The 111,667-nt window shown below is 67.1% G+C and carries 103 protein-coding genes, 1 tRNA gene and 1 riboswitch (2 of these 105 running past the window's edge); of the genes, 39 read left to right on the top strand and 65 right to left on the bottom strand.

The features are described 5' to 3' along the window. The 3 genes in view from ACUDTM_RS13920 to ACUDTM_RS13910 are tightly spaced (at most 14 nt apart) and all read left to right on the top strand, a layout consistent with a single transcriptional unit that may run on beyond the window. Positions 1-444: the 3' portion of an ABC transporter ATP-binding protein gene (locus ACUDTM_RS13920; protein WP_005420572.1), read on the top strand. It extends 246 nt beyond the left edge of the window; the window shows 444 of its 690 coding nt (coding positions 247-690); its start codon lies off the left edge, out of view; its stop codon occupies positions 442-444. 14 nt (positions 445-458) lie between these two features. Next, entirely contained in the window at positions 459-1,616 is a 1,158-nt protein-coding gene (locus ACUDTM_RS13915; RefSeq protein WP_111201145.1) for an ABC transporter permease, read from the top strand. 12 nt (positions 1,617-1,628) lie between these two features. Further along, complete coding sequence (locus tag ACUDTM_RS13910; protein WP_088497250.1) at positions 1,629-2,945, top strand: ABC transporter permease; 1,317 nt, start codon at positions 1,629-1,631, stop codon at positions 2,943-2,945. Between the two features lie 74 nt (positions 2,946-3,019). Here ACUDTM_RS13910 and ACUDTM_RS13905 read toward each other — a convergent pair whose 3' ends face one another. After that, on the bottom strand, positions 3,020-3,319 hold the full coding sequence (locus tag ACUDTM_RS13905; protein ID WP_005420578.1) for a YrhB domain-containing protein: 300 nt from the start codon (positions 3,317-3,319) through the stop codon (positions 3,020-3,022). A 358-nt stretch (positions 3,320-3,677) separates the two neighbouring features. On the opposite strand from ACUDTM_RS13905, the gene ACUDTM_RS13900 reads away from it, so the two are divergent. Beyond that, positions 3,678-6,503 (top strand): TonB-dependent receptor, encoded by a 2,826-nt coding sequence (locus ACUDTM_RS13900; RefSeq protein WP_111007551.1) that lies wholly within the window; start codon positions 3,678-3,680, stop codon positions 6,501-6,503. Positions 6,504-6,623: 120 nt separating this feature from the next. On the opposite strand, the gene rarD is transcribed toward ACUDTM_RS13900, so the two are convergent. Continuing rightward, a complete protein-coding gene (rarD, locus tag ACUDTM_RS13895; protein ID WP_065178981.1) occupies positions 6,624-7,520 on the bottom strand; it encodes an EamA family transporter RarD in 897 nt (298 codons plus the stop codon). Then, entirely contained in the window at positions 7,517-8,422 is a 906-nt protein-coding gene (gene yedA, locus ACUDTM_RS13890) for a drug/metabolite exporter YedA (protein WP_005420582.1), read from the bottom strand. Before yedA ends, rarD begins: the two co-directional genes overlap by 4 nt. Positions 8,423-8,645: 223 nt before the next feature. Here yedA and ACUDTM_RS13885 point away from each other — a divergent pair, with 223 nt between their 5' ends. Both ACUDTM_RS13885 and ACUDTM_RS13880 read left to right on the top strand, forming a co-directional pair. Continuing rightward, entirely contained in the window at positions 8,646-9,980 is a 1,335-nt protein-coding gene (locus tag ACUDTM_RS13885) for an MFS transporter (RefSeq protein WP_252745528.1), read from the top strand. 31 nt (positions 9,981-10,011) lie between these two features. Beyond that, positions 10,012-10,347, top strand: a complete 336-nt coding sequence (locus ACUDTM_RS13880; RefSeq protein WP_227836902.1) for a hypothetical protein — start codon at positions 10,012-10,014, stop codon at positions 10,345-10,347. A 112-nt stretch (positions 10,348-10,459) separates the two neighbouring features. On the opposite strand, the gene ACUDTM_RS13875 is transcribed toward ACUDTM_RS13880, so the two are convergent. The 4 genes from ACUDTM_RS13875 to ACUDTM_RS13860 form a co-directional block, all read right to left on the bottom strand. Continuing rightward, entirely contained in the window at positions 10,460-12,112 is a 1,653-nt protein-coding gene (locus ACUDTM_RS13875) for a M28 family metallopeptidase (RefSeq protein WP_151355163.1), read from the bottom strand. A 105-nt stretch (positions 12,113-12,217) separates the two neighbouring features. After that, entirely contained in the window at positions 12,218-13,150 is a 933-nt protein-coding gene (locus ACUDTM_RS13870) for an MBL fold metallo-hydrolase (RefSeq protein WP_088497252.1), read from the bottom strand. A 156-nt stretch (positions 13,151-13,306) separates the two neighbouring features. Then, on the bottom strand, positions 13,307-13,609 hold the full coding sequence (locus ACUDTM_RS13865; RefSeq protein ID WP_032954673.1) for a hypothetical protein: 303 nt from the start codon (positions 13,607-13,609) through the stop codon (positions 13,307-13,309). Between the two features lie 191 nt (positions 13,610-13,800). Next, complete coding sequence (locus ACUDTM_RS13860; protein WP_088497253.1) at positions 13,801-15,096, bottom strand: tryptophan--tRNA ligase; 1,296 nt, start codon at positions 15,094-15,096, stop codon at positions 13,801-13,803. Positions 15,097-15,204: 108 nt separating this feature from the next. Between ACUDTM_RS13860 and ACUDTM_RS13855 the strand changes: the two genes are divergently transcribed. Continuing rightward, a complete protein-coding gene (locus ACUDTM_RS13855; protein WP_061478774.1) occupies positions 15,205-16,005 on the top strand; it encodes a hypothetical protein in 801 nt (266 codons plus the stop codon). Between the two features lie 73 nt (positions 16,006-16,078). Here the strand turns inward: ACUDTM_RS13855 and ACUDTM_RS13850 are convergent, their stop codons facing one another. From ACUDTM_RS13850 to rocF, 3 genes are all read right to left on the bottom strand, one after another. Further along, a complete protein-coding gene (locus ACUDTM_RS13850; RefSeq protein ID WP_004153772.1) occupies positions 16,079-16,300 on the bottom strand; it encodes a CsbD family protein in 222 nt (73 codons plus the stop codon). Positions 16,301-16,507: 207 nt separating this feature from the next. Beyond that, positions 16,508-16,645 carry an entericidin A/B family lipoprotein gene (locus tag ACUDTM_RS13845; RefSeq protein ID WP_005407710.1) on the bottom strand — a complete coding sequence of 46 codons (138 nt, stop codon included), beginning with the start codon at positions 16,643-16,645 and terminating at the stop codon, positions 16,508-16,510. A gap of 163 nt (positions 16,646-16,808) precedes the next feature. Beyond that, positions 16,809-17,729, bottom strand: coding sequence for an arginase (gene rocF, locus ACUDTM_RS13840; protein ID WP_005420594.1), 921 nt, complete (start codon positions 17,727-17,729; stop codon positions 16,809-16,811). 275 nt (positions 17,730-18,004) lie between these two features. On the opposite strand from rocF, the gene ACUDTM_RS13835 reads away from it, so the two are divergent. Further along, positions 18,005-18,454: a hypothetical protein gene (locus tag ACUDTM_RS13835; protein ID WP_053498765.1), complete on the top strand. Its 450-nt coding sequence runs from the start codon at positions 18,005-18,007 to the stop codon at positions 18,452-18,454. Positions 18,455-18,510: 56 nt separating this feature from the next. Here ACUDTM_RS13835 and ACUDTM_RS13830 read toward each other — a convergent pair whose 3' ends face one another. Further along, positions 18,511-19,281 (bottom strand): DUF3011 domain-containing protein, encoded by a 771-nt coding sequence (locus ACUDTM_RS13830; protein WP_111007553.1) that lies wholly within the window; start codon positions 19,279-19,281, stop codon positions 18,511-18,513. Between the two features lie 583 nt (positions 19,282-19,864). Here ACUDTM_RS13830 and ACUDTM_RS13825 point away from each other — a divergent pair. From ACUDTM_RS13825 to ACUDTM_RS13815, 3 genes are all read left to right on the top strand, one after another. Then, on the top strand, positions 19,865-20,269 hold the full coding sequence (locus tag ACUDTM_RS13825; protein WP_088497255.1) for a hypothetical protein: 405 nt from the start codon (positions 19,865-19,867) through the stop codon (positions 20,267-20,269). Between the two features lie 228 nt (positions 20,270-20,497). Beyond that, positions 20,498-21,100 carry a hypothetical protein gene (locus ACUDTM_RS13820; RefSeq protein WP_143592544.1) on the top strand — a complete coding sequence of 201 codons (603 nt, stop codon included), beginning with the start codon at positions 20,498-20,500 and terminating at the stop codon, positions 21,098-21,100. Between the two features lie 54 nt (positions 21,101-21,154). Then, positions 21,155-21,940: a hypothetical protein gene (locus ACUDTM_RS13815; RefSeq protein WP_143592545.1), complete on the top strand. Its 786-nt coding sequence runs from the start codon at positions 21,155-21,157 to the stop codon at positions 21,938-21,940. Positions 21,941-22,052: 112 nt separating this feature from the next. Here ACUDTM_RS13815 and ACUDTM_RS13810 read toward each other — a convergent pair. The 4 genes from ACUDTM_RS13810 to birA form a co-directional block, all read right to left on the bottom strand. Then, a tRNA-Thr gene (locus tag ACUDTM_RS13810) sits at positions 22,053-22,128 on the bottom strand. Positions 22,129-22,168: 40 nt separating this feature from the next. Then, positions 22,169-23,017: an SPOR domain-containing protein gene (locus ACUDTM_RS13805; protein WP_088497257.1), complete on the bottom strand. Its 849-nt coding sequence runs from the start codon at positions 23,015-23,017 to the stop codon at positions 22,169-22,171. 9 nt (positions 23,018-23,026) lie between these two features. Further along, on the bottom strand, positions 23,027-23,758 hold the full coding sequence (locus ACUDTM_RS13800; protein ID WP_053498757.1) for a type III pantothenate kinase: 732 nt from the start codon (positions 23,756-23,758) through the stop codon (positions 23,027-23,029). Then, positions 23,755-24,723, bottom strand: coding sequence for a bifunctional biotin--[acetyl-CoA-carboxylase] ligase/biotin operon repressor BirA (birA, locus tag ACUDTM_RS13795; protein ID WP_053498755.1), 969 nt, complete (start codon positions 24,721-24,723; stop codon positions 23,755-23,757). The genes ACUDTM_RS13800 and birA overlap by 4 nt, the downstream gene beginning before the upstream one ends. Positions 24,724-24,867: 144 nt before the next feature. Here birA and ACUDTM_RS13790 point away from each other — a divergent pair, with 144 nt between their 5' ends. Both ACUDTM_RS13790 and ACUDTM_RS13785 read left to right on the top strand, forming a co-directional pair. Beyond that, complete coding sequence (locus tag ACUDTM_RS13790; protein ID WP_072168732.1) at positions 24,868-25,152, top strand: hypothetical protein; 285 nt, start codon at positions 24,868-24,870, stop codon at positions 25,150-25,152. Beyond that, positions 25,119-25,910: a M90 family metallopeptidase gene (locus ACUDTM_RS13785; RefSeq protein WP_188241606.1), complete on the top strand. Its 792-nt coding sequence runs from the start codon at positions 25,119-25,121 to the stop codon at positions 25,908-25,910. Before ACUDTM_RS13790 ends, ACUDTM_RS13785 begins: the two co-directional genes overlap by 34 nt. Before the next feature lie 85 nt (positions 25,911-25,995). Here the strand turns inward: ACUDTM_RS13785 and ACUDTM_RS13780 are convergent, their stop codons facing one another. From ACUDTM_RS13780 to dusA, 4 genes are all read right to left on the bottom strand, one after another. After that, positions 25,996-27,420, bottom strand: coding sequence for an ATP-binding protein (locus ACUDTM_RS13780; RefSeq protein ID WP_065185596.1), 1,425 nt, complete (start codon positions 27,418-27,420; stop codon positions 25,996-25,998). Positions 27,421-27,445: 25 nt separating this feature from the next. Then, complete coding sequence (locus tag ACUDTM_RS13775) at positions 27,446-28,129, bottom strand: response regulator transcription factor (protein ID WP_004136763.1); 684 nt, start codon at positions 28,127-28,129, stop codon at positions 27,446-27,448. 73 nt (positions 28,130-28,202) lie between these two features. Further along, on the bottom strand, positions 28,203-28,577 hold the full coding sequence (locus ACUDTM_RS13770) for a hypothetical protein (RefSeq protein ID WP_005420623.1): 375 nt from the start codon (positions 28,575-28,577) through the stop codon (positions 28,203-28,205). A gap of 213 nt (positions 28,578-28,790) precedes the next feature. Next, on the bottom strand, positions 28,791-29,822 hold the full coding sequence (gene dusA / locus ACUDTM_RS13765; protein WP_334271728.1) for a tRNA dihydrouridine(20/20a) synthase DusA: 1,032 nt from the start codon (positions 29,820-29,822) through the stop codon (positions 28,791-28,793). A gap of 145 nt (positions 29,823-29,967) precedes the next feature. On the opposite strand from dusA, the gene ACUDTM_RS13760 reads away from it, so the two are divergent. After that, on the top strand, positions 29,968-30,444 hold the full coding sequence (locus ACUDTM_RS13760; RefSeq protein ID WP_353080342.1) for a hypothetical protein: 477 nt from the start codon (positions 29,968-29,970) through the stop codon (positions 30,442-30,444). A 158-nt stretch (positions 30,445-30,602) separates the two neighbouring features. Here ACUDTM_RS13760 and ACUDTM_RS13755 read toward each other — a convergent pair whose 3' ends face one another. The 5 genes from ACUDTM_RS13755 to ACUDTM_RS13735 all read right to left on the bottom strand — a co-directional run bounded on the left by ACUDTM_RS13755 (position 30,603) and on the right by ACUDTM_RS13735 (position 36,854). Further along, a complete protein-coding gene (locus tag ACUDTM_RS13755) occupies positions 30,603-33,005 on the bottom strand; it encodes a peptidoglycan-binding domain-containing protein (RefSeq protein WP_353080341.1) in 2,403 nt (800 codons plus the stop codon). A gap of 41 nt (positions 33,006-33,046) precedes the next feature. Then, the gene (locus tag ACUDTM_RS13750; RefSeq protein WP_080150383.1) at positions 33,047-33,637 is read right to left on the bottom strand and encodes a lysozyme inhibitor LprI family protein; all 591 of its coding nucleotides are present in this window, start codon (positions 33,635-33,637) and stop codon (positions 33,047-33,049) included. A gap of 129 nt (positions 33,638-33,766) precedes the next feature. After that, on the bottom strand, positions 33,767-34,630 hold the full coding sequence (locus tag ACUDTM_RS13745) for a lysozyme inhibitor LprI family protein (RefSeq protein ID WP_105163268.1): 864 nt from the start codon (positions 34,628-34,630) through the stop codon (positions 33,767-33,769). Positions 34,631-34,840: 210 nt separating this feature from the next. Next, positions 34,841-35,392: a hypothetical protein gene (locus tag ACUDTM_RS13740; RefSeq protein WP_223483434.1), complete on the bottom strand. Its 552-nt coding sequence runs from the start codon at positions 35,390-35,392 to the stop codon at positions 34,841-34,843. A 7-nt stretch (positions 35,393-35,399) separates the two neighbouring features. Beyond that, positions 35,400-36,854, bottom strand: coding sequence for a SulP family inorganic anion transporter (locus ACUDTM_RS13735; RefSeq protein ID WP_438915218.1), 1,455 nt, complete (start codon positions 36,852-36,854; stop codon positions 35,400-35,402). 208 nt (positions 36,855-37,062) lie between these two features. Here ACUDTM_RS13735 and ACUDTM_RS13730 point away from each other — a divergent pair, with 208 nt between their 5' ends. Both ACUDTM_RS13730 and ACUDTM_RS13725 read left to right on the top strand, forming a co-directional pair. Further along, on the top strand, positions 37,063-38,043 hold the full coding sequence (locus ACUDTM_RS13730; RefSeq protein WP_072168736.1) for a cation diffusion facilitator family transporter: 981 nt from the start codon (positions 37,063-37,065) through the stop codon (positions 38,041-38,043). A gap of 111 nt (positions 38,044-38,154) precedes the next feature. Continuing rightward, positions 38,155-38,580 (top strand): organic hydroperoxide resistance protein, encoded by a 426-nt coding sequence (locus ACUDTM_RS13725; protein ID WP_004153735.1) that lies wholly within the window; start codon positions 38,155-38,157, stop codon positions 38,578-38,580. 231 nt (positions 38,581-38,811) lie between these two features. Here the strand turns inward: ACUDTM_RS13725 and mmsB are convergent, their stop codons facing one another. From mmsB to ACUDTM_RS13700, 5 genes are read right to left on the bottom strand one after another with little or no spacing between them, the layout of a single operon-like run. Then, the gene (gene mmsB / locus ACUDTM_RS13720) at positions 38,812-39,702 is read right to left on the bottom strand and encodes a 3-hydroxyisobutyrate dehydrogenase (protein WP_005420650.1); all 891 of its coding nucleotides are present in this window, start codon (positions 39,700-39,702) and stop codon (positions 38,812-38,814) included. Then, complete coding sequence (locus ACUDTM_RS13715) at positions 39,699-40,874, bottom strand: enoyl-CoA hydratase/isomerase family protein (RefSeq protein ID WP_072168737.1); 1,176 nt, start codon at positions 40,872-40,874, stop codon at positions 39,699-39,701. The genes mmsB and ACUDTM_RS13715 overlap by 4 nt, the downstream gene beginning before the upstream one ends. After that, on the bottom strand, positions 40,871-41,668 hold the full coding sequence (locus ACUDTM_RS13710; RefSeq protein WP_227836896.1) for an enoyl-CoA hydratase: 798 nt from the start codon (positions 41,666-41,668) through the stop codon (positions 40,871-40,873). The genes ACUDTM_RS13715 and ACUDTM_RS13710 overlap by 4 nt, the downstream gene beginning before the upstream one ends. Continuing rightward, on the bottom strand, positions 41,665-42,831 hold the full coding sequence (locus tag ACUDTM_RS13705) for an acyl-CoA dehydrogenase family protein (RefSeq protein WP_445391363.1): 1,167 nt from the start codon (positions 42,829-42,831) through the stop codon (positions 41,665-41,667). Before ACUDTM_RS13705 ends, ACUDTM_RS13710 begins: the two co-directional genes overlap by 4 nt. 14 nt (positions 42,832-42,845) lie before the next feature. Then, the gene (locus tag ACUDTM_RS13700; protein ID WP_005420657.1) at positions 42,846-44,351 is read right to left on the bottom strand and encodes a CoA-acylating methylmalonate-semialdehyde dehydrogenase; all 1,506 of its coding nucleotides are present in this window, start codon (positions 44,349-44,351) and stop codon (positions 42,846-42,848) included. A 115-nt stretch (positions 44,352-44,466) separates the two neighbouring features. Here ACUDTM_RS13700 and ACUDTM_RS13695 point away from each other — a divergent pair, with 115 nt between their 5' ends. Further along, positions 44,467-45,834, top strand: a complete 1,368-nt coding sequence (locus tag ACUDTM_RS13695; RefSeq protein ID WP_072168740.1) for a helix-turn-helix domain-containing protein — start codon at positions 44,467-44,469, stop codon at positions 45,832-45,834. Between the two features lie 340 nt (positions 45,835-46,174). On the opposite strand, the gene ACUDTM_RS13690 is transcribed toward ACUDTM_RS13695, so the two are convergent. Beyond that, complete coding sequence (locus ACUDTM_RS13690; protein WP_072167427.1) at positions 46,175-48,022, bottom strand: patatin-like phospholipase family protein; 1,848 nt, start codon at positions 48,020-48,022, stop codon at positions 46,175-46,177. 239 nt (positions 48,023-48,261) lie between these two features. Here ACUDTM_RS13690 and ACUDTM_RS13685 point away from each other — a divergent pair, with 239 nt between their 5' ends. The 4 genes from ACUDTM_RS13685 to pncA all read left to right on the top strand — a co-directional run bounded on the left by ACUDTM_RS13685 (position 48,262) and on the right by pncA (position 52,587). Beyond that, positions 48,262-49,311 (top strand): bifunctional nicotinamide-nucleotide adenylyltransferase/Nudix hydroxylase, encoded by a 1,050-nt coding sequence (locus ACUDTM_RS13685; protein ID WP_065178416.1) that lies wholly within the window; start codon positions 48,262-48,264, stop codon positions 49,309-49,311. 65 nt (positions 49,312-49,376) lie between these two features. Further along, complete coding sequence (locus ACUDTM_RS13680; RefSeq protein WP_072167305.1) at positions 49,377-50,786, top strand: nicotinate phosphoribosyltransferase; 1,410 nt, start codon at positions 49,377-49,379, stop codon at positions 50,784-50,786. 93 nt (positions 50,787-50,879) lie between these two features. Further along, a riboswitch (cobalamin riboswitch) is annotated at positions 50,880-51,093 on the top strand. Positions 51,094-51,232: 139 nt separating this feature from the next. Next, entirely contained in the window at positions 51,233-51,904 is a 672-nt protein-coding gene (locus tag ACUDTM_RS13675) for an epoxyqueuosine reductase QueH (protein ID WP_188241364.1), read from the top strand. A 56-nt stretch (positions 51,905-51,960) separates the two neighbouring features. Beyond that, on the top strand, positions 51,961-52,587 hold the full coding sequence (gene pncA / locus ACUDTM_RS13670; protein WP_353080340.1) for a bifunctional nicotinamidase/pyrazinamidase: 627 nt from the start codon (positions 51,961-51,963) through the stop codon (positions 52,585-52,587). Positions 52,588-52,876: 289 nt separating this feature from the next. Here pncA and purU read toward each other — a convergent pair whose 3' ends face one another. Continuing rightward, positions 52,877-53,728, bottom strand: coding sequence for a formyltetrahydrofolate deformylase (gene purU / locus ACUDTM_RS13665; protein ID WP_005420671.1), 852 nt, complete (start codon positions 53,726-53,728; stop codon positions 52,877-52,879). 114 nt (positions 53,729-53,842) lie between these two features. On the opposite strand from purU, the gene ACUDTM_RS13660 reads away from it, so the two are divergent. Beyond that, positions 53,843-54,754 (top strand): LysR family transcriptional regulator, encoded by a 912-nt coding sequence (locus tag ACUDTM_RS13660; RefSeq protein WP_312002670.1) that lies wholly within the window; start codon positions 53,843-53,845, stop codon positions 54,752-54,754. A gap of 3 nt (positions 54,755-54,757) precedes the next feature. On the opposite strand, the gene ACUDTM_RS13655 is transcribed toward ACUDTM_RS13660, so the two are convergent. From ACUDTM_RS13655 to ACUDTM_RS13645, 3 genes are all read right to left on the bottom strand, one after another. Beyond that, on the bottom strand, positions 54,758-55,858 hold the full coding sequence (locus ACUDTM_RS13655) for an NADH:flavin oxidoreductase/NADH oxidase (protein WP_072167307.1): 1,101 nt from the start codon (positions 55,856-55,858) through the stop codon (positions 54,758-54,760). A 159-nt stretch (positions 55,859-56,017) separates the two neighbouring features. Next, positions 56,018-56,824, bottom strand: coding sequence for an NAD-dependent protein deacetylase (locus ACUDTM_RS13650; RefSeq protein ID WP_445391362.1), 807 nt, complete (start codon positions 56,822-56,824; stop codon positions 56,018-56,020). Positions 56,825-56,867: 43 nt separating this feature from the next. After that, a complete protein-coding gene (locus tag ACUDTM_RS13645) occupies positions 56,868-57,269 on the bottom strand; it encodes an acyl-CoA thioesterase (protein ID WP_021203756.1) in 402 nt (133 codons plus the stop codon). A gap of 90 nt (positions 57,270-57,359) precedes the next feature. Between ACUDTM_RS13645 and ACUDTM_RS13640 the strand changes: the two genes are divergently transcribed. Continuing rightward, a complete protein-coding gene (locus tag ACUDTM_RS13640; RefSeq protein WP_072167309.1) occupies positions 57,360-57,995 on the top strand; it encodes a LysE family translocator in 636 nt (211 codons plus the stop codon). A gap of 139 nt (positions 57,996-58,134) precedes the next feature. Here ACUDTM_RS13640 and ACUDTM_RS13635 read toward each other — a convergent pair whose 3' ends face one another. The 4 genes from ACUDTM_RS13635 to ACUDTM_RS13620 all read right to left on the bottom strand — a co-directional run bounded on the left by ACUDTM_RS13635 (position 58,135) and on the right by ACUDTM_RS13620 (position 64,098). Beyond that, on the bottom strand, positions 58,135-59,154 hold the full coding sequence (locus ACUDTM_RS13635) for a ribonucleotide-diphosphate reductase subunit beta (protein ID WP_005420683.1): 1,020 nt from the start codon (positions 59,152-59,154) through the stop codon (positions 58,135-58,137). Positions 59,155-59,301: 147 nt separating this feature from the next. Further along, the gene (locus tag ACUDTM_RS13630; protein WP_072167310.1) at positions 59,302-61,704 is read right to left on the bottom strand and encodes a ribonucleoside-diphosphate reductase subunit alpha; all 2,403 of its coding nucleotides are present in this window, start codon (positions 61,702-61,704) and stop codon (positions 59,302-59,304) included. 625 nt (positions 61,705-62,329) lie between these two features. After that, on the bottom strand, positions 62,330-63,430 hold the full coding sequence (gene zapE / locus ACUDTM_RS13625) for a cell division protein ZapE (RefSeq protein ID WP_088496853.1): 1,101 nt from the start codon (positions 63,428-63,430) through the stop codon (positions 62,330-62,332). Continuing rightward, positions 63,427-64,098, bottom strand: coding sequence for an alpha/beta hydrolase (locus ACUDTM_RS13620; protein WP_088496854.1), 672 nt, complete (start codon positions 64,096-64,098; stop codon positions 63,427-63,429). Before ACUDTM_RS13620 ends, zapE begins: the two co-directional genes overlap by 4 nt. A gap of 43 nt (positions 64,099-64,141) precedes the next feature. On the opposite strand from ACUDTM_RS13620, the gene ACUDTM_RS13615 reads away from it, so the two are divergent. Beyond that, the gene (locus tag ACUDTM_RS13615) at positions 64,142-64,999 is read left to right on the top strand and encodes an EamA family transporter (protein WP_353080339.1); all 858 of its coding nucleotides are present in this window, start codon (positions 64,142-64,144) and stop codon (positions 64,997-64,999) included. Between the two features lie 223 nt (positions 65,000-65,222). Here ACUDTM_RS13615 and ACUDTM_RS13610 read toward each other — a convergent pair whose 3' ends face one another. From ACUDTM_RS13610 to ACUDTM_RS13600, 3 genes are all read right to left on the bottom strand, one after another. Then, a complete protein-coding gene (locus tag ACUDTM_RS13610; protein WP_353080338.1) occupies positions 65,223-66,668 on the bottom strand; it encodes an ExeM/NucH family extracellular endonuclease in 1,446 nt (481 codons plus the stop codon). Between the two features lie 208 nt (positions 66,669-66,876). Then, on the bottom strand, positions 66,877-67,395 hold the full coding sequence (locus ACUDTM_RS13605; protein ID WP_005407662.1) for a c-type cytochrome: 519 nt from the start codon (positions 67,393-67,395) through the stop codon (positions 66,877-66,879). A gap of 197 nt (positions 67,396-67,592) precedes the next feature. Beyond that, the gene (locus tag ACUDTM_RS13600; protein WP_180884847.1) at positions 67,593-68,210 is read right to left on the bottom strand and encodes a TetR/AcrR family transcriptional regulator; all 618 of its coding nucleotides are present in this window, start codon (positions 68,208-68,210) and stop codon (positions 67,593-67,595) included. Between the two features lie 158 nt (positions 68,211-68,368). Here ACUDTM_RS13600 and ACUDTM_RS13595 point away from each other — a divergent pair, with 158 nt between their 5' ends. From ACUDTM_RS13595 to ACUDTM_RS13585, 3 genes are read left to right on the top strand one after another with little or no spacing between them, the layout of a single operon-like run. Continuing rightward, positions 68,369-69,532: an isovaleryl-CoA dehydrogenase gene (locus ACUDTM_RS13595; RefSeq protein ID WP_072167315.1), complete on the top strand. Its 1,164-nt coding sequence runs from the start codon at positions 68,369-68,371 to the stop codon at positions 69,530-69,532. Between the two features lie 10 nt (positions 69,533-69,542). Further along, the gene (locus tag ACUDTM_RS13590) at positions 69,543-71,153 is read left to right on the top strand and encodes a carboxyl transferase domain-containing protein (RefSeq protein WP_065196009.1); all 1,611 of its coding nucleotides are present in this window, start codon (positions 69,543-69,545) and stop codon (positions 71,151-71,153) included. A 26-nt stretch (positions 71,154-71,179) separates the two neighbouring features. Continuing rightward, positions 71,180-73,162: an acetyl-CoA carboxylase biotin carboxylase subunit gene (locus tag ACUDTM_RS13585; RefSeq protein WP_438915028.1), complete on the top strand. Its 1,983-nt coding sequence runs from the start codon at positions 71,180-71,182 to the stop codon at positions 73,160-73,162. Positions 73,163-73,181: 19 nt separating this feature from the next. Here the strand turns inward: ACUDTM_RS13585 and ACUDTM_RS13580 are convergent, their stop codons facing one another. Beyond that, positions 73,182-74,348 (bottom strand): putative peptide maturation dehydrogenase, encoded by a 1,167-nt coding sequence (locus ACUDTM_RS13580; protein ID WP_065178401.1) that lies wholly within the window; start codon positions 74,346-74,348, stop codon positions 73,182-73,184. A gap of 138 nt (positions 74,349-74,486) precedes the next feature. Here ACUDTM_RS13580 and ACUDTM_RS13575 point away from each other — a divergent pair, with 138 nt between their 5' ends. After that, positions 74,487-74,783, top strand: coding sequence for an NHLP-related RiPP peptide (locus ACUDTM_RS13575; protein WP_072167317.1), 297 nt, complete (start codon positions 74,487-74,489; stop codon positions 74,781-74,783). Between the two features lie 7 nt (positions 74,784-74,790). On the opposite strand, the gene ACUDTM_RS13570 is transcribed toward ACUDTM_RS13575, so the two are convergent. From ACUDTM_RS13570 to aceB, 4 genes are all read right to left on the bottom strand, one after another. After that, on the bottom strand, positions 74,791-77,283 hold the full coding sequence (locus ACUDTM_RS13570) for a putative peptide modification system cyclase (RefSeq protein WP_434556934.1): 2,493 nt from the start codon (positions 77,281-77,283) through the stop codon (positions 74,791-74,793). A gap of 13 nt (positions 77,284-77,296) precedes the next feature. Further along, positions 77,297-78,337, bottom strand: coding sequence for a GGDEF domain-containing protein (locus tag ACUDTM_RS13565; protein ID WP_061480263.1), 1,041 nt, complete (start codon positions 78,335-78,337; stop codon positions 77,297-77,299). A gap of 435 nt (positions 78,338-78,772) precedes the next feature. Next, the gene (gene aceA, locus ACUDTM_RS13560) at positions 78,773-80,074 is read right to left on the bottom strand and encodes an isocitrate lyase (protein WP_445391361.1); all 1,302 of its coding nucleotides are present in this window, start codon (positions 80,072-80,074) and stop codon (positions 78,773-78,775) included. Between the two features lie 64 nt (positions 80,075-80,138). Further along, positions 80,139-81,761 carry a malate synthase A gene (gene aceB / locus ACUDTM_RS13555; protein ID WP_088496129.1) on the bottom strand — a complete coding sequence of 541 codons (1,623 nt, stop codon included), beginning with the start codon at positions 81,759-81,761 and terminating at the stop codon, positions 80,139-80,141. A 110-nt stretch (positions 81,762-81,871) separates the two neighbouring features. Between aceB and ACUDTM_RS13550 the strand changes: the two genes are divergently transcribed. Both ACUDTM_RS13550 and ACUDTM_RS13545 read left to right on the top strand, forming a co-directional pair. Next, complete coding sequence (locus ACUDTM_RS13550) at positions 81,872-82,840, top strand: LysR family transcriptional regulator (protein ID WP_032954693.1); 969 nt, start codon at positions 81,872-81,874, stop codon at positions 82,838-82,840. Positions 82,841-83,166: 326 nt separating this feature from the next. Beyond that, positions 83,167-84,075 carry a LysR family transcriptional regulator gene (locus tag ACUDTM_RS13545; RefSeq protein ID WP_353080335.1) on the top strand — a complete coding sequence of 303 codons (909 nt, stop codon included), beginning with the start codon at positions 83,167-83,169 and terminating at the stop codon, positions 84,073-84,075. Positions 84,076-84,169: 94 nt separating this feature from the next. Here the strand turns inward: ACUDTM_RS13545 and ACUDTM_RS13540 are convergent, their stop codons facing one another. Together ACUDTM_RS13540 and lepB are read right to left on the bottom strand one after the other, a co-directional pair. Continuing rightward, positions 84,170-85,426, bottom strand: a complete 1,257-nt coding sequence (locus tag ACUDTM_RS13540) for an MFS transporter (RefSeq protein ID WP_252744338.1) — start codon at positions 85,424-85,426, stop codon at positions 84,170-84,172. 124 nt (positions 85,427-85,550) lie between these two features. Next, positions 85,551-86,177, bottom strand: coding sequence for a signal peptidase I (gene lepB, locus ACUDTM_RS13535; RefSeq protein WP_005420745.1), 627 nt, complete (start codon positions 86,175-86,177; stop codon positions 85,551-85,553). 275 nt (positions 86,178-86,452) lie between these two features. Between lepB and ACUDTM_RS13530 the strand changes: the two genes are divergently transcribed. Beyond that, positions 86,453-86,854 (top strand): hypothetical protein, encoded by a 402-nt coding sequence (locus tag ACUDTM_RS13530; RefSeq protein ID WP_061480257.1) that lies wholly within the window; start codon positions 86,453-86,455, stop codon positions 86,852-86,854. A 3-nt stretch (positions 86,855-86,857) separates the two neighbouring features. Next, positions 86,858-87,304: a 3-dehydroquinate dehydratase gene (locus ACUDTM_RS13525; protein WP_004153636.1), complete on the top strand. Its 447-nt coding sequence runs from the start codon at positions 86,858-86,860 to the stop codon at positions 87,302-87,304. Between the two features lie 117 nt (positions 87,305-87,421). On the opposite strand, the gene dcp is transcribed toward ACUDTM_RS13525, so the two are convergent. The 3 genes from dcp to arfB all read right to left on the bottom strand — a co-directional run bounded on the left by dcp (position 87,422) and on the right by arfB (position 90,728). Next, positions 87,422-89,578, bottom strand: a complete 2,157-nt coding sequence (dcp, locus tag ACUDTM_RS13520) for a peptidyl-dipeptidase Dcp (RefSeq protein WP_061480256.1) — start codon at positions 89,576-89,578, stop codon at positions 87,422-87,424. Between the two features lie 111 nt (positions 89,579-89,689). Beyond that, entirely contained in the window at positions 89,690-90,292 is a 603-nt protein-coding gene (locus ACUDTM_RS13515) for a lysophospholipid acyltransferase family protein (protein ID WP_088496708.1), read from the bottom strand. A 4-nt stretch (positions 90,293-90,296) separates the two neighbouring features. Further along, positions 90,297-90,728: an alternative ribosome rescue aminoacyl-tRNA hydrolase ArfB gene (gene arfB / locus ACUDTM_RS13510; RefSeq protein ID WP_005420755.1), complete on the bottom strand. Its 432-nt coding sequence runs from the start codon at positions 90,726-90,728 to the stop codon at positions 90,297-90,299. A 133-nt stretch (positions 90,729-90,861) separates the two neighbouring features. Between arfB and ACUDTM_RS13505 the strand changes: the two genes are divergently transcribed. Then, on the top strand, positions 90,862-91,395 hold the full coding sequence (locus tag ACUDTM_RS13505) for a DUF2059 domain-containing protein (protein WP_005420757.1): 534 nt from the start codon (positions 90,862-90,864) through the stop codon (positions 91,393-91,395). Positions 91,396-91,470: 75 nt separating this feature from the next. On the opposite strand, the gene ACUDTM_RS13500 is transcribed toward ACUDTM_RS13505, so the two are convergent. The 4 genes from ACUDTM_RS13500 to ACUDTM_RS13485 all read right to left on the bottom strand — a co-directional run bounded on the left by ACUDTM_RS13500 (position 91,471) and on the right by ACUDTM_RS13485 (position 95,217). Continuing rightward, on the bottom strand, positions 91,471-92,238 hold the full coding sequence (locus tag ACUDTM_RS13500; RefSeq protein ID WP_404830557.1) for a pseudouridine synthase: 768 nt from the start codon (positions 92,236-92,238) through the stop codon (positions 91,471-91,473). 107 nt (positions 92,239-92,345) lie between these two features. Further along, complete coding sequence (locus ACUDTM_RS13495; protein WP_172412118.1) at positions 92,346-92,897, bottom strand: O-methyltransferase; 552 nt, start codon at positions 92,895-92,897, stop codon at positions 92,346-92,348. A 32-nt stretch (positions 92,898-92,929) separates the two neighbouring features. After that, a complete protein-coding gene (gene ubiB / locus ACUDTM_RS13490; RefSeq protein ID WP_088496706.1) occupies positions 92,930-94,585 on the bottom strand; it encodes a ubiquinone biosynthesis regulatory protein kinase UbiB in 1,656 nt (551 codons plus the stop codon). Then, the gene (locus ACUDTM_RS13485) at positions 94,582-95,217 is read right to left on the bottom strand and encodes a ubiquinone biosynthesis accessory factor UbiJ (protein ID WP_088496705.1); all 636 of its coding nucleotides are present in this window, start codon (positions 95,215-95,217) and stop codon (positions 94,582-94,584) included. The genes ubiB and ACUDTM_RS13485 overlap by 4 nt, the downstream gene beginning before the upstream one ends. Before the next feature lie 391 nt (positions 95,218-95,608). Between ACUDTM_RS13485 and ddlA the strand changes: the two genes are divergently transcribed. After that, complete coding sequence (gene ddlA, locus ACUDTM_RS13480) at positions 95,609-96,703, top strand: D-alanine--D-alanine ligase (RefSeq protein WP_088496712.1); 1,095 nt, start codon at positions 95,609-95,611, stop codon at positions 96,701-96,703. A gap of 76 nt (positions 96,704-96,779) precedes the next feature. Here the strand turns inward: ddlA and ACUDTM_RS13475 are convergent, their stop codons facing one another. From ACUDTM_RS13475 to oleC, 3 genes are all read right to left on the bottom strand, one after another. After that, positions 96,780-96,935 carry a DUF1328 domain-containing protein gene (locus tag ACUDTM_RS13475; protein ID WP_005407633.1) on the bottom strand — a complete coding sequence of 52 codons (156 nt, stop codon included), beginning with the start codon at positions 96,933-96,935 and terminating at the stop codon, positions 96,780-96,782. A gap of 81 nt (positions 96,936-97,016) precedes the next feature. Continuing rightward, entirely contained in the window at positions 97,017-98,009 is a 993-nt protein-coding gene (gene oleD / locus ACUDTM_RS13470; protein WP_072167323.1) for a 2-alkyl-3-oxoalkanoate reductase, read from the bottom strand. Further along, a complete protein-coding gene (gene oleC / locus ACUDTM_RS13465) occupies positions 98,006-99,664 on the bottom strand; it encodes an olefin beta-lactone synthetase (protein ID WP_353080334.1) in 1,659 nt (552 codons plus the stop codon). Before oleC ends, oleD begins: the two co-directional genes overlap by 4 nt. Before the next feature lie 104 nt (positions 99,665-99,768). Between oleC and ACUDTM_RS13460 the strand changes: the two genes are divergently transcribed. Then, the gene (locus tag ACUDTM_RS13460) at positions 99,769-100,200 is read left to right on the top strand and encodes a YkgJ family cysteine cluster protein (protein WP_005407630.1); all 432 of its coding nucleotides are present in this window, start codon (positions 99,769-99,771) and stop codon (positions 100,198-100,200) included. A 76-nt stretch (positions 100,201-100,276) separates the two neighbouring features. On the opposite strand, the gene ACUDTM_RS13455 is transcribed toward ACUDTM_RS13460, so the two are convergent. The 4 genes from ACUDTM_RS13455 to ACUDTM_RS13440 form a co-directional block, all read right to left on the bottom strand. Beyond that, entirely contained in the window at positions 100,277-101,167 is an 891-nt protein-coding gene (locus tag ACUDTM_RS13455; RefSeq protein WP_072167325.1) for an alpha/beta fold hydrolase, read from the bottom strand. A 140-nt stretch (positions 101,168-101,307) separates the two neighbouring features. Next, positions 101,308-102,324 (bottom strand): 3-oxoacyl-ACP synthase III, encoded by a 1,017-nt coding sequence (locus tag ACUDTM_RS13450; protein ID WP_005420782.1) that lies wholly within the window; start codon positions 102,322-102,324, stop codon positions 101,308-101,310. Positions 102,325-102,426: 102 nt separating this feature from the next. Further along, the gene (locus tag ACUDTM_RS13445) at positions 102,427-102,744 is read right to left on the bottom strand and encodes a DUF4156 domain-containing protein (RefSeq protein WP_005407628.1); all 318 of its coding nucleotides are present in this window, start codon (positions 102,742-102,744) and stop codon (positions 102,427-102,429) included. Between the two features lie 152 nt (positions 102,745-102,896). Further along, complete coding sequence (locus tag ACUDTM_RS13440) at positions 102,897-105,746, bottom strand: M16 family metallopeptidase (RefSeq protein ID WP_445391360.1); 2,850 nt, start codon at positions 105,744-105,746, stop codon at positions 102,897-102,899. Positions 105,747-106,162: 416 nt separating this feature from the next. Here ACUDTM_RS13440 and ACUDTM_RS13435 point away from each other — a divergent pair, with 416 nt between their 5' ends. Beyond that, on the top strand, positions 106,163-106,639 hold the full coding sequence (locus ACUDTM_RS13435; protein WP_014035556.1) for a hypothetical protein: 477 nt from the start codon (positions 106,163-106,165) through the stop codon (positions 106,637-106,639). Positions 106,640-106,708: 69 nt separating this feature from the next. Next, on the top strand, positions 106,709-107,188 hold the full coding sequence (locus ACUDTM_RS13430) for a tRNA (cytidine(34)-2'-O)-methyltransferase (RefSeq protein WP_061479351.1): 480 nt from the start codon (positions 106,709-106,711) through the stop codon (positions 107,186-107,188). Positions 107,189-107,491: 303 nt separating this feature from the next. On the opposite strand, the gene ACUDTM_RS13425 is transcribed toward ACUDTM_RS13430, so the two are convergent. Both ACUDTM_RS13425 and ACUDTM_RS13420 read right to left on the bottom strand, forming a co-directional pair. Continuing rightward, complete coding sequence (locus ACUDTM_RS13425) at positions 107,492-107,977, bottom strand: hypothetical protein (RefSeq protein WP_445391359.1); 486 nt, start codon at positions 107,975-107,977, stop codon at positions 107,492-107,494. A gap of 81 nt (positions 107,978-108,058) precedes the next feature. Further along, positions 108,059-109,222 (bottom strand): acyl-CoA dehydrogenase family protein, encoded by a 1,164-nt coding sequence (locus ACUDTM_RS13420; protein WP_024956299.1) that lies wholly within the window; start codon positions 109,220-109,222, stop codon positions 108,059-108,061. A gap of 257 nt (positions 109,223-109,479) precedes the next feature. On the opposite strand from ACUDTM_RS13420, the gene ACUDTM_RS13415 reads away from it, so the two are divergent. Together ACUDTM_RS13415 and ACUDTM_RS13410 are read left to right on the top strand one after the other, a co-directional pair. Beyond that, on the top strand, positions 109,480-111,156 hold the full coding sequence (locus ACUDTM_RS13415) for an electron transfer flavoprotein-ubiquinone oxidoreductase (protein ID WP_069138112.1): 1,677 nt from the start codon (positions 109,480-109,482) through the stop codon (positions 111,154-111,156). Between the two features lie 65 nt (positions 111,157-111,221). Continuing rightward, positions 111,222-111,623 (top strand): c-type cytochrome, encoded by a 402-nt coding sequence (locus ACUDTM_RS13410; RefSeq protein WP_053497753.1) that lies wholly within the window; start codon positions 111,222-111,224, stop codon positions 111,621-111,623. On the opposite strand, the gene ACUDTM_RS13405 is transcribed toward ACUDTM_RS13410, so the two are convergent. Then, a protein-coding gene (locus tag ACUDTM_RS13405) for an ATP-binding protein (RefSeq protein WP_445391358.1) crosses the window boundary here: on the bottom strand, positions 111,617-111,667 show its 3' portion. 3,549 nt of this gene lie beyond the right edge of the window; the window shows 51 of its 3,600 coding nt (coding positions 3,550-3,600); the start codon falls outside the window, past its right edge; the stop codon is at positions 111,617-111,619. The genes ACUDTM_RS13410 and ACUDTM_RS13405 overlap by 7 nt on opposite strands.

Genomic DNA, 111,667 nt, shown 5'->3' with positions numbered 1-111,667 from the left:
TGGCGCAGTCACCATGTCGGCTTCGTGTTCCAGTTCTACAACCTGATGCCGATGCTGACCGCGCAGAAGAACGTGGAACTGCCGCTGCTGCTGACCCACCTCAGCGCGGCGCAGCGCCGCCGCAATGCCGAGATCGCGCTCACCCTGGTCGGCCTGGCCGACCGCCGCAGCCACCGCCCGAATGAACTGTCCGGCGGCCAGCAGCAGCGCGTGGCGATCGCCCGCGCGATCGTCTCCGACCCGACCTTCCTGATCTGCGACGAACCGACCGGCGACCTCGACCGCCAATCGGCCGAGGAGATCCTCGGCCTGCTGCAGCAGCTCAACCGCGAGCACGGCAAGACCATCATCATGGTCACCCATGACCCGAAGGCCGCCGAGTACGCCACGCACACGGTGCACCTGGACAAGGGCGAGCTGGCCGACGCGCCGCTGGCCCACTGACGGAGGCCACAGCGATGAAATACTTCTCGTTGGTGTGGGCACAGCTGTTCCGCAGCCGTACCCGCACCCTGCTAACCCTGCTGTCGGTGGTGGCCGCGTTCCTGCTGTTCGGCATGCTCGATTCGGTGCGGGTGGCGTTCTCGTCGGGTGGCAGCGTGGAAGGTGCCAACCGGCTGATCGTGGCCTCGCGGCTGTCGATCACCCAGTCGCTGCCGATCCGGCTGGAAGCACAGGTGCGCCAGGTGACCGGCGTCCGTGACGTGGCTTATGGCATGTGGTTTGGTGGGATCTACCAGGACCCGAAGAACTTCTTCCCGAACTTCTCGGTGTCACCCAACTACTTCGATGTCTACCGCGAGCTGCAGATCGATCCGGCACAACTGGAGGACTGGAAGCAGACCCGCACTGGCGCCATCGTCGGCGAAACCCTGGCCAAGCAATTCGGCTGGAAGATCGGCGATACCATCCCGCTGCAGGCGACGATCTTTCCGCGTGGCGGCAGCAATGACTGGCCACTGGTGCTCAAGGGCATCTACCGCTCCAAGGACCGCGCGCTGGCCGCCAATGAAGAACGCCAGCTGATGATGAACTGGAAGTACTTCGACGAATCCAACGACTACATCAAGAACCAGGTGAGCTGGTACACGGTGACGCTGGACAACCCGGACCACTCTTCGCGGGTGGCACAGGCGATCGATGCGATCTCGGCGAACTCCGACCACGAGACCAAGACCCAGACCGAATCGGCGTTCCAGCAGGCCTTCGTCAAGCAGTTCGCGGATATCGGCATGATCGTCACCTCGATCATGGGCGCGGTGTTCTTCACCCTGCTGCTGTTGACCGGCAACACCATGGCGCAGGCCGTGCGAGAGCGCGTGCCGGAGCTGGCCACGCTGAAAACGCTGGGCTTCAAGGACAGCACCGTGCTGACCCTGGTGATGGTGGAGTCGGTGCTGCTGATCGGCCTGGGCGGCCTGATCGGCATGGGCCTGGCCGCCCTGATCCTGCCGGCGATCGGCCCGAAGAGCATGGGCATGCTGCCGCCGCACGTGCCGACGCCAACCTGGCTGATGGGGTTGGGCCTGATCGTAGTGATCGGCATCATCGTCGGGCTGCTGCCCGCGCTGCGTGCCAAGCGCCTGAAGATCGTCGATGCACTGGCCGGCCGCTGAGGAGGATTGCAGATGAACAAGCTCAAGAAGTGGCTGGGCAACGGCGTAACCGTGCTGCTGCTTGCGATCGGCCTGGTGTTGTGGATCGGGCTGCCGTGGTTTGGCGTGCTGGCCGTGGCCGTGCTGGTAACGCTGTGGCTGCTGCTGACCCGCGGTGGACGGCTGGCGTTGGCCGCCACCCGCATCGGCGTGGCCAGCCTGCCGCAACGCTGGGGCGCGTCCTCGGTGATCGTGGTCGGCATTGCCGGCGTGGTCGGCGTGCTGGTGGCGATGCTGGCGATGGGCGAAGGCTTCCAGGCCACGCTCAACAACACCGGTGATGACACCACTGCCATCGTGCTGCGCGGTGGCTCGCAGGCCGAGACCAACTCGGTGATCACCCGCGAGCAGGTACCGATGCTGTCCACCCTGCCCGGCATCAGCCGCGATGCGCAGGGCCGGCCGTTGCTGTCACCGGAACTGTCGCAGGTGGTCAACCTGGTATCGAAGTCCGACGGCACCGACGTCAACGCGCAGTTCCGCGGCGTCGGCCCGCAGGCGTGGGCGGTGCATGACAAGGTCAGGATCGTCGAGGGCCGCAAGTTCGCCACCGGGCTGCGCGAGATCGTGGTCGGCCAGGGCGCCAAGGGCCAGTTCCGCGACATGGAGGTCGGCAGGACGCTGTCGCTGGGCAACCAGACCTGGACCGTGGTCGGCGTGTTCGCCACTGGCGATGCGCATGATTCGGAACTGTGGACCGACGCCGATACGCTGGCCACCACCTACCAGCGCAGTGCCTGGCAGTCGATCAGCGTGCGTACCGATGGCAAGGCCGGCTTCGATCAGTTCAAGGCGGCCGTCGCTGCCGACCCACGCCTGAAGCTGGACGTGGAAACCACCCGCGTCTACTACAGCAAGCAGGGCGGCGGGCTGACCAAGCTGATCGACATCCTGGGCAAGGTGATCGGCACGATCATGGCGGTCGGTGCGGTGTTCGGCGCGCTCAACACCATGTATGCGGCCGTGGCCACGCGCGCCCGCGAAATCGCCACCATGCGTGCGATCGGCTTCCGCGGCCTGCCGGTGGTGACGGCGGTGATGCTGGAAACGATGCTGTTGGCGCTGCTCGGTGGCCTGCTCGGCTGTGCGGTTGCATGGCTGCTGTTCAATGGCTACAGCGTGTCCACCATCGGCAGCAACTTCAGCGCGGTGGTGTTCAAGTTCCACGTATCACCGGAACTGCTGTGGACCGGCCTGAAATGGGCACTGGGCATCGGCCTGGTCGGCGGCCTGTTCCCGGCGCTGCGCGCGGCGCGTTTGCCGATCACTACGGCGCTGCGCGAAACCTGAGCATCATGCAGCGGTGGACTGCGCATCACGCAGGGGGACGGAGCGAAGGCTCCGTCCCTTTTCCGTTGCTGAACTCAGGCATCCATCGCCGCAACATCGGATGGTGGGTGCCGCAGGGCCAAATGCCGGCGAACAGCCTCCTCCGGCGCGTACGCCGTGCCCAGCGCGTGCTGCTCACCCGTATGCCTGTCGACGAAGATCGGGCCATTGCCGGCCAGCGCGTCCGAGATCTCACCAGATTGCAGGTAGCGCAGCGACTGGAAGCAGAACAGCCAGCCTTCGACCATCTCATGCTCGTGCGTGATGGCAACCGGCTCATCGTCGCTGGCAAGTGCAGCCTGCACGCGACGGCGTGCTTCGTCGAGCTGGATCATTCCTTCGCCTCTTGTTTTCGATGACAGCGCGAAGAGCATTTCATGCGGGTGGATGCATCGCAACGGATAGGCACCTGCGTACAAGTGCGCACTGCGGCGTGTTGCCGCAACCGCTCAAGCGTGGCGGTTCTGTGCCGCTATCGATGCCTCTACTCATCGCAAACGCAGTGCGCGTGACGCTGCGCACAGTGCATCTGTGGATTGTTGGTTGCGATTCATCTTCGCGCACTTCCAGCGGCGTCGAGACAAACAGGTACGAATGGAAACATTCTAGAATCGCGCCCCCCACGTTGGTTTGCAGCACCCCACGCGCCCATAGAACGGGCGCATGTTTTTACTGAAACACGAGATTTCACGGATGTCCCTGAAAACCAATCCGCTGCGCAACGCGATCGTCATCGCGCTGGCCGCCAGCTGCACCACCCCCGCCTTCGCACAGAGCGCCGGCGATACCCCGACCAACCTCGACCGCATCGAAATCACCGGCTCGCGCATCCGCCAGGCCAGTGTCGAAACCGCACAGCCGGTGGTCGCGCTCAACCGCGCCGAGATCGAGAAGAAGGGTTACGTCAACGTCGCCGACATCCTGCAGGACATTCCTGCCGCCGGGGCGCCGAGCATGAGCCGCGCCTCGTCGCTGACTTCTTCGCGCGATTTCGGCGGCATGTACGTCAGCCTGCGCAACCTTGGCCCGGAACGCAGCCTGGTGCTGATCGACGGCCGCCGCATGGGCGTCAGCGCCGGCGGCTACTCCGACCTGGCCTCGATCCCGTCGTCCATCGTCGAGCGCGTGGAAGTGCTGACCGACGGCGCCTCCGCGCTGTACGGCTCCGATGCCATCGCCGGTGTGGTCAACATCATCACCCGCAAGAATTTCGATGGTGGCGAAGCCAGCGTCTATGTCGGCCAGTACGGCCAGGGTGACGGCCAGAAGCGCGCATACAGTGCAACTTTCGGCAAGACCTTCGAGCGCGGCTGGTTCAGCGTGGGCGCCGAGCGCACCAAGGAAGACGAGGTGCTGGGCAAGGACCGCGAGTTCAGCCGTTACACCAACGGCCCGCGCCACCCGAACGATGGCCTCAACGGCAACACGCCGTGGGGCTACGTCACCGTCGGTGGCAAGAACCTGACCGTGGGTCCGGGCGGCGACCCGAGCAAGGCCGGCAACTTCCATGCGCCGGACCCGGCCGATGGTGCCAACACCAAGTCGAACATGAGCCTGCTGACCGGCCTGGAGCGCACCTCGGTGTTCGCCAACGGTGGCTTCTCGATCACCGACAACCTGCGCATCGTCGCCGACGCGCTGTACAGCAAGCGCGAGTCGACCAAGCACCTGGCCGGCTACCCGTACTCGGTCAGCGCCGCGCAGGCCCGCAATGGCAGCCGTGCCGCCCTGTCCAAGGACAGCGCGTTCAACCTGTGGGGCCAGGATGCGCTGTTCGCGCACCGCACCGAGGAACTGCCGCGCGGCACCGAGAACAACCTGGAAACCAAGCGCGCCAGCATCGGCCTGGAAGGCAGCTTCGAAACCGGTTCGCGGTACTGGGACTGGAACATCAACTACATGTACAACCGCAACGAAGGCGAGCGCATCGGTACCGGCAGCATGTACCAGCCGCACGTCAACCTGGCCGTCGGCCCGTCCTTCATGGACGGCAACGTGGCCCGTTGCGGTGCGCCGGGCGCGGTGATCGCCGGCTGCGTGCCGTGGAACCCGGCTGCCCCGATGGGTTACACCGGCCCGGGCTCGCTGAGCAACCAGGACGTGCAGGACTACCTGTTCACCCGCTTCGTCGACAAGATGCAGAGCACCACCAAGGTCGCCAGCGGCAACATCTCCGGTTCGCTGTTCACCCTGCCGGCCGGCGACATCCTGGCCGCGATGGGCTTCGAGCACCGCAGCGAGGAGGCCAGCTACACGCCGGACATGAAGGTGCAGAAGGGCGAGATCGCCGGCACCAGCGGCCAGCCGACCCGCGGCAACTACTCGCTCAACGAGGCCTACCTGGAACTGCAGGTGCCGTTGCTGGCCGACCTGCCGTTCGCCCGCGAACTGTCGCTGGACGTGGCCGGTCGCTACTCGGACTACAACAACTTCGGTTCCACCACCAACAGCAAGTTCGGCCTGAAGTGGAAGCCGATCGACAGCCTGCTGGTGCGCGCCACCTACGGCACCGGCTTCCGTGCGCCGACCGTGGATGACCTGTATGGCGGCACCGTCAGCAGTCGCGACTCGTTCACCGACCCGTGCGATACCTCCTTCGGCACCGCCGCCAGCAGCCCGGCCGTCGCTGCCCGTTGCCAGGCGCTGAAGGTGCCGGCCAACTTCCGCCAGCTCAACAGCGATGGCAGCGTGGCCACCAAGCCCGGCCAGCAGGCCACCACCGATTTCAGCTCGGGTTCCAACCCGGACCTGAAGCCGGAAACCGCCAAGACCTGGACCGTGGGCCTGGTCTACAGCCCGGACTTCGTGCAGGGCCTGGACGTCAGCCTGGACTGGTGGAAGATCCGCATCGACAACGCCATCGTCGGTGAGTCGGCCACCAACATCCTGGAACAGTGCTACGTGCAGGGTTCGGATGCTGCCTGTGGCCGCTTCACCCGTGGCAGCAACGGCCAGGTCAACTCGCTGGACCGCTCGCTGGTCAACGCGGGCTACCGCGAAACTGCCGGCTATGACATCAACGTGCGTTACCGCCTGCCGGAAACCGCGTTCGGCAAGTTCGCCGTCAACTGGAACACCACCTACACCGATTACCTGGAGCAGCGCAACGACAGCGCCGCCACCACCCCGGTGGAACAGCGTACCGGTTGGGCGGGCGACTTCCGCGTGCGCTCCACCTTCAACCTGGATTGGCAGTATGGCGACCTCGGCATCGGCTGGACCGCGCGCTACTACTCCAGCATGAAGGAGAAGTGCTCGTACATGGACGAGTGCAACATGCCGGGCTTCAACTCGTCGTACACCAGCGCCTCGCCGACCAACAGGGTGGGCTCCAACACCTTCCACGACCTGCAGGTGCGCTACAGCCTGCCGTGGGATGGCACCGTGTCGCTGGGCGTGAACAACGTGTTCAACCACCAGGGCCCGATCATGTACAGCCAGCCGAACAGCAGCTTCACCTACTACGGTGGCTTCGACATCGGCCGCTTCATGTACATGAAGTACCAGCAGCGCTTCTAAGCCTGCAACCGCGTTCCCGCCACGGCCATCCCTCTCTCCTGGCCGTGGATGGAAGCAGAACGGCGCCCCTCGGGGCGCCGTTCTTTTTTTCGTGGAAGCGGGGTCGGATCCCCGCCGGCGCTAGCGCTTGGCGCGCATCGTGCGGATGTTGTCGCCGACGAACAGCACCAGGCCAGCCCAGATCGCTGCAAACCCGATCGCCTTGGCAGTGTCGAATGCCTCATGGAAGAAGAACACACCCAGCAGCAGCTGCAGGCTCGGCGCGATGTACTGCAGGATGCCGACCAGCGACAGCGGAATGCGCTTCACGCCGTAGGCAAAGCCGATCAGCGGTACGGCGGTGACCGCGCCGCCGAAGATCAGCAGCAGGTCGTTGCGCCAGCCCCAACCATGGAAGAACGCACCGCCATGGCCGTTCTCGGCCCAGATCGCAAACGCCAGCGCCGGCAGGAACAGGTACATGCTCTCCACGCCGAGGCCGGCCACCGGGTCGACCGAGACCAGCTTGCGCAGCAGGCCATACAGGCCGAACGAACAGGCCAGGCCCAGCGCGATCCACGGTGGCGTACCTGCATCGATGGTCAGCCAGGCCACGCCCACCGCCGCCATTGCCACCGCTACCCACTGCAGCCGGCGCAGCCGTTCCTTCAGCACCAGCACGCCCAGCAGCACGTTCACCAGCGGGTTGATGAAGTAGCCCAGGCTGGTCTCGATGACATGACCGGCGTTGACCGCCCAGATGTACAGGCCCCAGTTGAAGGCGATGGTCAGGCTCGACACCAGCAGGATCGGCAGCGCGCGCGGCTGCGCGGCGATCTTCCGCCACCAGCCCAGGCGCGCACTGATCAACAGCCAACCCAGCACCAGCACCGTGCTCCAGATGATGCGGTGGGCGATGATCTGGAACGAGGGCACCTCGTTGAGCAGGTGCCAATAGACCGGCACCAGGCCCCAGATCACGAAGGTGGATGCGGTGACCAGCAGGCCCCGGCGTTGTTCCTTCTCGTCCATGCTCACTTCTTTCTCGTCCTTGCCATTGTCAGCACCACCACACCCAGAAGAATCACCGCCATCGCCAGCAGGTCGCGCCAACCGAAGCGCTCACCGTTGAGCAGCGCGCCCAGCAGCACCGCGATCACCGGATTGACATACGCGTAGCTGCCCGCGAGCGCCGGGCGCACGTTCTGCAGCAGCCACACGTAGGCAGTGAACGCGACGATGGAGCCGAACACGCACAGATAGGCCATTGCCAGCAGGCCACCGGTATCGGGCAGCGTGGTCGGGCGCTCGCCCACCGCCAGGCCGATCAGCACCAGCAGCACGCCGCCGCAGATCATCTGCCCGGCCGCGGTCATGAACGGACCCGGCAGGTCCAGGCCGCGTGCCCACACAGAACCGAACGCCCAGCCGATCGGCGCGATCAGCAGCAGCACCAGCCCGGTCGGCGAGCCGGTCAGGCTGCTGCCGGCGTTGAGCCAGACCACGCCGAGGAAGCCGATGGCGATGCCCAGCCACTCACCACGGCTGGCATGTTGCCCGCGCAGCGCCGAGAACAGCGCCATCCACAGCGGCACCGAGGCCACCGCCGTGGCGGCCAGGCCCGAGGACACCTCGCGCTCGGCCAGCACCACCATGCCGTTGCCCAGCACCAGCATGGTCACGCCCATGATGACCAGGTTGCGCCACTGCCGCAGCGTCGGGTTCGGCAGCTTCCAGAACAGGCGCAAGGCCAGGAACATCAGGCCGCCGGCAATGATGAAGCGGCTGCCGGAGACCATCGTCAGCGGCAGTGCGCCGCCGTGCAGGGCCTTGGCGATGCCCAGATAGGTCGAGCCCCAGACCACGTAGACCAGCAGCAGTGCCAGCGCGACAAGGCCACCCCGGGGGGCAGCCGCAGACGAAGAGGGGGGAGCCGACATGACACACCAGGGAGCCGGGGGAAGGCGGATTCTAGGACGTTTTGAGTATGGTCCGGGACCCCATACGGTGGCACGCTGTCATCCATCCATGCACCCTGCTCTGGTCTGCTACCCCGTGTTGACGGCCGATGCAGTACCAAGAAGGCTGCCCGGCCGCGCCGCCCCACGGCCGGACGCCGTTTTCCCTGCGCACGGACGCGCCGCATCGAGGATTTCCACCCAGATGAGCACCACGTCCCGACCTGTTGTCCCCGCGAACGACCGCGCCGCCTTGCGGCGGTCGATCTCCAACACCCTCAAAGGCTCCGCCGGCAACCTGGTGGAGTGGTATGACGTCTACGTGTACTCGGTGTTCGCCGTGTACTTCGAATCGCAGTTCTTCTCGCCGGACGACAAGAACTCCACCCTGTACGTGTGGGCGATCTTCGCGGCGACCTTCCTGATGCGCCCGATCGGCGCCTGGTTCTTCGGCCGCTTCGCCGACCGCCACGGCCGCCGCCTGGCGCTGACCGTCTCGGTCACGTTGATGGCGCTGTGCTCGTTCCTCATCGCCATCACCCCCACCGCCGCCAGCATCGGCATCTGGGCCGCCGTGATCCTGTTGTTCGCGCGCCTGCTGCAGGGCTTCGCCACTGGCGGCGAGTATGGTGCCAGCGCCACTTACATGTCCGAGGCCGCCATTCCGGGCCGTCGCGGCTTCCTGTCCTCGTTCCACTACGTCACCCTGGTCGGCGGCCACGTGCTGGCCCAGCTGACCCTGCTGCTGATGCTGACCTTCTGGGGCAAGCCGGAGATCTCCGAGTGGGGCTGGCGCATCGCCTTCGGCATCGGTGGCATCGCCGCGGTGGTGGTGTTCTGGCTGCGCCGGGGCATGGACGAGTCGCTGTCGGAGTCGTCGATCGAGGCCGCGCGCGAGGGCAAGGCAAAGAAGTCCGGTTCGATGTACGAGTTGTTCGTGCACCAGTGGCGGCCGCTGCTGCTGTGCTTCCTGATCACCGCTGGCGGCACCGTGGCCTTCTACACCTACTCGGTGAACGGCCCGAAGATGATCCAGAGCGCCTTCGCCGGCAACGACCCGATGACCGGCACCCTGATCAACCTGGGCGTGCTGGCCTTCCTGATGGTGCTGCAACCGGTCGGCGGCTGGCTGTCGGACATCATCGGCCGCAAGACCCTGCTGGTGTTCTTCGGCGTCGGCGGCGTGCTGTACAGCTGGTACCTGATCACCCAGCTGCCGCACCAGCATGACGCCACCCTGGCCTTCCTGACCCTGGCGCTGGCATTCGTCATCCTCACCGGCTACACCTCGATCAACGCGGTGGTGAAGGCCGAGCTGTTCCCCACCCACGTGCGTGCACTGGGCGTGGGCCTGGGCTATGCGCTGGCCAACTCGCTGTTCGGCGGCACCGCCCCGCTGCTGTACCAGGGCGCGCTGAAGACCGGCCACGTCGATTGGTTCGCCATCTACGTGACCGCCACGATCGCGGTATCGTTGGTGGTCTATGTGTTCTTCCTTACCAACAAGGGCCCGAACTGGCTCGACGGCACCCGCAAGTAAGCGCGTTGCCCTGATCGCGGCCACTGGTGCAATGCCGGTGGCCGCTACGTCTCCCGCCACCGCGCTGATGTGGATCGCGGTGACGCTGGCCGCAGCCACGGCATTGGCCTGGGTGCTGCGCCGCCCCAACGCGCAGGCCACGTGGCCGCGCACGGGGTTCGGGGTCGCCCTGCTGGTGTTCTGCGCCGCGCTGGCGCTGCAGCTGGCGATGGACCTGGGCAGCGGCCACAGCTCGCTGCACCTGCGGCTGCATCGCGGCGTCAACGCGGGGCCGCTGGTCGGCCTGCGCACGATGGCGGCGTGCTATCTGGCCGCGCTCGCCGCCGGCGGCTGGGGCGCGTGGAAGCTGCTGCGACGGCGCGGGTAGTGCCGGCCGCTGGCCGGCAAAGCCGCCGTCTTTCGGTAGTGCCGGCCGCTGGCCGGCAACCTCATGAACCTCCGGAAAGAGCAGGGAGTTGCCGGCCAGCGGCCGGCATTACTCAACGGCGGGCCGCTTCGCTCTTGTCGCGCGCGCCGCGGAACTCCGATTCCTTTTCCCACGTCGGCCAGCGGCGGCTGTTGGCCAGCTCGGCGCCCAGGTCGTAGACCAGCAGGGTGTCGGCAGCGTGGCCGCTCGGGTCCCAGCTCGGCGTCCAGGCATCGCAGGTCTGGTGATAGCAGTCGGCGAAGTACTTTTCGCGCAGCGCGCGGCCGGCTTCAACGCCACCGTCCAGCTTGTCCAGGCCCGGGCCGATGGTGATCGCCGGCACGCCCAGGCGGGCAAAGGCGAAGTGGTCGGCGCGGTAGAAGAAGCCGGCTTCCAGGTTCGGGTCCGGGCTGTAGCTGCGGCCACGGGCCTTGGCCACGCGCTCCAGATCGCCTTCCAGCGACACCCGGCCCTTGCCCCACGAGGCAATGTCGCGGGTCGGGCCATCCGGGCTGAACATCTCGATGTTCAGCACCGCAGCGGTCTTGTCCAGCGGCGCCAGCGGATGGGCGGCGTAGTAGCTGGCGCCCAGCAACCCTTTCTCTTCGGCGGTCAGTGCCACGAAGTACAGCGTGCGCTGTGGCTGCGGGCCAGCGGCGAACACACGGCCCAGTTCCAGCACCGTTGCCACGCCGGTGGCGTTGTCGATCGCACCACGGCGGATGCGGTCGCCCTTGGCGTCGGGCTGGCCGATACCGAACGCATCCCAGTGCGCGGAGAAGATCACGGCCTCGTCAGCATGTTCACCACCGGGCAGCTTGGCGACCACGTTGCGGGTCACCACCTGCTCGCGCTTGAGCGCGAAATCCACGCTCAGTTTCGCGTTGTCCAGTGCCACCGGGCGGAAGTCGGCACGCATCGCCTTGCGCTTCTCCGCATCGAAGTCGAGGCCGGCGTCGGCGAAGATCGCTTCGGCCAGCTCGCGCTGCATCCAGCCGCGCAGCGGCGTGTGCTGCGCCATCGCTTCGGCCTGGCCGCGCTCGATGTCGAACAGCGGCGAAGTGCCCGAGCTCTTCACCGTGGCCCAGCCATACGCGGCCGGCGCGGTCTCGTGCACGATCAGCACGCCTTCGGCACCCCGGCGTGCGGCTTCCTCGAACTTGTACGTCCAGCGGCCGTAGTAGGTCACCGCCTTTCCATCGAACGCGCCCGGCGCATCGGCCTCGAAGTCGGCGTCGTTGATCAGCACCACGGCGATCTTGCCGTGCAGGTCCACGTCCTTGTAGTCGTTCCAGTGGCGTTCCGGTGCGTCGATGCCGTAGCCGACGAACACCAACGGTGCATCCTTGATCTGCACGCGCTTGCGCGGCTGCAGGCTCTGCAGGGTCACATCCACGCCATTGGCCAGCGCACGCTTGCCCTGCTTCAGCGACAGGCTGGCCTTGGCCGCACCCTCCAGCTGCGCGCGCACCAGCGGCACCGGCTGCACCCAGCTGCCGTCCACGCCCCCCGGCTGCAGGCCGTAGCTGCGGAACTGCTCGATCAGGTACTGCACCGTGCGCTCTTCGCCTTCGGTGGCCGGTGCGCGGCCCTCGAACTCATCCGACGCCAGCACGCGCACATGCCGCGACAGTGCCTGCGGATCGATGCCGCCACCCGGCAGGTCGTTGGCCGCATGGGCCAGGCCCCCGACGAACAGGCAGGACGACAGCAGCAACACGCGCATCGGATTCACGGCAGTACCACGGCTAGCTTGGAAGTCACCAGAGTGTAACGTGGTCGTGACATCACGGCGCAGCCTGGGCCCACGTCATCCACGCAGGGCGTGACTCTACCTGCTGATGCGGTCCAGCCAGCAGGCCAGGCCCTGCGCGTTGAGTTCGATGTCCATCGCCAGAACAGTGATCACCGCCGCATCGTCCAGCGCACAGCCATGCAGCTGTGCGCGTTCCAGGTACAGCGCCTGCAGTGCGGCCAGCAGGCAGCGGTGGCGGTCCGGCCGGCCATCGCACTGGCGGCCGATGGCGGCCATCGCATCGATCTGTTCGAACAGGTCGTTGGCCAGTTTCTGCACCTGCTCCACGCGCCCATAGTGGGTCAGGTACATCGCCTGCGGGCCGTAGCCCAGCATGCGTCGGATCGAGGCCTTCATCGCCTCCGGGTCGAACTGCACCGGCGAGGAAGTCGGGAAGATGAAAGCGCCCTGCGCGCTGTCCAGCTCGCGGTAGGAGATGCCGAACGTATCGCCAGTGAACCAGCTGCGGCTGCGCGCATCCCACACGCAATAATGGTGCAGTGCGTGGCCCGGCGTGTGCAACAGCACCAGCTCGCGGCCAGCGAGATCGATGCGGTGGCCGTCTTCGGCCACCACCACGCGGTGTTCGGGAATCGGCTCGATGCGGCCGTAGCTGCGCGCGATCTCTTCGGCGCCGTACACCGCCGTCGCACCCGCAATCAGCCGGGTCGGGTCGATCATGTGCGGCGCACCGCGCGGATGCAGCACCGCCTTCGCATTCGGCAACTGCTGCATCAGCAGGCCTGCACCACCGGCGTGGTCCAAGTGCACGTGCGTGAGCAGCAACCAATCCACCGCTTCCACACCCAGGTCGGCATCCGCCAGCGCCTGCAGCATCGCCCGCACAGACAGGCCGGTGCCGCAGTCGACGAAGGCCGCGCGGCCGTTTTCAACGATCAGGTAGGCCGCGTCGAAGTCCGGGCGCTGGAAGCCCGTATCGATCGTGTGGATGCTGGGGTCGGCGGTCATCGGCACGCACCTGGCAGTCTCGTGAACAGACGCCCATGGTAGGCGCGCAGGCGGCCCGGGTTCGATGCGGCTTTGGTCGGGTAGTGCCGGCCGCTGGCCGGCAACCTCGGGATGGCCGGGAGAATGCATGTGCCGGCCAGCGGCCGGCACTACCGATCAGCCAGAACGCAATCCGAACCGCGGCCGCAGCAGCAACGCCAGCACCAGCACCGCCAGGAACGCGCCATAGGCATACAGCACCGCCAGCACCTGCGGCCAGATCGGGCCGGCGCCGGGCTGCACCACGCCAATGCGGTAGCCCCACAGCATCGACACGATGCTCAGCGCGAACGCCACGACCAGGGTGGTGCCATCGAACAGGCGCCGCCGCGCGCTGCGCGGCTGGCGCGGAAACAGCCAGTACAGGCTGCCCAGCAGCAGGAACCAGGGCAGGAACAGCAGCAGCGACAACCAGGCCATCGCAGACTCCATGTCATCGCGCCAGAGGCGCGCGGACATCATGCCATGGGTGCTGTGCCACGGTCGTGCCGGCGGGGGGCTTCCCTGTAGAGCCGAGCCCATGCTCGGCTGGGTAGCAAAGCAGCCGAGCGTGGGCTCGGCTCTACAGAGGCGGAGCCGAGTCGAGCATGGCTCGACTCTACGCCCGGCGATCAGGCCGCTTCGCGCAGCGCGGCCAGGGCGGCCAGTACCGCGTCCACCTCGGCGCCCAGCTTGAACAGCTCGCTCTGCAGCTGGTCGCCCTGCTCTGCCTGCTTGATCACCGCGATCAGCTGGCCCGCATCACGTGGCGAATCGAAGCCTTCGCTCTGGATCAGCAGCGTGCCGTCACCAGCGGTCAGCTTGAAGTAGAAACGCCCATCCTTCTCGCGGTACTGCTTGAACTGCGGCGGCGCCACGCGGGCCACGCCGGCATCTTCGCTGGCGATGTCGCCCGCCGTGGACAGGTCGCGCAGGCCCACGGCGTGGCGCAGTTCTTCCAGCAGCGGTGCCGCCAACTGCTCGCGCAGCTGCTGGCCACGGCGCTTGAGCAACGCTTCGATCTTCTCCGGCTCGGCCATCAGCGCGTTGTAGCGCTCGCGCAGCGGCGACAGCTCGCTGTCGATACGCTCGAACAGCTGCTGCTTGGCGTCGCCCCAACTGATGCCGGCGGCGAAGGCCCTGGCGAATTCCGCGGTCTGTTCCGGCGTGGCGAACGCCTGGTACATCTGGAACAGCGCCGAGCCCTCGGTGTCCTTCGGCTCGCCCGGTGCGCGCGAGTCGGTCAGGATCGAGAACACCAGCTTCTTCAGCTCCTCGCGCGGCACGAACAGCGGAATGGTGTTGTGGTAGCTCTTGCTCATCTTGCGGCCATCCAGGCCCGCCAGCGTCGCCACCTGCTCGTCGATCACCACGTCCGGCAGCGGGAAATACTCCTTGCCGTACACGTGGTTGAAGCGCTGGGCGAAATCGCGCGCCATCTCGATGTGCTGGATCTGGTCACGGCCCACCGGTACCTGGTTGGCCTTGAAGATCAGGATGTCGGCCGCCATCAGCACCGGGTACATGAACAGGCCGGCGCTGACGCCTGCGTCCTCGTCCACGCCTTCCTCGCGGTTCTTGTCCACCGCCGCCTTGTAGGCGTGCGCGCGGTTGAGGATGCCCTTGCTGGCGATGGCGGTCAGGAACCACATCAGCTCGGTGGTCTCGCGGATGTCGCTCTGGCGGTAGAACCACACGTGTTCCGGGTCCAGGCCACAGGCCAGCCAGCTGGCCGCGATCTCCAGGGTCGCGCGCTGGGTGCGCTGCGGGTCCTGCGACTTGATCAGGCTGTGCAGGTCGGCCAGGAAGAAGAAGCTCTCGATGCCCGGCGCGCGGCTGGCCGCGATGGCCGGACGGATGGCGCCAACGTAGTTGCCCAGGTGGGGCGTGCCGGAGGGGGTGATGCCGGTAAGGACTCGGGTCGTCATGACTGCGTGGGGTAACCTTCGATGAACGGGGCCAGTTTACCTTGCACGCCACCAACCCCGTCAGGGCCCGCGGCGCGTTCATTCACCCAACCCCGCTGGAGACGCCCGATGAAACGCCTGCTGCCCCTGCTGCTGATCCTGCCCCTGGCCGGCTTCCGCCCGGCGCCCATGCCGCCACCGGTGTACGACGGCGGCCCCGTACGCATGGCCCTGGTCGACCGCGACCGCGGTACCGAACTGCGCAGCTACTCCGCCGAGGGCCAGCGCTGGGTGGCCGGCGAGCGCGGCCACCGCTACGCCGTGCGCCTGTACAACGACAGCCCGCGTCGGGTGCTGGTGGTGCTGTCGGTGGACGGCGTCAACGCCATCTCCGGCGAAGATGCCGATCCCTCGCAGACCGGCTACGTGCTCAATCCCGGCCAGCGCGCCGACATCACCGGCTGGCGCAAGAGCCAGGACGAAGTGGCGCAGTTCGTGTTCAGCAGCCCCAGCGGCAGCTATGCCAGTCGCACCGGCCGCCCGGACAACATCGGCGTGGTCGGGGTGGCGGTGTTCGAGGAGGCGCGTCGCTGGTACCCGCAGCCGATCCTGCGACGTGGCGTGCCGCTGCCGGCACCGACCGCGCAAGCCGAGGCTGCCGCCGACGCCAGTGCCAGCCGCATCGAGGGCTATGCCAGCAAGTCGCAGGCGCCAGCGCTGGGCACCGGCCACGGCGCACGTGAACACTCTTCGGTGCGCGATACCGACTTCGAACGGGCCAGCCGCAGCCCGGCCCAGGTTCTGCAGCTGCGCTACGACAGCGCCCGCAACCTGCGTGCGCGCGGCATCCTGGTCGATGCGCCCTCGCGCCTGCCGCGCGAACCGCAGGCGTTCCCCAACCGCTACGTGCCGGACCCGCCGGCCCGCTGATCGTCCCGCGCAGACAACGCGACGCCCGCTACCTCACGGTGCGGGCGTCGTGTTGTGGGGGAAACCAAAGCGCTTACTTGTAGTCCGGGTAGTCCTTGCTCACCGCGTCCTGGAACTCACGCACTTCCTTCTCCGCGCGGTCCTTGGCCCAGCCATAACGTTCCTGCAGGCGGCCGGCCAGATACTCGGCGTTGCCTTCGGCCACATCGAAATCGTCGTTGGTCAGATCGCCCCACTTGGCCTGCGCCTTGCCCTTCAGCTGCGACCACTTGCCGGAAATGATGTCTTTGTTCATTGCTGGGAGTCCTTGATTGCAACGGCGTTCTTACCGTGGCTCCAGCTTCGCGCAGCCGCTGTTGAATGCCGGTCAACCGCCAATGAAATACACGCTCACCTGCTTGAATGGTTCACTACGCTTCGACACGTAGGCTGCAGAGAAACGCGCAAGCAAAAAGGCCGGGGAGATCCCCCCGGCCTTTTTGCTTTCCGTTCCACTTCAGGCTCAACGGCCCTTGGCGGCATCCTCAACCTTTTCACCGGCCTTCTGCACGTCCTTGCCGGCACCGGCCACGGTGTTGCAACCGGCCAGCAGGGCCACCGAGAACATCGACAACAGCATCAGGGCAACTACGCGCTTCATGGGCTTCTCCTTGGGTTCGCCGCTATACCGCTTCATTCGCGGATGGGATTCTTTCGCTCGGCGGGAGGGCACCAATGCCCACTGCCGCCGCGTGAAGTGCAATCTGGCGGCAGGGGCGTGGAGCGGGCGTGAACGGTTCGGCGATCCGTTCAGCAGGGGACGGTCAGTCGCGCATCAGGGTGGACTTGCCGAACAGGCTTTCCACCAGGTCCACGGCCAGTTCGGCGGTGGCATTCTGCTTGTCCAGCAAGGGGTTGAGCTCGACGATGTCCAGCGAACCCATGCGCCCGGTGTCGGCGATCATTTCCATCACCAGCTGCGCCTCCCGATAGTTCACCCCACCCGGCACCGTGGTGCCGACGCCCGGCGCGATGCTGGGGTCGAGGAAGTCGACATCGAAGCTGACATGCAGGTGGGTGTTCTCATCGATGCCGGCCAGCGCCGCTTCCACCGCGCGTTTCATGCCGTTCTCGTCGATGTAGCGCATGTCATAGACATCCACCTTGTGGGTCTTGATCAGGCGCTTCTCTTCCGGGTCCACCGAACGGATGCCGATCTGGTGCATCTGCGCCGGGGTGATCGCCGGTGCGCTGCCGCCCAGACGGGTCAGCGCGTCCGGGCCGAGGCCGCACAGGCAGGCCACCGGCATGCCGTGGATGTTGCCCGACGGCGTGACATCGCTGGTGTTGAAGTCCGAATGCGCGTCCAGCCACAGCACGCGCAGATTCTTCCCCTGCTCGCGGCACCAGCGCGCGACGGCGGTGATCGAACCGATGCCCAGGCAATGGTCGCCACCGAGCATGATCGGCATGCGCCCGGCCTGCAGCTCGGCGTAGCTGGCTTCCATCAGTGCGCGGTTCCAGGCCACCACCTCATCCAGGTGGCGGTAGCCCTCCACCGGCGCGGTCCACGGGTTGCGCGGGCCATCCAGGTTGCCCACGTCGCGCACGTCCACGCCGCGCGCTTCCAGCGCCTCCGGCAGGCCCGCCACGCGCAGCGCCTCCGGCCCCAGCCGTGCGCCGCGATGGCCCGCACCGACATCGGTGGGAACGCCAATCAGGGATACGGAAATGGGATGGGCCATGGGTGCCTCCTGCGGTGCGGAAAAAGAAGCACAGTCTAGCCAGAGCTGTGTGACACCACTCGCGGCGGTGCAGCAGGGCATGGGTCAGATCGCCGCGGCCTGCCAGCCGTATCCGGTCAGGCATTCCAGCGCTGGGTCGTCAGGAATTGGACCTTCCGCGATCCACCTCACATCCCGGTCGGTTTCGCCTCTTACGCAAGGCTGTTGTTGTGTCCACGCTGCGCAGGCACCCTGAAGGTGCCGCCTCACTTCCTCAATCATGGAGCTCCACGCGCATGAAACATGCACTCAATGGACTTGCGGTACTGGCAATTGCCCTGGGCGGACTGTTTCCCGCCGCTGCCAGTGCACCCTCGCAACGCATCACGCATACGGTGACCTCCGATGCGTATCCCATGCAGACGGCAGGCGCACGCCAGGTACTCGACTGGGTGGCGCAGCGGGTGAAGCCGTCGTTCGCCCCGCAGGGCTACGGCAACGTACAGGTGGAACGACAGGCAGTCTCCGTAGGCCGTGCGTCTGCACGCTCGGACGAATCGATTCCCGGCAAGCTGCCGGACCAGGGCATTCCCGGTGAGATCTACCGGGTGGAAAACCTGCTTCCCGACGGCTCCATCCAGACGTGGGAATTCACCTGGGTGGAACCCTCATCCGGCCATGGCGGCGGCTGGGACGTAACCGGCTACACCTACAAGAAGGGAAACGACCCGGTGAACCAGCAGTAGCGGGACGGGGGGCAACGCGCACCGCGCTGCCCCCTTAGACACGCCGCCGCCGCGCCTCAACCGCCGCGGCGGCGAACCGGCGTCAGGCTCTGCACCTGGCCGCTGTTGCGCATCATGCACAGGAAGCGGCCATCCGGATAATCGATGATGAGTTCCTGGTAATCGCTGCCCACCGGCATCTGGGTGACCAGCGCGCCCTGAGCGCCCTTGCGCATGTTGCAGGCGCCCAACGCGGTATCGCCTGCCGGCGCCGGGGTGGTCACCGAAGACACATTGCGGAACACCGCGCGGCAGCCGCCATTGACCCACACCGAGTGCCGCGACAGGCCCCAGTTCTTACCTTCCTCGCATCGGGTGTGGCTGAGCTGGCGCACGATTTCCACATTGCCGCGGGTATTCAGATCGCACGACACCTGCTGCTCGTCAGTGGATTCGCAGGTGACTTCGCGCGGTAGCGCGGCGTCGCCGGTAGCAACCTCGCGCGGGTGTGCGCCATTTGCGGCGGGCGCAGATGTTCCACTGGCGCTGACCTGGCAGATGCCGTTGGCGCCGCCACGGCCGGTATAGCTGATCTGCGGCGTACCGTCATCGCTGCGGCTGATCGACAGGGTGATGCCGCTGTTGGCGTCGCGGGCTTCGAAATAGCGGTCGTTGAAACGTTTCAGCGTGGCCTCGCGGCCCTGCACATAGACCGACCCGCCATCGTCTGCGTGAACATCGATGTCGCCCGGGCAGCTGGCGTTGAAGAACGGCACGGCGGCCATGGCCGGGGCCACGAAAGCGGCGGACAACAATGCGGAGGTGAGCGACAGGGCATGGCGACGCATGTGCGGCTTCCGAAGGGCATGTATCCCCAGTATGTGTCGGGGGTCTGCAAATGGTCTGTGAGGAGAATCAAAAAAGCCGGCAGCGCATTCGGGCGTTTGTGTTTGCTATGGTAGCTGTGGAGCCTTGCCCGGGCTGTTAAGTCACCTTTACTTCGTGGGCCAGCTCAGGGCATACGGCAGCGATGGTTCGGGCAGATTTCTCGCTGATGGCGCCACTGCGCAATCTGTCGCTTCTGGCATTGCGATGCCCGAAACGGGCCAAACGCGATAATTCATTTTTCCTTTCAGATCTCCCGATGCCATCGAAACAAACGACTGGCAGGCGGTGATTTCACGTGCGCATGATGAATCGCCACCTGCAAAGGTGGCCGGGTCTTCCAAGCCCGCGTAATCGATGCTGTATACGCTTGCCAGCCGGCGCCGTCTTCCCAAGCGGCGCCGGCTGGCAATCCGTTCGCCGATCGACGGCGGGCGGTGCGTGGGGGCCCCGTGCCCGCCGGCTCATCGATTCCCGGTCTTGGAAGCCACGCATCGCCCGCCACCCTGCCGTGGCGGCACCTCTGTTCCTGCCGAGGATGCCCGCATGTCCAGAACCTACCACCCGTACCTGACCGCCACCCTCGGCGAGGCGGCTCTGCGCCTGCCACCTGAACTGGCGCAGCCATTGGAAGCCGCTTTCGCCGCTGCGAACGAAGCGCCTGCGTCCATCAACCTGCCCAGCTGCCTGCAGCGCATCCGCGCCGGTGATGCCGCCGATGGACAGCCGTGGACGGGGCCCGCCAGCACACCCGGCCAAGCGGTGGCCGCCGCGCGCCGGGATCGCGCCGCGGTTGGCCTGGTGTCGTTGTTGGAGCTGTATCACGCCACCGAGCGCGTGCGCGTGGACGGGGAAGAGAAGGACGACATCGGCGACGGCACCCGCGAAGGGCTGATGCTGGCCTGCCGGGGGCTGGCGGAGTATGTGGCGTTGCAGGTGGGTGGGAGGTAGCTGGCGAGAGCATCTGCACAACCACTTGGATTCTACTTCGTTGTGGAATGTTTCCTTGCACTCGCACACGCGCGACTCGTTACCGAGGGTGATACTCGACGACACCGACAGATACTCAATACCAAGACCGAAGTCACATCCACCCCTGTCGATCTCATGTCAACTGCTCCGCGTGGTTTCGAAACCACGGTGCACCACGCATCCTTCTAGACCAAGGAGAGATCTAGCATGAGAATGAATTCCAAGAGCATATTGGCCGCCTCCACTATCGCATTGGGAAGCGCACTCCTGTTCACAGGTTGCAATCTGAAGAGTGTTCGAGCTTATGGCGAGTGCAGCGGAAAACAAACAGGTGGAGGGGAATGCAAGGCGGGTATGGAAGTTATCTGGGAAGGGGACGGTGGTGGGAAGAAGAGCATTTACAACTCCCTGCTGTCGTCTCTTAGCGTGCTTCCAGATGCCGCGATGTTTGAGCTGGATACATCCGGATCAACCATACCGTATCCTGCCACGGGCAATGCGGTACTTCGGGTAAAGAACGTCGCTACGGGCGCAATCAGCGCGTCCCAGACGTTTTCATGGGTCAGGACAGGCACAGTGATCCGAGTTGCAGACCCAAACGCCGTGAATGCTTGGATTTACGCCAATGTGGGTAATGGTGATGCCTTGAGCTACGACCTGCTCCCCTTCCATTCGGCATACGGTAGTGGCCCGCAGGTTATCGCTGGGCAGGCCAAACAGGAGGGCATTATCAAGGCGAGCTACTACCTGGAGTTCGAAGGACGGGATTGCGTCAACCACCCGTCGCCGCACTTGTGCATGGAGATGTAGTAAACAACAGAAGATGCGGGTGCGCCTTAAGCGCCCGCGCCTTTGGGAGAAAGGATGAAAGGAGTCGTACTCGCCGCATTCGCAACCTCCCTCCTGGCAGGCTGTGCCACACCGATCGGATTGCCACAAGGCATCCCGCCGGATGGCTACACCGAGCTGGTGTCCACGCCTCTCGGGCCATTCCGCTACTTCCGGTCCCTGTCCATTGTTCCGGGGCACAGAAGCTTGCCGCCTCTGGAATCGTTTCAGTGCACGCATACCCAGCACGAAATCGTGCTCATGATGGCTGCAGGATCACAGGTTGATGCTGCAGATACCTGCAAGCGCATTGATGCAGCAGCAAGGTTCTCCGAATCATGGATAGAAGCAAAGGCGAACAGATACAGGATCCTTCTCGCGCCAACGGATACCGCCGCGACTATACAGTCGCGTACTTTTGGATCGTTCTCGGGTGGGAAGACGTTGGCACTTGCGGCTTCGATACATGACGACCGCGAACGGACTGTTGCGAACCTTGTCGATCTGGTCGCACACGAGACATTCCATGCGCTAGGTCATGCCACAAGACACCCTCAGGCGCTTGATGAACGCATCGCCTACTACGCCGGCATCTGCGCACAGCTTCAGGTGAACGGCGTTGTTCGAGAAGATTCGCTGCCTGGAGCCGCCATCGGCACGGACGACGATGCAGTGCAGCTGTCTTCGCAAGCGGCCTATCGCGTCCGTCTCGAGACCTATCCCCTTCTCGCTAATGGCGGCATTCAACTCAAGGAGCAATCCGGCGAACGTATGCTCCAACGTTGCAGTCAACTCAAAAGGGGCATTGCGGTGCCACGGTGAGCTTGTCTGCAGGCCCCCATTCTTCCCCAGAACGGCAACGCACAAAAAAACCCGCCATTGCAGCAGGTTGATTGTTCTCCGTGGACATGTGCGGATGCCAAGGGATCGAAGATGGTGCCGCTTATCCGAATCGAACGGATGACCTACTGTTTACAAGACAGTTGCTCTACCAACTGAGCTAAAGCGGCATGGGTGGTGCACCGGCGGCAGCGCCGCGGTCAGGGGATTCTAGCGCAACCGCGTGCATTCCAGCGACCGGCTCTGCGCCGCGCCGCTGCGCTGCTGGGCCTGGGCCGGCTGCGTGCCCGCCGCCAGCTGCCCTTCCAGCCACCATTGGCCGGCGTCGCCGCTGGCGACCAGGCGCGGCTGGAAGCCGGCGGCCTGCACCGCCGCCATGCGCCGTTCGGCGCCTTCGCGGTTGCGGTACTGGCCCAGCGCCACGGCGTTGGCCTCCTCGCCCTGGCTGATGATGTAGTAGTCGCTCAGGCCGGCGGCGACGATGCGCTTCACGGTGGCCTGGGCTTCGTCACGGTTGGCGGCGGCCGGCAGCATCACCCGGTAGCGGGCACTGCCGCTGGCAGCGGGCTGTTCGCGCAGGCGCGCTTGGCTGAGCAGCGTGCCGGCCTTGTCCTGCGCGCCGCTGGCGGCAGCGCGGTCGGCGAACGGGCCCAGCGCGACGCAGCGCGGCGGCTCGGCGGCCGCGGGCGGGGTTACGGGCTTTTCCGCTGCCGGAACGGGTGCAGGCGGTGTTCCCGGCTTGGCAGCGTCAGCAACCGGCGTAGCGTCAGCCACCTGCGGCCTGGCGATCTCCGGCTTTGCCGGCGCAACGGGCGCGGGCGTCGCAGCCACCGCGGTCTTCGCCGCCGGTTCGCGCTCCATCAGCGGTGCGGTCGGGGCGGCCGCAGTGGCCTCGGCTGCGGCATTGGCATCCGCGCCACCCGGCACCCACCGCAGCTCGGCGACGCCAGCCGGTTGCGGCGCAGGCGCAGGCTTCTGCGGCGCATCGCGCAGCAGCCACCAGCAGGCGACGCCGAGATTGAGAATGGCCAGTACGACGATCAGGGCACGGGTCAGCATGCGCGGATACTAGCGCGCGGGCTGGTGCACCGCCCAGCGGGCGAGGCCATCCAGCACCAGCGAGGGGTGGTAATCGGCAGCGGGCAGCAACGGCATCAGCGCCGGTGCGCCGCCACCGTGCACGAGCAGCGACGGTGCCACGCCCAGCAGCGTGTGCGCGTGCTGTGCGCTGCGTTCAATCAGCGCCACCGCAGCGCCATCGCAGCCGGAGGCCAGCGCGTCGGCGGTGTCGTTGGCGAACTCACTGTAGCCGCCACCGGTCGCGGGCAGCTGCACGGCACGGGCATGCAGTGCTTCGCGCATGGTGGTGGGCGATGCGGAGATGCGGCCACCGTGGTGCTGGCCGTCGGCGTCGAGCAGATCAATCGTCAGTGCGGTGCCCACGCCGACCACCAGCACCGGGCGCTGCGCCTTGGCCGCAGCCAGCAGGGCGAGGAAGCGGTCGACGCCGAACTTTTCCGGCCTGGCATAGGCAATGCGCACGCCGGCGCATTCGGCGCTGGTGCGCACTACATGCACATGCTCGAAGCGACGCTGCAGCTGGTCCAGCATGGCGCTGGTCAGCGATGGTGCGGCCACGCTGGCCACGAACGCGGTGCGGCCGCTGGGCAGGCTGTGCGGCGGCTGCCCGGCCATGCCTTCGGCGCCATGCGCCCAGGCCTGTACGTCACCGGCACGGTCACCCTGCAACGGCGCGAACTTGAAGCGCGAGTTGCCGAGGTCGAACAACCAATCGCTCATGCCGCCCTCACGCTGACTTCGCCGGCGTGCAGCAGGCGTTCCTGGCCATCGATGCGCACGCGCAATGCGCCGTCATCGGCCAGGCCAAGCGCAGTACCGTGCTGCCACTGCCCATCCAGTTCCACGCGCACTTCGCGGCCGGCCAGCATGTCGAAGGCAGCGTAGCGCGGCAGGAACGGAGCGAGGCCTTCGCGATCGAATTCTTCCAGCGCCGGCAGCAGGCGCGCCAGCACGGCAGCAACCACCCCATTGCGGTCCACCGGCTTGCCGGCCAACGTGTCCAGGTCCACCCACGGCTGGGTGATCTGCTCGCCGAACGACGGCGGCATGTGGGTGTTGATGCCGATGCCGATCACCGCGCGCGCCGGGCCGGCGTATTCGCCACCGCCCTCGGCAAGCAGGCCGACCAGCTTGCGCTTGCCATCGACGATCAGGTCGTTCGGCCACTTCAACTGCGCTTGGGTGTAGCCCAGGTCGTGCAGCGCTTCGGCCACGGCAATGCCGGCCACCAGGCTCAACCCGGCCAGGCGGCCGAGGCCGCCGGAGTACAGGCGCATCACCGACAGGTAGATATGCGCGGCCAACGGCGAGGCCCAGGTGCGGCCACGACGGCCGCGGCCACCGGTCTGGCGTTCGGCCAGCAGCACGCTGACCCCGCGCTGGGGCGCGCTGCACCGCAGCAATTCAGCATTGGTGGAGTCCACCGTCCAGGCCACCTGCAGGTCGTGCAGCAGGGCCTGGGCATCGGCGGGCAGGCCGGCGCGGATCGCCGCCGGGTCCAGCAGGTCGACCGGGCGGGTCAGGCCATAGCCCTCGCCAGCACGGCCCTCGATGTCCACACCTGCGGCCCTAAGCCCTTGAATACGCTTCCAAATAGCCGCCCGGGTCTGGCCCAGCTCTCGGGCCAGGGCGTCGCCGGACAGGCGACCGGCAGCGAGTTTGGCCAGCAATTGGCGATCGTCCACGGCAGCTTCCACGAAGTCAGGCAGGAATTATGCGGGAAAGCCGCCAGCGACGCCTGCCACGCTGGGTTCCGCAGGGGCTTCCAACGAGGCGCCGGGTTCGGGCTAGAATCGGGAACTCACCCTCCCTTAACGTGGATGTCGTCAATGCGCCGTTATGCCCATTGCCTGATCCTGCTGATGATGCCCTTCACGGCGTCTGCAACGGCAGCGCTGGACGACAGCCGGGGCGCCTGCGTGTCCTCCAACGGTGATGCCGCCTCGCAGCGCGCGCCGACCGCGACCGCCTCGGCTGCGACCACCAAGCCGGCACCGGTACGCCCTGCGGCCAGCAGTGCCACCAGCACCGGGGGCGGCGGCAGCGACGACGACGTGCTGCAGCGCATCCGTGCGCCGAAGTGGCACAGCTACCTGCCGGGAATGTTCCGCTGATCAAGTCGTTGCTGCAGTGGCTGCGGCCCTCGCCGCGGCCGATCGACGATGCGCTTTGGGAAGACGCCTGCCGCCGTGCGGCCTGGCTGCGCGGCCTGCACGATGAACGCCGCGCGCGACTGCGCGTGCTGGCCACGCGCTTCCTGCATGAGAAGACCATTACCCCTGTCGGTGAACTGCAACTGCAGGCTGGCGATGGCGTGCTGCTGGCCGCACTGTGCTGCCTGCCGCTGCTGGAATTCGGCGAAGTGGGGCTGGAAGGCTGGTCGCAGCTGATCGTCTACCCGGATGCGTTCCGCGTGCACCGCAGCCACATGGATGCGGCCGGCGTGCTGCACGAGTGGGATGACGAGCTGATCGGCGAGTCGTGGGACAGTGGTCCGTTGATCCTGTCCTGGGCCGACGTGCAGGCCGACCTGGCCGCGCCGCACGACGGCTACTGCGTGGCGGTGCATGAGATGGTGCACAAGCTCGATGCGCTGGATGGTGCGATGGACGGCACACCGCCGCTGCCGCGGCAATGGCAGCGCGAGTGGGCGGCCACGTTCCAGCGCGCCTACGATGCCTTCTGTGCGCAGGTGGACGCAGGCGAAGAGACCCTGATCGATCCGTATGCGGCCGAGGCGCCGGAGGAGTTCTTCGCGGTGGCCAGCGAGTACCACTTCTCGGCACCGGATCTGCTGCAGCAGGCGTTGCCGGAGGTCGCCGCGCAGCTGCGGCGGTTCTACGGCGAGCCGCCGAAGATCGAAATGCCGTAGTGCCGGCCGCTGGCCGGCAACCTCATGATCTTCGATGGCATTGCTTGGTTGCCGGCCAGCGGCCGGCACTACCGATCAACGAGGTTTACGGCCCCGGCGGCAAGCGCACTTCGAAGCGGGCGCCACCCAGTTCGGCCGAACGGCCCACGCTCAGTTCGCCGCGGTAGTCCTTGATCAGGTCCTGCACGATCGACAGGCCGATGCCGTGGCCCTGCACGCGCTCGTCGCCACGCACGCCACGCTGCAGCACCTTGCCGATGTCATCCGGGGCGATGCCCGGGCCATCGTCGTCCACCGCCAGCAGCAGGCCGGCACGGCGCGCGTTCGGCGCCGGCAGCGGCTGCGCGGTCAGCAGCACGCGGCGGTTGGCCCACTTGAAGGCGTTCTCCAGCAGGTTGCCGAGCAGTTCCTGCAGGTCACCCGGCTCGCCGTGGAAACGCGCGGCCGGGTCGATATCGAATTCGCACAGCACGCCCTTGGCGGCGTAGACCTTTTCCAGGCCACGCACGATTTCCTCGGCGTTGGACTCGATCGGCAGCGGCGCGGAGAACAGCTTGTGGCCCGACGAGGCCGCGCGTGCCAGCTGGTACGAAACCAGGTTGTTCATGCGCTGCAGCTGCACGTCCAGTTCTTCGCGCAGCGCACCGTCGCCGGCGCCGCTGTCCATCTGCGTGCGCAGTACCGCGATTGGCGTTTTCAGGCTGTGCGCCAGATCGGCAAGGGTATTGCGCTGGCGCTCGAGGTTCTCGCGCTCGCTTTCGATGAAGGCGTTGATGCTGTCGGTCAGCGGTTCCAGCTCGCGCGGGTGGCGCTCGCTCATGCGCTCGGTCTCGCCGCGCTGCACCTTGGTCAGCTCGGTGATCACCCGGCGCAGCGGGCGCAGGCTCCACTGCAGGATGACGGTCTGCAGCAGCAGCAGGATCAGGCCGATGCCGCCCAGGTAGAACCAGACGCGGCCACGGAACACGCGCAGCTGCGCACCCAGCGCGCGCGAGTCTTCCATCACATAGATGGTGTAGGGGAATTCGGTGGCGGGGTCGGCGTCGGCGCCCCACACCAGGCCCAGGCCATAGCGGTACACCGAGCCCTGGCTGCCATCGATCTGGATCATCGGCAGCGGGCCTTCGAACACCTCCTGGCGCGGCGCCAGCAGGCCGCCACCGACGGTGGGCAGCATCGGGCCTTCGGCGGACATCGAATTGCCCTTGCCGTGCGGCATCACCACCTGCAGGTACAGGCCACTGCCAGGTACGTCGAAGCGCGAATCCGGCGGCTGCTCGCGGATGTACAGCGAGCGGTCGCGGGTGAAGTCGATGCCGGCCGCGTAGGAGGTGGCGTAGTTCTTCAGGCGCTCACGCAGGTTCGCCTTCGCCGTATCGGCGAAGGCGGCGTCGAGCGCGTAACCGGCCAGCGCCAGGAACGCGACCAGGCCCACGGACGCGGCGAGCATCTGGCGCGCCTGCAGTGAGCGCGGCCGCCAGCGTCGGAAGAACCACAGACGGCCGGACATCGTGTTATCGCCAGGGTGAGCCGGCTCAGCCCTCGTTGCGCGGGATCGCGAAACGGTAGCCGCGACCGCGCACGGTCTCGATCGGCTTCAGTTCGCCATCCGGATCCAGCTTCTTGCGCAGGCGGCCGATGAAGACCTCCAGCACGTTGGAGTCGCGGTCGAAGTCCTGCTGGTAGATGTGTTCGGTGAGGTCGGCCTTGGAGACCAGTTCACCGGCATGCATCATCAGGTACTCCAGCACCTTGTACTCGTAGCTGGTCAGGTCGACATTGCTGCCGGCCACGCTGACCGTCTGGGCAGCAAGGTCCAGGGCGACCGGGCCGCATTCCAGGGTCGGCTTGCTCCAGCCGGCGGCGCGGCGCAGCAGCGCGTTGACGCGGGCCAGCAGCTCTTCGACGTGGAACGGCTTGACCAGGTAATCGTCGGCGCCCTGCTTCAGGCCCTCGACTTTGTCCTGCCAGCTCGAACGCGCGGTCAGGATCAGTACCGGGAACTTCTTGCCTTCGTCACGCAGGGCCTTGATCAGCTCCATGCCCGACATCTTGGGCAGGCCGAGGTCGATGATGCCGACATCGAACGGAACTTCGCGCCCCATGTAGAGGCCTTCCTCGCCGTCCTGCGCAGCATCGACGGCAAAGCCTTCGCGCTTGAGCCGGGCTGCCAGGGTCTCACGCAGCGGGGCTTCGTCTTCGACCAGAAGGATACGCATGAACTCTCCCTAGTGTCCTGGGTGTGGCCCGGAGGCCTGTGGGGTACGGGTTGATACCGACGACTATCCCTGTTCAGGGGTTATCGCCGCGTAGTGATGACATATCCGACCGCGGCGTGCGCGGCTGTGAACGCGACGGGGCGGGGTCGTCCATGTAGCGGACCCGGCCCCGGTCGTCCATGTACTTCACCCGGTTGATATCACGACCATCGAACGGCACGCGCTCGGCGCCGAGGATGTGGCCGCCGGTGCTGCGCTGCACGCGGCGCACGGCATCGGACAGCGAACGTTCGTCGCCACGGTTGCCACGCTCTCCCCGATCCATCATTTCCGCCCGCGCCTGCTCGCCGCGCGGCGGCTGTTGCGCCAGCGCCGAAGACAGCGGCGCAGCCGACAGCACCACGCAGGTGGCCAGGGCAATGCGGCAATGGAAGGGAGCGGAAGACATCGATGCGATCCTAGCCGAGCACGGCGATTCGTTCAAAAGTCGTAAATCCGGATGCCGGGTTCGGGACACGGCGCTTTACAAATCCTTTGCAAATTCTTGGTTTGGGGCAGTGAATCCGGTCTGAACTTTTCCGGTCGCAGCCCCGCGATGTTCAGCTAGGTGAACATTCGGGACGAATCGCCGTCCCTTGTCAAGTCAGGAATGTGACTGCGGTCACGCTGCAGCGCGATCGGCTTCGCGCTCGGTGACCGACAGCGCCTGCTCGACCAGGCTCCAGTCGGCGCCCGGGCGGTGTGCGCCCTCGCTCAGCACCTGGCGGAACGCGCGGCCACCGGGCTGGCCGTGGAACAGGCCGAGCAGGTGGCGGGTGATGTGCTTCAGCGCCAGGCCTTCGCCCAGGCGCGCTTCCACGTAGGGACGCAGCGTGCGCAGCAGGTCGCTGCGGGCCTGCAGCCGGGCGCCGGTCTGCAGCGCCTCCAGCTGATGCAGCAGGTAGGGGTCGTGGTAGGCCGCGCGGCCCAGCATCACGCCATCGACGTGCGCGGCCTGCGCCTGCACCGCCTCGATGGTGGCCAGGCCGCCATTGAGCACCACCGGCAGTGCCGGGCGCTCGTGCTTCAGCCGGTAGGCCCAGTCGTACTTCAACGGCGGAACCTCGCGGTTCTCCTTCGGCGACAGGCCCTTCAGCCAGGCATTGCGGGCGTGCACCACCACCATCGCGGCGCCGGCCTCGACCTGGCGATCGACGAAACTGGCGAATACCTCGTAGTTGTCGTCTTCGTCCACGCCCAAGCGGCATTTCACCGTCACCGGGATGTCCACTGCCTCGACCATGGCCGACACGCATTCGGCCACCAGCACCGGCTCGCGCATCAGGCAGGCACCAAAGCGCCCGGCCTGCACGCGGTCGGACGGACAGCCGCAGTTGAGGTTGACCTCGTCGTAGCCCCAGTCGGCGGCGATGCGCGCGGCCTGCGCCAGCAGCGCCGGATCGCTGCCACCGAGCTGCAGTGCCAGCGGCTGTTCGCTGACATCGAAACCGAGCAGGCGCTGGCGATCGCCATGGATGACCGCATTGGCGTGCACCATTTCGGTGTACAGCCGCGCACCCGGCGCCAGCAGGCGGTGGAACACCCGGCAATGGCGGTCGGTCCAGTCCATCATGGGCGCGACGGACAGGCGCAGGGAATCAGCGTAACGGGCGGTGGCGGACGTCATCGGGCGGTTGATCGTGGAGACTGGCATTGCCAGTGAGATCAATAGTTTACACCGGGCGGATGAATGGCGGCGGGCAGCCGGGATGCAGGCCGGGTTGCCGCTGCCGCCCTTGCGTGGGGATACTCGGTACGCGAGTTCCTGTTGCACCGCATCTGTTGGAAGGGAAGCCACAATGAAACCGACTGCATCCTCGCTGGCGGGCTCTGGCCTCGCCTGCCTCACCCTGCTGGCGGGACTGGCCTTGGGCAGTGGTTGCAGCAGCGTCCGCGACACGCGCCTTGCGGAGATCAAGCCCGGCCCACGATGCGACTTCACCGAAGGCGCCACCTTCGACAACCGGCCGTCCTACCTGTCGGCCGGACAGGAAAATGCGCCCATCGGCGCGCTTTCCAGGCTCTTTGGCGTCTACAACAAGGACATCCACCAGATCACGATCCGCCAGGAGGCGAGCCGGCTGGTGGCCCGCTTCCTGCCGCCGACGGCACCGGCATCGAGGCTGCAGGCAGCGCTTCCAGCAAGAGCTACAGCGCCGAAGGAGAACAGCTGGTCATCAACCGGTGGTCATCGTGCAAACCGGGCGAGGCCGGCGCCGGCTGCATCTGGTCGCGCGTGGAACTGTCCTGCACGGTGGAAAACGATCCGGTGGTGAAGCAGGTGGACGGAGGCGCGGTCCTGCTGGCCCTGATCATCCCGATGGGCCAGCGCAGGACCCAGTTCGGGGTGTACCGGCGGGTCGACCCTGCAGAATGAATCGACAGAAGGCCCCGGGTCGTTGGGCCCGGAGCCTTCGGCCACAGTGCAGCAGGCTTACAGGCCGCGGTTGCGCACCTGCTCCTGCTGCTGTTCCTGCACGCGTTGGTTGAACTGGACATCCAGTTCCTCGGTCTGGCGGGTGCTGGCCTCGACCGACTGCGACACGGCCTGTCGGCTGTCGACGAAGGTGCGCTGCGCAGCCGGGTCGCCGACATTGCCCTGCACGGCGAACAAGCCGCTGCCATCCGGGCGTGCGACCACATGGTCGATCTGGCGCATGCCGGCGACCTTGCTCTCGTAGGCCAGCTGGCCGGCGGCGCGTTCGGTTTCCTGCGCATTGGCGAACAGCGGGCACAGGCCAGCCTGCACGCGCTGCTGCTGCAGCTCCTGTAGTTTCTCCAGGGCCTGGTTGAAGCGCGGATTCTCGGCATGCGAAGGATCGCGCATGCTGGGCGCTGCCGGTGCGGTCGGTTCGGCGCGTGCCGGGGCGGCGGCGGTCTGCGCGCCGGCTTTCACTGCGGCCGGGTCGTCCAGGCGCGCCAGGGTCTGGCGGCCGGCCTTGCCATCCTGCTCCAGGCCGTTGTTGGCCTGGAACTGCTTGACCGCTGCCAGCGTGTCCTTGCCAAAGATGCCATCGGTGCCCAGCGCCTTGCCGTCGGCGGCGGTGTAACCCAACGCGGCCAGCTTGCCCTGCAGCGCCTTGATCTCATCGCCGCGTTCGCCCTTCACCAGCATGCCGTCGGCCATCGGCGCCTGCTGCGTGGCGCGTGCGGCCTGCGCTGCTTCCGGCCCCTGCGCGTGTACCTTGCCGCCGAGGGTGATGCGGTCGTTGAGCATGTCGCCGAGGTAGCGGCGGAACTGCGCCGGCTCCACTTCGATATGCGCATGCACCGGTTTGCTGCCGGCGTTCGACTGCTTGATCAGCGGAGCGCCGTACTCGACGAAGTCACCGTTCTTGTAGGGCGACGTGCCAGCGGCGCCGTGCAGCACCTGGCCTACCAGCTCACGGCGCGGATCGCCGGCCGGGTGGCTGTAGAGGCTGATCGAATTGGTCGCGTCCTTGTTGAACTGCGCGTAGCCGGCCACCGGGTTCGGAATCATCACATCGCGGCTGCCCAGGCGATCGGTGAGGATCAGGTCCTTGCGCACCAGCGGAATGTCATTCTTGTCCTCACGTGTGCGGATGTTCTCCATCTCGCCTTCGACCATGCCCGATTGGCGGTCGGCCTTGCGGGCATCGCCGGTGCGCACGGCTTCGGCATTGGTGTTGGGATGATGGATCTTCAGTTCGCGATAGGCCGTTTCGCCACTGATGCCGTGGGCCAGCGTGCGGTTGCTGGTGACATTGCCGTAGGGCTCGATCACCGTGATGCGGCCGCCACCGGGGGCGGCCGCCACCGGCGCACCATCCGTAGAGGGCGCCTTCGGCTCGTGGCGTTCTGGCGAGGGTACCGATGGCGGTGCCGGTGTCTGTGCGGGTGGGCGAACCCCGGCGTTCAGTGCAGACAGCGTGTCACGCCCCGCCTTGCCATCTTCTTCCAGCCCATGCGCCTTCTGGAACTGACGCACCGCGTGGTAGGTATCGCTGCCGAAATCGCCGTCGGGCTTCAGCACCTTGCCATCCACACCGGTGTAGCCGGCCTGCGCCAGCTTCTGCTGCAGCGCGAGCACTTCATTGCCGCGTTCGCCCTGCACCAGCACACCGTCGGCCATCGGTGCACGCGCCGGGCGCGCGGCGGACTGACGATGCGCCGGCTCGCCGAACGCCTGTTCGTAGGTCTTGCCCTGGTACGGCTGCGGGTCGTGGTTGATCCTGTCGTAGCGCGCCAGCGCAACCAGCTCGGACTTTTCATTGAGCGTGCGCTCGCGCAGCGAATCCCACTGCTTGGGCGAGCTCTCGAAATGGCGCTGGACGTTGGCGTGCTTGTAATCCTGCACGGCCCTGACAATCTGCTCGTCACTCAGCTCGGACAGCTTGTAATCATCACCATAGGCTTGTTTCAGGCCGTTCTGGAATACACCACGGGTCATGTTGCGATACTGCACCGACGTGCTCCACAGCGCGTCCTGCACGGCAGGGCCGCGACCTTGCAGGTCCACGCCGACCTTCTTCAGGCGATCCATCTGCACGTCGTAATACTGGTGCTGGATGAAATCGTGCTGTTCCTGGGCGAAGCCCTTTTCGTCGCGTGCGGCCAACGCTTTCCAGCGCTCGCTGAAGGCTTCCGTCGCAGGTTTCAGGCCGTGGAACTGGTCCGCATAGCGGGACGACTTCAGGTACTCGTCCACCCCGCCAACGGCGCTGGCGAACTGGTAGCTGCCATAGGACACGCCGCCATGGTCACCCTTGCCCGAGGAAATCCAGCCTGGACCACGGTTGTCGGTTTCAAAACGGGCGGAGGTCTGGCCGCGATGCCAGTGTTCCATCGCCTTCCTTGCATCGGTCACTACATCCATGTCGAAGGACTCCTCTCAGTTGGCAATGCGGTGGATTGAGGTCACTTGCTGCGTGCAGCGGCCTGCAGCTGGTCAACGCGGTTGGCCACGCGGTTGATGCGGCACGACTGCGCGTCCAGCCTCTGGCCCTGGCCATCGGTTTTGGGATCCCAGCGGCAATGGCGATTGGTGTCCGACCACCAGGCAGCCTGCGCATCCATCCAGTCATCCTTGGCCTTGCTGTCGGGACTTGCCACGACACCGGCGACGATCTCGGCCAAGCGGTCTTCCTGGTAACTCAACTCCTCGTCGCCACATGCCTGCAGGCGTGCTGTCACCGCTTCGCTGGCGTCCACGCAACGGGTGTACGCAGGACGCAGGTTGGCCTGGGTGTAGGAGGCATCGGGCAGCGGCGCGGGAAAGTCATCGGCATCCGCGTCGGCATCGGCGGCTGTAGTTGCAGGCGTCGCGCTGGCCGGTGTCGATGTGGCTGCCGGTGTGGGCTCATCTGCGCTGGCGGCAGCGGCAACCGTGGCGCTGTCGGCCGAAGGGGCCTGGCAGGCGCCCAGCAACAGGCACATCACCAGCGCAATTCCGCGTCGGATTTCAAAGGCGGATCGATCAATGCGCGCAGGCGCGCTCAAGGCTTGCATTGCTTGCTTCTCCCTGGTGAGTCGCCGGGTGGGTCGGCAAAGAGGAGCCGTCCATCGGCCCCATCACGGTGAGGATGCTACGCCAGCGCAGAATGCCGATGCCTGACTGAATTCAGGTTTCAGCCGACATCAACGGCGCTCGCGCGCCTGCAGTTCCACCGCGCGGTTGGCGTAGCGGTTGATGAGGCACGACTGCGCGTCCAGCGCCTGGCCCACGCTCTCTGTAGCCGGGCTGCAGCGCTTGTCGGTGTCCTCGGCCCAAGTGGCCTGTTCGTCCATCCAGCGGTCCTTGGCCGGACTGTCGGGGCCGTTCATCAGGCGCGCCACTTCGGCCTGCAGCTGCGTCTGGTGGTAGGCCAGCTCGGTATCGCCGCAGGCCTGGATATGGTCGTTCATGCCACGGGCCTGCTGCACACAGCGGATGAATTCCGGGCGAAGCGTTGCCTGGGTGTAGGAGGTATCGGGCGGGCCGCTCTGCGCCATCAATGCGTCGGCACGGTTGGCCACGCGGAACAGGCGGCACTCCTGTGCCTTCAGGTCATCCACACCGGCATTGGTCGGAGCGGAGCAATGACGGTCGGTATCGCTGCGCCAGGTCGCCTGGGTGGCAAGGAACGCCTGCTTCGCAGCAGCGTCGAGCCCGGTCACAGTCTTGCTGGCACCCTCCTGCAGGCGCCCTTCCTGATAGGCCAGTTCATCCTTGCCGCAGGCCTGCAGCTTGCCCGCATCCTCCACGCCATCCACGCACCAGCCATAAGCCGGGCGCAGGCGACCGTCCGTGTAGGACGCATCCGGGTACCGAGAGGAATCACCGGTCACTGCATGGGGGGGCGCTGCCGGCGCTGCCGCGGCGAGCGGAACCGGAGCGGCCGCCGCTTCGGCCGATGCCGGGGTAGAAGGCGCCTGGCACGCGGTGAGCACCAGGCACAGGGCCAGCACCTTCCAGTACCGACGGCCGGAGGCGATCTGTTCATTGCCCCCATGGGCATCCATTACCTGCATTGCTTGCATCTCCCTTGCTTGTGGCCAGCGGGTGCCGGCCGGGAGGGTCCGTCCATCGGCCCCGATCACGGTGCAGATCCTACGACAGCGGCGGTTTCAGATGGCTGACTGAATTCAGCTTGCGCGGACGGCACCGCAGAAACCTGACGCGACCAACTTTGGAGCGGTGGTGGCCTGCTGCGACCGGCCACCACCGCTCCGTCACAGCTCGTTGGGCCGATCAGGCTGCACGATCGGCGCGTGCGTTTCGTAATCGGTCTGCTTCCAACCGCCCCCACCCTCTCCCGCAACCCACTGGAACGTCCAGGTTTCCACGAAGCCACCGGGAAGCTCATTGGTGATGGTGATCTTCTCACCGGCAGCACCCGAGGCCGGAAGCGGAACGGGAGGGGCCACTGCGGCAGAGGCCCAGGCATCGGAGGGGGGCCGGCGCTGCTGCACCGTAATCGTGCCCAGCTCCATCGTCCGCCGATCCGCATCCGGGATGCTGTCCAGCCACCGTGCGATCGCCGCCGCCTCAGCGGTTCCTGCGCGGTGGTGGGAAACATGTTCGATAACGATGCGGGGCGAGGTCGCAACCGCACTGGGCGATAGCGCCGTCAAGCCAAGACCCAGTGCGGAGTACAGAAGTACCGGAAACACGCGTATTGCGATCATCTCTCGTCCTTTTCCGATCTGTGCCGAATGCACGAAATCACAGTGCATCCGGTGAAGGCAGGCCTCAATCAGAAAACTTGCAAGCGAAAACAGCAAGCGGCCATCAGTACGCACCGCCCCTGTCCCCCACCTGTTCGATCAGCGTCTGGCTGGCCGCGTTGAGGCCGACAACACTGACTTCGGCGCCATGCGCGGTCAGCTTTTCCTGTGCGCGTTGCAGCGCGGCGACGGCAGTCAGATCCCACAGGTGGGCCTCCCGCAGGTCGATCTGTACCTTCGGCGCCACGTGCTGGTAGTCAAACGCCGCGCCCAGCTGGCCGGCGGACGCAAAGAACACCTGCCCGCGTACGCGGTAGACCTGCGTGTCTCCGGCATCCTCGCGCTGCACCTCCAGCATGCGGCCCACCTTGCGGGCGAAGAACAGGGCAGACAACAGCACGCCGCTGAGCACACCCTTGGCCAGGTCGTGGGTGGCCACGGTGACCACCACGGTCAGCAGCATCACTGCCGACGAGCTGCGCGGATGCGTGCGCAGGTCGCGCAGCGAGCGCCAGCTGAAAGTGCCGATGCTGACCATGATCATCACCGCCACCAGCGCAGCCATCGGGATCTGCCGCACCAGGTCGCTGCCGTACACCACCAGCACCAGCAGCAGCACGCCGGCCACCAGGCAGGACAGGCGGCCGCGGCCACCAGACGTCACGTTGATGACCGACTGGCCGATCATCGCGCAGCCGGCCATGCCACCGAGGAACCCGGTGACCGTGTTGGCCACGCCCTGGCCGACGCATTCGCGGTTGCGCTCGCTGGGCGTCTCGGTGATGTCCTCGACGATCTGCAGGGTCATCATCGATTCGAGCAAGCCGACCACGGCCAGCGTGGCCGACACCGGCAGCAGGATGCGCAGCGTTTCCCAGCTGAGCGGTACATCGGGGATGAGGAACTGCGGCAGGCTGTCCGGCAACTGGCCCATGTCACCAACACTGCGCACGTCCACGCCAAAGCCGATCACTACGGCGGTGAGCACGACGATTGCCACCAGCGGCGAAGGCACAGAGCGGGTGAGGCGCGGCAGCAGGTAGATGATCGCCAGTGCGGCGGCACACAGCACGTAGACGGCGGGGCCGTGGCCGATCAGTTCCGGCATCTGCGCCAGGAAGATCAGGATCGCCAGCGCGTTGACGAAGCCGGTGATGACCGAGCGCGAGACGAATCGCATCAGCGACCCAAGCTTGAACACACCGGCCAGCACCTGCAGCAGGCCAGCCAGGATGCTGGCGGCGAACAGGTACTGCAGGCCATGGTCCTTGACCAGGTCGACCATCACCAGCGCCATTGCACCGGTGGCGGCGGAGATCATGCCCGGCCGGCCGCCAGCGATGGCGGTGACCACCGCGATGGAAAACGCGGCGTACAGGCCGACCTTGGGGTCGACGCCGGCGATGAGCGAGAAGGCGATGGCCTCGGGAATCAGGGCCAGGGCGACGACCATGCCGGACAGCAGATCACCACGGATGTTGCCGAGCCATTGCTGGCGCAGGGGGTAGGACGTTTGCATGGAAAAACTCCGCGCGCACGCGGGCGTGGCCGCATGGCGCTGCAGTGGAAAGACGCGGGTTCCTGAGCCGGGCGGGCCGGCTGCCGAGGTGCGGCAAGGGTCAGGGTGGCGTGATCACTGCAGGCGGGAATCGGTACGTGGGGGGGACGCAGTCTACGGCACAGGGCTGCCAAGGGACAGCGTCGACAGCCCGCAACGGCAGCGGAGCATGGCTCCGCTCTACAATCGCGCCATGGCCACCGACCACGCACAGTTCTTCGATCCCGCCACCGAACAAGGCGTGCTGCGCCTGTCCATCGCCGCCTCACTGCTGCTGGCCGCGGCAGCGGTGGTGTTCGGCCTGCTGGCCAATTCCTCGCTGATCATCTTCGACGGCATCTACGGCCTGATCGATGTGGTGATGACCTGGCTGTCACTGCTGGTCGCGCGGCTGATCGCACTGTCCACCAGCACCGACGCGCTGCAGTCGCGGCTCAACCAGCGCTTCACCATGGGTTTCTGGCACCTGGAGCCGATCGTGCTGGGGGTGAGCGGCACGCTGATGATCGGCGCGGCGCTGTATGCGCTGGTCAATGCGGTCGACGCGCTGATGTCCGGCGGTCGCCACATCGCGCTCGGTCCGGCCATCGCCTTCGCCGGGTTGTCGATCGTCGGCGAAGGTGCGCTGGCCTGGTTCGTGCTGCGCGCCAACCGCCGCATCGGTTCGGAGTTCATCGCACTGGACGCGAAGAACTGGGTGATCGCCGCCAGCATGTCGGCCTGCTATCTGCTGGCCTTCCTTGGCGGCGTGCTGGTGCAGGGCACCTCGCTGGCGTGGGTCGGGCCGTACATCGACCCGGCGATCCTCGCCTTCGTCTGCGTGCTGGTGATGATCGCCCCGCTCGGCACCGTGCGCCGGGCGCTGGCCGGCATCCTGCTGGTCACCCCGCCGGAACTGCAGGCGCATGTGGATGCGGTGGCACGCGCGATCGTGGCCAGGCACGGCTTCGTCGAGCACCGCAGCTACGTCGCGCAGGTGGGGCGTGGCGAGCAGATCGAGCTGTTCTTTGTGGTGCCGGAAGACGACCCGCCGCGGCCCCTGGTCGAATGGGACCGGCTGCGCGACGAGATCGGCGAAGCGCTGGGCGAGGCCTCGCCGGACCGCTGGCTGACCATCATGTTCACCACCGACCGCGAGTGGACGATCTAGGCCGGCAGGACGATCGATCAAGTTTTTCGTACGCGTTGCAACCCAACGTACGCGGAAAGCGGGCAAAGTAGGCTCCAACGCAACACCCACCCACTGACCAGGAGCATCCCGATGTCCATCGAAAAGGTTCTGTACACCGCCCAGGCCACCTCTACCGGCGGCCGCGAAGGCCGTTCCGTCTCCTCCGACAACGTGCTGGACATCCAGCTGTCGACCCCGCGCGAGCTGGGCGGCGCCGGCGGCCCGGGCACCAACCCGGAACAACTGTTCGCCGCCGGCTACTCGGCCTGCTTCCTGGGCGCGTTGAAGTTCGTGGCCGGCCAGGCCAAGGTCGCGTTGCCGGCCGACACCACCGTCACCGGCAAGGTCGGCATCGGTCAGATCCCGACCGGTTTCGGCATCGAGGCCGAGCTGACCATCAACGTGCCGGGCGTGCCGCGCGAGCAGGTCGAAGAGCTTGTGCAGAAGGCGCACATCGTGTGCCCGTACTCGAATGCCACCCGCGGCAACATCGACGTGACGCTGATCGTTGCCTGATGCGGTGCTGCCGGCCAACGGCCGGCACTACCCGCGCGCGGTGAAAAAAAATGGGCGGATGCCGGTCGAAACCGAGCATCCGCCCATCCCACCTCGGGTGGGCCCCGGCACGTGGCCGGGGACGCATTCGCTACGGCGCGCATCCATCCTTCTGGAGGAGAGCCCCCTTGTTGTTCAAGGGGGTGCGCCAACGGCGCGGGGATAAGGTGGAATGCGCGGACCAGCGACCGGTTACCGGTCGCTGGTGATGAGCTGCACGACGCTGGAGAAATCCAGCTTGCCGCGGCCGGCCTGGTGGTTCATCGAGTACAGGTTGCGGGCCACTTCGCCCAGCGGGATCGAGGCGCCGACACTCATCGCCGCTTCCACCGCCAGGCCCATGTCCTTCAGCATCAGATCGCTGCCGAAACCGCCGCTGTAGCCGCGCGAGGCCGGCGCATTTTCCAGCACGCCCGGCCACGGGTTGCACACTTCGGTGGCCCAGCTGCGGCCGGTGCTGACCGCCATCATCTGCGACAGCACCTTCGGGTCCAGCCCGTGCGCAACACCCAGCGCGATGGCTTCACCGGTCACCGCCATGATCACGCCCAGCGCCATGTTGTTGCACAGCTTGGCGACCTGGCCGGCACCGCTGGCGCCGACATGAAAGATGTTCTTGCCCATCGCCTGCAGCACCGGGCGAGCGCGTTCCAGCGCGTCCTCTTCGCCACCGACGATGAAGGTCAGGGTGCCGGCCTGGGCGCCGGCGGTACCGCCGGAGACCGGCGCGTCGATCATCTGCAGGCCACGCGCGGCGGCCGCTTCGGAAACCTTGCGGGCACTGGCCGGTGCGATCGTGCTGCAGTCGATGACCAGTGCACCCGCTGGGATGGCGGCGAGGATGCCGTCATCGCCCAGGTACACGCCTTCGACGTGGCGGCTGGCCGGCAGCATCGAGATCACGACTTCCGCATCGGCCAGGGTGTCGCGTGCCGACGACGCCGCGCTGGCACCGGCATCGACGGCGGCCTGCACCGCAGCCGGGACCAGATCGAACACGCGCACGGTGTGGCCGTTCTTGACCAGATTGGCGGCCATCGGGCCACCCATGTTGCCCAACCCGATGAATGCAATGCGGCTCATGCAAGGCTCCTTTCAACAAGGGGAGTGCCCAGGTCGGCCAGCGGATGCGCGGCAGCGGCCCAGGGGGAAGCAAAGAAGGTGTCGGCCCACGCGCCGGTGGCCTCGGCCAGGGTGGCCGGGTTCCACTGCGGATTGCGGTCCTTGTCGATCAGCAGTGCGCGGATGCCTTCGGCGAAATCGCCGTGGGCGGCGCAGTGCAGCGCGGTGATGTACTCCAGCCGGTAGACGCTGGCCAGGTCCTGGCCGGCGCTGCGGCGCTGCAGCTCGAACGCCAGACGTGCCGAGCCGGGCGCGCCGGCGGCAAGCGTCTTCTGTGCCGCCTGCAGCCAGGCATCGTCGGTCTGCAGCGCGCTGATGCGTTTGATGATCGCGGGCAGGTCATCGCCTTCGCACAACGCATCGACCTGCGCCGCGTTGGCCAGCAGCGGACCGGTCGCAGCATCACTGGCATGCGACTGCAGCAGATGGGTCAGGCGTTCGTGGTTGTGTGCGGAATCACTGGACCAGGCCACCTGCAGCAGCGCATCGAACACCGCGCTGCGGCGTTCTTCAGCCACGTGCACATCGGCCAGGCCGGCATAGATGGCATCGCCCGGATTGAGCAACGCGCCGGTCAGGGCCAGGAACAGGCCGCCCTTGCCCGGCACGCGCGGCAGCAGCCAGCTGCCACCGACATCCGGGAACAGGCCAACGGTGATTTCCGGGAAGGCCAGCTTGGAGCGCTCGCTGACCACGCGGTGGCTGGCGCCGGACATCAGGCCGATACCGCCGCCCATCACGATGCCGTGGCCCCAGCACAGGATCGGCTTGGTATAGGTGTGGATGAGGTAATCGACGCGGTACTCGACGTCGAAGAACTCGGCGGCGTAGTCGTTCTCGCGGATGTCGCTGCGGCCGGCCTCACGGAAGGCGACCATGGCCTTGTACAGGCTGTGCAGGTCGCCGCCAGCGCAGAATGCCTTTTCGCCAGCACCCTGCAGCACCACCATGGCGATGCCGTCGTCGTCGGCCCAGGCGTTCAACTGCTCCAGCAGCAGGTGTGCCATCGGCAGCGAGAAGCCATTGAGCGTGCGCGGCGCGTTGAGCGTGGCGATGCCGATGCGCATGCCGTTACCGGCCACGCGCTCTTCGAACAGCACCGGTGCGTCGTCGGCAGCGGTGTCGGTGCTCATGCGTTCTTCCACTGCGCGGCGCGCTTTTCCAGGAAGGCAGTCACGCCCTCGACCTGGTCGGCGGTGTCGAACAGGTCGACGAAGGCTTCGCGCTCGGCCACCAGCGCCGAGGCGTGGGTGCCGGTGCGGGTGGCCTGTACCAGCGTCTTGCAGGCGGCGATGCTGGTCGGGCTCTGCTTGCCGGCCTTTTTCGCCCATTCCAGCGCCAGTGCCTTGGCTTCGCCCTTGCCGACCTTTTCTTCGGCCAGGCCGATGCGCAGCGCGGTCTCGGCGTTGATGCGCTCACCCAGCAGGATCATGCGCTTGGCCCAGCCCTCGCCGACCAGGCGCGGCAGGTTCTGGGTGCCACCGGCGCACGGCAGCAGGCCGACGGTGGCCTCTGGCAGCGCCACCTGGGCGTGGTCTTCGATGATGCGCAGGTCGCAGGCCAGCGCGCATTCCAGGCCTCCGCCCATCGCGTAGCCGTTGATCGCGGCGATCGACACGCCACGGAAACCGGACAGCGCCTCGAACGCTTCGCCGAAACGGCGCGCGGCTTCGCGCGCTGCGGCCTTGTCGCCGGAAGCGAACTGGTTGAGGTCGGCACCGGCGGAGAAGAACTTCTCGCCGTCACCGGTGATCACCAGTGCGTAGACGTCACGGTCTGCGTTGAGCGCGCCGACCAGGTCGCGCAGCGCCGACAGGCTGTGCACGGTCCAGGTGTGCGCCGGCGGGTTGTTCAGGGTGACCACGGCGGTATGGCCGTCGGCCTCGACCTTCAGGCCCACGTGCTCCTGGGTACGCCAATCCTTCATCGCAGTTCCTCTTCGGTGTTGAGCAGGTGACGGGCAACGATCACCCGCATGATCTCGTTGGTGCCTTCCAGGATCTGGTGCACGCGGCAGTCACGCAGCAGGCGCTCGATCGGGTACTCGCGGATGTAGCCGTAGCCACCGTGGATCTGCAGCGCCTCGTTGCAGACGCTGAAACCGGCATCGGTGGCGAAACGCTTTGCCATCGCGCACCACACATTGGCATCGCTGGCACCGGCATCGAGCTTGCGTGCGGCGGTGTGCACCATCTGCCGCGCGGCCACCAGCTGGGTGACCATGTCGGCCAGCTTGAACTGCAGCGCCTGGAACTCGGCCAGCGCCTTGCCGAACTGGCGGCGCTCGCCCATGTAGCGGCGCGCGGCATCCAGCGCGCCCTGCGCGGCACCCAGCGAGCAGGCAGCAATGTTGATGCGACCACCGTCGAGCCCCTTCATCGCCAACTTGAAGCCGCCGCCTTCCTCTCCCAGAAGGTGGCTGACCGGCACGCGGACGTTTTCGAAGGTGATGCCACGGGTGGGCTGGCTGTTCCAGCCCATCTTCTCTTCCTTGCGGCCGAAGCTGATGCTCGGCAGGTCCGACGGCACTGCAATGGCGCTGACGCCGCCGGCACCGGCACCGCCGGTACGTGCCATCACCACCAGCAGTTCGGTGGCACCGGCGCCGGAGATGAAGGCCTTCGAGCCGTTCAGCACGTAATGATCGCCGTCGCGCACGGCGGTGGTTTTCAGCGAGGCCGCATCGGAACCGGCACCCGGTTCGGTCAGGCAGTACGAGGCCAGCCTGTTGCCCGAGGACAGGTCAGTGCACCACGCATCGCGCAGTGCTGGCTGGCCCCACGTGGACACCATCCACGAGGCCATGTTGTGGATGCTGATGTAGGCCGCAGTCGACGGATCGATGTTGGCGAGCTCCTCGATGACGACGGCGGCGTCCAGCCGGCTCAGGCCGCTGCCGCCCACGTCCGGGTCCATGTACAGACCGCAGAAGCCCAGTTCACCGGCCTTGGCGATCGCCTCGCGCGGAAAGATGCCCTCCGCATCCCATCGCGCGGCGTGCGGCGCCAGTTCGGCCTGTGCGAAGTCGCGCGCCGCCTCGCGGTACGCCTGCTGCGCTTCTTCCAGTTCCGTCGTCATCGAGTGGCTCATGGCTGCTCCTGCCGTTACTTCAGGCTGATCGTGGTGTTGACGCCGTGGCTCAGCGTCTCGTCATCGAACCAGCGCGCGGTGACCGTCTTGGTCTGGGTGTAGAACAGCACCACCTGCTTGCCATACGGGCCCAGGTCACCCAGCTTGGAGGCGCGCGAACCGGTGAACGAGAACAGCGGCACCGGCACCGGGATCGGCACGTTGATGCCGACCTGGCCGACGTCGATGTCTTCCTGGAACTTGCGCGCGGCCGCGCCGGACTGGGTGAACAGTGCGGTGCCGTTGCCGTTCGGGTTGCTGTTGACCATCGCGATGGCGTCTTCCAGCGTTTCTGCTTCGAGGATGACCAGCACCGGCCCGAAGATTTCTTCCTGGTAGATGCGCATGTCGGTGGTGACACCGGCAAAGATGGTCGGGCCGACGAAGTTGCCCTTCTCGAAGCCATCGACCTGCGGGTTGCGGCCGTCGAGTACCAGCTTGGCGCCCTGCTCCACGCCCGAGGCGATCAGGCCTTCCACGCGCTCGCGGGCGCTGCAGGAAATGACCGGGCCGACGTCGGTGCCGGACACGGTGCCGGCGCTGACCTTCAACGTCTTGGCCTTTTCGACCAGGTCCTGCACCCAGTTGCGCGCCTCACCGACGAGCACCAGGGTGGAGGCGGCCATGCAGCGCTGGCCCGCGGCACCAAAGGCGGCACCGACCATCGCGTTGAGGGTCTGTTCCTTGTTGGCGTCCGGCAGCACCACGGCGTGGTTCTTGGCACCCATCATGCACTGCACGCGCTTGCCGGCCAGCGAGGCGCGGTTGTAGACGTGGGTGCCGACGCGGGTGGAACCGACGAACGACACGGCCTTGATGTCCGGGTGGTCGCAGATCGCGTTGACCACTTCCTCGCCGCCGTGGACGACGTTCAGCACGCCCTTCGGAATGCCGGCTTCCAGGGCAAGCTCGACCAGGCGCATGGTGACCATCGGGTCCTGCTCGGACGGCTTGAGGATGAAGGTGTTGCCCGTCGCAATCGCCATCGGGAACATCCACAGCGGGATCATCGCCGGGAAGTTGAACGGGGTGATGCCAGCGCACACGCCCAGCGGCTGCATGATCGTGTAGGTGTCCACGCCATTGGCCACGTTGTTGGCCAGCTCGCCCAGCTGCAGGTTGCCGATGGCGGCGGCGTGCTCGACCACTTCCAGGCCGCGGAACACATCGCCTTCGGCGTCGGGCAGAGTCTTGCCCTGTTCGGCGGTGAGGATGTGGGCCAGCTCGCTCATGTTCTCGCGGATCAGCTGCTGGTACTTCAGGAAGATGCGCGCGCGGGTGCCGATCGGGGTCTTGCGCCAGGTCTTGAAAGCTTCCTTGGCGGCGGCGACGGCGGCGTCCACTTCGCCGGTGGTGGCGAAGGGCACCTTGGCCAGCACGTCCTGGGTGGCCGGATTGATCACGTCCTGCCAGTGGGAGGTGGCCGATTCAACGAACTGGCCATCGATCAGCATGCGGATACGGGGCGCTGCAACAGTCATGACGACAATCCCACAGGGTGCGAAAGATGCTTGGCATTATTCACAGCATCCACCTCGATTTCCGGGCTGAATCCGCTTAATCTGGCCAACACGCCCCACGATTCCTGTTAATTCTGTGAATCCCTCAGCTCCCCAGCGGCAACTCGGCCTGCGCCTGCTGCGGCTGCGCGAACAGCGCGGCTACAGCCAGGTTGACCTGGCGCGGGCACTGGGGTTGTCGGCCAGCTACCTGAACCAGATTGAGCGCAACAAGCGTCCACTGACCCCGGCCGTGCAGAAGAAGCTGGGCCAGGTACTCGGGGATGTTTCGGCGCTGTTCGACGAAGATGAGCCCGCCGCGCTGCAGGAAGCGCTGGGCGAGACCCTGCGCGACCTGGGCCTGGCCGAAGTCAGTGCCACCGAACTGCGCGCCCTGGCGGGCAACCTGCCGCAGGTCAGCCGTGCGCTGCTGGACCTGCACCGCCGCCACCTGGCACTGCGCGAGCATGCCGCCGCGCTGGAGTTCCAGCTGGGCGAGCCCGGCGCCGGCAGCACCCTGCCGGCCGGCGACCAGGTGCGCGAGTTCTTCAACCGCATGCACAACCATATTCCCGAGCTGGACGAACTGGCCGAGCGCCTGTTCGCCGAGTGGGGGCTATCGCCTGGGCATGTGGCGCCGCGCTTGCGCCAGCTGCTGGCCGACCGCCACGGCGTGCTGGTGGAAGTGGCCGCACTGCAGGCCGGGCGCGAGAAGCGCCATTACGATGCCGGCACGCGCCGGTTGTGGCTGCCGGACTACCTGGAGCCAGGCCAGCAGGCGTTCCAGATGGCCGCCGAACTGGCCCTGCACGGCTACCTGCCGCAGATCGACGCGGTGGTGGCGCGTGCGGGCTTCACCGATGACGCGCGCATCGCGCAGGCGCGGGTGGGTCTTTCGAACTACTTCGCCGGCGCGCTGGTCATGCCCTACATGCGCTTCCTGCGTGCGGCCGAGGCCAGCAGCTACGACATCGAACTGCTGGCGCACCAGTTCGGCGTCGGCTTCGAGGCGGTCTGCCACCGGCTGAGCACGCTGGCACGGCGCAGTGCGCCCGGCCTGCCGTTCTTCTTCATCCGCGTAGACCGTGCCGGCAATGTGTCCAAGCGCCATTCGGCCACCGACTTCCATTTCTCGCAGGTGGGCGGCTCGTGCCCGCTGTGGATCGTCTACGAGGCGTTCAACCAGCCCGGGCGCATCCTTACCCAGACCGCGCGCATGCCCGATGGCCGCCGTCATTTCTGGCTGGCGCGGCAGGTCAGCAGTGGCCCGGTGGGCCATGGCCAGCCGCGCAAGACCTTCGCGGTGGCGCTGGGCTGCGATCTGCAGCATGCCGAGCGGCTGGTGTATTCACTGGGGCTGGATGTGCAGAGCCCGGGCAATTCGGTATCGATCGGGCCGGGTTGCCGCGTGTGCCCGCGCGAGGACTGCATGCAGCGCGCGTTCGCGCAGTTGCCGGGCAGGTAGGGTTGGTTCGGCAGGGCTGCGCCCTGCACCTGCCGAAGCCGAAGCAACAGCAAAAGCTGGCATTCCGTGGGATTGCGGGGCGGTGTCGGATTGCGGGGACGCCGTGAACCCGTCCCTGGGGGCTTGGCCGCGGCATCCATGCCGCGGACACCCCGCAATCCGACACCACCCCGCCTTCGACAGTTTCCTTCCATCTGTCGGAACGACGTATTGCTCTGGTAGGTGTCGACCTTGGTCGACGCGGTAGATCCACGCCATGCGTGGATGCTCTTCGATGAATGTTCGAAATATTCGATTTCGATGGACGTTCATCCACGCATGGCGTGGATCTACTACCGGGTCAGTAGATCGGCGTGACCTTCATCTGCGGCAGCGGGCGCGGTGCGCCGTCGGTCAGGTCCGGGCCAAGGTCTTCCCACGTGCGGCCCTGCTCGACCATCTGCGCCCACAGCTGCTGCGAGCCGCGACGTTTGTCTTCCGAGCCGAGCTTGTACGACGGCGGTGCCGGCTCGCCACGGGCAACCATCGAGTACGCCGCGCGATAGGCCAGCACCTGCTGCGCCGGGTCGTCGGTACGCGCCACTTCCAGCGTGTAGCGCTGATAGGCCGAGGCCAGGTTGCGCCAGCGGATCCAGTAGTGGTTCCCGAACGAGAACGAACAGAAGCGCGCGCCCGCCAGGCTGCCCTTGTCGGCGATGCGGGTCAGCACCTCCTGCGGCATGTCCAGGTTCATGCCGCCTTCGTCGCCCTGCAGGCTGACGTGCACGATACGGTCGCGGTAACCCGGCGCGCGTGCCTGCAGCAGGTCACGCCAGTTCTGCATGGTCGCCACGACTGCGAACAGGAAGCGCCCCAGCTCGGCTGCGGCGAGCGGCGTGGCAATGGACTGGTAATGCCGTTGCCAACCGTGGCGGTTTTCGGTGGGCAGGAACACGGCACGTTCCAGCGCCTGTCGGCCATCACTGCCACGGCCCACGTCCTCGGCATGCTGCGGGTAGACCAGGTTGATGGCGAAGGTCGGCCAGCGCGGTAGCGCGGCATCAAACAGATGGATCGGGAAGTTGCTGCTGATGCCACCATCGGAGAACCAGCAGATGCGGAACGCGGTAATCACCGGGCCGCAGGTCTGCCCGGCGCTGGTCAGCCCTTCCATGCTGTCGGCCACGTTGTGTTCCTGATCGGCGGCAGGTGCAGTGGGTTCGCAGCGGCGTTCGCGGCGCGAGGGCTCATGCAGCGGCACCGCGCTGATCAGCAACGGGAAGCTCAGGCTCATGCGCGTGGCCACCAGCACCGGCAGCTTCGGACCCTGCGGCAGGTGGTAGTACCGGCGCCCTTCCACCTCCAGCGGCGGGCCGGCCTCCGTCACCAGCCACTGCACCACGCTGGCGGGGAACAACTGCTCGAACTCCTCGCGCAGGAACCAGAACTGCGCGCCGCCCAGCGGCAGTGTGCGTGGTTCGTTGTGCGATACGCAGGTGGTGATCATCTGCAGGCTGATCGCATGCGGGCTGTCCGGCTCGCCGGCATAGCGCGGCGCGTCATGCAGGTCGGCAAAGGTCAGCGGTGCATCCAGCGGCTTGCCGGACAACTGCTGCAGGCATTCATGCAGCCACTCGGTCAATGCCGGTTTACGTGCATCGCGACCGAGGCCACTGCACAGGCCCAGCAGGTTGCGCCGGGCCACGCGCGCCACGCGCAGCGCGGCTCCGGCCACGCCTGCACCGTAGGCGCACAGCAGCGACGGCAGCAGCGTCGCGGCCACGCCGCTCCAACCACCGCCCCACCCGCCCAGACCGAGCAGCAGCGCCAGCGACACCAGCACTTCCAGCGGCGCGATCTCGAATACCGCCACCGCCAGGCACAGCAGTTTGTGCGGCAAGCTGGCATTGCCGGTCAGCACCACCAGCAGCCGATAGGCCGCACGCGCGCCCCGCGCCGGTTGGAACAGGCTGTAGATGAACCCCCGCCGCGACAACTGCGCCGACACCGCCGACAGCCCGCCATAACCGGCATCACCGGGCAGGTGCTCGCCGGCCTGCTGGCGCCGATCACCGTATGCCGCCGCAGCCGCCACCGCCGCAGCGATGGCGCCGGCAGAGGTGCCGCCGATGCTCTTGAACCGATACTCGCGTGCCAGCGCCAGTACCGCGTTGGGGTACACGATGCCGCTGGTGATGCCGCCTTTCATGACCAGATCGCAGTACTTGTCCGCCACCGTCTTGCCCCCGAGCCTACCGTCCGCCGCGTGGATGCCAGTATGGCGCAGCGGCTTCTCAGGGCCTGAGAACACCACCGCAGTCCGGGCAGGAATCTGCGGCGTTCAGCAGATGGCAGGCCTGCAGGCTTGACCGGCTCCACCATCGGCGTAGCATCTGCAGCAAGCCAAGGGACAGACCCGCGGCTGCCACAACGACATGAGGGATTCTCATGGAATTCGACTATCTCGTCTTCATCGGGCGATTCGAGCCCTTCCACAACGGCCACGCCGCCGTTGCCCGCTTGGCCCTGAGCCGGGCCCGCAAGCTGATCTTCCTGGTCGGCTCTGCCGATACCCCCCGCAGCCTCCGCAATCCCTGGACCGTGGCCGAACGCGCCGTGATGATCCAGGCCGCCCTCGATGGCCACACCGACCGCCTGCTGATCCGCCCGCTGCGTGACCACCTGTACAACGAAGCACAGTGGATCGCCAATGTGCAGCGCCAGGTGGCCGACGCCCTGCGCAACGACGGTGCCGCCGCCGATGCAAAGGTGGGCCTGATCGGCATGGACAAGGATGCCTCCAGCTACTACCTGCGGGAGTTCCCGCAATGGCCGCTGGTGGACGTGCAGCACACCGCCACCCTGTCGGCCACCGAGCTGCGGCGCTACCTGTTCGAAGCCGGCGACGTCGACTTCCACGGCGCGCTGCTGATGCTGCGTGGCAATGTGCCGGCGCCGGTGTACGACATGCTCGAAGCGTTCCGCAAAAGCGCGCCTGCGTATGCCCAGCTGGTGGCCGAGTACCGCTTCATCGAACAGTACAAGGCCGCCTGGAAGGATGCGCCCTACGCGCCCACCTTCGTCACCACCGATGCGGTGGTGGTGCATTCGGGCCACGTGCTGCTGGTACGGCGCCGTTCGGAGCCCGGCAAGGGCCTGTGGGCGCTGCCCGGCGGTTTCGTTGGCCAGGAGCAGAGCCTGCTGGACAGTTGCCTGCGCGAACTGCGCGAGGAAACCCGCCTTAAGATTCCGCTGCCGGTGCTGAAGGGTTCGCTGAAGGGCCAGCAGGTATTCGACCACCCCGACCGCAGCCAGCGCGGCCGCACCATCACCCACGGTTTCCACTTCGAATTCCCGGCCGGTGACCTGCCGCCGGTGCGCGGTGGCGACGACGCCGACAAGGCGCGCTGGATACCGGTGAGTGAGGCGTTGGACATGGGCCCGCAATTGTTCGAAGACCACCTGCACATCCTGGAGTATTTCCTCGGCCGCGGCTGACCTGCCCGGCTCTCCCCACCGGCGGATAGACCGCTGGTGTCACTCGACGCGAAGGAGCTTCCGTCATGCACTACCTCGATAACCTTCTCCTCAACACCGACAGCTACAAGGCCAGCCATTGGCTGCAGTACCCGCCGGGTACCGATGCCACGTTCTTCTACGTGGAATCACGTGGCGGCCTGCACGATCGCACGGTGTTCTTCGGCCTGCAGGCGATCCTCAAGGACGCGCTGGCACGGCCGGTCACCCACGCTGACATCGACGACGCTGCTGCGGTATTCGCCGCCCATGGCGAGCCGTTCAACGAAGCCGGCTGGCGCGATATCGTCGATCGGCTCGGCGGCCACCTGCCGGTGCGCATCCGTGCCGTGCCCGAGGGCAGCGTGGTACCCACCCACCAGGCACTGATGACCGTCGAGTCGACCGACCCGGCTGCGTTCTGGGTGCCGTCGTACCTGGAAACACTGCTGCTGCGCGTGTGGTACCCGGTCACCGTGGCCACCATCAGCTGGCATGCACGGCAGACCATTGCTGCGTTCCTGCAGCAGACCAGCGACGATCCGCAGGGGCAGCTGCCGTTCAAGCTGCACGACTTCGGCGCCCGCGGTGTATCGAGCCTGGAATCGGCCGCGCTGGGCGGTGCCGCACACCTGGTCAACTTCCTCGGCACCGACACTGTATCGGCCCTGTGCCTGGCCCGCGCGCACTATCACGCGCCAATGGCCGGTTATTCGATTCCTGCCGCCGAGCACAGCACCATCACCAGCTGGGGCCGCGAGCGCGAAGTGGACGCCTACCGCAACATGCTGCGCCAGTTCGGCAAGCCGGGCGCGATCGTGGCAGTGGTGTCGGACAGCTATGACATCTACCGCGCGATCAGTGAGCACTGGGGCACGACGCTGCGTGATGAAGTGATCGCTTCGGGCGCCACCCTGGTCATCCGCCCCGACTCGGGTGACCCGGTGGACGTGGTGGCCGAAAGCCTGCGCCGGCTGGATGAAGCGTTCGGCCACACCCTCAACGGCAAGGGCTACCGCGTACTCAACCACGTGCGGGTGATCCAGGGCGATGGCATCAACCCGGATACGATCCGCGCCATCCTGCAGCGCATCACCGGCGACGGCTATTCGGCCGACAACGTGGCCTTCGGCATGGGCGGCGCGCTGTTGCAGCGGCTGGACCGCGACACCCAGAAGTTCGCGCTGAAGTGCTCGGCAGCACGGGTCGAGGGTGCGTGGATCGACGTCTACAAGGATCCGGTCACCGATGCCGGCAAGACCAGCAAGCGTGGCCGCATGCGCCTGCTGCGGCGCCTGGATGACGGCAGCCTGCACACGGTGGCGTTGCCTCCCAGCGGTGACGAGGCGCTGCCGACCGGCTTCGAGGATGCAATGGTGACCGTGTGGGAGAACGGGCGCCTGCTGCACGACCAGCGGCTGGACGACATCCGGGCCCGGGCCGCAGCGGGGCGCTGAAGGCATTTGCGGGGGGCAGGGCCCGTTGCGGGGCAACGGGGATCCGACCCCGGGCCTTGACCCCTGCAGCCAACAGGTCCACCTTGCACACGCCGAAGGTATCCCTGCCGTGGCTGGATGGCGGCAGGGAGTTAAACGGGAATCCGGTGAAGGCGCTTCGTGCGCCCATTCCGGAGCTGCCCCGCAGCGGTGAATGGAAACGAATCCTGCCAACAGCACTGGGCTCGCGCCTGGGAAGCGGCAGGGAGTAGGTGGGCTGCGGCCCGTGTCCATCAGCCCGAATACCGGCCCCGGCCGGGGGACACGACCGTCCCCTGATTCGACCTGGACTCTCCGCGGGGAGGGTGCCGGGGCCATCGCCAGCCTGCATGTGCAGGCGGCGTGGCCGCGCGCGTCCTGTTCACGGTAACCGGCCAGACCGCTCCCACGCCCTGACGCACGCCACGATGACCGAGTTCCAACGCCCCACCCTGACCCTGCCCGCCGATGGCAAACGCCTGCTGCTGCATTCGTGCTGCGCGCCGTGTTCGGGCGAAGTGATGGAGGCGATCACCGCTTCCGGGATCGACTACGCGATCTTCTTCTACAACCCCAACATCCACCCGGTGAAGGAGTACGAGCTGCGCAAGCAGGAGAACATCCGCTTCGCCGAGCAGCACGGCATTCCATTCATCGACTGCGACTACGACACCGACAACTGGTTCAGCCGCGCGCGTGGCATGGAGAACGAGCCCGAGCGCGGCATCCGCTGCACGATGTGCTTCGACATGCGTTTCGAACGCACCGCGCTGTACGCGCACGAGCACGGCTACGACACCATCAGTTCGTCGCTGGGCATCTCGCGCTGGAAGAACATGGCGCAGATCAACGACTGCGGCATCCGTGCGGCGTCGCGCTACGACGGCCTGCAGTACTGGGACTACAACTGGCGCAAGGGCGGCGGTGCCAGCCGCATGATCGAGATCAGCAAGCGCGAGCAGTTCTACCAGCAGGAGTACTGCGGCTGCGTGTACTCGCTGCGCGATGCCAACCGCCATCGCCGAGAGAACGGCCGCGAGCGGATCCGGATCGGCCTGCTGTACTACGGCCAGGACGCTGAGGCGCCGCAGGGCGATTGACCTGTGCCGCCGGGGCGGCCACGCTGGTCACTCCTTTACGTTGTAGTGGACCTGCCATGACCGCCCTGCCCGCCGATGTCGCCCTGCTGGTGATCGACCTGCAGCCGGACTTCATGCCGGGCGGTGCGCTGGCCTGCGACCAGGGCGATGCGCTGGTGGCACCGATTGCCGATCTGTTGGCGCAGCGCCGCTACCGCACCGTGGTGGCGACCCAGGACTGGCACCCGGCCGACCACGCCTCGTTCGCCAGCCAGCACCCCGGTAAGCGACCGTTCGAGACCATCCTGCTGCACGCGCAGCCACAGACCCTGTGGCCCGACCATTGCGTGCAGGGCAGCAATGGCGCCGCGCTGCACCCGGGCGTGGACTGGACCGTGGCCGACCTGATCCTGCGCAAGGGCACCCGCCCACAGGTGGATTCGTACAGCGCCTTCCGCGAGAACCACGGCCCCGATGGCGAGCGCCCGGCCACCGGCCTGGCCGGCTGGCTGCATGAGCGCCGCATCCGCGAGGTGCACGTGTGCGGCCTGGCACGCGACTACTGCGTGCTGTGGAGCGCGCAGGACGCGGTGAAATCCGGCTTCCGGGTGAAGTTCCTGTGGGACCTGACCCGGCCGGTGACCGAAGCCAACGACGCGATGGTGCGCGAAGCGCTGGGCAAGGCAGGGATCGCGATCGCCTGAGGCGTGACCGCCGGGCATGGCCCGGCGCTACCGCGCACGTCGCTTATGCCGCTTGCGCGCTCCTGCCCACAACAACACAATCGATTCATCCAGCCCCCTAACTACGCCCCCCCCTACAGATCGCGGGACGGCCGAACCGGGGGCTTTTCATTGGATGAAATCAGGATTCGGTAGTGCCGGCCGCTGGCCGGCAACCTCGGGATCTCTGCAGTTGCCGGCCAGCGGCCGGCACTACCGGATAGCACCCGTGGTAGCGCCGGGCCATGCCCGGCGGACGCGGGATGGGCGATTACCGGAACACCACCGTGCGATGCCCATTGAGCAGGATGCGGTGCTCCACATGGCGGCGGACCGCGCGTGCCAGCACCAGCGATTCGGTATCGCTGCCCAGCCGCACCAGCTCGCGCGGCGCCATGGCGTGGTCAACGCGGGCCACGTCCTGTTCGATGATCGGGCCTTCGTCCAGATCCTCGGTGACGTAGTGCGCGGTGGCACCGATGATCTTGACCCCGCGCGCGTGCGCCTGGTGATAGGGCTGCGCGCCCTTGAAGCTGGGCAGGAAGCTGTGGTGGATGTTGATCGCACGGCCGGCCAGCGCACGGCACAGCGTGGGTGACAGGATCTGCATGTAGCGCGCCAGCACCACCAGGTCGATGCGCTCACGCTCGACCAGGTCGATGATCTGCTGCTCCTGCACCGCACGCGTATCGGCGGTCACTGGCAGGTGGTGGAACGGTACCTGGTAGGACGCGGCCAATGGCGCGAAGTCGGCGTGGTTGGACGCCACTGCCGCGATGTCGACCTTCAGCTGGCCGCTGTGGGCACGGAACAGCAGGTCGTTGAGACAGTGCCCCTGCTTGCTGACCAGCACCAGCAGGCGTGCCCGGCGGCGCCCATCATGCAGCTGCCAGTCCATGCCGAAGCCTTCGGCAAGTTTGGCCATCGCGGCATGCACGGTCTCCAGCAGCAGGCTGGCATCGCGGTCGAAATGCACGCGCAGGAAGAAGCGGCCACTTTCCTCGTCGCCGAACTGCTGGGCGTCGAGGATGTTGCAGCCGTGGTCGAACAGCAGGCCGGACACTCGGTAGACGATACCGGTACGGTCGGGGCAGGACAGGGTGAGGATGGAATCGGGGCGCATCTCCACAGTGTAGGGCAGCTTCCTGCCCAGCAGCCGGATGATCACCGATGCAACCGAACCGCTTGGTTCAGTCCCAAGCGATACTTGGCCATCACAGTGGCAAGCTGGTCGGTCATGAACCTGTTGCAACTGATCCGCAGCTTCACCCGCACCGCAGAGACCGGCAGCATTGCCGCCGCGGCCCGCATCCTTGGCATCAGCGCCACCGCAGTCGGCCAGAACATCAACCGACTGGAAGCGCATCTGGGCGTACGGCTGCTGAACCGGAGTACGCGCCAGCTGGCCCTCAGCGAGGCCGGCGCGCTGTACCTGGCGCAGGTGCGCCACATCGAGGGCGACCTGGCGCGCGCGCAGGCGATGGTGACTGCCGGTGATATCGAACCGGCCGGTCCCCTGCGCATCGCCAGCAGCAGCGCCTTCGGCCGCCACGTGCTGGCACCGCTGCTGCCGTCACTGCAGCAGCGCTACCCGCAACTGCAGCTGGAGCTGCGCCTGACCGACCGCGCCGTGCAGCATGGTCCAGAGGCGGTGGATGCCAGCATCCGCATCGGCGCGCAGCTGGAAGACGGCGTCGTCGCACGGCAGCTGGCGCGCGTGCCGTTCGTGTTCTGTGCCGCGCCAGCCTACCTGCAGGCCCATGGCACGCCGCAGGAACCCGCCGAACTGGGTCGCCATCGCGGGCTGCTGCACCGCTTCCCCACCGATGGCCGACCGCTGCGCTGGGGTCTGCTGAAGGACGGCCAGCGCGTGGACGCCACGCTGCCACCGAGCATGGTCTGCGATGACATCGATGCGCTGGCGACGCTGGCGGCGACCGGTGCCGGCATCACCCGGCTCGCCGCATTCGTGGCCGAGCCGTACCTGCGCGATGGCCGCCTGCAGGCGGTGTTCGGCGCCGACACCGCGTGGCGCCCGGAACCGATGGAGGTCTACTTCTGCGTCAGCGACCGCCGCGATTTCACCGCCAAGATCCGCGCGCTGTTCGAGCACCTGCAGGCCGGCATGGCGCCGGCCTGGCGGGTGTGAACCTCAGCGCGCCTTGAACACGCCACGCGCCTCGCGCGGCTCGCAGCGCAGGTACTGCGGCGCCGGTTCCACGCTGTCGCGCAATGCGGCAGCAGCGTGCCACGGCCAGCGCGGGTCGTAGAGGATGCCGCGTGCCAGCGCTACCGCATCGGCGTGGCGATGGCGCAGGATCGATTCGGCCTGCTCCGGTTCGGTGATCATGCCCACCGCGATCACCGGCATGCGTACCTTGGCCTTGATCGCCGCGGCGAACGGCACCTGGTAGCCGGGACCGACGGTGATCTTCTGGCGCTCGTCCAGGCCACCGCTGGAAACGTGCAGGAAGTTGCAGCCGCGCGCATCCAGCACCTGGGCCAGCGCTTCGCTCTGCACCAGATCCCAGCCACCCTCGACCCAGTCGCTGGCGGAAATGCGCACGCCCACGGCGATCCTGTCCGATACCGCCGCACGCACCGCGTCGAACACTTCCACGAGCAGGCGCAGGCGGTTCGGCAGCGAGCCGCCATAGCCATCGGTGCGGCGGTTGCTCAGCGGCGACAGGAACTGGTGCAGCAGGTAGCCGTGCGCGGCATGCAGCTCGATCAGCTCGAAGCCCAGGCGCTCGGCGCGCACCGCACTGGCGGCGAAGGCGGCGATCACCTCGGCGATGCCGGCCTCGTCCAGTTCCTGCGGTGCCGGATCGGCGGCATGGAACGGCAGCGGCGACGGCGCCACCGTGGCCCAGCCACGCGCATCATCGGCCGGCAGCTGGCCGCCGCCGTCCCACGGGCGCTTCACCGAGGCCTTGCGACCGGCGTGGCCGAGCTGGATGCCCAATGGCATCGGCGACCAGCGGCGGACGCTGGCCAGCACCTGTGCCAGCGCGGCCTCGGTGCCATCGTCCCACAGGCCCAGGTCGGCCCAGCTGATGCGGCCGCGCGGTTCGACGGCGGTGGCTTCCAGGATCAGCAGGCCGGCACCGGACTGCGCCAGGTTGCCCAGGTGCATGGCGTGCCAGTCGCTGGCGCGGCCGTCCTCGGCGGAGTACTGGCACATCGGCGCGATGACGATGCGGTTGGACAGGGTCAGGGGGCCGAACGAAATCGGCGAGAACAGCTGGCTCAAGACGGTGATGAACGACGTAGGGGGTGCGTATTGCACCGCTGCGCGGCTCGCGGATCAACCATCTGGATGGATCGCTGTTTCGCGTGACCTGCAGCAGCCGAGCGTGCGCCCGGCTCTACAGAAGCCCTCGCCCCTTGTAGAGCCGAGCCCGTGCTCGGCTCAGCGCGCAGCCCACGTGGCCAGCGCTTCAGCGCAGTCCCGCTCATCCTTGAACAACAGCAGGTCGTCGGCTCGGGTGCGGCCTCGGTTCAGCGCCGCTACCGGCAACCCTGCCTTCGCGGCCGCCTGCACGAAGCGGAAGCCGGAATAGACCATCAGCGACGAGCCCACCACCAGCACGGCGTCGGCCTGCTGCAGGTGATCGTGCACCGCCGCCACCCGTTCACGCGGCACGTTCTCGCCGAAGAACACCACATCCGGCTTCAGCAGGCCGCCGCAGTACGGACAATCGGGCACCACGAACGTGGAGAAATCGGTCTCCAGATCGGCATCGCCTTCGGGCGCGATACCGGCCTCCAGCACATCCCAGCCCGGATTGGCCTCCAGCAGCCGCTGCTGGAAATCCTCGCGGCCACTGCGGCGCTCACAGCTCATGCAGCGCACCCGGTCCAGGCGGCCATGCAGGTCGATCACCTTGTGGCTGCCGGCGCGCTGGTGCAGGCCGTCCACGTTCTGGGTCAGCAGCAGCTGCAGCTTGCCGCTGTTTTCCAGTGCGGCCAGGGCCTGGTGGGTACCGTTGGGCCGGGCCAGGCCGAAGCGCGGCCAGCCCAGCAGGCTGCGCGCCCAGTAGCGCTGGCGGGTACCCGCTTCGCCCATGAACGCCTGGTAGGTCACCGGCGGCGTGCGTTTCCACTGGCCGTCGGTATCGCGATAGTCGGGAATGCCCGAGGCGGTGCTGCAACCGGCGCCGGTCAGCACGAACAGGCGCTGGGCGCGGTCGATGAAGTCGGTCAGCGGCGAGGTCATGGCTGCCAGATGGGGGCGCCGCAGCGCCCGTGCAAGCGCCGGCTCAGGCGGCCGGCAGCGGCGGCACCGCGATCGGGTGGCCGTCCTCGTCCAGCGCGATCATCACGAAGTGGCCGCGGGTACACAGCTTGCGCTCGCCGCTGTGCAGGTCCTCGGCGACCAGTTCCACCTCGACCTTCATCGAGCTGCGCCCGACTTCGACGATGCGGCCGATGGTTTCCACCATCTGGCCGATGCGGATCGGCAGCTTGAAGTCGACCTGGTCGCTGCGCGCGGTCACCACGGTGCGGCGCGAATAGCGGGCGGCGGCCAGGAAGGCGGCCTTGTCCATCCACGCCAATGCCTGGCCACCGAACAGGGTGCCGAGGTGATTGGTGTGGTTGGGGAAGACGATTTCGGCCATGCGCACTTCGGTGGGCGGCACGGTCTCGGGGATCGGGGTCATGGGGGGGCTTCGGTGTGGGGTCCGTCAATTTTAAGCCAGGCCCCGTGCAGGCGACGCTACACTGCGCCACGCCCACTGCCAGGACCGCCCATGCCCGCACTTTCCGACCTGCTGGCCTTTGCGCTGGTTTCGCTGGCCATGGTGCTCACGCCCGGGCCGAACATGATCTACGTCATCTCGCGCTCGATCTGCCAAGGGCCGCTCGCCGGGCTGATCTCGCTGGGCGGGGTGGCGCTGGGCTTCGTGTTCTACATGCTGTGCGCGGCACTGGGCATCACCGCCCTGCTGATGACCGTGCCGTTCGCCTATGAGGCGCTGCGCATCGGTGGCGCGCTGTACCTGCTGTACCTGGCGTGGCAGGCGCTGAAGCCCGGCGGCCGTTCGCCGTTCGCGGTGCGCGAGCTGCCGCAGGACAGCCCGCGCAGACTGTTCACGATGGGCTTGCTGACCAATCTGCTGAACCCGAAAGTGGCGGTGATGTACCTGTCGCTGCTGCCGCAGTTCCTGCATCCGGACAGCGAAGGCAGTGTGCTGATGCAGTCGATCGTGCTGGGCTGCACCCAGATCCTGGTCAGCGTCAGCGTGAACGGCCTGATCGCGCTGGCCGCCGGCAGCATCGCCGGCTTCCTGGCCGCGCGCCCCACCTGGCAGAGGGTGCAGCGCTGGCTGATGGGTACGGTGCTGGCCGGGCTGGCGGTGCGCATGGCGGTGGAAGGACGGCGCTAGCGCTTTGTAGAGTCGAGCCATGCTCGACTTTCTTGCGAACAGCAGTCGAGCACGGCTCGACTCTACAAAAGCCAGGCGCGCAACAAAAAACCCCGGCATTGGCCGGGGTTTTTCGTTGCGAAAGGCCTGACCGGTTCGATCAGAAGTTCATGTCGAAGGCGACTTCGCCCTGCACGCCGACCTGGTAGGCCGAGACGCGGCGTTCGAAGAAGTTGGTCAGTTCCTGCACGTCCTGCAGTTCCATGAACGGCAGCGGGTTGCGCACGTTGTACTTCTTTTCCATGCCCAGTTTGGCGAAGTGCTGATCGGCACAATGCTGCAGGTACTGGCGCATGTCACGGGTCGAGATGCCGGCCACGCCGCCGGACAGCACGTCCTCGGCGAACTGCACTTCGCATTCGATGGCTTCGGCCAACATGTCGTAGACCTGCTGCTTCATCTCGTCGTCGAACAGGTCCGGCTCTTCCTCACGCACCACGCGCACCGACTCGAAGGCGAACTCCATGTGCGCGCTTTCGTCGCGGAACACCCAGTTGGTGCCCGAGGCCAGGCCCGGCAGCAGGCCGCGCGAACGGAAGTAGTACACGTAGGCAAACGCAGCGAAGAAGAACAGGCCTTCAATGCAGGCGGCGAAGCAGATCTGGTTGAGCAGGAACTGGCGACGCTGTTCGCGGGTCTCGATGCGGGTCAGGTCCTGGATCGAGTCGATCCACTTGAAGCAGAAATCGGCCTTCTTCTTGATCGAGTCGATGTTCTCCACCGCCGAGAACGCCTTGGCGCGCTCTTCCGGATCCGGCAGGTAGTTGTCGAGCAGGGTCAGGTAGAACTGCACGTGCAGTGCTTCTTCATACAGCTGGCGCGACAGGTACATGCGCGCTTCCGGCGCATTCAAGTGCTGGTACAGGTTCAGCACCAGGTTGTTGGACACGATCGAATCGCCGGTGGCGAAGAACGCGACCAGGCGGTGGATCAGGTGGCGCTCACCCGGCGACATCTTGCTGTGCAGGTCGGTGATGTCGATCTGGAAGTTGATCTCTTCCACCGTCCAGGTGTTCTTGATCGCATTCCGGTACATGTCATAGAACTGCGGGTAGCGCATCGGGCGCAGGGTCAGTTCAAAACCGGGATCGAGCAGCATCTGCTTGGGCTTGTCGGCCATGGGTGTTTCCTTGAATTCTCGGGTCAAAACGCCGGGCATGGCCCGGCGCTACCTTGGTGTTTCCGTGCTGCAGCCGAGCATGGCTCGGCTCTACAGGTGCGAGGTGTTCGAGTGCCGACCAACGGTCGGCACCCACCGCGCGGCGTGTTACTGGCAGGCCTCGCAGGCTTCCGGGTTTTCCAGCGAGCAGGCGATGGCTTCGTCCGGGCTGAACACCTTGGCCGGTGCGGCGGCACTCACCGTCGTCTTGGCGATCTTGGTGGCCGGGCGCGAACGCAGGTAGTAGGTGGTCTTGATGCCCTGCTTCCAGGCGTACATGTACATGGAGGACATCGCGCCGATGTTCGGGCTTTCCATGAACAGGTTGAGCGAGGCCGACTGGTCGATGAAGGCGCCACGCTCGGCGGCCATGTCGATCAGCGAACGCATCGGCAGTTCCCACGCGGTGCGGTAGACCTCGCGCAGCGTTTCCGGGATCTGCGCCACGCCGGCGATCGAGCCTTCGGCCAGCTTGATGGCATCGCGCATTTCCGGCGTCCACAGGCCCAGCTTCTTCAGCTCGTTGACCAGGTAACGGTTGACCTGCAGGAAGTCACCGGACAGGGTCTCGCGCTTGAACAGGTTGGACACCTGCGGCTCGACGCACTCGTAGCAACCGGCGATCGAGGCGATGGTCGCGGTCGGCGCGATCGCGATCATCAGCGAGTTGCGCAGGCCGTGTTCCTTGATGCGCTCACGCAGGGCATCCCAGCGCGCAGTGTCTTCCGGCACCACGTTCCAGGCGTCGAACTGCAGTTCGCCACTGGCGGCACGGGTGTCGTTGAACGACGGGTGCTTGCCGCGTTCCTGGGCCAGCTCGCAGGAGGTTTCCAGCGCGTGGAAGTAGATCGCTTCGGCGATCTTCTTCGACAGCGCGCGGGCTTCGGCGCTGTCGAACGGCAGGCGCTTGCGGAAGAACACATCCTGCAGGCCCATGCAGCCCAGGCCGACCGGACGCCAGCGCAGGTTGGCGCGGCGGGCGGTTTCGATCGGGTAGAAGTTCAGGTCGATGACGCGGTCGAGCTGGCGCACGGCCAGGCGCACGGTCTCGGCCAGCTTGTCGAAGTCGAACTCGTTGTGCTCGTCGAAGTGGTTGCCCAGGTTGATCGAACCCAGGTTGCACACTGCGGTTTCATCGTTGGAAGTGACTTCCAGGATTTCCGTGCACAGGTTGGACAGGTGGATCACGTTGCCTGGACGCAGGGTCTGGTTGCTGGCGCGGTTGCACTTGTCCTTGAAGGTCATCCAGCCGTTGCCGGTCTCGGCCAGCGTACGCATCATGCGGGCGTACAGCTTGCGCGCGGGGATGGTGCGGCTGGCCTTGCCCTGGGCTTCGGCCTGCAGGTAGGCAGCCTCGAAGGCTTCGCCAAACAGGTCGGTGAACTCCGGCACGACGCGCGGATCGAACAGCGACCATTCCTGGTCGGCCTCGACGCGCTTCATGAACAGGTCCGGCACCCAGTTGGCCAGGTTCAGGTTGTGCGCACGGCGGGCTTCGTCACCGGTGTTGTCACGCAGTTCGAGGAAGTCCTCGATGTCGGCGTGCCAGGTTTCCAGGTACACGCAGGCTGCGCCCTTGCGCTTGCCGCCCTGGTTCACCGCGGCCACGGACGAATCCATGGTCTTCAGCCACGGCACGATGCCGTTGGAGTGGCCGTTGGTCGACTTGATCAGCGAGCCACGCGAACGCACGCGGGTGTAGCTGACGCCGATGCCGCCGGAGAACTTCGACAGCTGGGCGATGTCGCCGTACTTGGCATAGATCGACTCCAGCGAGTCCTGCGGCGAGTCCAGCAGGAAGCACGAGGACAGCTGCTCGTGGGTGGTGCCGGAGTTGAACAGGGTCGGGCTGGACGGCAGGTAGTCCAGGTTGCCCATGCGCTTGTACAGCGCCAGGGTCTCGGACACGTCCTCGCTCAGCGCGCTGGCGATGCGCAGGAAGAACTGCTGCGGGGTCTCGATCACCTTGCGGGTGTGCGGATGGCGCAGCAGGTAACGGTCGTACAGGGTACGCAGGCCGAAGTAATCGAAGTTCAGGTCCAGCGAGATGTCGATGGCGTCGTTGAGCTTGCGTGCATTGGTCTGCACGAAGTTCAGCAGGCGGTCGTTGATCAGGCCGACTTCATGGCCACGGCTGACCGACTGCGAGAAGGCGTAGATTTCCTGGCCCGAGACTTCCTTGGCGATGTAGTTGGCCAGCAGGCGCGCAGCCAGGCGGCCGTACTCGGGCTCTTCACCGATCAGCAGGGCGGCGGTGCGGATGGACAGTTCGTCCAGCTCGCGGGTGGTAGCGCCGTTGTACAGGCCGGAAATGGTGCGGGTGGCCACGCGCATCGGGTCAACGGCGTGCAGGCCTTCGGAGGAACGCTGCACCGCGCGCACGATCTTGTTCAGGTCCACCAGCTCGGTGGTCCCGTTGCGCTTGGTCACACTCATCGCGTTGGCCGTCGGCGGCGACGTCAACAGGAATTCGCTTTCCTTCTCGATGGTGGCGCTGGATTCGGTGCTCACGGCGTATGTCCTCTTGGCGTGATTGGGGGTGCTCGATGCATCGGGGTGACGCAGCCCGGGACATGACGGCCCAGGATGGCAGTACGGCGTCGCAGGGGATGAGACCCTGCGCCTGCCACTGCCGTTGACGATCGCCAATGGAGACTGCGGCCAACCCCCAGCCGTGGGGTTGCGGCGACCGACGGCCACAAGATAGTGGGGGTAATGGGGTCCGTCAACGCCAAATGTAGTGAAATTCGGCAATCCCTTGCGCCGCAAGGATCGTGCCATCGGCGCCCTGATCAGACGCTTCAGACCTGCCGGAACGGGCTGCGCAGTCAAGCCCGAAAGGCGTCACTGCGGTGGCACAACGCACCGCGGAAACGGAACAATGACAGCTTCACATGACAGTGATGAAACTGGCTAGGGACAACCCTGTGGATAGGTGGTGGGCATCCGGTGGACGTCGGGATCACCCGCCAGGCAGCGACGCGAGGCCGCATGTGTCGGCCGGGCCGGAGGAGTGGCCGCAGGGAAACGCCGTTGCGCCCTCCCCCCCGATCATTGCCGGCCAGCGGCCGGCACTACCGGAATTCCGGGGTGGTCGTGCCGGCCATTGGCCGGCAACGCACGCCCTCAGGCCCCCTCACGCCCGGTGCGGGGTGCCCAGGTACTCGGCGCTCTGCATCTCGATCAGGCGCGAGGCGGTGCGCTCGAACGCGCCCTGCAGGCGCTGGCCGGTGTACAGCTCGACCGGCGAGGTGCCGGCGGTGCAGACCAGGTTGACGTGGCGGTCGTACAACTCGTCGATCAGGTTGACGAAGCGGCGCGCGGCATCCTCGTTCAGGCGATCGAAGGCGGGAATGCCGCCCAGCAGCACCGTGTTGAACTCGTGCGCGATCTCGATGTAGTCCGAGGGCCCGCGCGGGCCCTCGCACAGCGCGGCGAAATCGAACCAGGCGATGCTCTTGCCGCGGCCGCGGACCGGAATCTTGCGGCCCTCGATCTCGATGTTGCCGGGCTTGGCCGGTTGGCCGCCGCTCAGTTCGCTCCAGCGCGTGGCCAGCCAGTCGTCGCTGTCGGCGGCCAACGGTGCGCGGTACACCGGCGAGCGGGTCAGCGCGCGCATCCGGTAGTCCTCGGTGCCTTCTGCGTACAGCTCCACGCAGAAGCGCTGCAGCAGGCCGATGGCCGGCAGGAAGCTCTCACGCTGCAGGCCGTTGAGGTACAGGTTCTCCACTGCGGTGTTGGAGGTGGTGACCAGGGTCACGCCCTCGGCGAACAGGCGCTCCAGCAGCCGCGCCAGCAGCATCGCATCGCCGATGTCGGTGACGAAGAACTCGTCCAGCACCAGCACTCGCAGGTTGCTGCGCCATTCCTGGGCGATCTTCGCCAGCGGGTCGCTCTGGCCCTGGTGCTCGCGCAGGCGCTCATGGACGCTGCGCATGAAGCGGTGGAAATGCGTGCGGTACTTCTGCTTGATCGGCAGCCCGTCGTAGAACAGGTCGACCAGGAAGGTCTTGCCGCGGCCGACGCCGCCCCAGAAGTACAGGCCCTTCACCGGCTCGGGCTTCTTCCAGAACGCGGACAGGCGGTCCAGCCAACCGTCCTCGGCACTGTCCAGCAGGCCCAGGTGGATGCGGTCCAGCTCGGCCAGCGCTGCATGCTGGGCCGGGTCGTCCTGCCAGTCACCACGGGCGACCCCTTCCGCGTACCGCTGCGACGGGGTCAGCTCGGTTGCACTCATGCCGCCGCGCCCAGCCAGTGCTTCACGCCGTGGGTCAGCGCGCCGCGCAGGTCGATCAGCTTGCGGTGGAAGAAGTGGCTGGTCTCGGGCATGCGCACCAGCTCATGCGGGAACTCCAGCGTGTCCAGCCACTGGTAGACAGCCTGCGGGTCGACGATCTCGTCCTGCTCGCCCTGGATCACCAGCCAGCGCGCCGGCGGTACGATGCCATCGAAGTCCCAGCGGCCGGCCGGTGGCGCGATCGAGATCAGCGCCTCCGGCTGCAGCGCGGCAGCGGCCTTCAGCGAAACGAACGAACCGAAGCTGAAACCGGCCAGCCACAGCCGGTCGTGCGGGCGCTGGCTGCGCACCCAGGCGGCGACCGCCTTCAGGTCATCCTGCTCGCCCACGCCGCCATCGAAGGTACCGGCCGAAGCGCCGACGCTGCGGAAGTTGAAGCGCACCGTGGCGATGCCCAGCTCGCGCAGGGTGGTGGCGGTCATGGTGACCACCTTGTTGTGCAGGGTACCGCCTTCGGTGGACAGCGGATGGCAGACGATGGCCACGATCGGCTGCACCGGCGCGTCGGCCTTGGGCAGGTCGACGACCACTTCCAGCGGGCCGGCCGGGCCATCCAGTTGGAGACAGGCGGTTTCGCCGGGGGCGACGGGGAACGAGGGCTTGTGCATGGCACCATGATACCGTCCCCCGCCCCTGCCCTGTGCCCGCCCGATGCTCTACCTGTCTTTGGCCGTGATCTGCAGCGTGCTGGTTTCGGTGGTGTTGAAGGTGGCTGGACGCCGCCAGCTGGATGTCGCGCAGATGGTCACCTGGAACTATCTGGTGGCGGCAACGCTCACCGCCGCGGTGCTGCAGCCGCCGCTGGATGCGCTGCGCGCGCCACATGCCCCGTGGCTGTCCTTGCTGGCGCTGGCGGTGGTGCTGCCGTCGATCTTCCTGGTGCTGGGCCGAGCGGTGGCGGTGGCCGGCATCGTCCGCAGCGACGTGGCGCAGCGGCTGTCGCTGCTGCTGTCACTGGCTGCCGCCTTCCTGTTCTTCGGCCAGACCGCCACGCCGTGGAAGTTGGTCGGCCTGGCGCTGGGCCTGGTCGCCATGGTGGCGATCAGCCTGCGCCCGCGCGGACCGGCGGTGGCGTCCTCACCCGGTGGCTGGGGCTGGCTGCTGGGGGTATGGGCCGGGTTTGCGGTGGTGGACGTGCTGCTCAAGCAGGTGGCGCTGTCCGGCACGCCGTCAATGGCGGCGGTGCTGGCCAGCTTCAGCGTGGCCTTCGTGCTGATGCTGGCGCTGCAGCTGTGGCGGCATGCGCGTGGCCGCAGCCGGCTGGCCTGGCGGAACCTGGGCGCGGGCGCGCTGCTGGGCCTGCTCAATGGCGGCAACATCCTGTTCTATGTGCATGCGCACCAGTCGATGCCGGACAACCCGGCCACTGTGTTCGCAGGCATGAACATCGGCGTGGTGGTGCTGGGTGCACTGGTGGGCGTGTTTGCCTTCGGCGAAACCACCACGAAGTGGAACCGTGCCGGTTTGGCGCTGGCGGTGCTGGCGATCGGCTTGATCGCCTGGGGGTGAGCATTGGTCGCGGCGTGCCATTTCCGCGCCCGCGGAGGGATGTCACTTTTCTTTTCGCGCGAAAAGAAAAGTGACCAAAAGAAACGCGCCGCCAGCCGCGAGCCGGTGCTGTGCACCGGTACCCTGCGATGCTCGGCTCGCTTGAAGGCGGAATGGAAGATAAAAAGCAACAGCAGGATCCGTGCCGATCAAGGTCGCTCCCAGAGCAGATCCCCGGCGAACCCTATCTGTCGAAGCCCAGCAGCAGCGGGTCGTGGTCGGAGCTGCGCCACGGGCCCTGCACGTTGCGGCCCTGGTAACCGCTGGCGTCCTGCTCATCGGCGTTGCTGTGCCATTCGGCGGCGCCGCGCAGGCGCCTGGCCATGCCCGGGCTCAGCAGCGCGTGGTCGAGGCGGCCGGTGTAGCCGTTGTAGACGTAGCTGTAGGGATGCTCGGCCTTGGCGACCTTGAACGCGTCCTGCCAGCCCAGGTCGTGCAGGGTGCGGATCGGATCTTCCATCGCGTAGGCATTGAAATCGCCGAGCAGTACCGCGTCCTTTGTACCGGTACCGGTCGGATCCGTCTGCAGCCAGGCATGCAGCTGCTGCGCCGAGGCCACGCGGGTGGCGTTCCAGCAGCCCTGGTTGTCGTTGCGATCGGCGTCGGCGCCGCTTGCGTCGCGGCAGCCCTTCGACTTGAAGTGATTGGCCACCACAACGAACGGCGCGCCCTGCTTGCCCTGGAAGGCCTGCGCCAGCGGCACGCGGCTGTGCTCGACGAACGGGCCGCCGGTCAACGTGGCCGGCGTGCCGACCGGCTGCAGGCGTGAGCTGCGGTAGATGATGCCGACCCGGATCGGGTTGTCGCCGGGGCCGTTGCCGGCATCGACGAAGCGCCAGTCGCCCTGCGCACCGCGGTCACGGTTGAGCGCATCGACCAGTTCGGCGATGGCCGACTGCGGGCCGTAGCCGTCGTTCTCCAGCTCCATCAGCGCGGCGACGTCGGCGCCCAGCGCGTTGACCGTGGCGACCAGCTTGGCCACCTGCGCCTTGTGCTCGTCCAGCGTGCGGGCGCCGCGCAGGGTCGGGAAGCCGCCGCCCTGGCCGTCACCGTTGAAGAAGTTCTCCAGGTTGAAGGCCGCCACGTGCAGGCTGCCCGGCACCGTCGGCACCGCCGGGCGCTTGAGTTCCGGCAGTTTCAGCACACCTTCGACCTGCAGGCGCGGATGGCCCTGCGCGTCCATGCGCACGATGCCCTGCACGTCGCGCAGCTGCATGCCGGTGCGCAGCACCGGGCTGCCCGGCAGGTACGCCACGCTGGCGGGGTCTCGGGCATCACTGCCATCTTCCAGCACCAGGCGGCGGCGCTGGTTGTCGGCCATCACCTGCTCGTAGCCGGCGGTGCCCGGCGCGGCCACTTCGGTCGGCTGCCAGAGGCGACCATCGAAGGCTACGGTGAGCTGGCCGAAGCGCTCCAGGCCGTCGGTACCGGCCAGGGTCAGCGGTGCGGCGATGCGCACCCGCTGGCCATCCAGCGCGCGCCAGTCGGCCGGCGCGGCGGTCAGCACCACGGTGGCGCTGCTGCGCGCGGCGGAGGGTGGCGCGACCGGTGCGGCCTGCGGCTGGGCCTGGGCAAAGGCGCCGGCCGGCAGCAGCAGGGACAGGGCAAGGGCGAGGGAACGGCGGCGCATCAACGGGCGACTCCATGGAAGAGGCGCACAGACTAACCCTGAAATGCGAAACGCCGCCTGCGCAGCGGGGGCATATGAGCGATCAGGCCTCGGTGGGCAAAGCCGGGGGATCGTAGAGCCGAGCCCATGCTCGGCTGCACTTGGCCACACCGCGCGCAGAGCAGCCGAGCGTGGGCTCGGCTCTACAGGAAGCGGCGCGTTGCGGCGGTTACTTCAGGTTGCCCAACATCCAGTCCACGGTGGCGTGGATCTGCTCCTCGGTCAGGGCCGGGTTGCCGCCCTTGGGCGGCATGATGCCGCCGTCGGGGCCGGTATAGCCCTCGATGGCGTGCTTGTAGAGCGTGTCCTTGCCCTGCGCGATGCGCTTGTCCCAGTGCGAATGGTCCAGCGTCGGTGCCATGCCCACGCCGGTGGTGTGGCAGGCGGTGCACAGGTTGTCGAAGATCACCTTGCCATCCTTGGTGCCGCCGTAGGCCACCTGCGACGCGGCCTTGGCCAGCGCGGCGGCCTTGGCGGCAGCCTGCGCGGCGGCGCCGGTGCTGCCGGCATAGACTGCACCGGTCGGCGAGATGCGCTGTTCGGTGCGTTTGGCCGCGGTCGGCGACACCTCGGGCGGAATCCGGGTGTGGATGTAGGCGGCAAGGAGGATGAGGCCGAGGGTGATGGTCGCCAGCAGCGCGATCACCATGGAGAAGCGTTTCAGGAACTCCAGATCGTAATTCCGCACTCTTCGTTACCCCTGGCTGATAGTCGTTGGACCACGGCTGAGCGACTGCGTGATGGGCCGAGTATAGAACGCACTTTGCGTGCGACAACAGGCGTCACTGCTGATGCGGCGCAGCATGCCCACCCGGCAGTGCCGGCCGCTGGCCGGCATCACCCTCCTGCCAGATGGATCGTGCAGAAGCCGGCCAGCGACCGGCGCTACCGGATTGCCGGGGCGCCGATCGCGCGCAGGCAGAAGCTGCAGATCGCATCCACCAGCGCGTCTTCGTCGCGGTGCGCTGCGCGGCTGGGTGCGGTCGGGCCGACCATCGCTTCGGTGAAGGCACCCACCAGGCAGGCGGCGGCCACATGCGCGTCCTGCGCAGGCAGCTCACCGGCCGCCACGCCCTCCTCCACCAGCCGCAGGAACACGTCGCCGAAGGCGCGACGACCGCGCATGCGCTCGGCTTCCACATCCGGGTCTACCGGTTCGACGATGAAGGCGTGCGCGAGCCCCGGCCCGGCCAGGGCACGGCGGACGAAGGCGGTGATCGCCAGCCGCAGCCGCTCGCTGGCCGCCTCCGGGCCACTGGCGATCCGCTCCATGATCGCGACCTCGTGGGCCACGGCGGCATTGAGGACTTCCACGAACAGCTCCGCCTTGGATGGGAAATGCCGGTAGATCAGGCCGGTGGACACCCCCGCCTGGGTTGCCACGGCCGTCACCGGGGCATTGCGCCAGCCGCCAGTGGCGACCAGCGCGCGGGTGGCCAGCAGGATCCGTTCTCGGGCGCCCGCCAGGCGTTCTTCCATCAATGCAGAGCGTTTATAGGCCATGTTCTGATTCTAGTTTCAATTTTTGAATTCGTATTCACTTCTTACCCGAACCCCGCTACGCTGGGGCCATCGCCCGTGTAGGTGACGGTCCTGCAGACCGCCGCCCACTCCCCCGCCGGGTGCGTCCATTCCTGCCATCCCGCCGTGGAGCCACCACAATGCACGTGCCATCCCTGAACTTCGATCTTGGCGAAGACATCGACCTGCTGCGCCAGAGCGTGGCCCATTTTGCCGCCGCCGAGGTCGCGCCGCTGGCCGCCGAGGCCGATGCCAGCAACCAGTTCCCGCTGGCCCTGTGGCCGAAGCTGGGCGAACAGGGGCTGCTGGGCCTCACCGTGGAAGAAGCATACGGTGGCACCGGCATGGGCTACCTGGCCCATGTGGTGGCGATGGAAGAGATCTCGCGCGCTTCCGGCGGCATCGGCCTGTCCTATGGCGCGCACTCCAACCTGTGCGTGAACCAGCTGCGCAAGAACGGCAACGAGGAACAGAAGCAGCGCTTCCTGCCCGACCTGTGCAGCGGCGCCAGGGTGGGCGCGCTGGCGATGAGCGAACCGGGCGCCGGTTCGGACGTGGTGTCGATGAAGCTGCGCGCGGACAAGCGCGGCGACCGCTACGTGCTCAACGGCAACAAGATGTGGATCACCAACGGCCCGGATGCCGACGTGCTGGTGGTCTACGCCAAGACCGACATGGAGGCCGGCGCCAAGGGCATCACCGCGTTCCTGGTCGAGAAGGGCATGAAGGGCTTTTCCACCGCGCAGAAGCTGGACAAGCTGGGCATGCGTTCTTCGCCCACCTGCGAGCTGGTGTTCCAGGATTGCGAGATTCCTGAAGAGAACGTGCTGGGCCAGGTTGGCGGTGGCGTGCGCGTGCTGATGTCCGGCCTGGACTACGAGCGCGTGGTGCTGTCCGGTGGCCCGCTGGGCCTGATGGCCGCGGCCATGGACGTGGTGATGCCGTATGTGCACGAGCGCCACCAGTTCGGCGAGCCGATCGGCAGCTTCCAGCTGATCCAGGCCAAGATCGCCGACATGTACGTGGGCCTGGGTGCCTGCCGCGCGTATGTCTATGCCGTGGCACGCGCCTGCGACCAGGGCCGCACCACCCGCCAGGACGCCGCCGGTGCCATCCTGTACGCCGCCGAGAAGGCCACCTGGCTGACTGGCCAGGCGATCCAGATCCTGGGCGGCAACGGCTACATCAACGAATACCCGACCGGCCGCTTGTGGCGCGATGCCAAGCTGTATGAGATCGGCGCCGGCACGTCCGAGATCCGCCGCATGCTGATCGGCCGCGAACTGTTCCAGCGCACCCTGTAAGGCCACTGCGATGACCGTATTGAGCACCCAGCTGCAACCGGGCAGCGAAACGTTTGAAAGCAACCGCGCGGCCATGCAGGCCGTGGTCGACGACCTGCATGCCACCCTCGCCCGCACCGCGCTGGGTGGCAGCGAAGCCGCACGCGCCAAGCACACCGCGCGCGGCAAGCTGCTGGTGCGCGACCGCATCGACGCCCTGCTCGACCCGGGCAGCGCGTTCCTGGAAATCGCGCCGCTGGCCGCGCACGGCATGTACGAAGACACCGTGCCGGCCGCTGGCGTAGTGGCCGGCATCGGCCGCGTCAGTGGCGTGGAATGCGTGATCGTGGCCAACGATGCCACGGTCAAGGGCGGCACCTACTACCCGATGACGGTGAAGAAGCACCTGCGCGCGCAGGAGATCGCCGAGCAGAACCACCTGCCGTGCATCTACCTGGTCGATTCCGGTGGCGCGTTCCTGCCGCTGCAGGACGAAGTCTTTCCCGACCGCGACCATTTCGGCCGCATCTTCTACAACCAGGCCAACCTGTCGGCACAGGGCATTCCGCAGATCGCCTGCGTGATGGGCAGCTGCACCGCTGGTGGTGCCTATGTGCCAGCGATGAGCGACGAGACGGTGATCGTGCGCGAGCAGGGCACGATCTTCCTCGGCGGCCCGCCGCTGGTGAAGGCGGCCACCGGCGAAGTGGTGACGGCCGAGGAACTGGGTGGTGCCGATGTGCACACGCGCATCTCCGGCGTGGCTGACCACATGGCCGACAACGACCTGCAGGCACTGGCACGGGTGCGCGCGATCATCGCCCAGCTCAACTGGCGCAAGCCGGAACCAGCGATGGCGGTGCAGGCGCCCGAGGAACCGCTGCTGCCGGCACACGAACTGTACGGGGTGATCCCGGCCGATACGCGCAAGCCCTACGACGTACGCGAAGTGATCGCGCGGCTGGTCGATGGCTCACGCTTCGACGAATTCAAGCCGCGCTACGGCGCAACGCTGGTCACCGGCTTTGCCCATCTGAACGGCTACCCGATCGGCATCATCGCCAACAACGGCATCCTGTTCTCCGAGTCGGCACTGAAGGGCGCGCACTTCATCGAGCTGTGCACCCAGCGCAACATCCCGCTGGTGTTCCTGCAGAACATCACCGGCTTCATGGTCGGTCGAAAGTACGAACAGGGTGGTATCGCCAAGGACGGGGCCAAGCTGGTGATGGCGGTGGCCTGCGCCAGGGTACCCAAGTTCACCGTGGTGATCGGTGGCTCGTTCGGTGCCGGCAACTACGGCATGTGCGGCCGTGCATACTCGCCGAACTTCCTGTGGATGTGGCCGAACGCGCGCATCGGCGTGATGGGTGGCGAACAGGCCGCCAGCGTGCTGGCCACGGTCAAGCGCGATGGCATCGAGGCCAAGGGCGGCCAGTGGCCGGCAGCGGAGGAAGACGCGTTCAAGGCACCGATCCGCGATCAGTTCGAGCAGCAGGGCCACCCGTACTACGCCAGCGCACGCCTGTGGGACGACGGCGTGATCGATCCGGCCGACACCCGCCGGGTGCTGGCGCTGGCGCTGTCGGCCAGCCTCAACGCCGCCCCGCAGCAGACGCGCTTCGGCGTGTTCCGCATGTAACCCGTGCCATGACCGAGCCTGTTGCCATGTTCACCAAAGTCCTGATCGCCAACCGCGGCGAAATCGCCTGCCGCGTCATCGCCACCTGCCGCCGCCTCGGCATCGCCACCGTGGCGGTGTATTCCGATGCCGACCGCAACGCACGCCACGTACGCCTGGCCGACGAGGCCATCCACATCGGCCCGGCCGCCGCGCGTGAGAGCTACCTGCGCGGCGACGCCCTGCTCGACGCCGCACGCCTGACCGGCGCGCAGGCGATCCACCCCGGTTACGGCTTCCTGTCCGAGAATGCCGACTTCGCCGATGCCTGCGCCGCCGCCGGCGTCACCTTCATCGGGCCGCCGGCCAGCGCGATCCGCGCGATGGGTGACAAGAGCGCGGCCAAGGCGTTGATGGCCAAGGCCGGTGTGCCACTGACGCCGGGCTACCACGGCGACCAGCAGGAGCCGACGTTCCTGCGCGCGCAGGCCGATGCCATCGGCTACCCGGTACTGATCAAGGCCAGCGCCGGTGGCGGTGGCAAGGGCATGCGCAAGGTCGAACGCAGCGAGGACTTCGTCGATGCACTGGCCAGCTGCCAGCGCGAGGCCGCCTCGGCATTCGGCAACGACCATGTGCTGGTCGAGAAGTACGTCGAGCGCCCGCGCCATATCGAGATCCAGGTGTTCGGCGACAGCCACGGTGATGCGGTCTACCTGTTCGAGCGCGATTGCTCGGTGCAGCGCCGCCACCAGAAGGTGCTGGAAGAAGCGCCCGCCCCGGGCATGAGCCCCGAACGTCGTGCGGCGATGGGCAAGGCCGCGGTCGATGCCGCGCGCGCGGTGGGCTACGTCGGCGCCGGAACGGTGGAGTTCATCGCCGGCCCGGACGGCGATTTCTACTTCATGGAGATGAACACCCGCCTGCAGGTCGAGCACCCGGTGACCGAGTACATCACCGGCACCGACCTGGTGGAGTGGCAGCTGCGCGTAGCCTCGGGCCAGCCACTGCCGCTGCGCCAGGAGCAGCTGGCGATCCACGGCCACGCCATCGAGGCGCGGCTGTATGCCGAAGACGCCGACCGTGGTTTCCTGCCGTCCACCGGCCTCCTGCGCCGCCTGCGCCTGCCGGCGCCGTCGACTCATGTGCGCGTGGATACCGGTGTCGAGGAAGGCGACAGCATCACGCCGTACTACGATCCCATGATTGCCAAGCTGATCGTCTGGGACGTGGACCGCGACGCCGCACTGCGCCGCATGAGCCAGGCCCTGGCCGACTGCCAGGTGGTGGGCGTGACCACCAATGCCGGTTTCCTGCGCCGCCTGGTGAACACCGATTCGTTTACCCACGCCAAGCTGGATACCGCGCTGATCGAGCGCGAGCAGGCCGCATTGGGCCAGGTGGGTGACAGCGATGATGCGCTGTGGCTGCTGGCGGCGGTGGCCGCCGTGGCCACTACTGCAGGTGCAGCCAGCGACGCGCGCGACCCGCATTCGCCGTGGCAGGCGCAGGACGGCTGGCGCCTTGGCGCGCCCGCGCCGCGCGTGCTGCCGCTGCAGCAGGGCGAATGCCGGCACACGCTGAAGGTGTGGGCGCAGGCCGATGGCTGGCGCGTGCAGTGCGATGGCGCAGCACCCGTGCAGGTGATCGGCACAGCCGATGTGCGGGGGCTGGCGGTGCAGCTGGGCGGGCGCCGCTGGACACTGCAGCTGCTGCGCGACGGTGACCAGCTGTACCTGTTCGGCGCCGACGGCCAGCACCGTTTCACCCTGCATGATCCGGTGAGCGAATCGGACCACGCCGTGGCCGATGCCGGCAGCCTGCTGGCACCGATGCCCGGGAAGATCGTGGCCACGCTGGTCGCCGCCGGTACCGAGGTCAAACGCGGCACGCCGCTGGTGGTGTTGGAAGCGATGAAGATGGAGCACACCCTGCAGGCGCCGGCCGACGGCACGGTGAAGGGCTACCGCGCCAAGGCCGGTGACCAGGTCAACGACGGCGCGGTGCTGGTGGACTTCGAAGCGGCGTGAACGCCGGGGCGACGGTCGCTCAGCGGTCGTCGCCCGCCGTCACCCGACCAGCGGGATCGAATTCGGCCGTGTCCAGTGTGGCACTGCGCCAGCCCAGGCCGCAGATGGCCATCGCGCTCTGGCCGATGCCATCGAAGCCGAAGGCACGATCGACATCGGCATCGTTGATGGCTGCGGTGACGAAGGCGGCCAGGCCGCGCTCGGTCGCGCACAGGTACAGCAGCTGCGAGATGTGACCGACATCCAGCGTCACCGCACGGTGCGCCTTGGCGTGGTTGCGGTACTTCCAGAAGCAGCGGTCATAGCGCGGCGCCAGCACCAGCAGCGCCGGCGCATCGGCGAACCACGCCTGCCCGGACAGCATCCGCCGCGCCAGCGCCGGCAGTGCCTGCGACGGTGGCGAGGGCAGCGGCAGCACGGCGTGCTGCACCGGGTGGTAGTGATACAGGCCCGGTGCCAGTCCTTCCACGTTCTGCACCAGCAGGAAGCCTTCGGTGGGATGCAGGCCGCCACCGGAAGGCACGTTCTTCTTCAGGAACTCGGTATCGCGCTCGACCTTCTGCACCGCGTGCGCCATCAGCGTGCGCTGCAGCACCTGGGCCAGCAACGGCAGCGGCAACGCGCGCTGCGGGTCGAAATTGCGGCAGGTGGTGCGGCGCGCCAGCAGTGCGTCGAACGCGGCCTCTTCGCTGCGCGGCAGCGGCTGGTAGTCGCCCTGCATGGGCTGCACCACCGGCGGTGGCGGCCCGAGGCGCTGGCGCAGGCCGGCAGCGGTGTCCAACCCCTGCCGGCGCATGTCCTCCACGCTGTCCACGGCCTGCCAGCGTGCATGGCGATGGGCCAGTGCAGCCAGCGGCCACCACTGGCTGCGCCGCAGCGCCTCGTCGCGCAGCTGGTGCCCCACCTCGCTCGGCGGGTCGGTCAGCAGCAGGCCCTGCTCGACCAGGCGGGCCAGCATCGCCGGGGAGGCATCGGCGGGCGGTTCGCTCCAGCGGTGCGCGCTGAGCTCGCCCAGCAGCTGGCGCTCCTCGGCGTCCACCGGCAGCGGCTGGTCCAGATGCGCGGCCAGCGCCACCCAGCTGATCTGGCTGTCCATCTCGGCGTGGCCGGCCAGCATCGCGCGCAGGTCCAGGGTGACCGCCTCGCGGGGCTCGAACATCAGGCTGGCGCAGCGGCGCAGGCGCATCGGTTTCCTTCCTTCTGCCGCACAACCGGCATAGCAGCAACGACCGCGGCGCGGCCAACTTTAGCGATGTGCACAGCGCGGCCCTCAATGGCAGGCTGTCGCGGCCGATACGAGAAACTCCACTTACGGACGATCCCCATGAGCACCCATCCCCGCCTTTCCGCCGCAGACGCCAGCCTCCTGCTGGACCACCTGATCGGCAGCGACGACTTCCGCAGCCACTTCACCGCGTCGCCGGCCAAGGCCCTGGCCTCGATCGGGCTGGACGGTGCCGTTGGCGAGAACGACTGCATGAAGATCGGCACCCTGGCCTCGGTCGAAGAGCTGAGCCAGGTGCGTGACGGGCTGCAGGCCCACCTGTCCGGGTCGGTGGCGGCCATGACCGTGGTGTTCTGCTTCGAAGCCGGCAAGGTCGGCGAGCGCATCGACGGTTGACCCGCCATCAGGGCGCGCCGGCCGTGGCCGGCGATGCCCACATGGACACGTCATGCACGTTCAGTGGTTGCCAGACCTGCATGGCGGTGACCTCGGCAATGGCCTGGCCGCGATGCTGGGACAGCCAGGCCTGCTCGCGGCGTACCGCGGCTTCATTGCCCTGTGCGCGCAGCGCGAGCAGCAGCACGACGTGTGCCTGCACCGGCTCGCTGCCATCGAGCATCGGCTCGATCAGCGCGCGGGCTGCATCGGGCCGCTGCATCTGCAGTTCGTCCATGGCGCTGACGATGCGCAGCCAGCGGTCCGCGACCGGACTGCGCAGGCTGCGCAGCAGGGGCCGCTGCTCGTCCAGCCAGCGCCTGGCCAGTTCGAACTGGCCCTGCCGCTGCGCCAGGTGGACCAGTGCCAGCCATTGCAGGCCACGGGCATGCAGCATGGGATCATCACGCTCCTGCAGCATCGGCTGCAGCAGCGCCGCGATGGCCTGCAGCCCGGCACGGTCTGCGCTCGGGCACAGCGCCGCCACGCTGGCGTGCTGCAGGCGCTGCTGCACCTGAAGATCGACCAGCGTCGGCGCCGCTGCATCTTCGCGTATCGCCTGCTGCATGGCCGCGCAATCGCGCTGCGCAGCAGCCAGCAACAACTGCGCACGCAGCTTCATCCGCTCCTGCAGGCCATCACTGGCGTGGATCTGCGGTAACAGCTTCGCTGCCTTCGCGTACTGCCCCTGGGCCACCAGCACATCCACACCGGTCTCATCGGCGTCATCACGGCCGCGCAGGACCTGCGCCTGGGCCAGCGTTTCGGCAGCGAGCTGCGGTTGGTTGGCAGCGATCTGTATCCGCACCAGGTGGACCAGCGGATACAGCCGCAGCGGATCCTGCGGTACTGCGGCCGCACGCGCATAGGGTTCGGCCTCGCTGAACTGGTTGGCCTGCAGCAGGTACCAGGACGTGTTGGACAGCCCCGCGAACGAATCCGGATAGACCTTGGCCAGCGTGCGCCATTGCTCCAGCGCCCAGCCACCCGGCTCCAGCTCGGCCATCCAGGCCTTCAGGTACAGCCGCTCGCGTGGCGGCAGCCGATCCTGCAGGTCCAGCGCATGCTGCATGGCTTCGCGTGCACGCCGCCCTTCCTCGACGCGCGCATGCAGTTTGGCCACGCCCATGTAGGCCAGGGCGAAACCAGGATCGATATCGATCGCCGCCTGGTACAGGTTGCGCGCCTCCTCGAAGCGACGCTGGCCCAGTGCACTTTCCGCCAGCGCGAACGCACGCAGTGCGCGAAGGTCCTGGGTCGATGCCCGCGGCAGCGGCAACGACTGTTCCAGGCTCGCCACCGATTCGCCCAGTCCGCGACGCAGGCGCCCGACCACGTCGTCCACCGCGAACACCATCTGGTCGGATCGATCCACGGTGGCGGTGAACGTCTGGATCACCTGGCCGCTGCCGGGTGCGGCGACATCGATGGCCAGCTCGTAGCCACCGATCTTCTGCCGCACCGTCGGCAGCAGCACGGCGCGCGCGCCTTCCCGCACCGCCACGTTGGCCGCGGTATCGCGGCTGAGCCGGGTATCGCCCGAGAGCCGCGCCATTTCCAGGCTTTCGCGGATCTTGCCCTCCGACAGCACGTTCACGTAGCGCGATTGCTCCAGCGCGATCCGGATCGCGTGCCGCATCGAGTCGTCGAAGATCGGGTCGCCGGTGAGGTTGTCGACATCACCGAGCACCACCCAGTCGCGCTCGGCGAACGCGATCGCCGGTTCCGGCCGCAGCAGCAGCCAGCCGCCCAGCACCGCCACCGCCAGCACCAGGCCTTCGGCGGCCAGCACCAGCGGCTGCCGCCACAACGGCAGGTCGCGGCGGGCCTTGGCATTGGCACGCGGCATGCGCAGCGGTGCGGAGCCGATCTCGCCCACTTCGATCACTTCCTGTACCACCGGCACGCCCTTGAAGCGCCAGCGCCCGTGCGACTTCCACAACAGGCGCGTGCAGCGCTCGCCCAACGCATCGGTGGCACGGCGGGTCAGCGATTCGGCTACCGCCGACAACAGGATCTGGCCGGGCCGGGCCAGCATCATCAGGCGCGCCGCCATCGGCTTGGCCAGGCCTTCCACTTCCATCGACTTGGCGCCGGCGCGGACTGCCTCGGCACTGTTTTCCCAGGTCAGCACGTCGCCCACATGCAGGCCAGCACGCGCGCGCAGTTCAATCGCACGCTGCTGGCCCAGCGCATGCAGTTCACGCTGGTAGTCCAGGGCGAAGCCCAGGGCATCGATGGCGCGCTCGAACAGCATGAACAGGCCGTCCGAACGATCGATCAGCTGGCCATTCCAGCGGTGCTGCAGCACCAGCACCAGGCGGTCGTGTTCCTGGAACAGGCTCGCCGCCGCCACGTCGCCGATCCGCTCGACCAGCTGCAGCGAATCACACAGATCAGTGAACAGCAGGGCGCGTAGCTGTGGGCTATGCGGGGCTGACGTTCCGTTGTCGCCATTCATCGCCTGCATCTCCCTATTGGCCGTCCGGATCATCCACCCAGCGCAGGCAGTTGCCGCCATCACGCTTGGCCCGGTACAGCGCCCGATCGGCGCTGGCATACCACTCACTCCAGCCCGCGTCGGCATCCAGCAGGCTGGCTCCGATGCTGACCAGGCTTACATGCGGCGTGCCGTGACTGCGCTCGAGCAGGCCGTGCACCGCGCTGAGGATGAACTCGGCAGCGTGCTGCACGATCTCGCGGTTGCCACGGCGCAGCATCAGGCAGAACTCATCGCCGCCAAGCCGGCAGGCCAGATCCTGCTCGCCAGCCATCGAGCGCAGGATGTTGCCCATGCTCTGCAGCACGCGGTCGCCGGCCTGGTGGCCGTGGCGGTCGTTGATCTGCTTGAAGCGGTCGCAGTCGATCAGCAGCAGCGCCTGTGGCGGCCCCTCGGCACGCTCGCGGCACTCCTGCAGGTACAGGGTGAGGCCACGGCGGTTGTGCAGGCCGGTCAGTTCATCGGTACGCACCAGCTCGCGGGTGTGGGTCAGCTGGTGGGTAGTGATGTAGAGGTTGTCCAGCGCGGTTTCCAGATCGTGGTTGCGCCGGCGCAGCTGGCTGATCAAGGCCTGTTCGTTGGCCAGCACGCGCATGATCGTGCGGCGCAGGAAATAGGCCACCAGGCCCGGATTGGATTCGACCAGCCGGTGGAAATCAGCCGGCCCCAGTTCCAGCACATCGCAGTCGACCAGCGCGCGCGCGCTCGCGCTGCGCAGGTGGTCGCCGACCAGCAGGCCCAGTTCTCCGAAGAACTCATGCTGCCCGAGTGTCTTGATCACCAGGTCCTCGCCGAAGTCCAGTTCGATCTGGCCTTCGAGGATCACATACATGCGCTCGCCGCGGTGACCACGCTGGAACAGCCACTGTCCGGCACGGAGCTTGCATGCGCGGGCGAATCTGGCAAACAATGCCACCTCGGCATCTGACAACAGCGCGTGCACGATCTCGGCCATCGCCACCCGGGCGATACCTGTCGTCACATCACTGTTCTCGGCCGCACCCCTGCCGGTCATTCCCTGCACCCGCCGCCAGCGTCCCCTGGTGAGCCGCGGAGCATAGCACCGCTTTAAAGTGTGCGCCCTATCTCATTTTGACCGCTCTGCCGATCTTGATTGATGTGAAGATCGGTGGTGGCCCGTTCTGGTCACGGGCGCCCGGGCAAAACCCCTGCTGGATCAATTCGATGCCGGGTTTCACAGGGTTTCGGCCAAGTTGCCGGAACCCGGGGTGCGCCTGATTGACGCTGCCCGCTGGCTGCCCCTTGCATCGATACAACAACGCCGGCAGGTCCCCCGACCGGCCGGCGTTGCCTGGCCCTTCCCTGGCCACCCTGATCGGATTTCCAGGGCCCGGTAGAGCCGGCCGCTGGCCGGCTGCCACGCAGCGCCCGGAGCATCCCGTGATTGCCGGCCAGCGGCCGGCACTACCGGATCACGCGGCGCACCGGATCACGCCGCGCGTTCGCTCCGCCCGCCGTGGAACTGCTCTTCCTCGGTCGAGCCGTTCAGCGCGGTGGTCGACGACTGGCCCTGCTGGATCGCCTGGGTCACCGCATCGAAATAGCCGGTACCGACCTCACGCTGGTGCTTGACCGCAGTGAAACCGCGCTCGGCCGCTTCGAACTCGGCTTCCTGCAGTTCCACGAACGCACTCATCTGGCGGCGTGCGTAGCCGTGGGCCAGATTGAACATGCCGTAGTTCAACGCATGGAACCCTGCCAGGGTGATGAACTGGAACTTGTAGCCGTAGCTGCCCAGTTCGCGCTGGAACTTGGCAATGGTGGCGTCGTCCAGGTTCTTCTTCCAGTTGAAGCTGGGCGAGCAGTTGTAGGCCAGCAGCTTGCCGGGGAACTTCGCATGGATCGCCTCGGCGAATTTCCGTGCGAATTCCAGGTCCGGCTTGCCGGTCTCGCACCACACCAGGTCGGCGTAGGGCGCATAGGCCAGGCCGCGGCTGATCGCCTGGTCCAGGCCGTTGCGGGTCTTGTAGAAGCCTTCGACGGTACGCTCACCGGTGGTGAACGGCTTGTCGTTGCCGTCGATGTCACTGGTCAGCAGATCCGCAGCTTCGGCATCGGTGCGCGCGACCAGCAGGGTCGGCACGCCCATCACGTCGGCGGCCAGGCGTGCGGCGTTGAGCTTCTCGATCGCCTCGCGGGTCGGCACCAGCACCTTGCCGCCCATGTGCCCGCACTTCTTCACCGAGGCCAGCTGGTCCTCGAAGTGCACGCCGGCGGCGCCGGCCTCGATCATCGCCTTCATCAGTTCAAAGGCGTTGAGTACGCCGCCGAAGCCGGCCTCGGCATCGGCCACGATCGGCTGCAGGAAGTCGATGTCATCCTTGCCTTCGGCGTGATGCAGCTGGTCGGCGCGCAGCAGCGTGTTGTTGATGCGCTTGACCACCGCCGGCACCGAATCAGCCGGGTACAGCGACTGGTCCGGATACATCTGCCCGGCCAGGTTGGCGTCGGCCGCCACCTGCCAACCGGACAGGTAGATCGCCTTCAGGCCGGCCTTGACCTGCTGCATGGCCTGATTGCCGGTCAGTGCACCCAGCGCGTTGACGAACTCGCGCTCGTGCAGTGACGCCCACAGCTTCTCCGCACCCAGGCGGGCCAGCGAATGCTCGATGTGGACGGTGCCGCGCAGGCGCACCACGTCGGCGGCGCTGTAGTTGCGCTGGATGCCTTCCCAACGCGGGTGGGTATCCCAGTCGTGCTGGATCTGTTCGGCAGTGGGCAGCTTGCTCATGTCTTTCTCCAGTTCGGTTCGTGCGTGCAGCGGGGAGGGAAACGGCGGTAGACGCGGGCGGCAGTCAATCGATGCGCGCGTAGGCCGGCAGGGTCAGGAAATCGGTCAGTTCTTCGCTGCGGCTCAGTTCGCCGAGCAGGGCGATGGCCTCGCTGATGCGCGCGCCACCGGGCAGCGCGGCGGTATCGCCCAGCCGTGCCGGCAGCTGCGACAGGGTGGAATCCAGCAGGGCCAGGTCGATCGCGGTGCCATCGTCCAGCTGCTGGCCCGGCGTATGCAGCCACTGCCACAACTGGCTGCGGCTGATCTCGGCGGTGGCCGCGTCCTCCATCAGGTGATGGATCGGCACACAGCCGTTGCCATCCAGCCACGCCGCCAGGTAACGCACGCAGACTTCCACGTTGCCTTCGAAGCCGGCGCGGGTGATGGTGCCCGGCGGCCGCGCGATCAGTTCTTCGCGGCCGACGCGCACGTCCTGGCGCAGCACGCTGTGCTGGTTCGCACCGGGCATGTGCTCGTCGAAGATCGCCATCGCCACCGGAATCAGCGCCGGATGCGCGACCCAGGTGCCGTCGTGGCCGGCGCTGACTTCGCGCAGCTTGTCGGCGCGCACGCGGGCCATGGCCTGTTCGTTGGCGGCGGCATCGTTGTTGATCGGAATCTGCGCGGCCATGCCGCCCATCGCATGCGCACCGCGGCGGTGGCAGGTCTGGATCAGCAGTTCCGAATACGCCTTCAGGAACGGCTGGGTCATGGTCACCTGGCCGCGTTCGGGCAGCACGCGGTCGGCGTGGCGGCGGAAGGTCTTCAGGTACGAGAAGATGTAGTCCCAGCGCCCGCAGTTCAGGCCGACGATGCGGTCACGCAGTGCGTGCAGGATCTCGTCCATCTCGAACACCGCCGGCAGCGTTTCGATCAGCACGGTCACCTTGATCTGGCCGTGCGGCAAGCCGAGCATCCCTTCGATGTGCGACAGCGCGGTTTCCCACAGCGCCGCCTCTTCCATGCTCTGCAGCTTGGGCAGGTAGAAGTACGGGCCACGATCCTTGGCCTGCAGGGAGCGGGCGTTGTGGAAGGCGAACACCGCTGCGTCGAACAGGCCGCCGGCGAGGAACTGGCCGTCGACGCGTACGTGCTTCTCTTCCAGGTGCCAGCCACGCGGACGCACGATCAGCACCGCCTGTTCGTCGTACGGGCGCAGCGTGTAGTGCTTGCCATTTGGGGCGGTGTATTCCAGATCGCCGCGCACCGCCGCAGCCAGCGACTGCTGCCCGGCCAGCAGGTTGCGCCAGGTCGGCGAGGTCGAATCCTCGAAGTCGGCCATGAACACCTTGGCGCCGGAGTTCAGCGCGTTGATGACCATCTTCGGGTCGGTCGGGCCGGTGATCTCGACGCGGCGGTCCTGCAGCGCGGCCGGCAGCGGCGCAACGCGCCAGTCGCCGCTGCGGATCGCAGTGGTGTCTTCACGGAAGTCCGGCAGGCCGCCCTGGTCGAAGAACGCCTGGCGTTCACGGCGGGCCTGCAGCCTCGCCTGCCGGCCCGGTTCCACCGCGCGGTGCAGCGACACCAGCAGGGCCAGCAGCGGCGCCGGCAGCACGGTGTCCTGGCCGGCCACGCGGGTCGCCAGGGCGATGCCGGGGGTGGCCTTGGTGGCGGGGGTGGGAACGGCGGAAGCGACGGCGGACATGGGGCGACTCCAGCGGTGGGGGAACGTCTCCACGGTGCCGCCCGGCCTCAGTATTTGGCAAAACAGTTTTTGCAATGTTTTACATAAGTTGTGCTAATACTCGTTACACAATGAGCACACGCACCCCGCCAAGTCCTCGTTTTTCCTACAAATCCGACCGGCTCAAGCCGCTGCGCGCGTTCTGCCAGACCGTGCGCCTCGGCTCCGTCTCACGGGCGGCTGAGGCACTTTTCGTCAGCCAGCCGGCCATCAGCCTGCAGTTGCAGGCGTTGGAACGGGAGCTGGGGGTGCCATTGTTCGAGCGCAGCGGGAGGCGCCTGGTGCCCAGCCGCGAGGGCCAGCTGCTGTACGAGATGGCACAGCCGCTGGTGGAGAACCTGGACGGGCTGGAGGCGCGCTTCCGCGACAAGGTGCGCGGCCTGGACGCGGGCGAGCTGAACATTGCCGCCAACAGCTCGACCATCCTGTACCTGCTGCCGAAGATCGTCGAACGCTTTCGCCTGCACCACCCGGACGTGCGCCTGACCCTGCACAACGCGATCAGCGCCGACGGCACCGACCTGCTGCGCGAGGATGCCGCCGACTTGGCGATAGGTTCGATGACCGATGTGCCGGCCGACCTGACCTACGCCCCGGCCTACCGCTTCGAGCAGGTGCTGATCGCACCACACGATCATCCGCTGGCCAAGGGCGGCGAGCTGGAGCTGGCCGACATCGCGCGCTATCCGCTGGTGCTGCCGCCGAAGCGGCAGATCACCTACCGCCTGGTGGACCAGGTGTTCCAGCGCCACCGCATCGCCTACACCGTGGCGCTTGAGGTGGGGGGCTGGGAAGTAATCAAGCAGTACGTGGCGATGGGCATGGGCATTTCCATCGTGCCGGCGCTGTGCCTGAACGAGGCCGACCACGAGCGGCTGGCGGCGCGGTCGATGAAGCGCTGGTTCCCCGAGCGCAGCTACGGGGTGATCGTGCGCCGGGGCAAGGCGTTGTCGGCGCAGGCGCGGGCGTTCATCGAGCTGATCCAGCCGGAGTTGTTCAGTCCGCGCGATTACGATCAGAGCGGGCATTCCGAGCGGTAGGGGTGTTCGGCAGGGCTGCGCCCTGCACCTGCAGAGGCCGAAGCAACAGCAACGGCGACAGCGGGCTTTCCGTGGGATGGCGGGGTGGGTCCGGTTACGGGGAACGCCGTAAATCCGTCCATGGAGGCTCGGTCGCGCCATCCATGGCGCTCACGCCCCCGCAACCGGACCCACCCCGCCTTCGACCGTTTTCTGCGAACTGTGGGAAATGCTCCCCATGGTGGGTGCCGACCGTTGGTCGGCACGGGGTCGGATCCCGTTGCTGCGCAACGGGCACTGACCCCGCATCTGATCCATTTCCGGCTGACGATGAATAAACTGCACCCATGTCCATCGAACTCCGTCACCTGCGCTACTTCCTCGCTGTTGCCGATACGCTGCACTTCGGCCAGGCGGCGGAGCGGCTGGGCATGTCACAGCCGCCGCTCAGCCAACAGATCCGCCAGCTGGAAGAACTGATTGACGCGCGCCTGTTCGTGCGCAGCCATCGCCGCGTGCAGCTGACGCCTGCGGGCGAACTGCTGCAGGAACGTGCACGCGCCATCGTGCAGCAGGTGGAAACGGCCGTGGACGAGGTACAGCGTGCACAGCGTGGTGAGCAGGGTGAACTGCATATCGGTCTGACTCGTGCCACGCCACTGTCACCGCAGATTCCGCGTTCGATCCTGCGCTACCGTCAGCAGTATCCGCAGGTGCGGCTGCAGCTGAGCGAGATGAACACGCTGCAGCAGATCGATGCGCTGCTCGACGGTTCACTGGACGTGGGCATCATCCGCAAGCGCGCGCTGCCGCCGGAACTGGTGGCGCACAGCCTGTTCGTCGACCCGCTGGCGCTGATCGTGCACGCCGACCACCCTGCCCTGCGCAGGCGGTCGAAGCAGGGCGCGCTGTCGCTGCGCGACTTCGCGCAGGAGCCGTTCGTAGCGTTCCGCCGCAGCGCCGGCGCGGGCATCCACGACCACATGATCGCGTTGTGCGCAGCGGCGGGCTTCACGCCGCGCATCGTGCAGGAAGCCGGTGAAGCATCGACCTTGATCAGCCTGGCCGCTGCGGGCCTGGGTGCGGCGATCCTGCCGTCGTCATGCGATCACATACGCGTGGAAGGATCGCGCTTCGTGGCACTGGCCGATGCTGGCGCGCATTCGGAAGTGCAGCTGGCCTGGCACCGCGAACGGGTAACGCCGCTGATCCGCAATTTCGCCACGCTGCTGCGCGGAGCGTTCGCCGAGGGGTAGGCGTGCACTCCACCCGGGTAGTGCCGGCCGCTGGCCGGCAACCCCACAGGGGCCGGCATGCCGGCCAGCGGCCGGCACTACTGTACAGTTTGGTTCACGCCGTCACCGGCTGCGGCGCGCGCTGCTGCAGTGCCCAGACGATGCCACCACCGATCAGGGTCAGCACCGCAGCGAACACGCATACCCCCCGCCAGTCCCAGGCCGCATAGGCCAGGCCACCGACCCCGCCCAGCACGCTGGATCCCAGGTAGTAGGCGAACAGGTACATCGCCGAGGCTTCGGCGCGCATCGTACCGGCGCGGCTGCCAACCCAGCTGCTGGCCACCGAGTGGCCGCCGAAGAAGCCGAACGTGACCAGCGCGATACCCAGTGCCATCGCACTCAGCCACGGCATTACCAGCAGTGCGATGCCGGCGCCGATCAACGCCAACGAGATCGACAGGATGCGGCCGCGCCCGTAGCGCGTTGCCTGCTGGCCCATCCACGCCGAACTGAAGGTGCCCACCAGATAGACGCTGAAGATCAGGCCGACCACGGTCTGGCTGAGGTGGTACGGTGGCGCCAGCAGGTGGTAGCCCAGGTAGTTGTAGAGGGTGACGAACACGCCCATCAGCACGAACGAGGTGGCGAACAGCCACGGCAGGCCCGGGTCGGCGAACAGCAGGCGCCAGCGCGACGGCAACCGGCGCAGGCCGTCACGACGGGGATGGAAGTGGCGCGACGGCGGCAGCTGCAGCCACAACAGCACGGTACTGGCGATGGCGATGATCGAGACCACGCCGATACCCCAGCGCCAGCCCCAGTGGTCGGCGATGATGCCGGCCAGCAGGCGTCCGCTCATGCCACCGATGGCATTGCCGCCGATGTACAGGCCCATCGCCAGGCCCAGCGCGCGGCTGTCCATTTCCTCGACCAGGTAGGTCATCGCCACCGCCGGCACGCCGCTCAGCGCCAGGCCGAGCAGCGTGCGCAATACCAGCAGCGTGGTCCAGTCATCCACCAGCGCCGAGCTCAGCGACAGCATGGCCGAGGCCAGCAACGCGACGATCATCAACGGGCGGCGGCCGACCGCGTCGGACAGCAACCCGGCCAGCAGCATCGCTACGGCCAGGGTACCGGTGGTCAGCGACAACGACATCGCGCTGCCGGCGGCGGACACGCCGAAGTGACGGCTGAACTCAGGCAGCAGCGGCTGCACCGTGTACAGCAGGCCGAAGGTGGAAAAGCCGGCCAGGAACAGCGCCAGCGCGGTGCGACGAAAGGCCGGTGTGCCCTGCTGGATGCGGGTCTCGGCGCTGGGATCGACAGTGGGAGGGCGGCGTTCGACGGCCGCCGCGGTTTCGCCAGTCATGGGATCGATGGGCCGGTGGGGGCGGCCAAGCGTGGGAGGGAACGGGCCTCAGACTAGGCCCGTCTATCCAGTCGATCCATAACCTGATAGGTCATGATTGATATACGAGAAGTATCAATTCAGCTTACAGGCGCTGCCACTCGAAGCCGTCGCCCCGGCGGTAGTACACCGCCACCGCGCGGCCGTAGAGCTTGTCGGCGTCGACGAAGCCGAAGAAGCGGCCATCGAAGCTGTTGCCGCGGTGGTCACCCAGCACCAGCACCTTGCCGGCCGGCACCACCAGGTCGGCGATGTCCGGACCGCCGCCCATGTCCAGATCAAGGCGGGCGCGTCGCTCGCCGAAGGCTTCCACGTCCTGCAGGTCGGCCATCTGCAGCGGCTGCCCGTTGATGCTCAGATGGCCCTCGCGCATCTGCACATGGTCACCGGCCACCGCCGCGACGCGCTTGATCAGGCGGGTGCCGTCGGCCGGTGAGTCGAAGACCGCCACCTCGCCACGCTGCGGGGTGCCGGTCGCCATCAGTTCCGTGTTGGTGAACGGCAGGCGCAGGCCATAGGCGCGCATGTCCACCACCACCCGGTCGCCGGGCTGCAGGGTCGGCTGCATCGAACCACTCGGCACCACGTAATGGTTGGCCAGGGTATCGCGGGCGGCGGCGAGCAGGCCGAGCATCACCAGCAGCGGCAATGCCTCCTTCTTCAGCCAGGCCACGGCGCGTTGGGAAAAGGGGGGACGGGCAACAGCATCCATGACAGGCTCCGGTTGGGTGGTGGCTGCATCAGACCACATCCGGGCGCAAGAGGTTCCCGCGCCGCGCTCCTGTAGAGCCGAGCCCATGCTCGGCTTGTTCTTTGTAGCGTCGAGGTTGCCCGACTGGGGCGCAGAGCAGCCGAGCGTAGGCTCGGCTCTACATGAAGGGTTACGCAGGTTTTACGCCCCGGTCCGGCCGCGGGCATCGCACCTTTACGGGCAGCACGCGCATCGTGTGCCCACCGCGCCACACGGCGCATTCCGCAAGGTGTTGTATGACCCTCCTGGTGATCCGCCACGCCTCTTCGTCGGCACCGCGTCCCCAACTGCCGGCACAGCTGGCCGGCCATCGCGTGCTGTGCAGTGATTGCGCCAGCCTGTCCGAGGTACGCCAATGCCTGTGCCAGCCGCAGGCGCGCTCGGCCGACTGGGTACTGCTGGATGTCGGTGCCGCCGACGAGGCGCAATGGCAGGCCGAAGGTGGCGCGCTGCAGGCGGCGCTGGAACGGCTGCCGGCGCAGTACATCGAGTTGCAGGCGCCCAGCGAACCTGGTCTGGATGCACGCCTGCGCCTGCAGCACGGCCCCGCCGCCGTGGTGGTCGACCAGCGCAGCCAGCAGGCCGGTTACCCGTTGTCGCTGGCCATTGTCGGCCGCCGCCTGGCGCAGGAGAGCTGAGTCATGTCGATCTTCATCATCCGCGGCCCGGAAGCGGCCGGCGCCCTGATCCGCACCGCGATGCCGCTGCCGGCACCGGTCCTGAAGTCGCTGGTGCATCGCGCGATCGACGCCGGCACCAGCGTGGCGATCCGCGCCTGCGGTTCGGAACAGGAACTACTCGATGCGCTGCGCGTGGCCGACCACAGCCGTGGCGAGGTGACGCTGCTCGATCCGGGTGCGTGTGCCAACAGTCTGCGCCTGCAGCGGCTGCTGCCCTATCTGCACAACGCGTACGTAGAGGTGCATGACGACGGCGCGGTGGCCGAACCGTGCCTGCCGGCCGGTGTCGGCCAGCGCCTGGGCATTGCTGCTGGGTATGGCGCGCAGAGTTATGTGCTGGCGCTGGATATCGCGCTCGACCACCTGGGCCTGGCCGAGCAGGCCAACCGGGTGCACGTGGGGACGTGATCCGCTTGTGTAGAGCCGAGCCTATGCTCGGCTGCGTCTCCAGAAAAAGCCAGCCGAGCATGGGCTCGGCTCTACACAAAGAAAAACGGCGGGGTTGCCCCCGCCGTTTTCGCTTTCTTATTTCAGCCCGCGGAACTTCAGCAGCGGTTCCACCGACGGGTCCTTGCCGCGGAAATCGCGGTACAGGGTCGACAACTCCACGCTGTTGCCGCGCGAGAGGATCTTGTCGCGGAACTCCTGGCCGTTGGCCGCAGTCAGGCCACCGTGTTCGGTGAACCACTGGTAGGCGTCATGGTCCAGCACTTCGGCCCAGAAGTAGGCGTAGTAACCGGCCGAGTAACCACCACCCCAGATGTGGTCGAAGTAGGTGGTGCGGTAACGCGGCGGCACCTGCGGCAGGTCGACCTTGAACTTCTTCAGCGCGCTGGCTTCAAAGGCACCGACATCCTGCAGCGGCGCATCGGCCTTCTGCGTGTGCCAAGCCAGGTCGAGCAGCGCGGCCGACAGGTATTCGGTGGTCGCATAGCCCTGGTTGAAGCTGCGCGCCTTGAGAATCTTGTCGACCAGTTCCTGCGGCATCGCCTCGCCGGTCTTGTAGTGCTTGGCGTAGTTGGCGAACACCTTCGGGTCCAGTGCCCAGTGCTCGTTGAACTGCGACGGGAACTCGACGAAGTCACGCGAGGTGGCGGTGCCGGCGATCGACGGGTACTTCACGTTCGAGAACATGCCGTGCAGCGCATGGCCGAACTCATGGAACATGGTGGTGACGTCGTCGAAGCTGATCAGCGCCGGCTGGCCGGCGGCCGGCTTGGTGAAGTTGCAGACGTTGTAGACCACCGGCTTGGCACCGGTCAGGCCGTCCTGCTCGACGAACACGTCCATCCAGGCGCCGCCGGACTTGCTGTCACGCTTGAAGTAGTCGGTGTAGAACAGGGCCAGCGAGGTGCCGTCCTTGTCGAACACTTCGTACACCTTCATGTCCGGGTTGTAGGTCGGAATGTCGGTGCGCGGCTTGAAGGTGATGCCGTACAGCTGGGTGGCGGCGTAGAAGACGCCGTTCTGCAGCACGTTGTCCAGTTCGAAGTACGGCTTGATCTGCGACTCGTCCAGATCGTACTTGGCCTTGCGCACCTGCTCGGCATAGAAGTCCCAGTCCGAAGCGGCGACCTGGAATCCGCCCTTCTGCGCGTCGATGACCTTCTGGATCTCACCGGCCTCGGCGCGCGCCTTGGCGGTGGCGGCCGGCACGGTGTCGGTCAGCAGCTTGAGCGCGGCCGCCGGAGTCTTGGCCATCTGGTCGCCCAGCTGGTAGTCGGCGAAGGTGTCAAAGCCGAGCAGCTTGGCCTTCTGCGCACGCAGCTGGGCCAGGCGCTGCACGGTCTGCCGGGTGTCGTTGGCATCACCGCGCTCGGCGCGGGTTTCAGAGGCCTTCAGCACGGCGGCACGCTGGTCGCGATCGCTCAGCGAGCCGAGCACCGGCTGCTGGGTGGTGTTCTGCAGCGGCAGCAGGAATTTGCCATCCAGCTTGCGGTCCTTGGCGGCGGCCGCAGCATTGTTGATCGCGCCCTCGTCCAGGCCGGCCAGCTTGGCCTTGTCGTCAACGACAACAGCCGCAGCGGCGGTCGCGGCCACCAGGCGGGTGTGGAACTGGGTGGAGAGCGTGGTCTCTTCCACGTTGAGCTTGCGCAGGGTCGCCTTGTCAGCGTCGGACAGCTGCGCACCGGCGCGCACCAGGCCATCGTAATAGTGCTCGACCAGGCGCTTCTGAACCGGGTCCAGCTCCAGCGTGTCACGCTGGTCGTACAGCGACTTCACGCGCGCGAACAGCTTCGGATCGAGGTTGATCTCATCCTGGTGCGCGGCCAGCTTCGGCGCCACTTCTTCCTGGATCTTCTGGCGCGCATCGTTGGTGTCGGCCTGGACCAGGCCGAAGAAGATGCGCGACACGCGGGTCAGGGTCTCGCCGCTGCGCTCCATCGCCACGATGGTGTTGTCGAAGGTGGCCGGCTCGCTGCTGTCGGCGATCTTGCGCACGTCGGCCAGGTGCTGGCGCATGCCTTCTTCGAACGCCGGCAGGTAGTCGCTGTCCTTGATCTTGTCGAACGGCGGGGCCTGGAACGGCAGCGTGCTGGCACTCAGCAGCGGATTGGTGGAGGCTTCGGCCGGCTGCTGGGCCGGGGTCTTCTGGGCATCGGACACGGGGGTGGACTCCTTGCCGGAACAGGCCGCCAGCGCCAGGCTGATGGCGGCGGCCAGGACTACGGTACGCGACATGTAAAAACGCTCCTTGGGCAGACGGTATGGATACCAGCCCTCCACCCTACTCCTGTCGCGCTCGCCCGGCATGTGCCGGACGTGGCGTCTATGCGGCGGCCTGCGGCCGGCTCAGACCGTGCCGCGGGTCTTGCCGATCCAGGGCCGGTAGAACTCGCGGATGGCAGCCATGTCGGCCATATCGTCGCCGCTCGGGGTGAACAACGGACCGATGCCGATGGTCTTTTCCGGATAGTGGAAATACGCAGTCAGGATCGGCACGTCGGCCATCCGGGCGATCTTCAGGAAGCCGGCCTTCCAGTCCTTCACCGCCTTGCGGGTGCCCTCGGGGGTGATGGCGAACCACATCTTCTCGTTGTTGCGCAGCAGGTCCACCGCCTGGCCCACCGTGCCCTGTGGCGAGCTGCGATCGAGCGGAATCACGCCCAGCCGGTGCAGCAACGGGCCCAGCGGCCACCAGAACAGCGACGCCTTGCCCAGCACCTTCACCTTCATGCCGAGCGCGATCTTCGCCGCCATGCCCCACAGCCCGTCCCAGTTGGACGAATGCGGGGCGATGATGAAGACCAGCCTGGGGATGTCAGGCAGGGTGCCGGTCACCTTCCAGCCCCCCATGCGCAGGGTGCAGCGCGCCAGCCAGCGCAGGAAGGCGTTGGGTTTGACCTGCGGCATCTGCGGCGGGACGGCCGGCAGCAACGAAGTCGGGTTGTTCAAGCAATCACTCCCAGTCACGTGATGAGCGCCCGCGCTTGATCTGCGCGCGCCCGCGTTTGGCGTCCAGACGACGCAGTTTCGACCCGAGGGTCGGCTTGGTGGCCTTGCGCGGTTTGGGCACGCTCAGCCCGGCCTGGATGAAGGCCGCCAGCCGCTCGCGCGCATCCTCGCGATTGCGATCCTGGGTGCGGAAACGTTGCGCGTCGATGACCAGCACGCCTTCGCCGGTCATGCGCCGGTCACGCCGCGCCAACAGCCGCGCGCGCAACGGTTCGGGCAACGAGGGCGAGTTGGCCACGTCGAAACGCAGTTCCACCGCAGTGGACACCTTGTTGACGTTCTGGCCGCCGGCGCCACTGGCGCGCACGAACCGCTCGACGATCTCGCCGTCGGGGATTTCAAGCTGCGCGCTGATGGTGACCGGTCCACTGCCCATCCGCGCATTGTAGCGGCAGCCACGTGGTGGAGTGCGCCATCGCGCCCCGTATGCCGCCGATCAGGCGCCGAACACGCCGCCTTCGCCTGGGCTGCAGGTATGCTGGCGGTCCCATGTACCGCAGGAAGCCCGCATGACCCGCTTCGCACCCGCCCTGCCGTCCCTGCTGCGCCGCGCCGCCCTGCTGCTGGCACTGGCCACGGCCAGCGTCCCGGCACTGGCCGCCCCGCCGACCGACGGCGACATCAACCGCCTGCTGTCGGCCTCGCGCGCGCAGAGCATGATCGACACCATGGTGCCGCAGATCGAAGCCATGCAGCAGCAGCAGTTCCAGCAGGTGGCCGCGCAGCGCCAGCTCACCGCCCAGCAGCAGGAACAGCTGAAGCGGATCCAGGCGCGGACCAGCCAGACCCTGCGCCAGGCCATGTCGTGGCAGCAGCTGCGGCCGATGTACGTGGACCTGTACAAGAAGACGTTCAGCAAGGAAGACGTGCTGGCGATGGCCGAGTTCTACGAGAGCGCGGCAGGCCAGAGCCTGCTGGACAAGACCCCGGCACTGATGCAGAACGTGATGGTGGCCATCCAGGCGCGCATGCAGCCGCTGTTTGCGGACCTGCAGAAAGACCTGGAAGCGATCGTCAACGAGCCGGAAAAGAAACGAGAATGAGGTAGTGCCGGCCGCTGGCCGGCTCCCCAGTACACCTGGAATCACGCAGCTGCCGGCCAGCGGCCGGCACTACCGTCAAACTGCGTCCACCTGCCAGCCGAACAGGTCCAGTGCCTTCTGGAACTGGCGGTCCAGCGGCGCACTGACATCCACGTTGCCGCCCTCCGGATGCGGAAAACGCAGGCGCTCGGCGTGCAGCAGCATGCGGTGCACGCCCTGCATGCGGAAGACGCGGTTGTGGCGCCCATCGCCGTGGCTGGTATCGCCGATCATGTGATGCGAGAGGTGCTTGAGGTGACGGCGGATCTGCCGGAAGCGCCCGGTCTGCGGCTGGCAGCGCAGCAGCGCGTAGCGCGAGCTGCTGAATTCGCCCACCGGCACCGACAGCTCGCCAGTGGCCAGGCGCTGGAAATCGGTGATCGCCGGCTTCTTCACCGGCTTGCCCGGCCCGCCATCCAGATCATGGTCCACCCGCCAGGACAGCTCGGCCGGCCAGCCTCGGCAGACTGTCAGGTAGTCCTTGGCCACTTCGCCACCCATCAGTGCCTTGCCCAGCGAACTGGCAGTTTCGCGGTCGAAGGCCAGCAGCAGGCAGCCACTGGTGGCCCGGTCCAGGCGGTGCACGAGGAAGATCGGCCGCCCCAGCTGCTCACGCAGGCGGTCGGCCAGGAAATCATCTTCGCCACGGGCCAGCTTGCTGTCGTGGACCATCAGCCCGGCAGGCTTGTTGACCACGGCCAGGCGCTCATCCAGGTGCAGCAGCTGCAGGGGCGCGGTTTCAGTCTCGACCGCGGCGAGGGTGTCAGGTTCGGTACTCACCGCGGGATTATCGTGGCTGGGCACTGAATGGGGTAGAGCCGGCCGCTGGCCGGCTGCCTCCGGGCAGTTGGATTGCGGCGGCTGCCGGCCAGCAGCCGGCACTACCGGATCACGCGCGGGCAGCGTGGCAATCAGCCGTTGCGCACGGCCAGCAGTTCGCCGTTGCCCACCGGCACCAGGCTGGTGCTGAAGTCCGGATCGGCATCCAGCAGCAGGCACAAGGGTTTCATCTCTTCCGCGTGCGACGTGGCGTTGTCCACCACCAGCAGGCCCCCTGGCCGCAGCACGCGGCGCACCTGCGGCCACCAGCCGGCGTACTGCCCGCGGTCCGAATCCAGGAACAGCAGGTCGATGCAGCCTTCGCCGGCCTCTGCCAACCACTGCCCGGCATCGCCATGCACCAGCGTGATGTGCGCGGCCAAGCCGCTGCGCGCGAACGTGGATCGCGCCATCGCCACCTTGTCCTCGGCGACTTCCAGCGTGGTCACGTGGCCGTCGATGGCGGCGGCGGCTTCGGCCAGCCACAGCGTGGAGTAGCCATTGGAGGTGCCGATTTCCAGTACACGGCGTGCGGTGCCGAAACGCACCAGCACCGACAGGAATTCACCGGTATCCGGCGTGATGTTGAGCATGCGCCGAGCGCGCTCGGTTTCATGCGCGTCGTTTTCAGCACCGAAGTGCATCAGTTCGTTCTTCAGCGTCTGCAGCACCGGGTCTATCTCCACCACGCGCGCGCCAGCGCCAGCGCGCCGACGGCGCCGGACACCCAGCTCCACATCGGCAGGTCGCCCCAGTACCAGCCCGGCGGCTGCAGCATGTACATCAGCGCGGCGATGGCCAGCAGGCCGACGCCGGTGATCGCGCCGACCGCGCGCTTCTGCAGGCGCTGCACGCTGGCATCCAGCGCAACCAGATCGCGCGAGCGCATCGCCAGCTCGTGGCGCCCCTCCACCTGCTGGGTCAGCCAGGCGTGTACGAGGCGCGGCATGTCCGGTGCGTGGGTCATGATTTCCGGCAACCGCTTGCCGATCTCGCGCACGACCCGGCGTGGGCTGTAGCGCTCGCGCAGGATCTTCGCCAGCACCGGCTTGGCCACCGCCCAGATATCGATCTGCGGATCCAGCTGGCGGCCGACACCTTCGATGTTCAGCAGGGTCTTCTGCAGCAGGATCAGCTGCGGCTGCAGGGTCAGCTGGTAGCGCTGCGCCACGCGGAACAGCTTCATCAGCACTTCGGCCAGCGAGATCTGCGACAGCGGACGGGTGAAGTACGGCTCGCACACCGAACGCACGGCCGCTTCCAGATCATCGATGCGCACGTTGTCCGGCATCCACCGCGCCTGCACGTGCAGTTCGGCGATGCGGCGGTAATCGCGGTTGAAGATGGCCATGAAGTTCTCAGCCAGGTAGTACTGATCCTCCTGCGACAGCTGGCCCATGATGCCGAAGTCCAGCGCGATGAATCGCGGGTTGGCGCGGCGGCCCGGATCGGTGTCGACCCAGATGTTGCCGGCGTGCGCATCGGCATGGAAGAAGTTGTCGCGGAACACCTGGGTGTAGAAGACCCGCACGCCCTTGGCGGCCAGTGCCTTGCGGTCGATGCCCGCCTTGTCGAGCGCGGCGATGTCGTCGGACGGAATGCCCCACACGCGCTCCAGGGTCAGCGCGCGCTCGGCGGTATGGCTCCAGATCACTTCCGGCACGTACAGGTCGTCGCTGTTCTCCCAGAAGCGGCGCAGCACGCTGGCATTGGCGCCTTCGCGCTGCAGGTCCAGCTCGGCGGCGAGGGTGTTCTCGACTTCGGCCACCACTTCGCGCGGTCGGATCTTGTCGGCACGCGGATGGGTACGCTCGACCAGCGCGGCCAGCGAGTTGAGCAGGGCGATGTCGGCATCGATCTGCTTCTCGATGCCCGGGCGCAGCACCTTGACCACCACCTGGCGGCCATCGGCCAGCGTAGCCGCATGCACCTGCGCGATCGAAGCCGAGGCCAGTGGTTCGGTATCGAAGCTGGCGAACGCCTCGCTGACCGGCAAGCCAAGCGCTTCCTCGACAATGCGACGCGCGGTGTCACCGTCGAACGGCTTGACCCGGTCCTGCAGCAGGGTCAGTTCGTTGGCCACGTCCGGCGGCACCAGGTCGCGGCGGGTGGACAGGATCTGGCCGAACTTGACGAAGATCGGGCCGAGGTCCTGCAGCGCCAGGCGCAGGCGCGCACCGCGCGACTGTGCGGCGATGTCGGCCGAGGCACGCGGCACGAACGGCTTGGCCAGGCGCAGCCAACGCTCGGCCGGCGTGCCCTGCAGCAGGTCGTCAAGGCGGTAACGCAGGATCACCCGGCCGATGCGGCTCGCCCGCAGCACGGCCTTCATGCGGCACCCCGCAGGCGCTGCACCCGCGCGCCAAGACGCTCGACGTCATCGCGCAGCACGTCCACATCATCGTGGAAGGCATCCAGTTCGGCGCGCGGCACCACGTCGCGCGATTCCTCGGTGATGAATTCGGCGGCGCTGTGGGCCAGGTCGATCGCACCCTGGCGCGCGTGCTGCAGGGCGCTGCGCAGGGTGTTGGCGACCTGCACGCCCAGTACCTCGCCAAACACGCTGACGAACGGCTGCTGCCAGTCCGGGTCGAAGCCCTTGGCCAGCTGCTGCAGGCGCCGCGCCAGTTCGGCGTCGCCGGCCACGCGTACACGGCCCTTGTTGTTGGACTCGCCGCGCCGTGCGTTGGCCAGCAGCGGCAGCTGCGCCAGCACGCCGGCCAGGCTGCTACGCACGGCCAGGTCGGCTTCCTGCGCATCCACCGGGCCGACCCCCAGCTGGTCGCCGTCGACGCTGATGCGCATCGCCAGCGACGGCGCTTCCAGGGTCAGGTCGATGTGCCGGCCATCGAGGCTGGCCAAGGCATGGCGGGTATCCGGATCCAGCGCCAGCGCGCGGTTCAGGGCGATCTGCAGGGCGCGGCCAGCGACCGGCTTGAGGGACTTGAGCAGGGAAAGAGCCATGGGCGCATTCTACCTGCGTGGGTGGGGGGCTTGGGCCGGGCTGCCGCCCGGCACCCGCAGATGCATCAGCCAGGGCAACATCAAAAGCTGGCTATCCGTGGGATGGCGGGGTGGGTCCGGTTGCGGGGGACGCTGCAAGTACGTCCATGTAAGCTCGGTCGCGCCATCCATGGCGCTCACGCCCCCGCAACCGGACCCACCCCGCCTTCGACAGCTTGCTGCGATCTGTCGGGACGGCATTCTGTGTTGCTGTTGGTGGGTGTCGACCTTGGTCGACACGGCAGATCCACGCCATGCGTGGATGGATATCCGGTTCATCTGTGCCTCACGCGGAGGGCTGATGAAGGTTCATGCTATGAGGCCACGCAACGCACAGGACATCGCATTCCCCATGGCACGGACCCGGGTCGGCATCATCTTCGGGGGCAAGTCTTCCGAGCACGAAGTTTCACTGCAGTCGGCGAAGAACATCCTCGATGCGCTCGATCGCGAGCGCTTCGAGCCGGTGCTGGTCGGCATCGACAAGCAGGGGCAGTGGCACCTGAGCCAGCCGGAGACGTTCCTGATCAATGCCGAAGATCCCTCGCGCATCGCGCTGCATCGCTCCGGCACGTCGCTGGTGGTGCGCCCGGGCGCCGAGCAGGGGCAGCTGCAGCCGTGCGATGCGGCCTACGCGCTCGGCCAGGTCGATGTGGTGCTGCCGATCGTGCACGGGCCGCTGGGCGAGGACGGCGCGCTGCAGGGCCTGCTGCGCATGGCCAACCTGCCCTTCGTCGGTTCGCCGGTACTGGGCTCGGCAGCGGCGATGGACAAGGACGTGACCAAGCGCCTGCTGCGCGACGCCGGGCTGCAGGTGGCGCCGTGGCTGTGCATCCGCCGCCACCAGGTGGCGGAAGTGGATGTCGATGCGGTGATCGCCCGGCTTGGCCTGCCGCTGTTCGTGAAGCCGGCCAACCAAGGCTCATCGGTAGGCGTGAGCAAGGTCAAGGATGCGGCGGGCTTTGCCGGAGCGCTGGCATTGGCGCTGCGCTACGACCACAAAGTGCTGGTGGAATCGGCGGTGATCGGCCGCGAGATCGAGTGCGCGGTGCTGGGCAACGAACATCCGCAGGCCAGCCTGTGCGGCGAGGTGGTGGTGCACGACGAGTTCTATGCTTACGACACCAAGTACATCAACGCCGATGGTGCCGAGGTGGTGGTACCCGCGGATATCGATGCTGCAACCCAGGCGCGGATCCAGCAGACCGCTCTGCGGGCCTACCAGGCGCTGGAGTGTGCCGGCATGGCGCGCGTGGATGTGTTCCTCACCGCGGGCGGCGACATCATCATCAACGAGGTCAACACGCTGCCCGGCTTCACCCGCATCAGCATGTACCCGAAGCTCTGGGGTGCCAGCGGCGTGGACTACACCACGCTGATCACCCGCCTGATCGAGCTGGCGCTGGAGCGCCATGAAGCCGATCGCGAACTGCAGAGCGCTGTATAGCGTTGTTATCGCCCGCAGAGTCGAGCATGGCTCGACTCTGCGGAAAGCGATACCGGCCAGCGGCCGGCACTACCAGCTAGCCTCGCTTGCGGAACATCGAGATCACCGCAAGGATCAGGAACACCACGAACAGGATCCAGGCGATGTTCGTTGCGGCGCCGGCAATTCCGGAGAAACCCAGAACGGCGGCGATGATGGCGATGACAAAGAAGATGATGGCGTAGTGCAGCATGGCGCTCCTCGCGGGTGGTCGAGCCTTGGATGGCGTGGGTCCATCCTCCCGATCCTGCGGTGTGCAACCAGTGATGGCGATCTATGCAGCAGATGAAGCCTTCAGCCTGCGCAGCCCTTCTTCGATGCTGACCTGCGGCACGTAGCCGAAGTCACGGCGCGCCGGTTCCATGCTGTACCAGTGCGGCGTGCACAGCTGCTCGGCCAGGAAGCGGGTCAGCGGCGGCTCGCCGCGCAGGCGCAGCAGCGGCCACAGCCGCTCGCAGACGGCGCCGATGCGGTAGGCGGTCTTGAAGCTGATCGCCTTGTCCACGGATGGCGCACCCACCGCAGCCAACAGCTTGTTCACCAGCTCGCGCATCGGCAACGGCTCGCCGTTGGAGATGAAGTAGGCCTTGCCCGCACACGCAGCGCCCGGTGCCAGGGCGTCAAAGGCGAGGAAGTGCGCCAGCGCGGCGTTGTCGATGTAGGTGGTATCGACCTTGTTGTTGCCATCGCCGACCAGGCGCAGGCGTCCCTGCCGCGCACGCTCGGCCAGCCTCGGCACCAGCTGCTGGTCACCGGGGCCCCAGATCAGCCGCGGGCGCAGTGCCACCGTCGCCAGCGACGCATCGTTGGCGGCCAGCACGCGCTGTTCGGCGATTGCCTTGGTGGCCGCATACGGCGCCTGGAAATCTTCGCCGTACGGCACCTCGTCAGCCCCGAGGCCTTCCACCGGGTGCGTGGCACGATGGGTCACGCTGGGCGTGGAGGTGTAGACCAGCCGGTTGATGCCATGCACGCGGCAGGCCGCGAGGACGTTGTCGGTGCCGACCACGTTGGCCTGGTGGTAGCTGTCATAGCTGCCCCATGCGCCGGCCTTGGCGCCGTTGTGGAACACCGCATCGACGCCGGCCACCGCATGCAGCACCGCCTGCGCATCGGCCAGATCACCGCGGATCTGGCCCACGCCCATCGCCTGCAGTTCCGGGTAATGACTGCGGTTGAACGCCAGCACCTGGTGGCCACGCTCGACCAGCCCGCGGCACAGCGCCTGCCCAAGGAAACCACCGCCACCGGTGACCAGGATCTTCATGCGCGCTTCTCCAGTTCGGCGCTGGCCCAGACGGCGAGCTTTTCGCGGCCGATCTTGGCGTTGTGACGGATATCGACGGGGAACGCCGGATGCACCAGGAAGTGCTGCAGGCCGGCCTCTGGCAGGCGGGCGGCCGCGTGCGCACGCAGCGCTTCCTGCAGCGCCGGGCTGTCGGACCGGCCGCGCTGCAGTTCCACGCACAGCACCGGCACCTGCGCACCGGCGGCGCCGACGCCGACCAGTGCCGTGCGCGCCACGCCGGCCACGGTGTTGAACACCGGCTCGACCTGCTCGGTGTACAGCGGCCCGCGCGCGGTTTCCACGCGCTGGGTCTTGCGCCCGCAGAACCACAGGCGGCCCTGCACATCGAAATAACCGACGTCGCCCATGCGATGCACCACGCGGGTTCTGCCATCGACCAGCGTCTCGCGGATCTTCGCCGCCGCAGTGGCCTGCGGGCGGTTGAAGTAGCTGTCGGTGGCGGTCGGCCCGGCCACGGTGATTTCCCCCACTTCCCCCACCCCCAGCACCCGCGCCTGTGACCAGTCCGGCAGCGGTGCGTCGTCGATGGCGATGATGCGCACCTCGTTGGGGGCCACCACGTTGCCCACGCAGGTGCCGGCACCGGCCTCGGTCGCCGCGCGGGTGCGCTCCAGTTCGCGGCCTTCGACCACCGCCACCGGCAGGCACTCGGTGGCGCCATAGGGAGTCCAGAACTGCGCATCAGCCGGCAGCAGGCTGCGGATGGTGGCGACCACGTCCGGCGGCACCGGTGCCCCGGCCGAGGTCACCCGGGTCACCGTCGGCAGTGGCCGCCCGTGCCGGGCCAGCACCCGCATCAGCGCTGGCGAGCCGAACAGCTGGGTCACGCCGAAGCGCTGGATGGCATCGTGCAGGCGTCCCGGGTCGGCCTGCGCCGGCCGCGTCGGGTCCATGTCCGGGATCACCGAGGTCAGCCCCAGCGCCGGGTCGAACAGCGCGAACGGTGGGAAGGTCGGCAGGTCCACCCCACCCGCTTCCATGCCGAAGGCACTGCCCAGCAACTGGATCTGGCCGACGAAGTGGCGGTGGCGGTAGACGACGCCCTTGGGCACGCCGGTGGAGCCGCTGGTGAACAGGATCGCCGCCATGTCCTCGCCATCGGTGTCGGCCAGCATCGGCCCAGCGCTGGCGCCAGCGCGCTCCAGCGCGGCCAGCGTGGTGCCGCCCCAGCCGAGGCGGCGGCCGACCGTCACCAGCCGGGTGGCCGACGGCGCCCAGCGCAGCACCAGCCGCGCCACATGCGCCAGCGGAATGCCGATGAAAGCCTGCGGCTGCGCCTCGTCCAGGCACTGCTTCAGCGCGCGCCGGTCGATGCCCGGATCGACCAGCACCGGCACTGCGCCCAGCTTGAACAGCGCGAACATCAGCAGGAAGAACTCCGGAGAAGGCCGCACCATCACCACCGTGCGCACGCCACGGCCGATCCCGTAGCCGGCCAGGCCGGCGGCCATGGCATCACTGCGGGCGTCCAGCTGACGGTAATCGAGGGTGACATCGTAGGCGGCCATGCCGTTGCCGGCGCCGCGGCGGCCGGGGCAGCGGATGGCGATCTGGTCGGGGCGTTCACGCGCCAGTTCAGGCAGCCGTGCGGCGATATTGCAGGGTCGGTTCATCCGTTCATTGTCGCCGCTTACGGAATTTCTTGCGCGGCGGCCCACTTCGTGGAAAATCCGCTCCCTCGTTCCTGATTCCGACTGCCGCCCGAGGCGGCTTGCCCATGCAACATCCCTGCATGACCTGCGGCGCCTGCTGCACCCAGTACCGCGTGGCCTTCCACTGGATGGAATCGGACGAGGTCACCCCCGGCGGCGTGCCGCATCAGCTCACCGAGGTGCTGGATCCGCACCGCCTGTGCATGCGCGGCACCCATTCCAAGCCGGTGCGCTGCGTCGCGCTGGATGCGCAGATCGGCGTGTATTCACGCTGCACCATCCACCCCAATCGACCCAGCGTGTGCCGTGAGGTGGATGCATCGTGGGAATACGGCAAGGCCAGCCCGCAGTGCGACAAGGCGCGCATTGCCTATGGCCTGGATCCGCTGACGCCGGCCGACTGGCGCTGGCGCGATGACGCCGACAATGACGACGATCACCCGGACGACAACGGCAACAGCCCGTCCTCGCCGCCGCAGGCACCGGTCGCCGCGTAATCCGGTGTGCCGACCAACGGTCGGCACCCACCCATACCTTCCACTTGTGGGTGCCGACCGTTGGTCGGCACACCGATCAGATCGGGTTGGCGTCCAGGAACGCGCGGATCTCCGGTACCAGCACTTCGTGCTTGTCTTCCAGCACATAGTGGCCGGCGTCCTCGAAGGCATGCACCTGGGCCTGCGGCAGTGCGGCCTGGAAACCCTTCAGGAAATGATGGTCGAACACGAAGTCACGCAGGCCCCAGCCGAGGAAGGCCGGGCGGTCGGCGAACGAGGGCAGTGCCTTGCCGGCACGCTCCAGCAGCGACCAGGCCTTGTCGGCCGGCGACAGCGGGATGTCCTGCATGAAGCGGATGGTGCTGATGCGGTTGGCCCAGCTGTTATACGGCGACACGTAGGCGCGGCGCACATCGGCCGGCATCTTCCGCTCCACGCCCAGCCACGAGGCACCGGACGAGAACGCGTTGAAGCTGCGGATGATCCACTCGCCGATCTTCCAGTGGCGGCCCAGCGCGATCTGCCACGGCATCTTCTTCGCCGCCGGCATCGGGAAGGCAGCGGTGTTGAGCACGACCAGGCGCTTCACCTGGTCGTGGTGCGACAGCGCCCAGCCGAACCCGATCATGCCGCCCCAGTCGTGCACGGCCAGGGTCACCGGGCCGGTGATGCCCAGGTGCTTCAGCAGCGCATCAAGATCGTCCACGCGCGACTGCAGCGTGTACTCATAGCGGCTGTCGTCCGGCTTGTCCGACAGGCCCATGCCGATGTGGTCCGGCACGATGCAGCGGTAGGTGTCCGACAGGCCGGCCACCAGCGTGCGCCAGTAATAGCTCCACGACGGGTTGCCGTGCACCATCACCACCACCTCGCCATCGCGCGGGCCCTCGTCGAGATAGTTCATCGACAGGCCGGGGCGGACCTCGAAGCGCTGCGGGTGGGCGGGGTAACCGGGAAGATCGCGCATGCGGAGCACCTAAGGAGAGTCGCGGCGCAATGTAGAGCCGAGCCGTTGCTCGGCTGCTCTCCGGTCCGCTGCGGAAGAGCCGCGCTGCGCGCGTGAGCCGAGCATGGCTCGGCTCTACAGGAGGTCGGGCAACGGGCTGCTTACCAGACCACTTCAGCCATCGAGCAGTTCAGGCCCGAGCCAATACCCAGAAGCGCGATGCGATCGCCCTTCTTCAGCTTGCCCAGCTGCTTGAGCTTGCTCAGCACGATCGGCACCGAGGCCGGGCCGATGTTGCCGTGCTCGCCGAAGATGGTCATGACCTTCTTCGGGTCGATGCCGAAGTTCTTGATGAACGCGGCGGTGTGCGGCTGGCTGACCTGGTGGATCACGAACTGGTCCAGCTCCTCCACGGCCCAGCCGAGTGCGATCTTGGCGGCGCTGAAGGTCTTCTGCGCCAGCTTGATGCCTTCGATCAGCAACAGGCGGGTGTCGGTGACCATGCGGTCCAGGTTGCCCAGGCACAGCTGGTTCCACTCGGTGGCCGAGCGGGTCACGCCGCCCTTGTAGCGCGGCGCGTCCGGCACCAGCTCCGCGCGCGCCATCACCATCGCGGCGGCGCCCGACCCGGTGGTCAGCGCGGCCAGCTCGTTGCGGAAGTCGTCGGCGGTGACGTCCGGGGCGGTCATGCGCTCCAGGGTCTTCTCGTACACCAGGTTGGCGGTCTCGCCGTCCACCACCAGCGCGTAGTCGATATCACCGCGCTCGATCATGCGCGCCGCGATGTCCATGCCGTTGATGAAGGCCAGGCAGGCATTGGCGACGTCGAAGGTCATGCATTCGTCGCTGACACCGAGGTTGCCCGACACGATCGAGGCCGTGGACGGCTCCAGGTAGTCGCGGCTGACCGAGGTGTTGACCAGCAGGCCGACCTGGGTCGCGGTGATGCCCGCGTCTTCCAGTGCCTTGCGGCCGGCCATGGTGGCGGCGTCCGACGCCAGCACGCCGTTGTCCCACAGGCGGCGGGCGTGGATGCCGGCGATGTCGCCGAGCACATCGGTGCGGATACCCAGGCGATCCAACGTCGGCTGCAGGCGTTCGTTGATTTCCTTGGTCGTCAGCGTATGCGGTGCGTCGACGTGTGCCAGGCCGGCGATCGAGACATTCTTGAAGAGCATCGAGGTTAGCGCCAAGGCTCAGGCAAAAGGGGGCGCTATTCTATAACCCCCGGGCTTTCACCGCATCTTTACGAATTCAGCCTCGGCCGTATGGTGAAGCGTTCAGCGCGGCGGGCACTGGAACGCGGCGAAGCGCTGGCTGCCATCGGCGGGGGCCGCAGCGGCCTGGACGGCATTGGCACCGGCGCTCGGGGCCTCGTTGCGGGCCAGGGTTTCCAGCTCTTCCTGCACCCGCAGCGGGTTGCGGTTGTAGAAGCCGACCTTGCTCTTCACGGTGACCACCACCTCGCCCTTGGCGATGCAGCCGGCCGGAACCGGCCCTGCCGGCAGCACGCGGGTTGCCTTGCCGGCCGGTTCGATCGGCACCCAGGTACAGGCGGTGACGGTGAGCAGCAGGGAGGAAAGCAGCAGAACGCGCATGGGCAGATCCTGGAAGGGTATGGGGGGATTCTGCCTGAACAGCCTGAATCGGGGGTAGCCGGGGCTCTGACCCCGGATGCATGACGGGGTTGCCGGCCAGCGGCCGGCACTACCTGGGGAGGCCTGCCCGCCAGGGCGGGCAGGCACATCCCTTATTTCTTGACCGGGTTGCCTTCGGCGTCGATCACCGTCACCTCGCCCAGGTTCAGCGCGCGCACGGCCGCTTCGGTCTGCTTGAGGTCACCCACCACCACCCAGGTCAGGGCCTGCGGCTTGATCTCGGCGGCGGCCTGCTGCACCTGCGCCGGGGTCATCGCCTCGATCTCGGCCTTGCGCCGCAGCACATAGTCGTCCGGGCGCTTGAACTGCACGATCGAACCGATGGTCGACGCCACCGCACTGGCGGTCTCGTAGGCACCGGGCAGGCTCAGGGTCTGGATGTTGCGAATGCGGTTGACCTCGGCAGCGGTGGCCGGCTTGCTGCCATCGGCGAACGCGGCGATTTCCTTGCGCATTTCCGCCAGTGCCGGGCCGGTCTTGTCGATCTGCACCGGCGCGCTGGACATCCACGGGCGCTGGCCCACCGAATTGACCGCGCTGCTGCGCGCACCGTACGACCAGTGCTTGTCCTCGCGCAGGTTCATGTTCAGGCGCGAGGTGAAGTCGCCGCCGATCACGCCGTTGGCGATGTCGAAGCGGGTCGAGCTGGTGGCGCTGGAAGGTGCCACCACCTGGCCGGCAAACAGGTTGGCCTGTACCGCGCCCGGCTGGTCGATCAGGAACACGCGCGGGCCCTTCGGCAGCGCAACGTCGGTGGCCGCCTTCACCTGCGGGGCCTCGCCACTGGCCTTCCAGTCGCCCAGCTGCTTGTCCAGCAGCGGCACGATCTCGGCCAGGGTGGTGTCGCCGACCACGATCAGGGTGCCGTTCTGCGGGCGCAGCCAGTTGTGGTGGAAGTCGACCAGGTCCTCGCGGGTCAGGCCGTTGATCGCCGCCTCGTCACCGCTACCGGTGAACGGAATGGCATACGGGTGGCCCTTGCCATACAGCAGCGGGGGCAGCACGCGCATCGCCACCGCACCCGGGTTGACCTTCTCCTGCTGGATGCCCGCGATCCAGCTCGCCTTGACCCGGTCGATCTCGCCCTGCTCGAAGCGCGGCTCGCGCAGCAGGTCGCGGTACAGCGCCAGCGACGGCACCAGGTTTTCCTTCAGCGCCGACAGGTCCACGCTCATCGAGTCCAGGCCGGCCGAGGCATCCAGGCTGGCGCCCAGCGCATCCGCGGCGTCGGCGAAGGCCAGCGAGCCCAGCTTGCCGGCGCCTTCGGTCATCAGGCTCATGGTGAAGTTGGCGGTGCCCGGCTTGCGGCCCTGGTCGGCACTGAAGCCGCCCGGGAACTGGTAGCTGAACTGCACCACCGGAATCTCGTGGCGCTCGGCCAGGATCACCTGGGTACCGTTCTTCAGCGTCGCGCGCTGCAGCGCCGGGAACTTCAGCTGCGGGAACTCGCGGGTCTGCGGCACGCCGGCCTTGCGGTCGACCTGCTCGGGCAGGGTGCTGTACTTCGGGTCCACCGCCGGCACGGTGAACGGCTTCGGCGCCTGGCTCGGGTCTTCCTTCAGCGCCACGCGCTCACCCGGCGCGATCACCAGGGTGTGGCTGCCCTTGTCCAGCCACTGCGCGCCGAGCCGGCTCAGATCAGCAGCACTGGCCTTCTCGATGTTGGCCAGCGAGGTACGGAAGCAGCCCGGGTCGCCTGTGAACACCGCACATTCTGCAAGGGCGTCGGCCTTGCCGCCGAAGCCACCGATGCGCTCGATGCCGCGGATGAAGCCGGCGCGGGCACCGGTCTTGGCACGCTCCAGTTCGGCCGCGGTCGGGCCCTGCTTGATCAGCCGGTCCAGTTCCTCGTCGATGATCTTCTCGACCTTGGCCGGGTCCTGGCCCTGCTTGACCGTCGCCATGATCACGAAGTTCGAGCCCAACTGCGAGGTCGACAGGCCCGACGCGATGCTGTCCACCAGCTTGTCCTGGTGCTGCAGGCGCTGGCTCAGGCGCGAAGACTTCGCACCGCCCAGCACCTGCGCAAACAACTGCAGCTGATCGACCTCGGTGGTGCCGACCTGCGGCACGTTCCAGGCGCGGTAGATGCGCGCCTGCGGCACCTTGTCGGTCATCGTCTCGCGCGTGTCGGCACTACGCTTGGCCACGTTCACCGCCGGCTGCGCCATGGTCGGGCCGGCCGGGATGCTGCCGAAGTACCTGGCGACCTTTTCCTTGGCGGTGGCCAGGTCGATGTCGCCAGCCAGCACCAGCACCGCGTTGTTCGGGCCGTACCAGGTACGGAACCAGGTCTTCACGTCATCCAGCGACGCCGCGTTCAGATCGTTCATCGACCCGATCACGCCGTGGTGGTACGGGTGGCCCACCGGGTACAGCGCCTTGTTGAGCTGGTCCCAGGCCTGGCCGTAGGGCTGGTTCTCGCCCTGGCGCTTCTCGTTCTGCACCACGCCACGCTGCTCGTCCAGCGCGGCCTGGTCGATCGCACCGACCAGATGGCCCATGCGGTCCGATTCCATCCACAGCGCCATGTCCAGCGCGGTGGTCGGCACGTTTTCGAAATAGTTGGTGCGATCGGTGTTGGTGGTGCCGTTCTGGTTGGTGGCACCCACCTGCTTGAACGGTTCGAAGAATTCGCCGTCGTGGTTTTCGCTGCCCTGGAACATCAGGTGTTCGAACAGGTGCGCGAAGCCGGTACGGCCAGCCGGCTCGTCCTTGCTGCCCACGTGGTACCAGACGTTGACCGCAACGATCGGCGCCTTGCGATCGGTATGCACGATCACGCGCAGGCCGTTGGGCAGGGTGAACTGCTCGTACGGGATATCGACCTTGGCCGGTGCGGCCGGCTTGGCCGCCAGCGCATGGGAAGGCACAAGCGTGCCTAGGGCGGTGCTGAGGGCGACAGCCAGCAGTGCAGCGCGCGGGCGAAGGGCGAGAGACATATCCGGATCCTTGGTCACGAAGGTGAACCCCGATCCTAGCCTGCGCGCGCGGCGGCCGGAATCGGTCGCCAGTCACTGGGGGTGTTTGCCCAGATGACCATCCAGCCCGACGCCCAGGGGCGCTCTTGAAACGTCACAGACGCCGGCTGAAGGCGTCCGGACAGTGTCCGCGGCTTATCGAATGGACAGGTGTCCGCCCACCGGACACTTTCGGGACCACATAAAAGCCTTGCAAATCAACAACTAAAAGTTGGCACGCGGATTGCTTGGTACTTCCTGCACCAGGAAGGGCTTCAGACAAAAGCTGACTGAAGACTGAACAAATGCAGGAAATAGAAAATTTCTCTTGCATGCCCAGAATTGGTGTACTACCTTACTACCACACCACTGCTCACCAACACTAAACAGGCCCCGTCATGAACGCCAAGACCATTGCCATCGCCATCGCCCTGATCGCCGGCACCGCGGTTGTTTCGTCGGTGCAGGCCTCCGAATCCATCAAGACCCTGTCCACCGTGCAGGTTCGCCCGGCCGCCGACCAGCTGGCCCAGCAGGCCTGGGAACAGGCCAGCGGCATCCCGACCCTGGCCACCGTGGAAGTGCGCCCGAGCGCCGACCAGCTGGCCGAGCGCAACGGCTACGTCGCCGCCCCGGTCGCCGCCGCGATGCCGATCACCACGCTGGCCTCGGTGGAAGTGCGCCCGAGCCTGGAACAGCGCGTCGCCCTGGCCGCCGAACTGGAAGCCCAGCGCTACGCCGCGACCCTGGCTGCCGCCGCCACCAACGTCGCCAACTCGGTCATCGTCAACCTGCCGGCCCTGCAGGTGCGTCCGAGCGCCGCCGACCTGCAGGCCCTGGCCACCGAAACCGCCCAGGTCCTGCTGCGCCCGTAACCGGTGCCGCCCTGCCCCGCGCAGGGCGTGCGCCGTAAAGGCGGCGGTCGTCGCAGGTACACTGCGCCGATGAATGCCGCGCCCCAGTTCCACGTGATCCTGTTCCAACCGGAAATCCCGCCCAACACGGGCAATGTGATCCGGCTCTGTGCCAACACCGGCGCGCAGCTGCACCTGGTCGAGCCGCTTGGCTTCGCACTGGAAGACAAGCAGCTCAAGCGCGCCGGGCTGGACTACCACGAGTACTCGCGCCTGCAGGTGCACCCCGACCTGGACACCGCGCTGGCGCGGATCGCACCGAATCGGTTGTTCGCACTCAGTACCCGCGCCAGCGTGCGCTACGACAGCGTGGCCTTTGAAGAGGGCGATGCGTTTCTGTTCGGCCCGGAAAGCCGTGGCCTGCCGCAGGACGTGCTCGATGCACTGCCGGATGGCCGCCGCCTGCGCCTGCCGATGCGGCCGGACAACCGCAGCCTCAATCTTTCCAACACCGTTGCGGTGGTGATGTACGAGGCGTGGCGGCAGCATGGGTTTGCCGGTGGCGCGTAGCGCCACGCGTCTCTCTTCTGCCTGATTGTTGCTGTGGCGGGCGCATGCGTTCATGGGCGTTACTTTTCTTTCCGCGCGGAAAGAAAAGTAACCAAAAGAAACGCGCCGCCGTCTGCGAGCTGGTGCTGCGCACCGGTACCCTGCGCTCCTCGGCCCGCCGGGGGACGGCGCGGAACTCGCTGCGCTCAGACACCCGCGCCTCTTCGCCCCCGCCGGACCTGCGGTGCTCGGCTCGCTTCAAGGCGGACCCGACAGCCGCGCAGTAGATCCATGCCATGCGTGGATGCGTTCCGCCTGGATCAATCAGGGGCGCGCGCCATCGCGTTGTCCGGAACGCGTGCGATTGCCCACAGAAGAAAACTCCAGGCCATCAATATCGGCATGCGCACCGCACATGCCCAAGCCCGTTGCCGTCGGGTCGATCCCGCCGGATGAGACTCTCAGTACACCTGCATGTTTCTCGATAGCCACTGTGCCTGGTTCGGACTGATGAATCAGTTTTCCGCCTTCTGGCTTCATATGCAGCACGAAGGAGCAGACGTGCTGCATCGCCTGGGTACTGTGCAGCTCAACCGTATAGCCCAGTGATTCTTCGACAATCGACAGGCTGTCCCTGAACCCATCGCGGCAACTACGTCCGCTGCCCGGTTCGGTACACGGATCGCTCGCCTGCGAATAACTGCCTGCCCATGCCCCATCCCTGTTGCCTGCCCATGCCATCTGCAGCACGGAGGCTTGGAAGAGCAGCGGGAGGCACAACAGCTGCCTCACAGCGGAATTGTTCTTCATTCAGCTTGCATCTCCGGATAGGCGTCCCTTGCCGCCCACCCTACCCGCAATGCCGGCCAGCGGCCGGCACTACCGGTGCACTCAGAACGCGTTGATGCCGGTCAGTTCGCGGCCGATCACCAGCTGGTGCACGGTCTCGGTGCCCTCGTAGGTGATCACCGATTCCAGGTTCAGCGCGTGTCGGATCGCCACGTGCTCGGTGGTGATCCCAGCCCCACCCAGCAGATCGCGACACTCGCGGGCGATGTCGATCGCCATGCGGCAGTTGTTCCATTTGGCCAGGCTGACCTGCTGCGGTTGCAGCTGGCCGGCTTCCTTCAGCCGGCCGAGCTGCAGCGCCAGCAACTGCGCGGTGGTGATCCGGCGGGCCATCTCGGCCAGCTTGATCTGCGCGCTCTGCGTGGCCGCCAGCGGACGACCAAACAGCACGCGCTCCTTGGCATAGCCCAGCGCTTCATCCAGGCAGGCAATCGCCGCACCGATCGGCCCCCAGCTGATGCCGTAACGGGCCTGGGTCAGGCAGCCCAGCGGCCCCTTCAGGCCCTTCACGTTCGGCAGGCGATGGCTGTCGGGCACGCGCACGTCATCGAAGAACAGCGCGCCGGTCAGCGACGCGCGCAGGCTCATCTTGTGCTTGATCTCCTGCGTCGTGAAGCCGGCCATGCCCTTTTCCAGCACGAAGCCCTGGATGCCGTCCTCGGTCTGTGCCCAGACGATGGCCAGGTCGGCCACCGGGCCGCTGGTGATCCACATCTTGCTGCCGCTGATGCGCCAGTCGCTGCCGTCGCGCACCGCGCGGGTCTTCATGCTGGCCGGGTCGGACCCACCGTGCGCCTCGGTCAGGCCGAAGCAGCCGATCAGTTCGCCGCGTGCCATCGCCGGCAGCCACTGCTGGCGCTGTTCCTCGCTGCCGTACGCGTAGATGGGATACATGCACAGCGAGCTCTGCACCGAAACGAAGCTGCGCAGGCCCGAATCGCCGCGCTCCAGCTCCTGGCAGATCAGGCCATAGCTGACCGCGCCGAGACCACCGCCGCCGTACTCGGTCGGCAGGGTCGCGCCCAGCAGGCCCAACGAGGCGATCTCCGGCACCAGTTCGTCGGGGAAGCGGGCCTGGTCGAAAGCATCGCCGATGATCGGCAGCACGCGCTCGTTGGTGAAGCGGGCGACGCTCTCCTGCACTGCGCGCTCTTCCTCGTTGAGCAGGGAACGGACATCGAACAGATCGTACGGATGCAAAGCCATGGCACTCACGCGCAGTCAGGACCCGGCCATTGTCGGTCATCCGGGCAGAGCGTGCCGACCAAGGTCGGCACCCACCAGAGCTGCAGCACTACGCTGCAATGCAGCAATCGTGGTGTGAACATCGCTGATCTAGCTCGATCACGCGCGTACCGGTACCCTGACACATTCAAACAACCGTTTCGCCCGTGGCCGCACGCGCGATTCCCAGGCACCGCCGGTGGCCCCGATGCCGGCCCTACCCACGAGTCATGCAATCGATGAGCGCTGAAGCCAACGCCCTGCCCCCGCGTGAAGTAATGGAATTCGACGTGGTGATCGTCGGTGCCGGCCCCGCCGGCCTGGCCACCGCGATCCGGCTGCGCCAGCGCGCGATCGAAGCCGGCCGCGAGCTGTCGGTGTGCGTGCTGGAGAAGGGTTCCGAGCCGGGCGCGCACGTGCTGTCCGGCGCGGTGATGGATCCGCGCGCGCTGACCGAGCTGTTCCCGGACTGGGCCGAGCGCGGCGCTCCGCTGAAGCAGAAGGTCACCCGCGACGAATTCCTGTTCCTCAGCGAGACCGGCGCGCGCAGCACCCCCAACGCGCTGCTGCCGGAGTGCTTCCACAACGAAGGCAACTACATCATCAGCCTGGGCGAAGTGACCCGCTGGCTGGCGCAGCAGGCCGAGGCGCTGGAGGTTGCGATCTTCCCGGGCTTCGCCGCTGCAGAAGTGCTGTACGGCGACAACGGCGAGGTGATCGGCGTGGCCACCGGCGACATGGGCATCGAGAAGGACGGCAGCATCGGTCCGGCCTTCGAGCGTGGGATGGCGCTGCACGCCAAGTACACGATCTTCGCCGAAGGTGCGCGCGGCCACCTCGGCCGCCAGCTGATCGCCCGCTACAAACTGGACGAAGGCAAGGACCCGCAGGCCTACGGCATCGGCATCAAGGAGCTGTGGCAGATCGACCCGGCCAGGCATGAGCCGGGCCTGGTGGTGCATGCGGCTGGCTGGCCGCTGGACAGCGACACCTACGGCGGCGCGTTCCTGTACCACGCCGACGGCGGCAAGGTCGCCATTGGTTACGTGGTCGGCCTGGACTACAAGAACCCGTGGCTGAGCCCGTTCGAGGAGTTCCAGCGTTTCAAGACCCATCCCTCCATCCGCAAGCACCTGGAGGGCGGCACCCGCATCGGTTACGGCGCCCGTGCGATCACCGCCGGCGGCCTGCTGTCGCTGCCGAAGACGGTGTTCCCCGGGGGCGCGCTGGTCGGCTGCGAGGCCGGCTACCTCAACGCCAGCCGCATCAAGGGCAGCCATGCCGCGATCAAGACCGGCATGCTGTGCGCCGACGCCGCGTTCGACGCGCTGGCCGCCGATCGCCAGCACGATGAACTGAGCGCCTACCCGAAGGCGTTCGAAGCCAGCTGGCTGTTCACCGAACTGCAGCAGGCCAAGAACTTCAAGCAGTGGTTCAAGAAGGGCCAGACCGTTGCCACGCTGATGACCGGCGTGGAGCAGTGGCTGCTGCCGAAGCTGGGCGTGCGCAACCCGCCGTGGACCCTGCACCGCACCCAGCCGGACCACGCCTGCCTGGAGCCGGCGTCGCAGCACACCCGCATCGCCTACCCCAAGCCCGATGGCGTGCTGACCTTCGATCGTCTCAGCTCGGTGTTCCTGAGCAGCACCAACCACGACGAGAACCAGCCCAGCCACCTGACGCTGAAGGATCCGAGCATTCCGGTGAAGGTGAACCTGGCCGAGTACGCAGGTCCCGAAGCCCGTTACTGCCCGGCCGGCGTGTACGAGTTCGTCGGCGACGCTGACAACGCGCGCCTGCAGATCAACGCGCAGAACTGCGTGCACTGCAAGACCTGCGACATCAAGGACCCGACCCAGAACATCGTCTGGGTGACCCCGCAGGGCGGCGGCGGCCCGAACTACTCGGGCATGTGATCGCCACGGGCTGCGACCACGTGTCGCAGCCCGGCCGCTCCACCGCACCGCTATCCTGCCCGCCCATGCGTGCCTCCCGCCTGCTCACCACCGTTGCCGTGGCCCTGCTTGCCACGGCCTGCCAGCGCCCGCCTGCGGCGCCGGCGACGCCCGAACAGGCCCGGCAGCAGGCCATGCAGCGCGCGTTCGAACTGTGCGCAGGCTGCCACACCGTGCAGCCTGGCGGCATCCACCGCTTCGGCCCCAACCTGCACGGCGTGATCGGCCGTCGCGCCGGCAGCCTGCCCGATTACGGCTATTCCGACGGCATGCGCCGCGCCGACATCACCTGGAGCGCGCAGACCCTGGACGCGTTCCTGCAGTCGCCCACCCACGTGGTGCCCGGCACGCGCATGTACAACGCCTTTCCCAGCGCCGAACGCCGCGCGCTGGTGATCGCCTACCTGCAACAGCAGTCGGCTCAGTGACCCAATCGCTGCAGCTGGTGCTGCAGGCGCTCCACGAACGCCGT

The sequence above is a fragment of the Stenotrophomonas maltophilia group sp. vghtpe118 genome, assembly GCF_052605195.1.
This window is presented reverse-complemented; position numbering and strand designations above follow the sequence as displayed.

What these genes read in the sequence shown, in the direction of transcription:
- ACUDTM_RS13595 (WP_072167315.1), top strand. Translation starts at nt 68,369, where the DNA reads ATGCACGTGCCATCCCTGAACTTCGATCTTGGCGAAGACATCGACCTG.
- ACUDTM_RS13870 (WP_088497252.1), bottom strand. Translation starts at nt 13,150, where the DNA reads ATGACCGCCGACCCCAGCATCCACACGATCGATACGGGCTTCCAGCGC.
- ACUDTM_RS13450 (WP_005420782.1), bottom strand. Translation starts at nt 102,324, where the DNA reads ATGCTCTTCAAGAATGTCTCGATCGCCGGCCTGGCACACGTCGACGCA.
- ACUDTM_RS13430 (WP_061479351.1), top strand. Translation starts at nt 106,709, where the DNA reads ATGAATGCCGCGCCCCAGTTCCACGTGATCCTGTTCCAACCGGAAATC.
- oleC (WP_353080334.1), bottom strand. Translation starts at nt 99,664, where the DNA reads ATGAACCGACCCTGCAATATCGCCGCACGGCTGCCTGAACTGGCGCGT.
- ACUDTM_RS13690 (WP_072167427.1), bottom strand. Translation starts at nt 48,022, where the DNA reads ATGAAAGGCGGCATCACCAGCGGCATCGTGTACCCCAACGCGGTACTG.
- ACUDTM_RS13780 (WP_065185596.1), bottom strand. Translation starts at nt 27,420, where the DNA reads ATGTCCGGCCGTCTGTGGTTCTTCCGACGCTGGCGGCCGCGCTCACTG.
- ACUDTM_RS13770 (WP_005420623.1), bottom strand. Translation starts at nt 28,577, where the DNA reads ATGTCTTCCGCTCCCTTCCATTGCCGCATTGCCCTGGCCACCTGCGTG.
- ACUDTM_RS13915 (WP_111201145.1), top strand. Translation starts at nt 459, where the DNA reads ATGAAATACTTCTCGTTGGTGTGGGCACAGCTGTTCCGCAGCCGTACC.
- ACUDTM_RS13805 (WP_088497257.1), bottom strand. Translation starts at nt 23,017, where the DNA reads ATGCTGACCCGTGCCCTGATCGTCGTACTGGCCATTCTCAATCTCGGC.
- ACUDTM_RS13845 (WP_005407710.1), bottom strand. Translation starts at nt 16,645, where the DNA reads ATGAAGCGCGTAGTTGCCCTGATGCTGTTGTCGATGTTCTCGGTGGCC.
- ACUDTM_RS13800 (WP_053498757.1), bottom strand. Translation starts at nt 23,758, where the DNA reads ATGAGCGATTGGTTGTTCGACCTCGGCAACTCGCGCTTCAAGTTCGCG.
- lepB (WP_005420745.1), bottom strand. Translation starts at nt 86,177, where the DNA reads ATGGATGCTGTTGCCCGTCCCCCCTTTTCCCAACGCGCCGTGGCCTGG.
- ACUDTM_RS13850 (WP_004153772.1), bottom strand. Translation starts at nt 16,300, where the DNA reads ATGAACAAAGACATCATTTCCGGCAAGTGGTCGCAGCTGAAGGGCAAG.
- ACUDTM_RS13420 (WP_024956299.1), bottom strand. Translation starts at nt 109,222, where the DNA reads ATGGCTTTGCATCCGTACGATCTGTTCGATGTCCGTTCCCTGCTCAAC.
- ACUDTM_RS13650 (WP_445391362.1), bottom strand. Translation starts at nt 56,824, where the DNA reads ATGACCTCGCCGCTGACCGACTTCATCGACCGCGCCCAGCGCCTGTTC.
- ACUDTM_RS13680 (WP_072167305.1), top strand. Translation starts at nt 49,377, where the DNA reads ATGCACTACCTCGATAACCTTCTCCTCAACACCGACAGCTACAAGGCC.
- dcp (WP_061480256.1), bottom strand. Translation starts at nt 89,578, where the DNA reads ATGTCGCGTACCGTAGTCCTGGCCGCCGCCATCAGCCTGGCGCTGGCG.
- ACUDTM_RS13735 (WP_438915218.1), bottom strand. Translation starts at nt 36,854, where the DNA reads ATGCAAACGTCCTACCCCCTGCGCCAGCAATGGCTCGGCAACATCCGT.
- ACUDTM_RS13550 (WP_032954693.1), top strand. Translation starts at nt 81,872, where the DNA reads ATGAGCACACGCACCCCGCCAAGTCCTCGTTTTTCCTACAAATCCGAC.
- ACUDTM_RS13725 (WP_004153735.1), top strand. Translation starts at nt 38,155, where the DNA reads ATGTCCATCGAAAAGGTTCTGTACACCGCCCAGGCCACCTCTACCGGC.
- pncA (WP_353080340.1), top strand. Translation starts at nt 51,961, where the DNA reads ATGACCGCCCTGCCCGCCGATGTCGCCCTGCTGGTGATCGACCTGCAG.
- ACUDTM_RS13750 (WP_080150383.1), bottom strand. Translation starts at nt 33,637, where the DNA reads ATGCAAGCCTTGAGCGCGCCTGCGCGCATTGATCGATCCGCCTTTGAA.
- ACUDTM_RS13660 (WP_312002670.1), top strand. Translation starts at nt 53,843, where the DNA reads ATGAACCTGTTGCAACTGATCCGCAGCTTCACCCGCACCGCAGAGACC.
- ACUDTM_RS13790 (WP_072168732.1), top strand. Translation starts at nt 24,868, where the DNA reads ATGCGCCGTTATGCCCATTGCCTGATCCTGCTGATGATGCCCTTCACG.
- ACUDTM_RS13905 (WP_005420578.1), bottom strand. Translation starts at nt 3,319, where the DNA reads ATGATCCAGCTCGACGAAGCACGCCGTCGCGTGCAGGCTGCACTTGCC.
- dusA (WP_334271728.1), bottom strand. Translation starts at nt 29,822, where the DNA reads ATGCCAGTCTCCACGATCAACCGCCCGATGACGTCCGCCACCGCCCGT.
- ACUDTM_RS13590 (WP_065196009.1), top strand. Translation starts at nt 69,543, where the DNA reads ATGACCGTATTGAGCACCCAGCTGCAACCGGGCAGCGAAACGTTTGAA.
- rocF (WP_005420594.1), bottom strand. Translation starts at nt 17,729, where the DNA reads ATGGCCCATCCCATTTCCGTATCCCTGATTGGCGTTCCCACCGATGTC.
- ACUDTM_RS13495 (WP_172412118.1), bottom strand. Translation starts at nt 92,897, where the DNA reads ATGCACTTCGGTGCTGAAAACGACGCGCATGAAACCGAGCGCGCTCGG.
- ACUDTM_RS13435 (WP_014035556.1), top strand. Translation starts at nt 106,163, where the DNA reads ATGAACGCCAAGACCATTGCCATCGCCATCGCCCTGATCGCCGGCACC.
- ACUDTM_RS13585 (WP_438915028.1), top strand. Translation starts at nt 71,180, where the DNA reads ATGTTCACCAAAGTCCTGATCGCCAACCGCGGCGAAATCGCCTGCCGC.
- ACUDTM_RS13540 (WP_252744338.1), bottom strand. Translation starts at nt 85,426, where the DNA reads ATGACTGGCGAAACCGCGGCGGCCGTCGAACGCCGCCCTCCCACTGTC.
- ACUDTM_RS13755 (WP_353080341.1), bottom strand. Translation starts at nt 33,005, where the DNA reads ATGGATGTAGTGACCGATGCAAGGAAGGCGATGGAACACTGGCATCGC.
- ACUDTM_RS13825 (WP_088497255.1), top strand. Translation starts at nt 19,865, where the DNA reads ATGTCCAGAACCTACCACCCGTACCTGACCGCCACCCTCGGCGAGGCG.
- ACUDTM_RS13880 (WP_227836902.1), top strand. Translation starts at nt 10,012, where the DNA reads ATGCCGGTGGCCGCTACGTCTCCCGCCACCGCGCTGATGTGGATCGCG.
- ACUDTM_RS13885 (WP_252745528.1), top strand. Translation starts at nt 8,646, where the DNA reads ATGAGCACCACGTCCCGACCTGTTGTCCCCGCGAACGACCGCGCCGCC.
- ACUDTM_RS13610 (WP_353080338.1), bottom strand. Translation starts at nt 66,668, where the DNA reads ATGCGCCGCCGTTCCCTCGCCCTTGCCCTGTCCCTGCTGCTGCCGGCC.
- ACUDTM_RS13570 (WP_434556934.1), bottom strand. Translation starts at nt 77,283, where the DNA reads ATGAATGGCGACAACGGAACGTCAGCCCCGCATAGCCCACAGCTACGC.
- ACUDTM_RS13700 (WP_005420657.1), bottom strand. Translation starts at nt 44,351, where the DNA reads ATGACTGTTGCAGCGCCCCGTATCCGCATGCTGATCGATGGCCAGTTC.
- aceA (WP_445391361.1), bottom strand. Translation starts at nt 80,074, where the DNA reads ATGAGCAAGCTGCCCACTGCCGAACAGATCCAGCACGACTGGGATACC.
- ACUDTM_RS13545 (WP_353080335.1), top strand. Translation starts at nt 83,167, where the DNA reads ATGTCCATCGAACTCCGTCACCTGCGCTACTTCCTCGCTGTTGCCGAT.
- ACUDTM_RS13440 (WP_445391360.1), bottom strand. Translation starts at nt 105,746, where the DNA reads ATGTCTCTCGCCCTTCGCCCGCGCGCTGCACTGCTGGCTGTCGCCCTC.
- ACUDTM_RS13775 (WP_004136763.1), bottom strand. Translation starts at nt 28,129, where the DNA reads ATGCGTATCCTTCTGGTCGAAGACGAAGCCCCGCTGCGTGAGACCCTG.
- ACUDTM_RS13505 (WP_005420757.1), top strand. Translation starts at nt 90,862, where the DNA reads ATGACCCGCTTCGCACCCGCCCTGCCGTCCCTGCTGCGCCGCGCCGCC.
- ACUDTM_RS13910 (WP_088497250.1), top strand. Translation starts at nt 1,629, where the DNA reads ATGAACAAGCTCAAGAAGTGGCTGGGCAACGGCGTAACCGTGCTGCTG.
- ACUDTM_RS13615 (WP_353080339.1), top strand. Translation starts at nt 64,142, where the DNA reads ATGCTCTACCTGTCTTTGGCCGTGATCTGCAGCGTGCTGGTTTCGGTG.
- ACUDTM_RS13575 (WP_072167317.1), top strand. Translation starts at nt 74,487, where the DNA reads ATGAGCACCCATCCCCGCCTTTCCGCCGCAGACGCCAGCCTCCTGCTG.
- ACUDTM_RS13415 (WP_069138112.1), top strand. Translation starts at nt 109,480, where the DNA reads ATGAGCGCTGAAGCCAACGCCCTGCCCCCGCGTGAAGTAATGGAATTC.
- ACUDTM_RS13445 (WP_005407628.1), bottom strand. Translation starts at nt 102,744, where the DNA reads ATGCGCGTTCTGCTGCTTTCCTCCCTGCTGCTCACCGTCACCGCCTGT.
- ACUDTM_RS13900 (WP_111007551.1), top strand. Translation starts at nt 3,678, where the DNA reads ATGTCCCTGAAAACCAATCCGCTGCGCAACGCGATCGTCATCGCGCTG.
- ACUDTM_RS13460 (WP_005407630.1), top strand. Translation starts at nt 99,769, where the DNA reads ATGCAACATCCCTGCATGACCTGCGGCGCCTGCTGCACCCAGTACCGC.
- oleD (WP_072167323.1), bottom strand. Translation starts at nt 98,009, where the DNA reads ATGAAGATCCTGGTCACCGGTGGCGGTGGTTTCCTTGGGCAGGCGCTG.
- ubiB (WP_088496706.1), bottom strand. Translation starts at nt 94,585, where the DNA reads ATGAAGGCCGTGCTGCGGGCGAGCCGCATCGGCCGGGTGATCCTGCGT.
- arfB (WP_005420755.1), bottom strand. Translation starts at nt 90,728, where the DNA reads ATGGGCAGTGGACCGGTCACCATCAGCGCGCAGCTTGAAATCCCCGAC.
- ACUDTM_RS13410 (WP_053497753.1), top strand. Translation starts at nt 111,222, where the DNA reads ATGCGTGCCTCCCGCCTGCTCACCACCGTTGCCGTGGCCCTGCTTGCC.
- ACUDTM_RS13715 (WP_072168737.1), bottom strand. Translation starts at nt 40,874, where the DNA reads ATGAGCACCGACACCGCTGCCGACGACGCACCGGTGCTGTTCGAAGAG.
- ACUDTM_RS13620 (WP_088496854.1), bottom strand. Translation starts at nt 64,098, where the DNA reads ATGCACAAGCCCTCGTTCCCCGTCGCCCCCGGCGAAACCGCCTGTCTC.
- ddlA (WP_088496712.1), top strand. Translation starts at nt 95,609, where the DNA reads ATGGCACGGACCCGGGTCGGCATCATCTTCGGGGGCAAGTCTTCCGAG.
- ACUDTM_RS13635 (WP_005420683.1), bottom strand. Translation starts at nt 59,154, where the DNA reads ATGGCCGACAAGCCCAAGCAGATGCTGCTCGATCCCGGTTTTGAACTG.
- ACUDTM_RS13875 (WP_151355163.1), bottom strand. Translation starts at nt 12,112, where the DNA reads ATGCGCGTGTTGCTGCTGTCGTCCTGCCTGTTCGTCGGGGGCCTGGCC.
- ACUDTM_RS13835 (WP_053498765.1), top strand. Translation starts at nt 18,005, where the DNA reads ATGAAACATGCACTCAATGGACTTGCGGTACTGGCAATTGCCCTGGGC.
- ACUDTM_RS13865 (WP_032954673.1), bottom strand. Translation starts at nt 13,609, where the DNA reads ATGGCCTGGTTGTCGCTGCTGCTGTTCCTGCCCTGGTTCCTGCTGCTG.
- ACUDTM_RS13855 (WP_061478774.1), top strand. Translation starts at nt 15,205, where the DNA reads ATGAAACGCCTGCTGCCCCTGCTGCTGATCCTGCCCCTGGCCGGCTTC.
- ACUDTM_RS13600 (WP_180884847.1), bottom strand. Translation starts at nt 68,210, where the DNA reads ATGGCCTATAAACGCTCTGCATTGATGGAAGAACGCCTGGCGGGCGCC.
- ACUDTM_RS13475 (WP_005407633.1), bottom strand. Translation starts at nt 96,935, where the DNA reads ATGCTGCACTACGCCATCATCTTCTTTGTCATCGCCATCATCGCCGCC.
- ACUDTM_RS13485 (WP_088496705.1), bottom strand. Translation starts at nt 95,217, where the DNA reads ATGGCTCTTTCCCTGCTCAAGTCCCTCAAGCCGGTCGCTGGCCGCGCC.
- mmsB (WP_005420650.1), bottom strand. Translation starts at nt 39,702, where the DNA reads ATGAGCCGCATTGCATTCATCGGGTTGGGCAACATGGGTGGCCCGATG.
- ACUDTM_RS13760 (WP_353080342.1), top strand. Translation starts at nt 29,968, where the DNA reads ATGAAACCGACTGCATCCTCGCTGGCGGGCTCTGGCCTCGCCTGCCTC.
- purU (WP_005420671.1), bottom strand. Translation starts at nt 53,728, where the DNA reads ATGCGCCCCGATTCCATCCTCACCCTGTCCTGCCCCGACCGTACCGGT.
- yedA (WP_005420582.1), bottom strand. Translation starts at nt 8,422, where the DNA reads ATGTCGGCTCCCCCCTCTTCGTCTGCGGCTGCCCCCCGGGGTGGCCTT.
- ACUDTM_RS13525 (WP_004153636.1), top strand. Translation starts at nt 86,858, where the DNA reads ATGTCGATCTTCATCATCCGCGGCCCGGAAGCGGCCGGCGCCCTGATC.
- ACUDTM_RS13830 (WP_111007553.1), bottom strand. Translation starts at nt 19,281, where the DNA reads ATGCGTCGCCATGCCCTGTCGCTCACCTCCGCATTGTTGTCCGCCGCT.
- ACUDTM_RS13640 (WP_072167309.1), top strand. Translation starts at nt 57,360, where the DNA reads ATGCCCGCACTTTCCGACCTGCTGGCCTTTGCGCTGGTTTCGCTGGCC.
- ACUDTM_RS13455 (WP_072167325.1), bottom strand. Translation starts at nt 101,167, where the DNA reads ATGCGCGATCTTCCCGGTTACCCCGCCCACCCGCAGCGCTTCGAGGTC.
- ACUDTM_RS13705 (WP_445391363.1), bottom strand. Translation starts at nt 42,831, where the DNA reads ATGAGCCACTCGATGACGACGGAACTGGAAGAAGCGCAGCAGGCGTAC.
- ACUDTM_RS13815 (WP_143592545.1), top strand. Translation starts at nt 21,155, where the DNA reads ATGAAAGGAGTCGTACTCGCCGCATTCGCAACCTCCCTCCTGGCAGGC.
- ACUDTM_RS13645 (WP_021203756.1), bottom strand. Translation starts at nt 57,269, where the DNA reads ATGACCCCGATCCCCGAGACCGTGCCGCCCACCGAAGTGCGCATGGCC.
- aceB (WP_088496129.1), bottom strand. Translation starts at nt 81,761, where the DNA reads ATGTCCGCCGTCGCTTCCGCCGTTCCCACCCCCGCCACCAAGGCCACC.
- ACUDTM_RS13710 (WP_227836896.1), bottom strand. Translation starts at nt 41,668, where the DNA reads ATGAAGGATTGGCGTACCCAGGAGCACGTGGGCCTGAAGGTCGAGGCC.
- zapE (WP_088496853.1), bottom strand. Translation starts at nt 63,430, where the DNA reads ATGAGTGCAACCGAGCTGACCCCGTCGCAGCGGTACGCGGAAGGGGTC.
- ACUDTM_RS13860 (WP_088497253.1), bottom strand. Translation starts at nt 15,096, where the DNA reads ATGACGACCCGAGTCCTTACCGGCATCACCCCCTCCGGCACGCCCCAC.
- ACUDTM_RS13685 (WP_065178416.1), top strand. Translation starts at nt 48,262, where the DNA reads ATGGAATTCGACTATCTCGTCTTCATCGGGCGATTCGAGCCCTTCCAC.
- ACUDTM_RS13580 (WP_065178401.1), bottom strand. Translation starts at nt 74,348, where the DNA reads ATGCGCCTGCGCCGCTGCGCCAGCCTGATGTTCGAGCCCCGCGAGGCG.
- ACUDTM_RS13675 (WP_188241364.1), top strand. Translation starts at nt 51,233, where the DNA reads ATGACCGAGTTCCAACGCCCCACCCTGACCCTGCCCGCCGATGGCAAA.
- ACUDTM_RS13745 (WP_105163268.1), bottom strand. Translation starts at nt 34,630, where the DNA reads ATGGATGCCCATGGGGGCAATGAACAGATCGCCTCCGGCCGTCGGTAC.
- ACUDTM_RS13425 (WP_445391359.1), bottom strand. Translation starts at nt 107,977, where the DNA reads ATGAAGAACAATTCCGCTGTGAGGCAGCTGTTGTGCCTCCCGCTGCTC.
- ACUDTM_RS13730 (WP_072168736.1), top strand. Translation starts at nt 37,063, where the DNA reads ATGGCTCCGCTCTACAATCGCGCCATGGCCACCGACCACGCACAGTTC.
- ACUDTM_RS13530 (WP_061480257.1), top strand. Translation starts at nt 86,453, where the DNA reads ATGACCCTCCTGGTGATCCGCCACGCCTCTTCGTCGGCACCGCGTCCC.
- ACUDTM_RS13820 (WP_143592544.1), top strand. Translation starts at nt 20,498, where the DNA reads ATGAGAATGAATTCCAAGAGCATATTGGCCGCCTCCACTATCGCATTG.
- ACUDTM_RS13565 (WP_061480263.1), bottom strand. Translation starts at nt 78,337, where the DNA reads ATGACCGGCAGGGGTGCGGCCGAGAACAGTGATGTGACGACAGGTATC.